The organism is Candidatus Clostridium stratigraminis (genome assembly GCF_045310675.1).
GTDB lineage: Bacteria > Bacillota > Clostridia > Clostridiales > Clostridiaceae > Clostridium_AT > Clostridium_AT stratigraminis.
On the sequence record NZ_JBJHZZ010000005.1, the window covers coordinates 1 to 115,343 of the forward strand.

108 protein-coding genes, 1 pseudogene and 4 riboswitches are annotated in these 115,343 nt (G+C 32.2%); of the genes and pseudogenes, 86 read left to right on the forward strand and 23 right to left on the reverse strand.

Going from position 1 to position 115,343, the window contains the following annotated elements; translation table 11 throughout:
- Positions 1-750: 750 nt before the first annotated feature.
- Positions 751-921, reverse strand: coding sequence for a hypothetical protein (locus ACJDUG_RS09265; protein WP_406769615.1), 171 nt, complete (start codon positions 919-921; stop codon positions 751-753).
- Between the two features lie 47 nt (positions 922-968).
- Positions 969-1,163 carry a hypothetical protein gene (locus ACJDUG_RS09270; RefSeq protein WP_406769616.1) on the reverse strand — a complete coding sequence of 65 codons (195 nt, stop codon included), beginning with the start codon at positions 1,161-1,163 and terminating at the stop codon, positions 969-971.
- Positions 1,164-1,741: 578 nt separating this feature from the next.
- Between ACJDUG_RS09270 and ACJDUG_RS09275 the strand changes: the two genes are divergently transcribed.
- The 6 genes from ACJDUG_RS09275 to ACJDUG_RS09300 all read left to right on the forward strand — a co-directional run bounded on the left by ACJDUG_RS09275 (position 1,742) and on the right by ACJDUG_RS09300 (position 8,439).
- Complete coding sequence (locus ACJDUG_RS09275) at positions 1,742-4,207, forward strand: ABC transporter permease (RefSeq protein ID WP_406769617.1); 2,466 nt, start codon at positions 1,742-1,744, stop codon at positions 4,205-4,207.
- A gap of 44 nt (positions 4,208-4,251) precedes the next feature.
- Positions 4,252-4,938 carry an ABC transporter ATP-binding protein gene (locus ACJDUG_RS09280; protein ID WP_406769618.1) on the forward strand — a complete coding sequence of 229 codons (687 nt, stop codon included), beginning with the start codon at positions 4,252-4,254 and terminating at the stop codon, positions 4,936-4,938.
- 47 nt (positions 4,939-4,985) lie between these two features.
- Positions 4,986-5,612, forward strand: coding sequence for an ABC transporter transmembrane domain-containing protein (locus ACJDUG_RS09285; protein ID WP_406769619.1), 627 nt, complete (start codon positions 4,986-4,988; stop codon positions 5,610-5,612).
- A 298-nt stretch (positions 5,613-5,910) separates the two neighbouring features.
- A complete protein-coding gene (locus tag ACJDUG_RS09290; protein ID WP_406769620.1) occupies positions 5,911-6,306 on the forward strand; it encodes a hypothetical protein in 396 nt (131 codons plus the stop codon).
- Positions 6,307-6,715: 409 nt separating this feature from the next.
- A riboswitch (cyclic di-GMP riboswitch) is annotated at positions 6,716-6,799 on the forward strand.
- An 87-nt stretch (positions 6,800-6,886) separates the two neighbouring features.
- Positions 6,887-7,690, forward strand: a complete 804-nt coding sequence (gene motA / locus ACJDUG_RS09295) for a flagellar motor stator protein MotA (protein ID WP_406769621.1) — start codon at positions 6,887-6,889, stop codon at positions 7,688-7,690.
- Complete coding sequence (locus tag ACJDUG_RS09300; protein WP_406769791.1) at positions 7,690-8,439, forward strand: flagellar motor protein MotB; 750 nt, start codon at positions 7,690-7,692, stop codon at positions 8,437-8,439. Before motA ends, ACJDUG_RS09300 begins: the two co-directional genes overlap by 1 nt.
- A gap of 362 nt (positions 8,440-8,801) precedes the next feature.
- On the opposite strand, the gene ACJDUG_RS09305 is transcribed toward ACJDUG_RS09300, so the two are convergent.
- Both ACJDUG_RS09305 and ACJDUG_RS09310 read right to left on the reverse strand, forming a co-directional pair.
- Entirely contained in the window at positions 8,802-9,299 is a 498-nt protein-coding gene (locus ACJDUG_RS09305) for an RNA polymerase sigma factor (RefSeq protein WP_406769622.1), read from the reverse strand.
- Positions 9,300-9,325: 26 nt separating this feature from the next.
- On the reverse strand, positions 9,326-10,621 hold the full coding sequence (locus ACJDUG_RS09310; protein ID WP_406769623.1) for a DUF4179 domain-containing protein: 1,296 nt from the start codon (positions 10,619-10,621) through the stop codon (positions 9,326-9,328).
- Between the two features lie 481 nt (positions 10,622-11,102).
- On the opposite strand from ACJDUG_RS09310, the gene ACJDUG_RS09315 reads away from it, so the two are divergent.
- The 8 genes from ACJDUG_RS09315 (at position 11,103) to ACJDUG_RS09350 (ending at position 18,446) form a co-directional block, all read left to right on the forward strand.
- Entirely contained in the window at positions 11,103-11,993 is an 891-nt protein-coding gene (locus ACJDUG_RS09315; protein ID WP_406769624.1) for a GGDEF domain-containing protein, read from the forward strand.
- Positions 11,994-12,411: 418 nt separating this feature from the next.
- On the forward strand, positions 12,412-14,121 hold the full coding sequence (locus tag ACJDUG_RS09320) for a methyl-accepting chemotaxis protein (protein ID WP_406769625.1): 1,710 nt from the start codon (positions 12,412-12,414) through the stop codon (positions 14,119-14,121).
- A 282-nt stretch (positions 14,122-14,403) separates the two neighbouring features.
- On the forward strand, positions 14,404-15,747 hold the full coding sequence (locus ACJDUG_RS09325) for an amino acid permease (RefSeq protein WP_406769626.1): 1,344 nt from the start codon (positions 14,404-14,406) through the stop codon (positions 15,745-15,747).
- 195 nt (positions 15,748-15,942) lie between these two features.
- On the forward strand, positions 15,943-16,236 hold the full coding sequence (locus ACJDUG_RS09330; RefSeq protein ID WP_406769627.1) for an ArsR/SmtB family transcription factor: 294 nt from the start codon (positions 15,943-15,945) through the stop codon (positions 16,234-16,236).
- Positions 16,237-16,271: 35 nt separating this feature from the next.
- Entirely contained in the window at positions 16,272-16,511 is a 240-nt protein-coding gene (locus ACJDUG_RS09335; protein ID WP_406769628.1) for a thioredoxin family protein, read from the forward strand.
- Between the two features lie 103 nt (positions 16,512-16,614).
- Positions 16,615-17,583, forward strand: coding sequence for a permease (locus ACJDUG_RS09340; RefSeq protein WP_406769629.1), 969 nt, complete (start codon positions 16,615-16,617; stop codon positions 17,581-17,583).
- 39 nt (positions 17,584-17,622) lie between these two features.
- Entirely contained in the window at positions 17,623-17,979 is a 357-nt protein-coding gene (locus tag ACJDUG_RS09345) for a NifB/NifX family molybdenum-iron cluster-binding protein (RefSeq protein WP_406769630.1), read from the forward strand.
- Between the two features lie 104 nt (positions 17,980-18,083).
- Positions 18,084-18,446, forward strand: a complete 363-nt coding sequence (locus tag ACJDUG_RS09350) for a hypothetical protein (protein ID WP_406769631.1) — start codon at positions 18,084-18,086, stop codon at positions 18,444-18,446.
- 157 nt (positions 18,447-18,603) lie between these two features.
- On the opposite strand, the gene ACJDUG_RS09355 is transcribed toward ACJDUG_RS09350, so the two are convergent.
- The gene (locus ACJDUG_RS09355) at positions 18,604-19,386 is read right to left on the reverse strand and encodes a protein kinase family protein (protein ID WP_406769632.1); all 783 of its coding nucleotides are present in this window, start codon (positions 19,384-19,386) and stop codon (positions 18,604-18,606) included.
- 165 nt (positions 19,387-19,551) lie between these two features.
- Between ACJDUG_RS09355 and ACJDUG_RS09360 the strand changes: the two genes are divergently transcribed.
- Positions 19,552-19,899: a DsrE family protein gene (locus ACJDUG_RS09360; protein ID WP_406769633.1), complete on the forward strand. Its 348-nt coding sequence runs from the start codon at positions 19,552-19,554 to the stop codon at positions 19,897-19,899.
- Between the two features lie 138 nt (positions 19,900-20,037).
- On the opposite strand, the gene ACJDUG_RS09365 is transcribed toward ACJDUG_RS09360, so the two are convergent.
- Positions 20,038-21,045, reverse strand: coding sequence for a YeiH family protein (locus ACJDUG_RS09365; RefSeq protein ID WP_406769634.1), 1,008 nt, complete (start codon positions 21,043-21,045; stop codon positions 20,038-20,040).
- A 221-nt stretch (positions 21,046-21,266) separates the two neighbouring features.
- Between ACJDUG_RS09365 and ACJDUG_RS09370 the strand changes: the two genes are divergently transcribed.
- Together ACJDUG_RS09370 and ACJDUG_RS09375 are read left to right on the forward strand one after the other, a co-directional pair.
- Positions 21,267-22,148, forward strand: coding sequence for a LysR family transcriptional regulator (locus ACJDUG_RS09370; protein ID WP_406769635.1), 882 nt, complete (start codon positions 21,267-21,269; stop codon positions 22,146-22,148).
- 109 nt (positions 22,149-22,257) lie between these two features.
- Positions 22,258-22,638, forward strand: coding sequence for a VOC family protein (locus ACJDUG_RS09375; RefSeq protein WP_406769636.1), 381 nt, complete (start codon positions 22,258-22,260; stop codon positions 22,636-22,638).
- A 37-nt stretch (positions 22,639-22,675) separates the two neighbouring features.
- On the opposite strand, the gene ACJDUG_RS09380 is transcribed toward ACJDUG_RS09375, so the two are convergent.
- Positions 22,676-23,104 carry a DUF3842 family protein gene (locus ACJDUG_RS09380; RefSeq protein ID WP_406769637.1) on the reverse strand — a complete coding sequence of 143 codons (429 nt, stop codon included), beginning with the start codon at positions 23,102-23,104 and terminating at the stop codon, positions 22,676-22,678.
- Positions 23,105-23,484: 380 nt separating this feature from the next.
- On the opposite strand from ACJDUG_RS09380, the gene hypB reads away from it, so the two are divergent.
- The 6 genes and pseudogenes from hypB to ACJDUG_RS09410 all read left to right on the forward strand — a co-directional run bounded on the left by hypB (position 23,485) and on the right by ACJDUG_RS09410 (position 28,770).
- On the forward strand, positions 23,485-24,141 hold the full coding sequence (hypB, locus tag ACJDUG_RS09385; RefSeq protein ID WP_406769638.1) for a hydrogenase nickel incorporation protein HypB: 657 nt from the start codon (positions 23,485-23,487) through the stop codon (positions 24,139-24,141).
- 401 nt (positions 24,142-24,542) lie between these two features.
- Positions 24,543-25,532, forward strand: a complete 990-nt coding sequence (gene cbiM, locus ACJDUG_RS09390) for a cobalt transporter CbiM (RefSeq protein ID WP_406769639.1) — start codon at positions 24,543-24,545, stop codon at positions 25,530-25,532.
- A gap of 90 nt (positions 25,533-25,622) precedes the next feature.
- Positions 25,623-26,408, forward strand: coding sequence for an energy-coupling factor transporter transmembrane component T family protein (locus tag ACJDUG_RS09395; RefSeq protein ID WP_406769640.1), 786 nt, complete (start codon positions 25,623-25,625; stop codon positions 26,406-26,408).
- A 76-nt stretch (positions 26,409-26,484) separates the two neighbouring features.
- Positions 26,485-27,214: pseudogene (locus tag ACJDUG_RS09400) on the forward strand (energy-coupling factor ABC transporter ATP-binding protein).
- 303 nt (positions 27,215-27,517) lie between these two features.
- Positions 27,518-28,138 (forward strand): TetR/AcrR family transcriptional regulator, encoded by a 621-nt coding sequence (locus ACJDUG_RS09405; RefSeq protein ID WP_406769641.1) that lies wholly within the window; start codon positions 27,518-27,520, stop codon positions 28,136-28,138.
- 107 nt (positions 28,139-28,245) lie between these two features.
- Positions 28,246-28,770, forward strand: coding sequence for a flavodoxin domain-containing protein (locus tag ACJDUG_RS09410; protein WP_406769642.1), 525 nt, complete (start codon positions 28,246-28,248; stop codon positions 28,768-28,770).
- Between the two features lie 67 nt (positions 28,771-28,837).
- Here the strand turns inward: ACJDUG_RS09410 and ACJDUG_RS09415 are convergent, their stop codons facing one another.
- A complete protein-coding gene (locus tag ACJDUG_RS09415; RefSeq protein WP_406769643.1) occupies positions 28,838-29,749 on the reverse strand; it encodes a DUF2935 domain-containing protein in 912 nt (303 codons plus the stop codon).
- A 363-nt stretch (positions 29,750-30,112) separates the two neighbouring features.
- Between ACJDUG_RS09415 and ACJDUG_RS09420 the strand changes: the two genes are divergently transcribed.
- Positions 30,113-30,634 carry an RNA polymerase sigma factor gene (locus ACJDUG_RS09420; RefSeq protein WP_406769644.1) on the forward strand — a complete coding sequence of 174 codons (522 nt, stop codon included), beginning with the start codon at positions 30,113-30,115 and terminating at the stop codon, positions 30,632-30,634.
- 44 nt (positions 30,635-30,678) lie between these two features.
- Positions 30,679-31,569, forward strand: a complete 891-nt coding sequence (rsiV, locus tag ACJDUG_RS09425) for an anti-sigma-V factor RsiV (protein WP_406769645.1) — start codon at positions 30,679-30,681, stop codon at positions 31,567-31,569.
- 189 nt (positions 31,570-31,758) lie between these two features.
- Here rsiV and ACJDUG_RS09430 read toward each other — a convergent pair whose 3' ends face one another.
- On the reverse strand, positions 31,759-32,808 hold the full coding sequence (locus ACJDUG_RS09430) for a hypothetical protein (RefSeq protein ID WP_406769646.1): 1,050 nt from the start codon (positions 32,806-32,808) through the stop codon (positions 31,759-31,761).
- A gap of 263 nt (positions 32,809-33,071) precedes the next feature.
- Between ACJDUG_RS09430 and ACJDUG_RS09435 the strand changes: the two genes are divergently transcribed.
- The 5 genes from ACJDUG_RS09435 (at position 33,072) to ribH (ending at position 37,789) form a co-directional block, all read left to right on the forward strand.
- Positions 33,072-33,638, forward strand: a complete 567-nt coding sequence (locus tag ACJDUG_RS09435; protein WP_406769647.1) for a nitroreductase family protein — start codon at positions 33,072-33,074, stop codon at positions 33,636-33,638.
- A gap of 100 nt (positions 33,639-33,738) precedes the next feature.
- Positions 33,739-33,852, forward strand: a riboswitch (FMN riboswitch).
- A gap of 187 nt (positions 33,853-34,039) precedes the next feature.
- Entirely contained in the window at positions 34,040-35,131 is a 1,092-nt protein-coding gene (gene ribD, locus ACJDUG_RS09440; protein ID WP_406769648.1) for a bifunctional diaminohydroxyphosphoribosylaminopyrimidine deaminase/5-amino-6-(5-phosphoribosylamino)uracil reductase RibD, read from the forward strand.
- An 85-nt stretch (positions 35,132-35,216) separates the two neighbouring features.
- Entirely contained in the window at positions 35,217-35,867 is a 651-nt protein-coding gene (gene ribE, locus ACJDUG_RS09445) for a riboflavin synthase (RefSeq protein WP_406769649.1), read from the forward strand.
- Between the two features lie 120 nt (positions 35,868-35,987).
- Positions 35,988-37,196 carry a bifunctional 3,4-dihydroxy-2-butanone-4-phosphate synthase/GTP cyclohydrolase II gene (locus ACJDUG_RS09450; RefSeq protein WP_406769650.1) on the forward strand — a complete coding sequence of 403 codons (1,209 nt, stop codon included), beginning with the start codon at positions 35,988-35,990 and terminating at the stop codon, positions 37,194-37,196.
- Positions 37,197-37,327: 131 nt separating this feature from the next.
- Positions 37,328-37,789 (forward strand): 6,7-dimethyl-8-ribityllumazine synthase, encoded by a 462-nt coding sequence (gene ribH, locus ACJDUG_RS09455; RefSeq protein WP_406769651.1) that lies wholly within the window; start codon positions 37,328-37,330, stop codon positions 37,787-37,789.
- A 92-nt stretch (positions 37,790-37,881) separates the two neighbouring features.
- Here the strand turns inward: ribH and ACJDUG_RS09460 are convergent, their stop codons facing one another.
- Complete coding sequence (locus ACJDUG_RS09460) at positions 37,882-38,649, reverse strand: polysaccharide deacetylase family protein (protein WP_406769652.1); 768 nt, start codon at positions 38,647-38,649, stop codon at positions 37,882-37,884.
- 184 nt (positions 38,650-38,833) lie between these two features.
- Here ACJDUG_RS09460 and ACJDUG_RS09465 point away from each other — a divergent pair, with 184 nt between their 5' ends.
- Positions 38,834-39,337 (forward strand): hypothetical protein, encoded by a 504-nt coding sequence (locus tag ACJDUG_RS09465; protein WP_406769653.1) that lies wholly within the window; start codon positions 38,834-38,836, stop codon positions 39,335-39,337.
- Between the two features lie 140 nt (positions 39,338-39,477).
- On the opposite strand, the gene ACJDUG_RS09470 is transcribed toward ACJDUG_RS09465, so the two are convergent.
- The 3 genes from ACJDUG_RS09470 to argB all read right to left on the reverse strand — a co-directional run bounded on the left by ACJDUG_RS09470 (position 39,478) and on the right by argB (position 42,729).
- Positions 39,478-40,584 (reverse strand): M20 family metallopeptidase, encoded by a 1,107-nt coding sequence (locus ACJDUG_RS09470; protein WP_406769654.1) that lies wholly within the window; start codon positions 40,582-40,584, stop codon positions 39,478-39,480.
- A 109-nt stretch (positions 40,585-40,693) separates the two neighbouring features.
- Positions 40,694-41,854 carry an aspartate aminotransferase family protein gene (locus ACJDUG_RS09475; RefSeq protein ID WP_406769655.1) on the reverse strand — a complete coding sequence of 387 codons (1,161 nt, stop codon included), beginning with the start codon at positions 41,852-41,854 and terminating at the stop codon, positions 40,694-40,696.
- The gene (gene argB, locus ACJDUG_RS09480) at positions 41,836-42,729 is read right to left on the reverse strand and encodes an acetylglutamate kinase (RefSeq protein ID WP_406769656.1); all 894 of its coding nucleotides are present in this window, start codon (positions 42,727-42,729) and stop codon (positions 41,836-41,838) included. Before argB ends, ACJDUG_RS09475 begins: the two co-directional genes overlap by 19 nt.
- 318 nt (positions 42,730-43,047) lie before the next feature.
- On the opposite strand from argB, the gene argC reads away from it, so the two are divergent.
- From argC to ACJDUG_RS09500, 4 genes are all read left to right on the forward strand, one after another.
- Positions 43,048-44,085 (forward strand): N-acetyl-gamma-glutamyl-phosphate reductase, encoded by a 1,038-nt coding sequence (gene argC / locus ACJDUG_RS09485; RefSeq protein WP_406769657.1) that lies wholly within the window; start codon positions 43,048-43,050, stop codon positions 44,083-44,085.
- Between the two features lie 351 nt (positions 44,086-44,436).
- Positions 44,437-44,943, forward strand: coding sequence for a GNAT family N-acetyltransferase (locus ACJDUG_RS09490; protein ID WP_406769658.1), 507 nt, complete (start codon positions 44,437-44,439; stop codon positions 44,941-44,943).
- A 122-nt stretch (positions 44,944-45,065) separates the two neighbouring features.
- Complete coding sequence (locus ACJDUG_RS09495) at positions 45,066-46,145, forward strand: diguanylate cyclase (RefSeq protein ID WP_406769659.1); 1,080 nt, start codon at positions 45,066-45,068, stop codon at positions 46,143-46,145.
- 25 nt (positions 46,146-46,170) lie between these two features.
- Positions 46,171-47,898, forward strand: a complete 1,728-nt coding sequence (locus ACJDUG_RS09500) for a sensor domain-containing protein (protein WP_406769660.1) — start codon at positions 46,171-46,173, stop codon at positions 47,896-47,898.
- Positions 47,899-48,017: 119 nt separating this feature from the next.
- On the opposite strand, the gene ACJDUG_RS09505 is transcribed toward ACJDUG_RS09500, so the two are convergent.
- Positions 48,018-49,556 (reverse strand): MBL fold metallo-hydrolase RNA specificity domain-containing protein, encoded by a 1,539-nt coding sequence (locus ACJDUG_RS09505; protein WP_406769661.1) that lies wholly within the window; start codon positions 49,554-49,556, stop codon positions 48,018-48,020.
- 362 nt (positions 49,557-49,918) lie between these two features.
- Positions 49,919-50,001, forward strand: a riboswitch (cyclic di-GMP riboswitch).
- Positions 50,002-50,183: 182 nt separating this feature from the next.
- On the opposite strand from ACJDUG_RS09505, the gene ACJDUG_RS09510 reads away from it, so the two are divergent.
- Both ACJDUG_RS09510 and ACJDUG_RS09515 read left to right on the forward strand, forming a co-directional pair.
- A complete protein-coding gene (locus ACJDUG_RS09510) occupies positions 50,184-51,320 on the forward strand; it encodes a tetratricopeptide repeat protein (RefSeq protein WP_406769662.1) in 1,137 nt (378 codons plus the stop codon).
- Between the two features lie 20 nt (positions 51,321-51,340).
- Positions 51,341-51,883: a DUF3267 domain-containing protein gene (locus tag ACJDUG_RS09515; protein ID WP_406769663.1), complete on the forward strand. Its 543-nt coding sequence runs from the start codon at positions 51,341-51,343 to the stop codon at positions 51,881-51,883.
- 85 nt (positions 51,884-51,968) lie between these two features.
- Here ACJDUG_RS09515 and ACJDUG_RS09520 read toward each other — a convergent pair whose 3' ends face one another.
- The 4 genes from ACJDUG_RS09520 to ACJDUG_RS09535 form a co-directional block, all read right to left on the reverse strand.
- Positions 51,969-52,190: a DUF2922 domain-containing protein gene (locus ACJDUG_RS09520; RefSeq protein ID WP_406769664.1), complete on the reverse strand. Its 222-nt coding sequence runs from the start codon at positions 52,188-52,190 to the stop codon at positions 51,969-51,971.
- 46 nt (positions 52,191-52,236) lie between these two features.
- A complete protein-coding gene (locus tag ACJDUG_RS09525; RefSeq protein ID WP_406765681.1) occupies positions 52,237-52,461 on the reverse strand; it encodes a DUF1659 domain-containing protein in 225 nt (74 codons plus the stop codon).
- Between the two features lie 214 nt (positions 52,462-52,675).
- Positions 52,676-53,623 carry a permease prefix domain 1-containing protein gene (locus ACJDUG_RS09530; RefSeq protein WP_406769665.1) on the reverse strand — a complete coding sequence of 316 codons (948 nt, stop codon included), beginning with the start codon at positions 53,621-53,623 and terminating at the stop codon, positions 52,676-52,678.
- On the reverse strand, positions 53,610-53,963 hold the full coding sequence (locus ACJDUG_RS09535) for a PadR family transcriptional regulator (protein ID WP_479723034.1): 354 nt from the start codon (positions 53,961-53,963) through the stop codon (positions 53,610-53,612). The genes ACJDUG_RS09530 and ACJDUG_RS09535 overlap by 14 nt, the downstream gene beginning before the upstream one ends.
- Before the next feature lie 191 nt (positions 53,964-54,154).
- Between ACJDUG_RS09535 and ACJDUG_RS09540 the strand changes: the two genes are divergently transcribed.
- Both ACJDUG_RS09540 and ACJDUG_RS09545 read left to right on the forward strand, forming a co-directional pair.
- Complete coding sequence (locus tag ACJDUG_RS09540; protein WP_406769666.1) at positions 54,155-56,377, forward strand: SpoIID/LytB domain-containing protein; 2,223 nt, start codon at positions 54,155-54,157, stop codon at positions 56,375-56,377.
- Between the two features lie 273 nt (positions 56,378-56,650).
- On the forward strand, positions 56,651-56,992 hold the full coding sequence (locus tag ACJDUG_RS09545) for a hypothetical protein (protein ID WP_406769667.1): 342 nt from the start codon (positions 56,651-56,653) through the stop codon (positions 56,990-56,992).
- Positions 56,993-57,107: 115 nt separating this feature from the next.
- On the opposite strand, the gene ACJDUG_RS09550 is transcribed toward ACJDUG_RS09545, so the two are convergent.
- Positions 57,108-59,678: an FAD-dependent oxidoreductase gene (locus ACJDUG_RS09550; RefSeq protein WP_406769668.1), complete on the reverse strand. Its 2,571-nt coding sequence runs from the start codon at positions 59,676-59,678 to the stop codon at positions 57,108-57,110.
- A gap of 334 nt (positions 59,679-60,012) precedes the next feature.
- Here ACJDUG_RS09550 and ACJDUG_RS09555 point away from each other — a divergent pair, with 334 nt between their 5' ends.
- On the forward strand, positions 60,013-60,924 hold the full coding sequence (locus tag ACJDUG_RS09555) for an N-acetylglucosamine kinase (RefSeq protein ID WP_406769669.1): 912 nt from the start codon (positions 60,013-60,015) through the stop codon (positions 60,922-60,924).
- 107 nt (positions 60,925-61,031) lie between these two features.
- On the forward strand, positions 61,032-62,117 hold the full coding sequence (locus ACJDUG_RS09560; protein ID WP_406769670.1) for a DUF871 domain-containing protein: 1,086 nt from the start codon (positions 61,032-61,034) through the stop codon (positions 62,115-62,117).
- A 73-nt stretch (positions 62,118-62,190) separates the two neighbouring features.
- On the opposite strand, the gene ACJDUG_RS09565 is transcribed toward ACJDUG_RS09560, so the two are convergent.
- Positions 62,191-64,416 carry a glycoside hydrolase family 65 protein gene (locus tag ACJDUG_RS09565; protein ID WP_406769671.1) on the reverse strand — a complete coding sequence of 742 codons (2,226 nt, stop codon included), beginning with the start codon at positions 64,414-64,416 and terminating at the stop codon, positions 62,191-62,193.
- A gap of 132 nt (positions 64,417-64,548) precedes the next feature.
- Complete coding sequence (gene pgmB / locus ACJDUG_RS09570; RefSeq protein WP_406769672.1) at positions 64,549-65,211, reverse strand: beta-phosphoglucomutase; 663 nt, start codon at positions 65,209-65,211, stop codon at positions 64,549-64,551.
- Positions 65,212-65,639: 428 nt separating this feature from the next.
- Here pgmB and ACJDUG_RS09575 point away from each other — a divergent pair, with 428 nt between their 5' ends.
- From ACJDUG_RS09575 to ACJDUG_RS09720, 30 genes are all read left to right on the forward strand, one after another.
- Positions 65,640-66,590 carry an AAA family ATPase gene (locus ACJDUG_RS09575; protein ID WP_406769673.1) on the forward strand — a complete coding sequence of 317 codons (951 nt, stop codon included), beginning with the start codon at positions 65,640-65,642 and terminating at the stop codon, positions 66,588-66,590.
- 13 nt (positions 66,591-66,603) lie between these two features.
- Positions 66,604-67,716, forward strand: coding sequence for a DUF58 domain-containing protein (locus ACJDUG_RS09580; RefSeq protein WP_406769674.1), 1,113 nt, complete (start codon positions 66,604-66,606; stop codon positions 67,714-67,716).
- 24 nt (positions 67,717-67,740) lie between these two features.
- Complete coding sequence (locus ACJDUG_RS09585; RefSeq protein ID WP_406769675.1) at positions 67,741-68,982, forward strand: hypothetical protein; 1,242 nt, start codon at positions 67,741-67,743, stop codon at positions 68,980-68,982.
- A gap of 131 nt (positions 68,983-69,113) precedes the next feature.
- Complete coding sequence (locus tag ACJDUG_RS09590; RefSeq protein ID WP_406769676.1) at positions 69,114-69,707, forward strand: hypothetical protein; 594 nt, start codon at positions 69,114-69,116, stop codon at positions 69,705-69,707.
- A 317-nt stretch (positions 69,708-70,024) separates the two neighbouring features.
- Positions 70,025-70,393: a DUF6514 family protein gene (locus ACJDUG_RS09595; RefSeq protein ID WP_406769677.1), complete on the forward strand. Its 369-nt coding sequence runs from the start codon at positions 70,025-70,027 to the stop codon at positions 70,391-70,393.
- 114 nt (positions 70,394-70,507) lie between these two features.
- Positions 70,508-70,942, forward strand: coding sequence for a holo-ACP synthase (acpS, locus tag ACJDUG_RS09600; protein WP_406769678.1), 435 nt, complete (start codon positions 70,508-70,510; stop codon positions 70,940-70,942).
- Complete coding sequence (locus ACJDUG_RS09605; RefSeq protein ID WP_406769679.1) at positions 70,905-72,407, forward strand: NAD(P)H-hydrate dehydratase; 1,503 nt, start codon at positions 70,905-70,907, stop codon at positions 72,405-72,407. The genes acpS and ACJDUG_RS09605 overlap by 38 nt, the downstream gene beginning before the upstream one ends.
- Positions 72,408-72,556: 149 nt before the next feature.
- Complete coding sequence (locus ACJDUG_RS09610; protein WP_406769680.1) at positions 72,557-73,165, forward strand: germination lipoprotein GerS-related protein; 609 nt, start codon at positions 72,557-72,559, stop codon at positions 73,163-73,165.
- Between the two features lie 51 nt (positions 73,166-73,216).
- Positions 73,217-74,377 carry an alanine racemase gene (gene alr, locus ACJDUG_RS09615; RefSeq protein ID WP_406769681.1) on the forward strand — a complete coding sequence of 387 codons (1,161 nt, stop codon included), beginning with the start codon at positions 73,217-73,219 and terminating at the stop codon, positions 74,375-74,377.
- 170 nt (positions 74,378-74,547) lie between these two features.
- Complete coding sequence (locus tag ACJDUG_RS09620; protein WP_406765661.1) at positions 74,548-74,868, forward strand: CopG family ribbon-helix-helix protein; 321 nt, start codon at positions 74,548-74,550, stop codon at positions 74,866-74,868.
- Positions 74,828-75,175 carry a type II toxin-antitoxin system PemK/MazF family toxin gene (locus tag ACJDUG_RS09625; RefSeq protein ID WP_406765660.1) on the forward strand — a complete coding sequence of 116 codons (348 nt, stop codon included), beginning with the start codon at positions 74,828-74,830 and terminating at the stop codon, positions 75,173-75,175. Before ACJDUG_RS09620 ends, ACJDUG_RS09625 begins: the two co-directional genes overlap by 41 nt.
- Positions 75,176-75,312: 137 nt before the next feature.
- A complete protein-coding gene (locus ACJDUG_RS09630) occupies positions 75,313-76,167 on the forward strand; it encodes a YitT family protein (protein ID WP_406769682.1) in 855 nt (284 codons plus the stop codon).
- A 398-nt stretch (positions 76,168-76,565) separates the two neighbouring features.
- Positions 76,566-77,372, forward strand: a complete 807-nt coding sequence (locus ACJDUG_RS09635) for a CPBP family intramembrane glutamic endopeptidase (RefSeq protein ID WP_406769683.1) — start codon at positions 76,566-76,568, stop codon at positions 77,370-77,372.
- A gap of 109 nt (positions 77,373-77,481) precedes the next feature.
- Positions 77,482-78,105: an MFS transporter gene (locus ACJDUG_RS09640; RefSeq protein ID WP_406769684.1), complete on the forward strand. Its 624-nt coding sequence runs from the start codon at positions 77,482-77,484 to the stop codon at positions 78,103-78,105.
- 142 nt (positions 78,106-78,247) lie between these two features.
- Positions 78,248-79,894, forward strand: coding sequence for a GGDEF domain-containing protein (locus ACJDUG_RS09645; protein WP_406769685.1), 1,647 nt, complete (start codon positions 78,248-78,250; stop codon positions 79,892-79,894).
- 137 nt (positions 79,895-80,031) lie between these two features.
- Positions 80,032-80,412, forward strand: coding sequence for a carbonic anhydrase (locus ACJDUG_RS09650; protein WP_406769686.1), 381 nt, complete (start codon positions 80,032-80,034; stop codon positions 80,410-80,412).
- Positions 80,413-80,710: 298 nt separating this feature from the next.
- Positions 80,711-81,277 (forward strand): histidine phosphatase family protein, encoded by a 567-nt coding sequence (locus tag ACJDUG_RS09655; protein WP_406769687.1) that lies wholly within the window; start codon positions 80,711-80,713, stop codon positions 81,275-81,277.
- Between the two features lie 84 nt (positions 81,278-81,361).
- Positions 81,362-82,186, forward strand: a complete 825-nt coding sequence (locus ACJDUG_RS09660; protein ID WP_406769688.1) for a VanW family protein — start codon at positions 81,362-81,364, stop codon at positions 82,184-82,186.
- Between the two features lie 55 nt (positions 82,187-82,241).
- A complete protein-coding gene (locus ACJDUG_RS09665; RefSeq protein ID WP_406769689.1) occupies positions 82,242-82,793 on the forward strand; it encodes a GNAT family N-acetyltransferase in 552 nt (183 codons plus the stop codon).
- 64 nt (positions 82,794-82,857) lie between these two features.
- Positions 82,858-82,959, forward strand: a riboswitch (guanidine-I (ykkC/yxkD leader).
- 59 nt (positions 82,960-83,018) lie between these two features.
- Positions 83,019-83,339, forward strand: coding sequence for a quaternary ammonium compound efflux SMR transporter SugE (sugE, locus tag ACJDUG_RS09670; protein ID WP_406769690.1), 321 nt, complete (start codon positions 83,019-83,021; stop codon positions 83,337-83,339).
- A gap of 388 nt (positions 83,340-83,727) precedes the next feature.
- Positions 83,728-84,417, forward strand: a complete 690-nt coding sequence (ftsE, locus tag ACJDUG_RS09675; protein ID WP_406769691.1) for a cell division ATP-binding protein FtsE — start codon at positions 83,728-83,730, stop codon at positions 84,415-84,417.
- Positions 84,407-85,297 (forward strand): permease-like cell division protein FtsX, encoded by an 891-nt coding sequence (gene ftsX / locus ACJDUG_RS09680; RefSeq protein WP_406769692.1) that lies wholly within the window; start codon positions 84,407-84,409, stop codon positions 85,295-85,297. Before ftsE ends, ftsX begins: the two co-directional genes overlap by 11 nt.
- 119 nt (positions 85,298-85,416) lie before the next feature.
- The gene (locus tag ACJDUG_RS09685) at positions 85,417-86,601 is read left to right on the forward strand and encodes a murein hydrolase activator EnvC family protein (RefSeq protein ID WP_406769693.1); all 1,185 of its coding nucleotides are present in this window, start codon (positions 85,417-85,419) and stop codon (positions 86,599-86,601) included.
- 319 nt (positions 86,602-86,920) lie between these two features.
- Positions 86,921-88,123 carry a S41 family peptidase gene (locus tag ACJDUG_RS09690; RefSeq protein WP_406769694.1) on the forward strand — a complete coding sequence of 401 codons (1,203 nt, stop codon included), beginning with the start codon at positions 86,921-86,923 and terminating at the stop codon, positions 88,121-88,123.
- A gap of 24 nt (positions 88,124-88,147) precedes the next feature.
- On the forward strand, positions 88,148-89,464 hold the full coding sequence (locus ACJDUG_RS09695; RefSeq protein ID WP_406769695.1) for a PDZ domain-containing protein: 1,317 nt from the start codon (positions 88,148-88,150) through the stop codon (positions 89,462-89,464).
- A 242-nt stretch (positions 89,465-89,706) separates the two neighbouring features.
- Entirely contained in the window at positions 89,707-91,692 is a 1,986-nt protein-coding gene (gene uvrB / locus ACJDUG_RS09700) for an excinuclease ABC subunit UvrB (RefSeq protein WP_406769696.1), read from the forward strand.
- A gap of 99 nt (positions 91,693-91,791) precedes the next feature.
- On the forward strand, positions 91,792-94,614 hold the full coding sequence (gene uvrA, locus ACJDUG_RS09705) for an excinuclease ABC subunit UvrA (RefSeq protein WP_406769697.1): 2,823 nt from the start codon (positions 91,792-91,794) through the stop codon (positions 94,612-94,614).
- Positions 94,615-94,812: 198 nt separating this feature from the next.
- Complete coding sequence (locus ACJDUG_RS09710) at positions 94,813-95,247, forward strand: FHA domain-containing protein (RefSeq protein WP_406769698.1); 435 nt, start codon at positions 94,813-94,815, stop codon at positions 95,245-95,247.
- Between the two features lie 8 nt (positions 95,248-95,255).
- Positions 95,256-96,455: an FtsW/RodA/SpoVE family cell cycle protein gene (locus ACJDUG_RS09715; RefSeq protein ID WP_406769699.1), complete on the forward strand. Its 1,200-nt coding sequence runs from the start codon at positions 95,256-95,258 to the stop codon at positions 96,453-96,455.
- Positions 96,456-96,511: 56 nt separating this feature from the next.
- Positions 96,512-97,936: a peptidoglycan D,D-transpeptidase FtsI family protein gene (locus ACJDUG_RS09720; RefSeq protein ID WP_406769700.1), complete on the forward strand. Its 1,425-nt coding sequence runs from the start codon at positions 96,512-96,514 to the stop codon at positions 97,934-97,936.
- 293 nt (positions 97,937-98,229) lie between these two features.
- Here the strand turns inward: ACJDUG_RS09720 and ACJDUG_RS09725 are convergent, their stop codons facing one another.
- A complete protein-coding gene (locus tag ACJDUG_RS09725; protein ID WP_406769701.1) occupies positions 98,230-99,162 on the reverse strand; it encodes a LysR family transcriptional regulator in 933 nt (310 codons plus the stop codon).
- 300 nt (positions 99,163-99,462) lie between these two features.
- Between ACJDUG_RS09725 and ACJDUG_RS09730 the strand changes: the two genes are divergently transcribed.
- Positions 99,463-100,554: an AbrB family transcriptional regulator gene (locus ACJDUG_RS09730; RefSeq protein WP_406769702.1), complete on the forward strand. Its 1,092-nt coding sequence runs from the start codon at positions 99,463-99,465 to the stop codon at positions 100,552-100,554.
- Between the two features lie 7 nt (positions 100,555-100,561).
- Here the strand turns inward: ACJDUG_RS09730 and ACJDUG_RS09735 are convergent, their stop codons facing one another.
- Positions 100,562-101,257 carry a response regulator transcription factor gene (locus ACJDUG_RS09735; RefSeq protein WP_406765635.1) on the reverse strand — a complete coding sequence of 232 codons (696 nt, stop codon included), beginning with the start codon at positions 101,255-101,257 and terminating at the stop codon, positions 100,562-100,564.
- 199 nt (positions 101,258-101,456) lie between these two features.
- Between ACJDUG_RS09735 and ACJDUG_RS09740 the strand changes: the two genes are divergently transcribed.
- From ACJDUG_RS09740 to murB, 14 genes are all read left to right on the forward strand, one after another.
- Positions 101,457-103,715 (forward strand): cache domain-containing protein, encoded by a 2,259-nt coding sequence (locus ACJDUG_RS09740; protein WP_406769703.1) that lies wholly within the window; start codon positions 101,457-101,459, stop codon positions 103,713-103,715.
- A gap of 133 nt (positions 103,716-103,848) precedes the next feature.
- Positions 103,849-104,529, forward strand: coding sequence for a GntR family transcriptional regulator (locus tag ACJDUG_RS09745; RefSeq protein ID WP_406769704.1), 681 nt, complete (start codon positions 103,849-103,851; stop codon positions 104,527-104,529).
- Between the two features lie 273 nt (positions 104,530-104,802).
- Positions 104,803-105,099, forward strand: a complete 297-nt coding sequence (gene citD / locus ACJDUG_RS09750; RefSeq protein WP_406769705.1) for a citrate lyase acyl carrier protein — start codon at positions 104,803-104,805, stop codon at positions 105,097-105,099.
- Positions 105,100-105,101: 2 nt separating this feature from the next.
- On the forward strand, positions 105,102-105,986 hold the full coding sequence (gene citE, locus ACJDUG_RS09755; RefSeq protein ID WP_406769706.1) for a citrate (pro-3S)-lyase subunit beta: 885 nt from the start codon (positions 105,102-105,104) through the stop codon (positions 105,984-105,986).
- Between the two features lie 15 nt (positions 105,987-106,001).
- Positions 106,002-107,534, forward strand: coding sequence for a citrate lyase subunit alpha (gene citF / locus ACJDUG_RS09760; RefSeq protein ID WP_406769707.1), 1,533 nt, complete (start codon positions 106,002-106,004; stop codon positions 107,532-107,534).
- 64 nt (positions 107,535-107,598) lie between these two features.
- Complete coding sequence (gene citX, locus ACJDUG_RS09765; RefSeq protein ID WP_406769708.1) at positions 107,599-108,141, forward strand: citrate lyase holo-[acyl-carrier protein] synthase; 543 nt, start codon at positions 107,599-107,601, stop codon at positions 108,139-108,141.
- A gap of 92 nt (positions 108,142-108,233) precedes the next feature.
- Positions 108,234-109,637 carry an oxaloacetate decarboxylase subunit alpha gene (locus ACJDUG_RS09770; RefSeq protein ID WP_406769709.1) on the forward strand — a complete coding sequence of 468 codons (1,404 nt, stop codon included), beginning with the start codon at positions 108,234-108,236 and terminating at the stop codon, positions 109,635-109,637.
- An 18-nt stretch (positions 109,638-109,655) separates the two neighbouring features.
- Complete coding sequence (locus ACJDUG_RS09775; RefSeq protein WP_406769710.1) at positions 109,656-109,859, forward strand: hypothetical protein; 204 nt, start codon at positions 109,656-109,658, stop codon at positions 109,857-109,859.
- A gap of 29 nt (positions 109,860-109,888) precedes the next feature.
- Positions 109,889-110,254: a biotin/lipoyl-containing protein gene (locus ACJDUG_RS09780; RefSeq protein WP_406769711.1), complete on the forward strand. Its 366-nt coding sequence runs from the start codon at positions 109,889-109,891 to the stop codon at positions 110,252-110,254.
- 72 nt (positions 110,255-110,326) lie between these two features.
- On the forward strand, positions 110,327-111,451 hold the full coding sequence (locus ACJDUG_RS09785; protein ID WP_406769712.1) for a sodium ion-translocating decarboxylase subunit beta: 1,125 nt from the start codon (positions 110,327-110,329) through the stop codon (positions 111,449-111,451).
- A 23-nt stretch (positions 111,452-111,474) separates the two neighbouring features.
- Entirely contained in the window at positions 111,475-111,609 is a 135-nt protein-coding gene (locus ACJDUG_RS09790; RefSeq protein ID WP_406769713.1) for an OadG-related small transporter subunit, read from the forward strand.
- Between the two features lie 167 nt (positions 111,610-111,776).
- Positions 111,777-112,379 carry a metal-dependent hydrolase gene (locus ACJDUG_RS09795; RefSeq protein ID WP_406769714.1) on the forward strand — a complete coding sequence of 201 codons (603 nt, stop codon included), beginning with the start codon at positions 111,777-111,779 and terminating at the stop codon, positions 112,377-112,379.
- Positions 112,380-112,421: 42 nt separating this feature from the next.
- A complete protein-coding gene (gene uvrC / locus ACJDUG_RS09800; RefSeq protein ID WP_406769715.1) occupies positions 112,422-114,296 on the forward strand; it encodes an excinuclease ABC subunit UvrC in 1,875 nt (624 codons plus the stop codon).
- A 109-nt stretch (positions 114,297-114,405) separates the two neighbouring features.
- A complete protein-coding gene (gene murB, locus ACJDUG_RS09805) occupies positions 114,406-115,323 on the forward strand; it encodes a UDP-N-acetylmuramate dehydrogenase (protein ID WP_406769716.1) in 918 nt (305 codons plus the stop codon).
- The last annotated feature ends 20 nt before the right edge of the window (positions 115,324-115,343 follow it).

A 115,343-nucleotide genomic window follows, 5' to 3' on the forward strand; every position in this document is an offset into this window, starting at 1 on the left:
TTGAACTGATTGAAATTTAACCCGTAGGGGGTCAAATTTAAACGCAAAAAGGGGTCAATTTTACTTGACAATCTACAGTTTTCATGTAATATAGTCATCAATAGGTGACAGACGAAAGATTATCTTGAGGAAGACTATGAGATTTTAAATATTTTTATAAAAGTTGAATACAGAATGTATAAGGTAGAGCTATTGATTAAACCACTTAAAAATGTTATGAATAAAACAATATTGAAGAAAATAATCCTTATACATTAATGAAGAAAAAATTTATGTATTGAATTTAACCATGAAAGATATACAGTTATCAGTGAGAGAAAATACAAAATTTATATTTATACATTGTATAATTTTAGGTCCCAACTTTATTGTCTGAATTAACGGAAAAGTAGTGTAAAATTATTACAAGATGTGTACCAACCTTATTGTTCGTATATGTGATTTTTCCCAACGCAGTAATGCCAGTTCAAATGGATTTTTATGTCCCAACTTTATTGTTTGTCAACAATATTGTCTAGGTATAAAGCTTGGTGGAGAATAAAAAAGTATAGTTAAAAATAATAAAGTTTGGTTTAAGAACGTGGGTGTATTGCAGGGCAGCAACTGTAATACACCCACTTTTCATTAAAGCTAATAGAAACAATCAATGCTAAGGCCAAAATTAATATTAAAGTTTTATTTTGCAAACTATAAATCACTTCCTTGTATAATTGTTATGCATAGTATATATATTAATAACATATGTAGATATTATTCTCGTTTACCATCCCATGGAATATATTTATCTGCCAAGCTCTTGGGAAACATATGATACATACTCCCATATAGGATATTAACCTCATCATCACGTTCCCCATTTTTGGGAATCATAATAATGTTTTGATTAGTCGGTATACCACCTGCAAATTGAACTTCATACATTACAGTTCTTTATTTATCATTATTATAACCTATTACAGTTACAGTACCTATTTACTGTTATACCTTTGATCAATTGGCACAGTCACAGTAATATTAGCAACTCCATCTTTCCCAGTTTTTGTTGTTTTAACAATTTTCCCATTAGAATCAATAATGATTAAATTTATATCTTGTATAACGTTATTTTCATATTCACGTGATATAAAATGCAACGGATATGTTATTGTTTCATCTGAGGCCAAAGAACCTTTAGGAATAATCACCTTTCTGCAGCCGAAAAAGATTATAAAAATCTAATTATAATTATGAATGGTAATAATTCTTTTTTCAATTTAGAAACCTCCATAAAATTTATAATTATAAAAGCATGGCATTATTTTCTTATCAATTCTAGAATTTTAAAGTAACATAGTGTAATTATAGTATATATTTTGAATAAAAGCATAATAATATTGTGAAATGCGTCTATTTATTCGCGAATAATTTTTAGATAGCATTCCTCTATTTTTTATATTTTCTTTAAACGTAAACATTACATTAGTTCACGATTAAAAACAAGTATTTCACGATATATTACTTGAAAAAAATCAAGATATGGGATAATTTATAAATATAATACAGTAAAATGATGGTAAATTTTTATTTATTTTCAAGAAGTCATGATATATCATTATCATCCGAATTAATTTAGAAAAAGAATTTCTTAAGGATAATTTTATTTAAGATTATCTTTAAGAAAAAAATAATCTTATTTACGTATATTCTTAACTGGAAACACATACTTAGCAATTTTAACATTGAAGAAGGAGTGTCTAATAATATGATAAAAGATTATCGTCAACTTGTACCTCGTTATTTGGTATCAAACAAAAGGACAACTTTGTCAATAACTATAAGTATATTAATTTCCGTTGCCTTACTAGTTTCTGTAGGTATAGTTATGGGAAAATATAATACTGTTAGATTAGAAATAGCTCAGGAAGGCCATGGAAAATATTATGGTGGATATCTTTACGTTCAAGAAGATAGTCTTGATAAACTTAAAAAATTTGATGGTATTTCAGAAGTTGGGACAAGTATTACTATTGGTGAAATTCAGCTTGATAGTGAGAAATTACAAATTAAAGGAGCAGATCCTGTTGCACTTAATCTATTAAATGCAAAGGCCATAGATGGCAGGCTGCCTCAAAGTGGCTATGAAGTTGCCATTGAAAAATGGATGTACAATCATATGAAAAACAAGCCAAAACTAGGTGATAAATTTAAATTTAGCGATTGTTATGTAGATTCAAATGGTAAAGCACTAAGTAAAAATAATACGGAATTTACTCTTGTCGGTATATTAGAAGATTTTCAAGATTCAAAGATGTTTGAAACAGGTAATGCCTATATTACTTTAGATACTGCTAATTCACTTTTAGGTAATAGCAAAAAGGTTTATGAGCAGTGGTTTACTATAAATAACAACCTGCCAGTGGATAGTACATTAAATAAAATAAAGACTTATGCAAATACAGGTAGCTCAGGTGAATCAGTAATTGAAGGTTATCGCCCCAATATATATTATACGGCTGCTTTAAATGAGGCAAAAGCTGTAAAGTATATAACACTTTTCTTTAATCTTATTGTAGCAGTAGCTTCGTTCATGGTTATCTATAATGTTTTCAGCATTTCAGTTCTTCAAAGGAAAAGGCATTATGGACTTTTAAGGGCAATAGGTATAACACCAAAACAAATTAAAAACATGTTGTTTTCTGAAGCTTTTTTATATGAAGCTGTTGTAGTACCACTTGGAATTTTAACTGGAATGCTAGTAACTTCATCAATTATGAAAGCAATAGGTGGGGAAGTTTTTAAAGGATCAGTGTTTAATAATATAACTGCCTTTAATATTATTTTACCTATTTTAGTAAGTTTAATAGCTATAACTGCTGCGGTTTACAGCCCTGCAAAAAATGCCGCGAAGATATCTGCAATAGAGTCAATGACAATGGAGGATTCTAAGTCTGCTAAGAAATTATATAAGGCTTATAAAGAAAGCTTCTTTGATAAATTAATTGGATATACAGGGAAAATGGCAATAAGTAATTTGAAAAGATATAAAAAGAGGTTTTTGGCAACAGTAATAGCCATAGGAATGGGAATTTCACTATTTGTACTTTCAATATTTATAATAAATTTCTTGAATCCAACAAAATTCTTGGAAGATAGGGTTAAATCAGATTATGTTTTAAATTTATCAGGTGTTTTAAATGATAATTATGGGTATGATGAGGAAACTGTAAATCAAATTAAAAGTATTCCAGGAGTTAAATCTGTAGATAAATTTAAATATTTACAAACGGATTATATCTTACCAATGGATTCAGTAACACAGGAAGCTATTAAAGAAAATAATAAAAAGAGTAATCTAATGACAGGTGGATATCATGTAGTAACTCAGATTTATGGCTGTAGTGATGAGTTTATTGAGGCTTTAAGAAAGAGTGTTAATGATCCAAATGCACAGGTGTTTATTGTGCAAAACTTGAATAATGAGAATTTTACTAAAGTTAAGAGTGGGGATGAAGTTAGAATCTTTATTCAGTATATGGTTGCGGGGAAATTTGTAAATGTTGACAAAAACATTAAAGTGGATTATGTGCTTAAGGATCTTCCAATGAAATTAAACCAAGTAAATGGTTATATAGCTACCTTTGTATCTTATAAATTTATGGAAGATAATTTTAAGCTTTATGGCTATCAGGATATCGAAATAAACGTAGACCATAAGGCAAACTTAAGTAAAGTTGAACAGCAGCTTCAATTAATAGCATCTAATCATAAAAATGGGCAGCTAATAAGCTATCAAGATGAAGTAAATAAATATCATAATTATCAGCTTGAAGTAGGTACTTTACTTATTTCTCTTGCAACTATTATTGCAATTGTAGGTTTTATTAATATTATGAATACCTTAAACATGAACATTATTATAAGAAAAAGAGAATTTGGAATGCTCAGGGCCATGGGAATGACCCGAAAAGAACTTAGAAAGGTTTTATTAAAAGAAGCTTCTATATATGGTATATTTAGTTCACTTATTGGTATAGGCTTAGGATATTTTCTTATATGGATGATATACAATCTAGCTAAAAGAAGGGTAGAAATAAAATTCTATATTGATTTAAAGGTTGTTATATTTACAATTATAGTAACGGTAATACTCAGCATAGCTTCTTCAATATTACCGCTAAGGAAGGCTACTAAAGCAGATATAGTAGAATCTATACAGGCAGTGGAATAGAAGCATTAAGGGCCTTTAATTTATATAAGAGGGGGAAGAAAAAAGTGGAGATACTTAGAACCTATAAACTTACTAAGACTTATGGCAAGGGTGAAGCTGAGGTAGAAGCTTTAAAGGAAGCTGAAATTAGTATAAATAAAGGAGAGTTCGTGGCTGTAGTTGGACCGAGCGGATCAGGGAAGAGTACCCTGCTTCATATAATTGCAGGGCTTATGCAGCCAACCAGGGGAAGCGTGCTGATTGAAGGAAAAAATATATATAACCTATCTGAAAATGAACTTTCAATTTTTAGAAGGAGAAACATAGGTTTTATATTTCAATTTTTCAATCTACTTCCTATGCTTTCATTAGAAGAAAATGTAATTCTTCCTGCTCTGCTTGATAATAAAAAAGTGGATATGGAATATTTAGATGAACTATTAAGGGTGCTCGGACTGTCAGAAAGAAGGAGGCATCTTCCAGGAGCCTTATCTGGAGGTCAGCAGCAGCGTGCAGCAATTGCAAGAGCTCTATTTACAAAACCTTCAATTGTATTTGCAGATGAACCTACAGGAAATCTTGATTCAAAAAGCAGTAAGGAAGTTTTAGAATTATTGACTATGAGTATAAAAAAATATAATCAGACTCTTGTTTTAATTACCCATGATATGAATGTGGCTATGCATGCTGACAGAATAATTAAAATTGAGGATGGGGTTGTAAGTGAGGATTTAAAAGTTATTGAGAGTTAGCGTTTAATTTTATTGCTTTAGTAAAAGCGTAGAAATGAGGATAATAATTGAAAAAAGTATTATTAAATAAGAATGATATTTCATTGTTTAAGAGGGTATTTAAGTATTTAATTAAATATAAAATTAAATATATAATAGTTTTGTTATGCACAATCTTGGGCATAACATTTGGAATTATACAGCCGTTAATATGGGCTAATATTTTGGCAAAATTATTTTCAAAAGAATATAATATGTTAATAATAAATATTGGCTATCTAAGTATATTTTTTTTTATGCAATCAATAATTAACTTTTTTCAATCATATTTATTCTCTTATTTAAATGAAAACTTTGTATATGATTTAAAACATGATATTTATGACAGGATACTTAATTTACCTATAAAAGCTTTTGATGAAATCAGCGTTGGAGAAATAACTTCTAGAATACATAGTGATACAATGGCTGTTGCTGGTATAATGACTAATCAATTTATAAACACTATCACAGATATACTTAGAATAATACATGAGGGGAAACACCCTGTTTTAATTGATGAAGTAGGTGTTGGGATAGGTATTGGTGCAGGCATTACTATTAATGTTGGTATCATTGATATAATTATCATGTATAGGAATTGCTTTTGGAGCAGGCTACTTTATAGGAAAAGGTACAGGATATTTGAAGGGTAAATTTTAAGTTAATTAAAGAATAAGTAATAAAACATATTAAGAGATAGCTATTCTTAATATTTGGCAATCACAGATGTTTTCTATGATAGTTTGATTACATGCATGAGTATTTTAATACTAATGTTATATGTATCGGTTTTTAACAATATAGAAAGATTATGTTTGTGTAATAGAGTAGAAAAGATTGAAATAGGGCATACAAGTTATCCTCAAGTTATACAAGTAAATTTACCATAAGAAGGAAATAAATAGGAGATATTACAAATGTTATAAACTTAAGATTTGAGGAGGGGTTAATGTGAAAAATAAAAAAACAATGATAGGTGGTATCCTTTGTGTTTTAACAATATTTCTTACTCAATTTGTTCTAAGGGCTACTGAAATAACTAATTTTTCTGTTCAAGCCATTGTTGCAATTATAATGGGTGGTGGCATATTATTTTCAGTAGGTATGTTAAATAGTAAGGATAGAATTTTTGGATTTAAATTCAATTTAATTTCTGCAATATTAATGTTCATAACGTGTCTATTTGGTTCTATGGATTTTATTTTGGGCGAAAAATATCCTCAATTAGCTGAAACACATCGTTTACTATCTATCATGATTGATCTTTTAGTAGTTGTTAGTTTATTATCATTTGTTATATTTTTGGTAGTTGCAGCATCAATTACTGCTAAAAAAAATCAAAGATAAACTTTTTTTATAAAATAAAATCAAACTTTTTCACAAAAATAAATAATGTTATTCAATAAAAGAACTAAATTCTGATCAAACTTTTTTTTGAAATTTAGTTCTTTGTATATGTGTAGATATATGTTTTGCGTGGATGTTTTGATCAAACTTTTTTACAAACCTACAAGAATGTTGTTGTATCTAGGTAAAAAACTCGTTCAACACGTACTAAAGTCATTCAATAGACAATAAAGTCGTTATAAGGACCAGACAGAAATGGGAGAAAAATTTCCTGTTTCTTGCCTGGTTTCTTTATTTTTTGAAGAGAGATTGAGTAATTCTAAAATTAATTTTTGAAAAAAATGCTAAAATAAAGAGGGATTTATATATTATTGTCGAATATCGTTATTAGCAAAACATTAAAAGTAATAATAATATTGGATGCTTTGAAGAATTTCTTTAATCTGGGCACTTTAGAAATTTGGAGTATATAGTGCAACCGGCCAATATAGGATTAGTCTCTTATAGATTATCTTATATTGGCCTTTTATTTATTATGGGCTGAAATCATATTATTGTTATTATTATTAGAGGTGAAGAAATGGATATATTCTTATTAATTGGCATTATTGTTGGATTGGCTGCAGTTAGTTCTGGATTGCTTATGAAAGGTGCTAGTGTTTCTATATTATTTAGTCCTGAAGCAATAATGGTAATTCTAGTAGGTACTTCAGCTGCGGTAATGAATTCTTTCACAAGGAAGGAATTTCTTAATATTCCTAAAATATTAGGAGTTGTTTTTAGTGATAAGTCGAAGGAAGATCCTATAGAAATAATTAATCAAATTGTTGATATGGCACAATCAACGCGAAAGGATGGACTATTATCATTAGAAACTAGGACTCAAGAACTGGATAATGAGTTTATGAAACAAGGATTAGAAATGATAGTTGATGGTGAGGAACCGGAATATGTTAGACAAGTCCTTTTAGGTGATATTGAGGGAATGGAAGAAAGGCATCGAATCGGAGCTTCTATTTTTACAACAGCAGGGGGAGCTTCTCCTACACTTGGAGTTCTAGGTGCAGTTATAGGACTTATAGGTGCACTTGGAAACTTAAATGATACTGCAAAACTTGGGGAATCTATAGCTGCTGCTTTCGTTGCTACTCTCTATGGAATTTTCTTCGGATATGTTATTTGGCACCCATTTGCATCAAGACTGAAGAGAAAGTCACATGAAGAGGTCTCCAATAAGCTATTAATGGTAGAAGGTATTTTAGCAATTCAAGAAGGGAAAAATCCAAAAACTATTCAAAAGCAGCTTATAACTATGTTAAAACCTAAAGATAGAAAGAAACTTGAAGATATGAGTATAGATGGAGAAACTAAAGGAGATAAATGATGAAACGTAAAAAACAACATCATGAAGAGCATGTTGATGAAACATGGTTACTTCCTTATTCAGATATGCTGACACTACTATTGGCACTTTTTATCGTTATGTTTGCAATGAGCAATGTGGATAACAAAAAATTAAAACAGATTAGTCTTCAATTCAACACTATTTTCTCAGGTGGTAACGGAGTATTAAAAGACAGCGGTGGTAGTGGCACAAATCTAGCTCAGAATAACAGCTTTGTTGCAACTGATAAAATGAATAGTATAGTAGAACAGGACAAGATGATTGGAATTAAGAGTATCTTAGAGCAAGAGATTAAAAGCAATGGATATGCAGATCAGATAAAAGTGGATTTAAATGCAGAAGGATTGAATATTTCAATACAGGATACGGTTATTTTTAAATCTGGAGATGCAGATGTATTAGCGAACTTTGATCCAGTACTGATCCAAATATCAAATATGATTAAAAATTTAGATAATGAGATAAGAATCAGTGGACATACTGACAATGTACCTATAAAAAATAATCAATTTCGTTCTAACTGGGACTTGAGTTATATGCGTGCCTCAAATGTTATGAACTTTATGGTAGATACAGGCCATGTTGCTCCTAATAAATTCACAATTCAAGCTTATGGTGAATACAGACCTAAATATGATAATTCCAATGAGGCAGGAAGGGCTAAAAATCGAAGTGTAGATATACTTATTGTTCGTAAATACGCACTTAGCACACAGAATGCAAATTAGTTTATTAAAACCCCATGCAATATGGAGAAAACATAATGATAGGATTAAAATTGAAGAAATCAGGGGTATACTAGAAATAGTACTTGAAATGGGAATTGTGGGAATATTTATCGCTTCATTAATGAAATAGTTGTTATTTTATAAGATAGTATTAAAAAGTTAATGAATAATATTCTTATATTCTAATTTGTTATTACTAGCCAGATAATATTAAAATAACTCCAAAATAAAAAGTGCATTGTCTTGGCTTTAAGTCAGTGCACTTTTTTACACTAAATTTAATTTAAGTAGTCAAGCTGGAATATAATACAAATAAAATTAAGGTTAAATTATGATTGAATGAATTGGAGTTATTTTACTATTCAGCTAGGTACTTTAACTTCAATTCTTAGTAGTTCTAAAGCCTTATGCAGCTTATTCTTTACTTGAGATGTACTTATTTCTAATATTTCACCAACTTCTTCTATTGTATATCCTTGAAAATACTTTAAAACTATTATAGATTTAAGCTCTGGGGGTAGTGTATCCAATGCTTCATATAAATCTTCATATTGCCTATCATAGTGTGATGCCTCAATTGATTCTATTTTGTCTACAAGAACTAACTTTGAATTCTTTCTAATATAGTCAATAGCTGAATTTGCAATGATACGCTTTATCCATCTATCGATTAACTCTACGTCTTTAACAGTGTGCAAATTATTATAAGCTTTCAAAATGCTTTCTTGGAGTATATCTAAAGCATCATTGCTATCTTTGACATACATATAAGCTAGCCTATAAAAACTGCTATTTTCAGTTAGTATTATTTCTTCAAAGACCTTTTCTAATTTTCTTTGTTTGGGAGTTTTTATAATCAAAATTCTCACCCTTTTCTACACTACTTTTAATCCCCTAATTTCAAATCAAACCCATCAGTTTTCATGCAATCTGCTTCTGTTACTTTCAATATAATATCCTCGCTAGGAATGTTTTTAAATTTTAATACTTCTTTTCCATTAGAGGAGTTAATTGTAATGCTGTCAATTATTATATTTTTGCCAGTTTTACTATTTGCTTGGAAATCAAAATTAACAGCACCTTTTGTTGTGTTTAGTGTAATAGTATTGCCTTCCATTCCTGCAAACTCTACTCCCAAATTATTTGGATTAGCTAGCTTTTTCTTTACATCAAGTGTAATATATTTATCCTTCTTGTTTAAATATTTAATTCCATCACATTTAAAAGTTAAATCTCTATTATTTGTTATTCCGCCCTCTAACTCCATTACAATATTGTTGTTTACTGCAAAGTTTTGAATATTATAAGGGTAGTCAAATTCTTCCCCATTTTTATCTACTAGTCTAGGAGATTCAACATTTATAAGTTCATAGTCATTACTAAGTAATTCACAATAAACATTACTTCGGGATTCAGATAACGTAATCTTATCAATTTTAAAGGTACCAATTTTGCTTTTGAATTCCTTATTTTTGTAAGATAAAACATTTAAATCTTCTTTATATACTGTGTTATTTAATGATATGGGAATACTTAAAGTAGTCAGTTTGCTTTGGGCTAATTTTACCTTTAAGGCTTTCAAAGTTTCTTCACTTAAGTTAGTAGTGGGTACATGGAACAATGGGTCATCTTTATAAACCTGAACATCCATGATAAAATCTTTGACTAATTTATCAATAGATATGTCTAAATTATTATTATCTTCATTCATGTTTACCACTGACCATGGAAGATACTTATTATTGTCTCTTGTTCTGAAATTGATTTCTCTAACAAATAAACCTTTACCTGTGAAGTTGTAGCCAATCCAAAGCTTTGAATTATCTCCTACAATACTGTTCACAGTAAAGCTTGCCCCTTTATCAGTAGCTGTTAAGTTAAGCTGCTGAAACCTATTGCTATTAACTAAATTGTTGAAACCTTTGTCGTGGTATATTAGCTGCACCAAGTTTTTTAATATTGGCACATCATTCAAAGCATATGCTAAGTTTGGTGATGAATTGACTATTAATATAAATACTACTAATGCGGCTGAAAATCCTCCAATTATTTTTATAATGGGTCTGTTTTTTCTTGAATTTTTAGCCTTTTTAAGCGTTCTAAACAAACTTAATTCAATATCATCAGGTATTGGTATATTATCATATTTCTTTTTGCCGTCGTTTATAAAGTTATCACTCATAAAAACCTCCCATATTATGTTAAAATTGTGCTTTCATATAGATAGACTTTTTATGTTAGTATTTTGTTTAAAGTGATAAAAATATTTATTTTGATAATTTGCATCTTTTCGCAGATTACAGGTGTACAAAAAACGAAATTGTTAAGAGTAAAAATTCAAATCGCATTCTAGAAACTACTGCTTGTAAATCAGAAAATAATATAAGAGAAATTGATCAACAATCATTAAATAAGAATGATATAAAAATTTCTATAATGGTTTATATAGAGGTTTAAGGAATTAAGAAAATAATCTTCTAGTATGATATAATAGTAAGATTAAACGTAGCTATTTAAATATATAAATATTTAAATATTTACTGACTCTATAAGGGTTCAGCGTGGGTTCTATAAACTGAAACTGGTGAATTACTAAACCATAAATTATTTTGTGAATGGTAGAGGTAAGCCAGAACACTTGAGAAAAAATTGGGGGCGTTAAAATGGACAACCATTTAAAATCATTAATTGACAATTTATCAATGTTAGAAAAATTATATAATGTCATAAGAATAGTAGACCCTTTAACGAAAAAAACGGTATGTTATGATAAAACTAAAATTAAAGTTTTAAATAATAATTGCTATGATTTTTGGAAAGTTAAAGATTATTGCCCTAATTGTATTTCTATGAGGGCATATAATGAAGATGATACTTTTGTAAAAATTGAATATAACAAAGAAAAAATTTATATGGTAATGGCATCACCTATAATTATAGAGAATAAGAAATATGTTTTTGAAATGTTAAAAGATGTAACAGATACAGGTATCATAGAAAATTTTCATGAGAAAACAAGTGCGGAAATTCAGCTTTATATAAATGAAATGAATGATAAGATTATCAAAGATGAATTAACTGGAATAAATAATAGACGTTTTATTGATGAAAGATTACCAATAGATATCTTAAAAAGTTCATCCTTAAAATCTCCACTATCATTAATAATGGCAGATATAGATTTTTTTAAATCTATAAATAGTAACTATGGACATTTGGTAGGAGACTCTATATTGGTTCAATTCGCTTCATTAATTAAGAATTCAATAAGAAAAGATATTGATTGGGTGGCAAGGTATGGAGGAGAGGAATTTATTATTGTTTTAGGCAACACAGATAATAATACTGCTTTTCAAATATCTGAAAAAATCAGAAAAAAGGTTGAAGAAAAAGTTTTTCAATGTGAAGATAACAAGATTAAGATTACATCAAGTTTTGGTATATATACATTGGATGAAAAAAGCCTTGATATTAATATAAAAAGTATGATAAATTATGCAGATGAAAAACTGTATAAAGCCAAACAAAAGGGGAGAAATAAGACCATAAAATAGGAGATGGGTATTAAATAATATCTATTAATATTGGTTAATAAATTTATAACTTATAAAGTATTGATACTGTAATTTGAAAAATATCTATAATAACGAAGCAGTTATTATAGATATTTTTTTCATGATTAAATCATTTTATAACATAACATATGACTTGGACTAGCACTAACTCTTTCTGCTTAACTTAGAAGTTCCTGGCTTTTTTATAGTTGGAAGATTTGTAGTTCAACTATATGGGAAAAGTTATTGCTTAGCATTATTTATTAAAAACAAAAGGAGCAATGCATTATGTGAATGAGAATAAAGTAGAATTTTGGCATGATTGTTAAAAATTTATTAAATGTTACAAATATTCTTGTAAAATTTGTAGAAGTATGTAATATTCTTAGTAAGTGTGACAAATTTAGGGGGGATGACAATGAAATGGTTTAATAATTTAAAAATTAGGCAAAGACTTACTGCTTGCTTCATTTTAGTAGCACTATTAATAGGTGTAGTTGGTTTTATTGGAATACAAAATGTAAATAAAATAGGCTCTGCTGCACAATCTATGCATAATAATGACCTTACTTCTATTCAATACCTAATGACAATAAAACAGAATCTTTCAGATATTCGTGCTGATTTATTAAAACTTGTATACCAACAGCAAGAGAATCAGAAGGAAGCATTAATAAAGGATATTGATACTTTAACTGAAAAAGATAATACACTTATAGGTGAGTATGAAAAATTAGTTAGTAACCAAGATAATAAACCCCTTGAACAGTTCAAAACGGATTTGGAGGCTTACAGAACTGTTCGTAATAAAGAAATAACTTATGTTAATGAGAACAACTATAAAGATGCAAATTCTTATTTTTCTAACGTTACGGATAGTAGAACAAAAGCATTTACAGACCTAGATAAACTTATAGGAATAAGTACCAGTCAGGCAGATGCTGCTGATAATTCCAATGACTCTATTATTAGTAAAACAGTATATATCTCAACAATTATAACTGCTTTTGGTTTGCTTCTAGCAATAATCTTAGGGTGGTTAGTTTCTAGCAGGATATCCAGACAAGTAGGTAAAGTTTTAGTATTTGCAAAGGGGCTTGGAGATGGTGACTTAACAAGCACAATAAATATTGACACTAAAGATGAAATAGGAAATCTTGCCATGGCATTGAACGACGCATGTAGTAATGTAAAACAGTTGATATCTGAAATAATAAGAAGTGCAGAAGATATAAGCTCTACAAGCGAAGAATTATCTGCCACTACCGAAGAAATTTCATCCCAAATGGAAGCAGTAAATGAGTCTACTGAGCAAATTTCTAGAGGATCTCAAGATTTGAGTGCTACAACAGAAGAAGTTAGTGCTTCCTCAGAAGAAATAGGATCTAATACAGATGAACTTTCAAATAGAGCAGATATTGCAGCCGTTTCTGCGAGAGAAATTAAAAACCGTGCTGTTGATGTAAAAACAAAGGCTGTAGGAAATATAGAGGATGCCAATATTGTTTATGAGGAGAAACAGTCAAGTATTATTAAAGCAATAGAAGATGGCAAGGTAGTTGAAGAAGTCAGAACAATGGCTGATTCAATAGCCAGCATAGCATCACAAACTAATTTACTTGCATTAAACGCTGCAATAGAAGCTGCAAGGGCAGGTGAACAAGGGAGAGGTTTTGCTGTAGTTGCAGAAGAAGTTAGAAAACTCGCTGAACAATCCTCACAGGCTGTCATTAGTATTCAAGGTATGGTAGTGCAGGTGCAAGCTGCATTTGAAAACCTTTCACGTAGCGGACAAGATGTATTAAACTATATGGTAGATAGTGTAAAGCCTAGTTTCCAATTGCTTTTAGACACAGGTATACAATATGAAAAGGATGCTGAGTTTATTAATAATATGGCAGGTGAAATTGCTTTATCATCAAAGCAAATGCGGGAAGTAGTTGAACAGGTAAGTAATGCTATGCAGAATGTATCTGCAACGGCTGAAGAATCAGCAGCTGGTTCAGAAGAGATTTTAAGCAGTATTAATGAAGTAACTTTTGCCATTAACAATGTTTCTAAATCCGCTCAAAGACAGACTGAACTTGCTCAAAGCCTTAACGAAATGGTTCAGCAATTTAAAATATAATAATAATTTCTAAAAATAAATAGTAAATATTAGATTATAACTAATGTTTATAAAAGAGCTTGCGGAAAAGAAGGGCCTTTAAGTAGTTTAAGTTATTGAAGAATTAGTTTTTCACCAGTTATATGATATTTTGTATGGCTGGTGTTTTTCATTTAATAAATCATATTGGATTTATGTAATTTTTAAATATAAAGAAGAATCATAATTAGTAATAGAATAACAATTTTTGATACAGACTAGAGTTGTAATATTATATGTAGATTTTATTTAGGAGTGAATACTTTGAAGCAGAAAGATTGCATTAATAATAACGTATCAAAAAGTGGTTTGAATGCTTATAGTTTAGCAGGTATAGGGATTGGAGGAATAATCGGAGCAGGGTTTTTTCTTGGTTCAAGTTTGGCGATAAATCAAGCAGGTCCTTCAGTTGTATTAGCTTTTTTATTTGGCGGCTTAATTATGTCACAGGTACTTGGAGCTATGACAAGTATAAGTATAAATAGGCCTGTTCAGGGTTCTTTTCGAGTTTATACAGAGCTATTCTTAGGCAGGTTTATGGGTTTTTTATTGGGATGGATAATATTTGTTTCGGGAATATTATCCTTAGGTTCTGAAGCAATTGCTGCAGGGGTATTTATAAGTTATTGGATACCTAGAGTTTCATCTGCCCTGTTTGCTATTATTGCAATAATTATAGTAATAGGGATAAATGCACTTGGAACTAAATATTTTGGATTTATAGAGTCTGTAATGTCTTTTATAAAAATTGCAGTATTGGTTATGTTTATTCTATTAGGTACATTTATAATTATTAAAAATGGTATTACTATAAAGCAGAATCCATTTAGTAGTTATAACGCATTTTTCCCAAATAGAATATCGGGTTTCTTACAATCCATGTTAATAGTTGTGTTCACATATAGTGGTATAAGTACAGTTGCCATGGCAACTTCTGAGGTAAGAAGACCTTGTCTAGAAATACCTAAAGCCACAGTAATTTTAACCTTAGGTACTGTATCATTATATATTATATCTATGCTTATTATCGTTAATATTGTTGATTGGAGTTCAATTAATACAAATATTTCTCCCTTCGTTCAAGGATTTAACAATATGGGTTATGGATGGGCCTCATCATTGATTAATGGTGTTATATTAATAGCTACATTTTCTGTAATGATAGGAAGTTTTTATGGGTGTGTGCAAATGCTTGTTTCACTTTCAAAAGCACAGGAAGCTCCAAAGATTTTTAAGGGTGCTACTGAAAGAGAATTTTATAAGTATTCATGGGTTGCATCAGGCACTATTTCAATATTGGTAGTTCTCATGGCATTTGCACTTGGAACAAAGCTTTTTAATTATTTAATATCTTCATCATCCTATTTTTCTTTCTTTAATTGGGTTGTAAATTTAATAACTTATCTTGTTTGGATAAGGAAGAGAGAAAAAAGTGAAATATATGATTCTCCTCTTATTAAGGGAAGGTTAGGAGCCATTATAACAATCATAGTTATAATTACCTTACTTGTTATAAGCTTAGGAGTAAGTGATTTCAGAATTGGATTTTATATGGCTCTTGGTATTTCATTTATTATTTCTGTTATGTATAAATTAATAAAATTTTAGTATAATAAGGAAAACTATTAATTAAAGTCCATATGAGAGTATATTATCTATGGACTTCTTTCTATTAATATACATAGATTACTAAATGACAAAATTTATTTAAGAATATATATTAATATTGACATGTTAAATTAAAAAGGAATATACTAATGACATAAGGATTTAATTATATAGTTATATAGCGTGGAGGAAATTATGAATCATGAAGAAATAAGTGTTAGAATTTTTAAAGCCTTAGGACATCCCGTAAGGTATAAAATAGTTAAGTTTTTATATAATGGGCCAAAGTGTGTCTGCAAATTAAATGAAAATATAGAGTTTAGTCAAGCTAATTTGTCTCAGCATCTAAAAATACTTAAAGAGGCTGGTGTATTGTCATCTGAAAAAGTAGGAATGGAAACTCATTATAGAATTAGTAGTGAAGAAATAAAAAATATTATAGATAGTGTGGATAAGCTTGTTATAAGTTACTTTGGTAATTCTAAATAAAATATTCTAAAATAAATTTTGGAGGAATAGATATTATGCAAATTAAAATTTTAGGAACAGGATGCTCAAATTGCAAGAAGCTTGAAGCAAATGCTAAGGAAGCTGTTAAAGAACTCAACCTAGAAGTTAAAATTGTAAAGGTAGAGGATATTAAAGATATAATGAAATATGGAGTTATGAGAACACCAGCTTTAGTTATTAATGAAAAAGTAAAGATGTATGGTAAAGTTTCTACTGTTTCTGATATTAAGAAATATATTAGCGAAGAACAATAATGTAAAAATGGGCTTAATCCTATAATATCAGGTTATAGTCCATTATTTTTGAATGCAATATAAGTATTTAATTATAAGGTTATGAAATGGATGGAGGAGTAGTATGTTTACACCTATACAAATTTTTGCCGATTGGATTGTTTACAGCGTTTTAGGTATTATTAAAGAAAGTAAACTTGGAAGTGCCCTTAACTTTTTTATATTTGATACAATAAAGATTTTTATATTATTACTAATAATTGTATATGTAATTACCATTATAAGGAGCTTTTTCCCTCCAGAAAAGACAAGAAAAATTCTTGCAAAAAGTAAAGGAAGTACATTTATAGGACATATCCTCGGGGCCTTGCTTGGAATTGTTACACCATTTTGTTCATGTTCAGCAGTTCCGCTTTTTATAGGATTTGTTGAAGCTGGAGTACCTCTTGGCGTTACATTTTCCTTTTTAGTGGCTGCACCAATGGTAAATGAGGTTGCATTGGGGCTTTTATATGGTTTATTTGGAATAAAAATAGCTATAATTTATGTTATATCTGGAGAAATTATAGCAATAGTAAGCGGCATTATAATTGGGAAATTGAAAATGGAAAAACAAGTAGAAGGGTATGTCTATGAATTACAGATGAATGCTGATGTGGAAATATTAAATCCAACTACCAAGGAAAGATTATTGGATTCATGGAATTTTACAAAGGATCTAATAAAGAAAATATGGCTATATGTGATAATTGGTATTGCAATAGGTGGATTTATGCATGGATGGGTTCCAGCAGGAGCATTGGCTAAATATGCAGGAAAGGGTAATCCCTTTGCAGTATTTATAGCTGTACTTATTGGAGTACCATTGTATTCTAACGCTGCTGGGGTAATACCATTAGTTAGTGAACTTACAAGAGCCGGGGTTTCAATGGGAACTTCTCTTGCATTTATGATGGCTGTTACAGGGTTAAGCTTACCTGAGGGGATTCTTTTAAGAAGAGTTTTAAAGCCTAAATTATTAGCAGTATTCTATAGCATAGTATCTTCAGGAATTATAGTAATTGGATACATGTTTAATTTCATAATTAAATAAACATATAAAGAAAATATAAAAATGTGGAGGTAGGATAATATGAAAATTGCAGTACCTAATAATGGAAATATGGTTAATCAACACTTTGGAATGAGTAAAAGCTTTACTATAGTTTCAGTAGAGAATGAAATAGTTACAAAGGTGGAAGAAATCTCTACTGAGCAATTTCAACATGAACATGAAGGTTTGGCAAATCTGCTTAAACAGCACGGAGTAGATGTTGTTATAACAGGAGGAATAGGGCAAGGGGCAATTAATGGCTTAAAGATAAATGGGTTACAGGTAATAAGAGGTGCCTCAGGAGAATATATGAAGGTTATAGAAGAATATATTAATGGAAAAATAAAAGATAAAAATATAACTTGTAATCATCATGGGGAACATCATAATCCTTAAGAGAATAATAAAATATAAATATACGGAATAAATTAATATCACAAATTACAGAAATAATCATAGGATAAAATGAGTAACAATTTTAAGTTATTATAGGAGGAAGTATGAATTATATGCCAATTCCACCCTGTATGATGTGGTATCAAGGAGCAATGATAGAGGAGGGTGATGATAGGGATTTAGAGATGTTGTATCCTCAAATATACTTTAGGGTAATGCCTTTAGTAATGCATCACTGTGACCAAATGGAATCAAGACATGGAGTAATGTATTCCCCAACAAGGAATGAACTAAGCAGAATTACAGATGATATTGAAAATAGGCTAAATGACACTATGGGTAACATTAGTGGTGAAGAAACAAGGCAGTTTGGAGGAGGTTTTTTAGGTGATTTAGCATCCATACTTCTTTTAAGAGAGCTTACAAGAAGGCGTAGAGGAAGACGCAGAAGACCTTTTTTTTATTAGAAATGAGTATTTGTAATAAATAATCTATAAACATGAAGTTAATGTGAATACATTAATAATTGAACAGAGACTTCATTATTAATATTATGTTTTGACCAGCCATATGAATTTTTTATATGGCTGGTTTCTTAAAAATACTAGAAAAATATAAATTACCCTAAAAGAAGGTTGATAAAGTAGAACTAATCTTGGAAAATAATGAATTTAAATTGTTACGTTTATATTTGTTAACTCTCTTAAAATAATGATATTCCTGAGCAATTCCTGAAGCATTAGCATGATCTTCTAAATTTTCTGCTTTTCTATATTTACTTTTTTTAATACATTCTATAATAATTTCATTTTTTAACTCTTCAATTGAAACATATCTTCTTGTAACGTCAATATGAAAACATTTTTGGATTATCCTTTTTAAGTTGCTGTCTACACTAATATCGTAGCTATCCTCTAAAAAAGGATCTAAACATGTAATCATAGCCTTTCCTGTGGCCATATAATACATAAGCATTCCAATAGTACATATAACCTTTTCACTGGAATCCTCATGAATGTTCTGCTGTTTTACATATGATGAAACAAAGTTTGGTAGGTATGGAACAGTGGCGTCATTAATTAATAGACCATTTGAAAATCCAAAATCCTTTATAAAAATTTCCTCGTTTTTTGATATTAATATATTTGCAGGATCAAGCTGACAACACTGAATGTAATATTTTAAATTAGTCAAATTGGTTATTGTTTCACATATGCTAAGGGTAATGTTATATATGTCCTTTGCTTTCAAGGAATTTCTATCCTTCACATACTTTTCAAGTGTTTCTTCCTCTAATTCTTTTGTAAAATCATCTGTTTTTGTATCCCTATAATGATCCATTTTCATATTGTGAAATTGCAAAACCTTAATTACTTTATGTTTTTTTTTGTTACGTATTTTTAGCATTATTTACCTCTTTCTTAACCTCAGCTGCTGTCAATATCCATGTCATATACGTATTCATTATTAATCTTTAAGGGGTATTATTAATGGTATATTTAGGTATTGCATAGTACAGGCTATTTATGCAATAATTAAACAATTATAAATATAGAAAAAGAGGGAATTGATATGGGAGAAATTAATGTTATTTTTCACATTGATGAATTAAGTAAGTGGAACCTTACTTTAAAGAATGTAAGCAATTTATTACATGGTGTAGATATTGAAGAGTCCAATATTGAGGTTCTGGCCAACTCAGAAGCGGTTAAGTTTTATATTAATGAAGAGCGAAATACAGAAATTGCTGCAATGAAGGAATTGAACAGAAAAGGAGTTAGATTTGCCGCATGTAATAATGCGCTAAATTCCTATAGTATAAAAAGGGAAGATTTAATAAATTTTATAGACATAGTACCAGTTGGAGTTTTAGAATTAGTAATTAAGCAGAAGGAAGGATATGCATATATAAAGCCATAAGTTTTGCTTTTGTACTAGAAAACATAAGTCTACAAAGATGAAACTGCATATTCAAAGCCATAAAGTATACTTAAAGGGTAGAGTTTTTGAAAATTAAACTCTACCCCAAATTTATTATTTAATAGTTCCAATATAACATTAAATTTGTTTAGTGATAATTTGAACTATTATACTTGTAGCAGCTACGGTAAACCAAACAATAAGTCCTAGAAATATTGGCTTTACACCTGTTTTTATCATTTTTTTAAAGTCACAGGTAAGTCCAACTGCTGATAAAGCCATTACAATCATGAATTTCCCTAAAATATTTATATAATGAACTGCATTTGTATTAAATAGACCAACCGTATTTAATAGCGATGCAACTAAAAACCACAACACAAACCAAGGAAATATTTTTTTAAGGCTGTAGTTAACAGCTTTATTATTGCTTGAAGCCTTTTTCTTCTGCACTGCTGTAATAATAGCAAAGATAATTGATATAGGTATAATCATAGTAGTTCTGGTAAGTTTAACAATGGTAGCGTAGGCACCAGCAATATTACTGAAGGCATAGCCTGCAGCTACTACTGAAGATGTATCATTTACAGCTGTCCCTGCCCAAAGCCCGAAGGCCTTATCTGAAAAGTGCAGTAAGTGACCAAGGGGAGGGAAAATAAGAACTGCAATAATATTAAACAAAAATATAGTAGAGATAGAGTATGCAACTTCGCTTTCATCAGCTTCTATTATCGGTGCTACCGAAGCTATAGCTGAACCACCGCAAATTGCTGTGCCTACACCTATTAAAGATTTTAATTTAGTAGGAATTCCCAATAGCTTTCCAAAGACATAAGCGGAAATAAATGCGGCTGCAATAGTGAAGAGCATCACAGATAATGAATCAAGTCCTGTTTTCCAAACTTGATTTAAATTTAATCCGGCACCAAGTACTATTATGGCCCATTGAAGTATTTTTTTAGAAGTAAAGCCTATTCCGCTTATGGTACTTTTAGGTTTTTGTAATGTATTATTAATGATAATTCCAAGCACTATACCAATTACAGGTCCGCCTATAATAGGGAAAAGGCCTCCAAGCCAGGTGGCAATTAATGCTAGAATAAATGAAAATAATATTCCAATTATATTAGTTTTAATCCAATTCAAAATAATATCCCTCCATTAATTTTCGTAATAAGTTATTAATACTGTTTAAATTTTATTTTTCTTAATTTTATCGCAATAGTTATATATAGAATAGAATTAATTCCATATATAATAATAATAGCAACCAATGGTAAAATCAAATTATACATTTTTATATAAGTATAAGTAAATCTTATGTGTTATAATAAATTATAAATTATTATTATAATAAGGTGATACAGATGATGGACATTAGACTGCTTACATTTATCACAGTAGGTAAAACAAAAAGCTATACCAAAGCAGCAGAGCTTTTGAATATAACACAGCCTGCAGTATCTCAGCATATTAAATTTTTAGAAGAGGAATACAATGTTAAATTAATTAAAAAGTCGGGCAGAAGCTTTGATTTAACTGAGGAAGGTTTAATTTTATTTGACTATGCAGAAGAGATTAAAGTGTTGTACAGTGCATTAGAAATGAGATTAAAGCATAAATCAGGAATTATAAAAAAATACAACTTAGGTGCTAGTATGAGCATTGGTGGTTATATTTTGCCATACATTTTAGCAAAATATAAGAGAATAAACGAAAATGTGAACATTTTTCTTCAAGTAAATAATACGGAGGAGATATTAGAAAAGCTAATTAATGGAAAGCTTGACTTTGCTTTAATAGAAGGACCTTTTGATAAAAGCAAATTTAAATATAAAAAATTTAAAGATGATGAATTAGTTTTAGCTGTATCTGCACATAATAGCTTTGCTAAGATGCCGGAAGTTACTTTAGAGGAGATTCTAAAGGGGAGCCTTATTTTAAGAGAAGAAGGTTCTGGAACTAGAAAAATATTTGAAAATAAGCTTATAGAACTGGGGTTTAGTTTAAATGATTTAAGTGGCTGCATGGAAATAGGAAATATTAGCGGTATCAAATCTTTAATCGAATTAAATCTTGGGTATTCAATAATTTCTAGGGAAACAATAAAAAAAGAATTAAAACAGGGAACTATAAGAACTGCAGCTATTAAGAATATCAAGATCTTTCGGGAATTCAATTTTGTATATCTTGAGGAAGATGAATTTATAGATTCTTTTATTGACTTTTGCTGTGAAAACAGTAATTAATGCTGTATTAATTAATAATAACAGATTATTATTGATAACTTAGTTATGAAAATATATAATGTAAATATGATTTAAGTAACCTTAGAAAAAATATTAGGAGGAGATACAAATGATTAGCAAAATAGGAAAAATAACTTTGTATGTTAATAATCAAGAGGAAGCAAAGAAATTTTGGACAGAGAAATTAAAGTTTGTAGTTAAATTAGAGCAGCCAATGGGACCTAACATGAAATGGCTAGAAGTTGGTCCAAGTGAAAGTGAATTTACTACCTTTATATTATATGAAAAAAACACAATGCTGGCTCAAAACCCATCAGCAAATGTTTCCCATCCTTCAATACTATTAAGTACAACTGATATAGAAAGTACTTATAACGAAATGAAGAATAATTCTGTTGAAGTAGATGAAATGATGAATATGCCTTATGGAAAGATGTTCAACTTTAAAGACCAAGATGGAAATGTATATTTAATACGTGAAGACAAATAAATTCATACATAAATAAGTCAAGTATAATCCACTTGGCTTATTTTTTTATAATATCCTTAGACATTTTTATATCTAGAACAATTTCTTCAATTAAATCTTTTATTTGAAGCTTTCTGGTTCCTGGTATATAAATCCCATGTTTTTGAAGTGGAAGTATGTATTTAGTGCAATCCATATCAAATATTACATTAGAAATCATTGGGGTAATTTCTCCATTAATACTACCGCTGCAAAGCATACCTATGGGGCCAATTATGCAGTCAACTCTATTAGTTCTGCAAAAGGAACAAATTGCACGCTCTCCACTTATACCTACATTTGCACCTGCTCTTACCATGTTTGAGGAAGCACAGGTATTTGTTCCAAGGGCTATTATATAAATATCCTGAGGTATTTCCTTATGGAGCTTTTTTATAATTGTCTGCCCAAGGCCTGCTCCCTGAGCATCTAATACTGCAACCTTCATGGCCGTACCTCCTGGAAGTGTTTTAAACCCTAAAAAATATTATTTATATTGGTGGAAAATAAGTTTTGTCCATATATACATAAACATTATTATACTATAATATAAAGATATATTCTATTTTTATTAGGAGGCACAACAATTGATAATTATTGTGGTAAAAGTCCTAAATGGACTTTTACGGGTAACCTAGCCGATGGGAATCGGCGAGCTTAGGTTACCCAGTATAGAGGAATACAGGAGGCACAACAATTAATAATTGTTGTGTACTTTTAAGGAATACAGGAGGCATAACAATTAACAATTGTTATGTGCTTTAGAGGAATACAGGAGGCATAACAATTAACAATTGTTATGTGCTTTAGAGGAATACAGGAGGGTTTATGGACATTAAAGTTGTAAGACAGATATTAGAGTGGAATGAAGATTGCAGTAATGAAATTAAGGAAAGCCTTAATAGAAATAAGGTCTGTTTAATAAATGTTATGGGCTCACCTGGTGCTGGTAAAACTAGCCTTATAATAGAACTTATTAAAAAGCTAAAGGATAAATATAATATCGCAGTTGTTGAAGGGGATATAGCAGGGCAGATAGATGCCGAAAAAATAGATTCCTTAGGAATTTCTGTTGTGCAGCTTAATACTGAAGGTGCCTGTCATATTGAAGCCTTATCAATAAGAAATATATTAGGATACTTTGATTTAGAGGAAATTGATATAATTTTTATAGAAAATATAGGCAATCTTGTATGTCCTGCAGAATTTGAACTTGGAGAGGACCTTAAAGTAGCTATTTTAAGTATTCCTGAAGGGGACGATAAGACTATTAAATACCCATTACTATTTTCTAAGGCTGATGCAGTAGTTTTAAATAAATATGATATGATGGATTATTTTGAGTTTGGTGATGAGAAAGTAGAAAAACACCTTAAAACAATAAACTCTGAAGCTAAGATATTTAGAGTATCCTCGAAAACAGGGGAAGGGTTAAATTTACTTTTAAACTTTATTGAAGATAAAGTTAAGACTAAATTGAAGTGAATTCACTACAATATAAAAAAGAATTAAATACATAAAGCTAAAATAAATTTTAATTAATAAAATATATGGATAGCTAAAGCAAAGCTCACAAAGTAATATTTACAAATTGTCTATCATATAGTATTATGAATTTGTGTGTCACGAAGGCATACATTCATTGATGAGAATTTTTTTAATAAAAAGACAAAAGCTGCATTGTTTTTATTTGCAGTAAAATGATTAGATTACTAACCACGAAGGTTGATTACTGTTTATCAATTTTTGTGGTATTATTTTTTGATTAAATACAGAGTTTAAAGTAGATTTATGTGAGATAAATAAAATAGATCCAAGTGAAATTAAAGATTAGTTTAGAAGCTAATAGTGTTAGTTTAATTTGTATTTTCTGAAAGGATGATAAAATGCATATTCCAGATAATTATTTAAGTCCCTCCACCTGTGCTGTTATGGGTGCAGTAATGCTTCCTATTTGGACAAGAGCTGTGAAAAAGGTAAAGGTTGAAATGACAAAAAAGAAAATGCCGCTTATGGGAATAGGGGCTGCACTTTCCTTTTTAACAATGATGTTTAATGTTCCTTTACCAGGAGGAACCTCTGGTCATGCAGTAGGAGGAACCTTACTTGCTATACTTCTGGGGCCTGAAGCGGCATGTATTTCTATATCTATAGCACTTTTAATACAAGCACTATTATTTGGTGATGGCGGAATATTGGCCTTTGCGGCAAATTCCTTTAATATGGCTTTTGTTATTCCTTTTGCAGGCTTTTATATTTATAATTTTCTAAAGAAAGGTCTAAAGTCAGGAAAAGGAGAAAAAGTTTCTGCCTTTTTAGCTTCATACATTGCTATTAACATAGCAGCCCTATGCGCAGCCATAGAATTTGGTTTGCAGCCCCTGCTTTTTAAAGATGCAGCTGGCATGCCGTTATATTGTCCATATCCCTTTTATATAACTATACCTTCAATGCTCATACCACATCTGGCTTTAGCAGGACACTTGGAGGGAATAATAACGGTTGGGGTTTTAAGCTTTATAAAGAAGGTTTCACCTGAAATTATTTATGAAGGTTCTAGTAAAAAGATTAACCTCATATATGCACTTTTAATTGCACTTATTTGTTTGTCACCCTTAGGTCTCTTAGCACCAGGCACAGCCTTTGGTGAATGGGGCACTAACGAAATAGCTTCAGTTACAGCAGGAGGCAAGGCCTTAGGCTTTGTTCCAAAGGGCATGAAAAATGGATTTAGCTTTAGTTCAATCATGTCTGGTTATTCTATTAATGGGCTTTCTAGAGGAGCGGGCTATATTTTATCAGCAATTGCAGGGGTGGCAATACTACTCATAGTGTTTAGAATTATTGCTAGCACCAGAAATGATATTAAGAATTAAAGCTAATTATAAATTTTCATATAATGTGAAATTTTATATTAAGATCTAAAATATCAATATAAATTCTTAAATTAAGAGAGGTAGTCACTAATGCCTGAATGGCTTCTTGAAAAAGATAATTTTATACCTGAAAAGGACTCAGTTAACTTTATTAATAAGAGTATATTAGCTATATTGAATATATTGTCAAGATTAAGAATGCAATCTAATGCTGCAGCATCGAAACTTGGAGTAAATGATTTAACTAAGCTTATTACAGTGATGATGGTGATTATTTTTATTTCCTTAAGTAAAAGCATAACTTATGTTTTAATTGCTAATGTATTTTTACTGGTATTAATTAATTTTCTAAGTATAGAGGAAATAAAGTATGTTTTAAAAGTAAGTTTTGTAATGTCTGTAATTACTTTGCTTATTCTCCTGCCATCCATTTTCTTAGGTTATGGTAATAATGCACTTATGATTACTTTAAAGGTATTCTCCTCAGTTGCTTTTGTAAATATACTTTCCTGCAGCACAAAGTGGAATGATCTATTAGGAGCCTTAAAGCTGTTTAAAGTACCTGATATGTTTATTTTTGTACTAGATATAACCATTAAATATATAATTCTTTTAGGCGAATTTTCCTTAAATATGATTTATGCACTTAAATTAAGATCTGTAGGAAAAAGTAATTATAAAAGTGCATCACTTTCAGGAATTATTGGCACTATGTTTATAAAATCTAAGGAAATGTCAGAAGAAATGTATGGTGCTATGGAATGCAAAGGTTTTACTGGAGAATATAGAGCATTTAAAAAGTTTAAATTTAAAGTAGCTGATTTTATTTGTATAATAGTTATGACTGCATTTGTACTAGCCTATTTCTATATATAATAATTTCTAGGAGCATTAATATTTAATAATTTTAGGGCATTTATACTGCCATATTTCTTAGATAGGTTGTGATTACATGATAGAGATAAGTAATGTTTCGTATTCTTATGATAATAATACATCAGCATTAAAAGACATCAATATTACAATAAATGAAGGTGAGGCAATTGCCTTAGTAGGGGTAAACGGAAGTGGCAAGTCTACCTTTATGAAGCTCATTAATGGTTTAATAAATCCTACCAGCGGAAGTTTTATTTTTTGAGGGTGAAGAAATTAATTCTAAGAAACTACAAGATGATAAATTTTCTAAAGCCTTTCATAAAAAAATAGGCTTTGTATTTCAAAATTCTGAGGCTCAGCTTTTTTGCTCGGATGTATATGATGAAATTGCTTTTGGACCTAGACAAATGGGAATGATGGAGGATGAAGTAAAAAAGAGAGTAGAAGATACCTTAAAGCTTTTAAAAATTGAAGAGTTAAAAAATAGACAGCCTTATCATTTAAGCGGCGGGGAAAAGAAGAAAGTTGCTATTGCATCTGTTGTAGTCTTAAATCCTGAGGTATACGTCTTTGATGAGCCCTTAAATGGGCTTGATCCTAAAACTAAAAGATTTTTAAGAGAGTTTATGATAGCAATTAATATGGCCGGAAAAACCATAATATGTTCCACCCATGATTTTGAATATGTAAATGGGGTATTTAAAAGAGCAATTGTATTTTCTAATGACCATACCATTATTAGAGATGGTGATTACGAAGAAATTATGGGAGATACTGAATTTTTATACGAAAATAATATAATCTAATGAGAATGGCATCCATATGAGTTATTACTTATTAATAATAGGTAATAACTCATGTGGATGCCATTGAAACATTATAATAAATTTACTGAATTAGCATAAGCCGCAAAAGGAGATTGAAGCCTTTTGCGGCTTTTATATTTTAGAATTATTAGGATTATACTTTATTGATGCTTAATAAGCTAACCGACTATAAATAATTGTAAACAAATATTAGTATTTCTATTGACTTACAAATTTAGAAGTGATATTATTGTATTAAACAGTGTTTAACAATTTAACATGTTCAATGAAAGGAAGACATAAATGGGAATTAAGGAACGTAAAGAACGCGAAAAAGATGAGCATCGTGAAATTATTTTGAAGGCTGCAAGTGAAATTATGGATGAAGAAGGTGTTGATAAGCTTTCAATCAGAAAAATTGCGGCTAAAATAGAGTATTCACCGGCTATAATATATCATTACTTTAAGAATAAGGAAGATATTATAAACATACTTATGAAAAAGGGCTATGAAAAAATTTTAAGAGAATTATTTTCTTTAGAAAATTCATCTGATAAACCTGAAGAGAAATTTAAAAAACTGCTAAAGAGATATATACTTAAAGCCTTAAGTATGCCTGATGAATACAAGACTGTAATGATGAATACTACACCAGAGGTACTTTCACATACTTCAGTGCTTTTTAAGGGAGCTTCTATAGAAAGAAAGGCTTTAGCACTGCTTTGTAATTTTGTGAAGGACTTAAGTGGGGACAATATTTTAGAAGATGAAGCAGCAGAACTTACTGCACAGATTGTATGGGCGGCAACTTTTGGGCTTATTATAAGGCTAATAACGGAAAAGGACACAAAGGAAGAACAAAAGGAAAGGCTTATTAATTCTCATGTTGAGCTTATGACAGACATGATAAATGGAAGACATTAAGCATTGTTAAAGTAATAAAAGCTGATATATCTTTTGATTCTTATTATAAAGAATGTAAAAGAACCCACATATAATAAAGTTTAAGTTAGTCTATAGGAGATGATTAAATGAAAACTGTAGTAATTTATAAATCAAGTACAGGCTTTACGAAGAAATATGCGCAGTGGATTGCAAAGGACTTATCAGCGGATATCTTTGATGCATCAAAGGTAACAGCTAATATGATGGATGCCTATGATACCATAATTTTTGGAGGCTCCTTGCATGCCGTAGGTATTAGAGGCATAAAGCTTATAACACAAAATCTTCATAAAATAAGGGATAAAAAAATAGTGGTCTTTGCTACTGGGGCATCACCTTCAAGTGAAGCTGTAATTAAGGAAGTCAGGGATAAGAACTTTACAAAAGAACAGCAAAGGTCTATTAGATTCTTTTATTTAAGAGGCGGCTTTGATTATAGTAAATTAAATCCCTTTGATAAATTTCTTATGAATATACTTAAATGGAAAATTAATAAGAAAAAGAAAGAAGATTTAACTAAGGATGAAATAGGTATGCTTGCAATATATGATAAGCCAGTTGATTACACAGATAGGGATAAAATAAGAGAATTAGTTTCTTATGCTATGTAATAAATTTTAATGGCATCCACATGAGTTATTACTTTTTATGAATAAGTAATAACTCATGTGAATGCCATTAATCTTCTAGAAGATTTAAATAGTGATTTGCCTCACGAAGCACGTGATCACTTAAAAGAGGAAGAATTATAGATTTGATTTTACAGCCTAATAGTCCTTCTGTAGCTTGGGCCTTAAAGTCTCTTAGTTTACTAGTCTCCTTAAGAGTATTGTTAGTAAGGGCAGCAGTCTCTAGAGTTGATTTGTATGCCTCTGAGGCCTCCTTACTTAAGGCCTCAAACTCTTTCCCAAAGTTATTTGCCATATTGAACAATTCCTCTTCTGTAGGATCAAGCATTCCTCTTATGAAGAAGGAATGTTCCGACATTATGTCATCCCAAAAGATTTCATCCTTTAATATGTCTTTCTTACTATTGATTTCATTTCCACTTTGTAATCTTTTTAAAAGCTCAGTAAAGGTCACAGCTTCTTTTATTATGTGATTTATTAAGTGGGGGTAATTTGTTGTAAATATCCTGCAATTGAGTACATCAGCTCTAAGCTTTTTTTTGAAGTTGATAATTTTATTAGTTGCACCGAGAGAACTGTTATTAAGCATATAAACCTGTTCTTCCAGCATTGATATACCTTTGTTATCTATACCAGGTCTTATAGAACCTTCCATAGAAGTTACACCAGGGTCTATGAAAATGCCAGTAAAATATTGAGTTGCCTTTTCTGCTGCTGCAGTATATTTAGTTACAAACTCATTGGATTGCAATGCCTTTTCAGAAATAACTCCATTTGATAAGGCTGCTGTATGGGATAATAATCTTGTAAATTCATTCTTAAAGCTATCAGCTAACATTGCTAAGTTTTTGTCTCTAGGGGTAAAAGCTGCCTCTAAAAATATAGAATGTTCCTTCATTATTCGAAGGAAAAATAAATTTAATTCTAAGGACTGGCTTATAAATTTTAGCCTTTTTATCATAATATTCTCCTATTTTAATTACTTAAGCCATTATAAGTATATTCTTTACTAATACATTAAATGTCACAAGAAGTGTATATTGATATATGTAAAGCAAAGCTATATAGTTACTATTATGGAGAAAATTCTTTAAGAAGAAAGCATATAAGTCAAGAGGAATACACTTGGCTTATTTTAATTTAGTTGGTTAAACTAATTTTTTAGGAGATAATTCAAAAGAAATAAAGCTTAAACTATTTTGATGTAAGGTTATATTTTTTAAGACTATGTTCAATAATTAAACTTTTTCATTTAAGCAGGCGTCTATTAAGTGAAAGTAAGTTAAGATACGTATCTATAACAAGGAAGGGGAACTTCAGGGGAATGAGTAGAGGCAGTTTAGAAAAGCAAATAGTTGAGTTTGTTATTAAAAATAAGGAGAGTCATTATAGATTGGCCTATAGCTATGTAAGAAATGTTGAAGATGCTTTGGATATTGTACAAGAATCCATTTTTAAGGCAATTTCATCTATGGACTCATTGAAAGAACCAAGCTATATAAAAACTTGGTTTTATAGGATTATTATAAATACCTCTCTTGATTTCTTAAGAAAACAAAAGAAACTAAAGATTATAGATGAAAGGGTTCTAGAAAGTTTTGGATCTGAAGCCATAGACCAATATGAAGACTTTGACTTGAAAATAGCATTGAATAATCTGCCCGATGCTTACCGAAGTGTAATAATTCTAAGATATTTTGAAGATTTAAAGCTGAAGGAAATTGCAGAGGTGCTCAATGAAAATGTTAGCACAGTGAAAAACCGTTTATATAAGGCCCATGAGAAGCTACGGCTAAAATTAATTGATAATGAATTTAACAAGGAATACCAAAGGCGTAATAATTAATAATTATTACGTGCAGAATAAGGAATACTTAGGGGGTTAATAGGATGAATAAAGATCTATTTGAGCTTAAAAAGGAATATCTTGAAATACCCATTCCAAAAGAATTAGACTTTATAGTAAAAGGAGCTTTAAAAAAGGCAGGAGTAAAGAAAAATAATACCTTAAGAAGAATAAGTATAACAGCTGCTTCAATTGCTGTTTTAATAGCAGCACTAACCATTGGTGTTAATAGCAGTCCTGTTTTCGCAAGGAACTTAGCAAAGGTTCCTATTGTAGGTAATATTGTAAGAATCATAGCCTTTAAGGAATATGTTGTTGATGAAGGAAACTATAATGCAAAAATAAAAACTCCTGCTATACAAGGTTTAAAAAATAAAGACCTGGAAAGCAGCTTGAATGAAAAATATCTTGCTGAAAATAAAAAGCTGTATGAAGAATTTACAAAGGAAATAGAAGAGTTAAAGGGAAAAAGCGAAGCACATTTAGGTGTAGACAGCGGCTATATTGTTAAGACAGATAATGAGAATATACTATCAGTAGGCCGTTATGTAGTAAACACAGCTGCGTCTTCCTCAACAACAATGAAATATGACACCATTGACAAGCAAAGGGAGGTTTTGATAACACTACCCAGCTTATTTAAGGATAACAGCTATGTAAAAACAATAAGTAATTATATTAAAACACAGATGATAGAGCAAATGAAAGCCGATGATAGCAAAACCTATTGGGTCCACATAGATGGCAAGGAGGATGTATTCCCAGTTTTTAATGAAATAGCAGAAAATCAGAGCTTCTATATAAATCAAGAAGGTAAATTAGTAATATCCTTTGATAAATATGAAGTAGGTCCAGGAGTTATGGGAATTGTAGAATTCACAATTCCAACAGAGCTAATTAAAAATACACTGGTTGGAGATGAATATATTAAATAGAACAGCGTTAAATCTGCATTAGACTTGAAGATAAAAATAAAATATCAATTTCCATGACGGCTGAGGTTTTAAAATTAAGGCTGAAGAGGCAGAAATAACAAAGAAGGCAGAAATAGTATAAAGCTCTTTTTGCCTTCTTTATTTATTGTAGAGTTCTACTATTTATTAATATTTTGAAATGATTTGATTTTAGTCTTCAAAAATATCTTTCATTTTCACAGGCTGCATCATCATTGGATTCATTGGGGGCATCATAGGTGTCTGGCCCATAGGCATTTGATCCATCATCGGATTCATTCCAATGGATTCCATCATCATAGGGTCCATCATCATAGGTTGCATCATCATTGGGTGATGGTGGTGCATGTGCTTGGAATCAGAGCTTGTATTATGATGTCCATGATGCATCATCATAGGGCACATCATCATAGGATCCATCATCATAGGCTGCATCATCATAGGATCCATCATCATAGGCTGCATCATCATAGGATCCATCATCGTAGGTTGATGGTGGTGCATGTGCTTGGAGTCTGAGCTTGAATTATGACATCCATGATGCATTGAATCAGAGCTTGTTTTATGATGCTCATGATGCATTTGAGGCATATGGCATGGGTGCATTGGATGGCAAGGCATAATTGGATGACAAGGCATCATTGGTGGCCTCGGTTGTGGCTGTGGCTGTGGCATAGGCATAGGCATTGGTTTTGCAACTGGCTCAACATTTAGCTTCAAATTTGCCGGTTGTACTACAGGCTCTATTTTCAACTGTATTTTTATTGGTTCCATAACTATAGCTCCCATTTTTGGTGCTATATTAAGTTCCATATTACTTGGCTCCATTTTTGGGGTAATTTTTGGCTCGATGTCTAATTCCATTTTATTCGGTTCCATTTTTGGCTGTATGGTTAATCCGAAATTTTGAGGTTCCACTTTAGGCTCAATATTTAATTGAAATTGTGTTGGTTCTACCTTTGGCTGCAAAGTAATTTCTTGTTTTAACGGTGGAAGTGGTTTTATTGGCTCAACATGCTTCGGAGGCATAGGCTGAGGTGCTGGCATTGAGTGCTTCATTGGTGGCATGTGAGGCATAGGCTGAGGTGCTGGCTGTGGAATTGGCTGGATTGGAGGCTTAATATTCCTATCCTCAGCCCTATACCACCCATTATCCATCATGGGGCAAATTAGTGGATAATTAACATCTACATAGTCTGGTATTTCGTTTTTTTTATACATAGTTAAGCTCCCTTTAAAATATTACATCACTTTAATATATGCTATTCTTTTACATAGTGCCACCTGAGAACTATAAGACCTAGTTAAATAAATTTTAATGTAGCATGGGATGTTCTTGCGGCTCAATAGTTTGGATAAGTAGCATTGTAATTAAGTTAGTTACTATTTATGCAAGCAATAGGAAAGTGAAAACTGGTAACTTGATTTTCAAGTATATTAGCATTAATATTTATTTATAATAATAAAATAAATGAGGTGATGGAATGATTGGAGATTTAATAAGAAAAAACAGATCATATAGAAGGTTTTATCAAGATAAGCCAATAGAATTGGAGACCTTAAGAGAATTAATTGATTTTGCGAGACTAAGCCCTTCTGGTGCCAATAAACAAGTACTAAAATATTTTCTTTCAAATACGAAGGAGACCAATGAAAAAATATTTGCAACTTTAGGCTGGGCTGGATATTTAAAGGATTGGAATGGCCCTGAAGAAGGTGAAAAACCAAGTGCCTATATAGTTATGCTTAAGGACAAGACTCTTGGCAGTGGAATGGCTCAAGATGAAGGCATTTCAGGACAAAGTATACTTCTTGGTGCTATAGAAAAAGGATTAGGTGGATGTTTTATATTTAATATAAATAAGAAAAAATTATCAGAGGAATTAAAATTAGAAGATAGATATGAAATAGCACTTATTATAGCTTTAGGGACTCCAAAGGAAGAGGTCGTACTTGAAGAAATGGGAACTTCTGGTGATGTTAAATATTGGAGAGATGAAAATAAGGTTCATCATGTACCTAAGAGAGCTTTAGATGATATAATACTTTAGTTATGGCTGCACAGTAAGATTTTCAAGAAATGCTGAATAAAATTTAATTTATTACTTGTCAAAACATTTATACTTTGATATTATGAAACTGTAAAATTAAATAAATCTTCAGGGCAGGGTTTGATTCCCTACCGGCGGTATAGCCCGCGAGCCTTATGGCAGATTCGGTTAGATTCCGAAGCCGACAGTAAAGTCTGGATGGAAGAAGATTACAAAGCAGATGTCTAATTTTTTTGCGTTATATTCATACGTTTGAAATTAGCTTAACTCGCATTTTATGCCCTGAGATTAAACTCTCGGGGTTTTTATTTTGCTTAAAATTGGTTGTAACTTAGGAATATGCCTTTACAAAAATGGAAATAAAAAATCTATAACTAATTTTATAAAGAAGGATGAATTTTATGGATATAAAGTATATGAAAAGAGCATTAGAACTTGCAGAAAAGGGCATTGGCTATACAAATCCCAATCCCTTAGTGGGAGCTGTTATCGTTAAGGATGGACAGATTATTGGGGAAGGCTATCACGCATTATATGGAAGCAGCCATGCGGAAGTAAATGCTTTTAAAAATGCTAAATATGATGTAAAAGGTGCCACACTATATGTTACCTTAGAACCTTGTTCTCACTATGGCAATACTCCTCCCTGTGCAAATACCATTGTGGAAAAGGGTATCAAGAAAGTAATAATTGGTTTAAAAGACCCCAACCCTTTAGTGGCAGGCAAGGGAATAAAAATCCTTAAGGAAAACGGTATTGATGTTGTAACGGGAGTACTTGAGGAAGAGGGTAGGAAATTAAATGAAATATTTTTAAAATATATAACTACAAAGCTGCCTTTCTGCATTATGAAAGCAGCCATGACACTAGATGGTAAGATAGCAGCTTACACAGGTGATTCAAAATGGGTTACTGGTGAATCTTCTAGACGGTATGTTCATAAGCTTAGACACAGAGCAGCAGGAATAATGGTTGGGATTGGCACAGTGCTTGCAGATGATCCCATGTTAAACACTAGACTTGAAGATGAAGAAGGTAGTGATCCAATAAGAATTATTGTAGACACTTATGCTAGAATCCCACTTGAAGCTAAGGTGCTTAATTTAAATTCTAAAGCTAAAACAATAATTGCAGTAACAGAAAAAGCAGATAAAGAGAAGTTAGAAGCCATTAAAGAAAAGGGAGCAGAGACTATAATAACACCTATAAAAAAAAATAGGGTAGATTTAGGATATCTAATGAAAGTTCTTGGAGAAAGAAAAATCGATAGTATATTACTTGAAGGGGGCAGCAATTTAAACTATACAGCGCTGGAAGAAGGCATAGTAGATAAGGTTAACATATTTATTGCACCTAAAATCCTTGGAGGTGAAGGAGCAAAAACCCCAGTTGGAGGAGAAGGAATAGCACTTATGAAGGATGCAATAGAGCTTAAGGACATAGATATTCATCAATTTGGAAAGGACATAATGATAGAAGGCTATGTTAAGTAGTAGGTATATTAAATATGAGGCTATATTAAAAGGAGTGTATTAATTAATTTTTGCTAAATAAGGAATAGATAGAGGTGAGAAATGAATGTTTACGGGTATTGTGGAAGAGATTGGTGAAATTCAAGGCATAATAAAATCAGAAAAGTCAGCTCGAATAACTATTAAGGCATATAAGGTTTTAGAAGATGTAAAACTTGGAGACAGCATTTCTACTAATGGTGTATGCCTTACAGTTACAGCTTATAGTAGTGATAAATTCACAGTTGATGTTATGGCAGAAACCATGAGAAGGAGCAATTTAAGCAGTATTTCTAAGGGAACTTATGTGAATCTCGAGAGGGCATTAAGAGCTGGAGACAGGTTTGGCGGACACATGGTAAGCGGACACATTGATGGCACTGGAGATATAAAGTCTTTTGAACAAGAAGACAATGCAATTTGGCTTACAATTGGGGCACCTTCAGTTATTTTGAAATATATTGTGCAAAAGGGTTCAATAGCAATTGATGGAGTAAGCTTAACAGTTGCATATGTAGATGATAAGGTCTTCAAAGTTTCCATTATTCCGCATACTAAAGACGCTACAACACTAATAAAGAAGAAAACTGGTGACATAGTAAATTTAGAGTGTGATATGGTTGGAAAATATATCGAAAAGTTTTTATTGTATAAAGAACCATTGCCGGCAAAAAAGACCATAGACTTTAATTTTCTTAGTGATAATGGCTTTGTATAAAGGGTGCTTGGATTGGAAGAATTTAAAAGGTCTTTTGATGATAGTTTTCAGATGAAATTTTTCAAAACTAGATTAAAGCACTAATAATATATTAGTGAATAAAAATTGGAGGAGAAATTTATGTTTAAATTTAACGCAATTGAAGATGCAATTGAAGATATTAAGGCAGGAAAAATGGTAGTTGTTATTGATGATGAGGACAGGGAAAATGAAGGGGACCTATTAATGGCAGCAGAAAAAGTTACTCCAGAGGCTATTAATTATATGGCTAAGTATGGAAGAGGACTTATATGCATGCCTACTATAGGAAAAAGATTAAGGGAGCTTGACATCTTGCCAATGGTAAATCACAATACAGATTCCCATGAAACTGCTTTTACTGTATCCATTGATGCTGCAGATAGTACCACTGGAATATCTGCTTATGAAAGGGCAGCTACGATTTTAAAGGTTATAAATTCTAACTCAACAGCTAAGGACTTTAATAAGCCTGGGCACGTATTTCCTCTTGAGGCAAAGGAAGGTGGGGTATTAAAAAGAGCTGGGCATACTGAAGCAGCAGTAGACTTAGCAAGACTTGCTGGTTTGTACCCTGCAGGAGTAATATGTGAAATTATGAATGAAGATGGTACTATGGCAAGAACACCAGAGCTTATGGATTATGTTAAAGAGCATAAATTAAAAATTATAACCATTGCTGATTTAATAGCTTACCGTAAGGATAAAGAAGTTTTTATAAGAAGAGCTGCAGCAGCAAAATTACCTACTAAATATGGGGAATTTAATATGATAGGCTATGAGAATATATTAAATGGTGAACATCATGTTGCCTTAGTAAAAGGTGATGTATCAGATGGAAAACCTGTTTTAGTTAGAGTTCATTCAGAATGTTTAACCGGAGATGCCTTTGGTTCCTTAAGATGTGACTGCGGGCAGCAGCTTGCAGCAGCTTTGAAAAAGATAAATGAAGCAGGCAGAGGAATATTACTTTACATGAGACAAGAAGGCAGAGGCATAGGTCTTATTAATAAGATTAAGGCTTATGCACTTCAAGATGAGGGAATGGACACTGTAGAGGCAAATATAGCCCTAGGCTTTCCAGCAGATTTAAGAGACTATGGCATAGGAGCTCAAATACTTGTAGATCTTGGAGTTAAAGAAATCAATTTAATGACAAATAACCCTAAGAAAATAGCTGGTTTAACTGGCTATGGAATAGAAATATCAAACAGAGTTCCAATACAGATGAATCATAATGAAAGAAATGAATTTTATTTAAAAACAAAAAAGCAGAAGATGGGACATATGCTAAATTTTGATAAAAAATAATTATAATTAATTTAAAAATGGAGAACTTGTATAATTGACAAAAGTATTAAAAATATGTAAACAAGCAAAAGCTTGTACTAATTTGCCAATTAAAAAATTATAAACTTAAAAAAGAGAAAGGTGGAAGTAAAATGAAAATGTATGAAGGTAAATTAATAGCAGAAGGTTTAAAATTTGGAATAATTGTAGGAAGATTTAATGAATTTATTGGTGGAAAACTCTTATCTGGAGCCTTAGATGGCCTAAAACGTCATGGTGCTTTGGAAAATGAAATAGAAATAGCTTGGGTTCCAGGAGCTTTTGAAATCCCGCTAGCCGCAAAGAAAATGGCTAAATCCAAAAAATATGACGCAGTTATTTGCCTTGGAGCAGTAATAAAGGGTGCTACACCGCACTTTGATTTTGTATCCAATGAAGTATCAAAGGGTATTGCAAGTGTTTCATTAGAAACTGAAGTGCCTGTTATCTTTGGAGTTTTAACTACAGACACCATTGAACAAGCAATAGAAAGAGCTGGAACTAAATCAGGAAACAAAGGTTATGATGCAGCAGTTACAGCTATTGAAATGGCTAATTTACTGGCATCGATGTAAATATATTAAAGTGTTTTATCAATTAATTAGAATTGTATTAATGTAATTTATAAAGAAGGTACCACCCATTTTGAAATGAGCGGTACCTATTTTTAGCTTTTTTTTGTTATGGGAAAATAAAGCTCAGGAGTATCATCAGTTATGGCTTTAAACTCATAGCCCTTATCCTTATAATATTTAATTATCCTAGGCAATGCCCTGCAGGTATTTTTATGAGTGTAATCACAATGTAAAAGTAATATTATATTCCTTAGATCTTCGCTGCCTTTAGTAGCTTCCCTGTATAATCTATCTGGTGAGGCCTTAGGCCTTAAACCATCAACGGTTTCCATATTCCAATCATAAATTTTAAAATTGTAGCTGTGAAGTTTTTCCACAAACGAATTAGTAAGATGTTTTTGACTTCCACCAGGAAATCTGATTATATTGGAGGAAACCCCAGTAACTTCTTTAATTTTATCATTGCATTTTAACATTTCCTTTATAAATGCGTTTTTATTTGAATAAATTCTCTTAAATTTATGAGTGTAGGTATGTAATCCTATGCTGTGACCTTCACTTTGAATTCTAAGTACTACATCTTTGCAATCATCAATTTGGTTTCCTATAAGAAAAAAGGTGGCTTTTACATTATTCTCTTTTAAAATATCCAAGATTTTATTAGTGACATCATTACTTGGTCCATCATCGAAGGTTATATACATAACCTTCTTCCCTTCAACCGCATCCTTTTGATAGGTGGTTTGAAAAGTAACAGGACGATAAGTATTTAATTCACAGCTTTTTATATTATGAGGTTGTATTAAAGCTATAAAAAGCATACTTAAAAAATATATAAATAATTTTAGATAAATTTTCATCAATGCCTCCTAATCAAATGTCATGTACTTATTATTAGAAGTTTGTAGTTCTTTATTCAAAAATAAACTAATAAAAAATCACTCATTGTCACTCTTAATAGCTACTTTCATATATTATAGGGAAGATGAATTTAAGTTTATTGAGTCCATCTACTATTATCCATTTATATGGGGGTAACGCAGAATGCAGCATCTGGACAGCATTTTTGATGAATTTAAAGATGTTATTTTTATGGATATGGAAAGACTTTCAAGAAATTATAAATTAATTGGAAGAGGGTCAAGCAGGGCAGTTTTTGAAATTGATAAAAATTATGTTTTAAAGGTACCAACCTCAGAAAAAGGCATCTATCAATGTAGGGTGGAACATAAATTATATTCAATTGTAAATGAATATTATAAAAGATATCTTTGCCCCATAAAATTATTAGAAAATAATAGATTGCTAATGAAAAAAGCTGTTCCACTAAAAAAATCTCTATATCCTAAAGGCTTTCGAATTTATGATTTATTAAATTGGGATGATAGAAATGAGTATAGATATGATTTGAAATACTTGGCAAATACTTATGATTTGCTCTATGTTGATTTACTAAATTTAAGTTCTTGGGGTAAATTAGATGGAAGATATGTTTTAGTTGATTATGGCTGCACAAATAGGCTTTATGATGCATTTTATTCAAGGTGAATGGGGTAGGGGACTTTCTTTATTATGGCACATTCACCCTTAATTTATACAGGCTAATGGAATGCAAGAAAAGTCCCTAAACCACATTCATACCACATTACTATACTAATGTTTCAGAAGAAACATTAGTATGATATATTTTAGGACGTTATGGCGGCACTAATTAAGTAAATTCCATTGAACAGTACATCTTCAGAAGCGTTAAAGTATGGAGAATGAAGGGGATAATGCCCCTTTTCTTTATCAGAAATTCCAAGTCTAAAGTGCACTGAAGGAATCTTTTCTGCAAAAAATGCAAAATCCTCAGAAGCAAAGGTTTTTTCTGCTGGGAGAACATTCTCCTGGCCAATTAAATTTTTAGCTAAGTCAATAAAGCTTTTAGTCAAGAGATTGTCACATATTAATGGTGGATATTGAAAGTCATAATATATTTCACTAATACATCCGTATTTTTTTGCAGCTAAGGCTGCAAATTCAAATATATCTTCATGAATTTTATTTCTTAATTCCTTGTTAAATGTTCTAACAGTTCCCTTAAGTAAGCATTCATTAGCTATAACATTAGGTGTATCTCCGCACTGCAAGGATGAAAAGGTAATTGTATGAGAAGATAGGGGATCAGTTTCTATTCTGGATTTTAAATTCATGGTTTCAATAAAATCAATAGCTGGATAAAGTGGATTTTTACATAAATGTGGCATAGCTGCATGGCCGCCCTTACCAATAAACTTTATATGAAAGTCATCAACCGAGGCCATAGTAGGACCACTGGAAACTTCAATAGTACCAACCTTTACCTCAGGCCAAACATGAAAGCCAATCATACTAGTAACTGAAGGATTTAAAAGCACATCTCCCTTAATCATAGGAAGGGCCCCACCATCAGCCTCTTCTGCTGGCTGAAAAATAAATTTCACACATTTTTTATAGCCAAGCTTTTTAAGGATTAATGCTGTTCCGCATACAATGGCCATATGATAATCATGTCCACAAGCATGTGAGATCCCATTTACTGGTAGTGCATCCATATCAGCTCTGATAGCAATGCAGCTTTCCCCTTCATTTAAGATAGCTACCACTCCAGTTCCAGCTAATTTCTCAGTTTTTAAGCCCAAATCCTTACAAAACTTTATAATAATTTCTTGGGTTTTGAATTCTTTATGAGATAACTCAGCGTTCTCATTAAGTTTTTTTCTAAGCTCTTTTAAAGTATCAATATTTTCATCAATTAACTTTTTTATATCCAAATGTTTACCCACCTTTCTGTTAAAAATTGAGCCACGAGAAACGTCCCTGTGGCTCATTTAACCTCTTAGCTAGTAACCTACAAAAATTAAGTAACTAATAAGTAAAAACTTACATGGATGCCATTACTTTTTCTATAATATTTAATGCGGCATCCATATCTCCCTTTGAAACATTTAGTGGAGGCAGTAATCTAACTACGTCTGAACCTGCAGTAACAACTAAAAGCCCATGCTCAAAGCAAGCATTCATAAAGGTTTTAGGATCTTTCATGCTTATACCGATTAAAAGTCCCATACCTTTTACTTCATTAATGACTCCGTATTTATCTTTAAGCTTTAATAGGTTTTCTTTTAAATATGCACCTTTTTCATCAACAGACGCAATTACTCCACCATCAATAAGTTCATTAAGTACAGCTAAGGAAACAGCGCATCCAAGAGGATTACCGCCATAGGTACTTCCATGATCTCCAGGCTTTAATGCAGCTGCTCTATCATTAACCATAAAAGCTCCAATAGGAAAACCACCGCCTAGGGCCTTAGCTATGGAAATAACGTCAGGAACTACTCCAAACTTTTTATAGGCAAAAAGGCTTCCAAGTCTCCCCATGCCGCATTGAATCTCATCAAAAATTAATAGTGCATCATATTTGTCACAAAGGTTTCTTGCCTCTAGTAAAAATTCAACTTCAGCTGTAACAATTCCACCTTCACCTTGAATTGGCTCGATTATAATACCGCATACATTTTCATTAAAGTTTTTTCTTAAATCCTGAATATCATTGAACTTAACAGCTTTAACTCCGTTCATTAAAGGGGTAAAGTCCATTTGATATTTTGGCTGACCAGTAACTGAAAGAGCCCCAATACTTCTTCCATGAAAGGAATTTTCCATGTAAAGAATTATATTTTTGTTTTCACTCCCATTAAGTTTGCCATATTTTCGAGAAGCCTTCAGTGCACCTTCCACAGCCTCAGTACCGCTGTTACAAAAGAATACTTTGCTAAGGTCAGAGTTTTCTACTAATTTATCAGCAAGAGCAGTATGCTCAGTATTCCAATAATAATTTGAAATATGCATTAGCTTTTTACTTTGCTCATTTATAGCGTTAACAACTGCAGGATGGCTGTGACCTAAGCAGTTTACAGCTACTCCAGATACAAAATCTACATATTCTTTACCGTTAATATCATAAATTTTGCTGCCTAATCCCTTTTCAAAAACTACATCAAATCTTCCATAAGTGTTCATTACACTATCTTTTGACATTTTGATTCCTCTCTTTCAGTAATTATTTTTGTTCCGCTGTTTGTAAGTAAATTTAATAATAAATTGTGGGCCTTCCTACCATCAATTAAGTGAACGCCCTTAGTGCCTTTGTATAATGCATCTACGCAGCATTCCAGCTTAGGAATCATACCACCTGTTATAACTCCGCCTTCGGTAAATTCCTTTATTTCATCTATTGTTATAGTTTCAAGCAAACTTGAAGGATCTTTAATATCTGTATAAACACCATCAATATCAGTCATAATAAGAAGCTTTTCTGCCTTTAATACACCACCTATAAAGGATGCTGCATAATCAGCATTGATATTGTAGCTGTTTCCTTCAGCATCACTGCCAATTGGAGAAATAATAGGTATTAAATTGCTATTTATAAGATTTACTAAAAGCTCCTTATTTACGCTGGTAACTTCGCCAACAAAGCCAATATCTATTTTAGTTCCATTTTCATAAATATATTTCTTTTTAGCCTTAATTAAATTACAGTCTTTCCCGCTAATGCCAACTGCATTTAAATTTTTCCTGCTTAAATGTGAAGAAAGCTTCTTGTTTACATTTCCAGACAATACCATTTCAACAATTTCCATTGTAGTGCTGTTAGTTACTCTTAAACCTTTAATAAATTTATTTTCAGCACCAGTTTTGTTAAGCCACTTTGAAATTTCAGGACCGCCGCCGTGAACAATAACTATTTTTACACCAATGCTGGTAAGTAGTTGTAGATCTTCAATAAATGCCTCTTGAGCATTTTTGTTATCCATAATGCTTCCGCCATATTTAATAACGAAAGTTTTACCCTTATACTTATTTATCTGTAAAAAAGTTTCAATGTTTAAGTAGTTATCTTCACCGTTCATGACTAACCCCCTAGTATTCCTTATTAGCACATAAGCATTATTAATGCTTATGCCCCTGGTATTCCTTATTCTGCGCGTAAGGATTATTAATCCTTACGTCCCTAGTATTCCTTAGCACATAAACATTATTAATGCTTATGCCCTTGGTATTTTTTATTCTGTACTAAACTATTATCAATTGTTTAGTCTCTTCTAATGTTTTTATGCAGGAATAATTATACCCCCAGAATTATAATTATTCAATAATTTTATTGATTTTTTTTAATATTTGTAGCATAATATTTTTGTTATAAAACTTAGGGTAAATGAGGTGGAATCATGATATACGCTGGCATATTTGGAGCTACAGGTTATGCAGGGCAGCAGCTTGCATGGATACTGCATAATCATCCAGAGATTAACATAAAATTTTTAAATTCGCATAATTATGCAAATTTTCAGACAAATCAAGTGTACGGTAACTTTAATGGATTTATTGAAGAAAAATATGTAGATATGGATGAAGCTATAAGTAGTCTAGGTAATGTTGATGTAATATTTCTTTCACTACCTCATGGAAAAGCCTTTGAAATTGCAGAAAAGGCATTAAGCCTTGGTGTAAAAGTTATAGATTTAGGAGCAGATTTTAGACTTAATGATAAGGAAAGCTATGAAACTTGGTATGGAGTAAACCACTTAGCTCCTTCACTTTTACGTAGAGCTGTATATGGACTTTGCGAATTAAACAGAGAAAAAATCAAAGAGAGTAATTTAATAGCAAATCCAGGCTGCTATCCAACTGCAACGATACTAGCTTTAGCACCTCTTTTAAAACATGAATTAATAAAAACTGATTCTATAATTATAGATGCAAAATCTGGAGTTTCAGGCGCTGGAAGATCTGCAAATATTGCATCACTTTACCCTGAATGTAATGAATCCATAAAAGCTTATGGAGCACCTTTGCATAGACATACTCCGGAGATTGAACAGGAGTTAGGTAAAATAGCGGGAGAAAACCTTATGGTTTCTTTTACACCTCATTTAGTACCAATGAATAGAGGAATTTTATCCACTTGTTATGGTTTTTTAACTAAGACTATAGATGAGGAAGAACTTCAAGAAACCTATAGAGAATTTTATAAAGATGAGTACTTTGTTAAAATATTAAAGACACTTCCTGAAACCAGGTGGGTGAGAGGCTCTAATTTGTGCCATATAGGCTTTAGAATAGATAAGAGAACAGGCAGAGTACTTGTAGTTTCTGCTATAGATAATTTGGTAAAGGGGGCAGCAGGACAAGCTGTTCAAAACATGAATCTATTATTTGGTTTTAAAGAAACAACTGCTCTGGAGTTTCTATCAATGGCATTATAAAAAGATTATCTATATCACTTTTAAATTTAATTATGAAGATATAATGTTAAAAAATATAATATAATTTAGAACTGTAATTCGTTAATTTACTATTGTATTTTTAACCATATGCTTGTATAATCATTCACAGAGAAAAAATTAAGCAATGCCACATGTGGTGGCTGCTTTTTTATTTAACATATTATTAATATTCGATATACTGTTTTATGGTAAACTTATGCTGAGTGAAAAGAGTGGAGATTCGCTATTTTTCTTCTTCATAAGTTTCCTTTACCTTATTCTTAATTTAGCAATGTATATACATATTAATAATATAAATTAATATAAATAAAAAGTACTGGGGGTAGATCGATGGACAAAATGGTCTTTGTGGTTAGAAAGGCTGAATATGAGGATATTCCTCAATTAAAGGAAGTAGCAAGGGAAGCCTTTAGGCTATATGCTGAAGGAGCGGGTATTGCAGAAATAGTTGGGACACTTGAAGAAACCCATGAGGATTTGAAAAAAGAAATTGATAATAAATTGGTTTTAGTCGCTGAAGCAGATGGACTAATAGTTGGCAGTGTTCGAGTTGAAATTAAAACTGATAAAACTGCGTATTTAAGCAGATTTGGCGTTTTAGGGACCTATCAGAGTCGTGGTATTGGTAAGCAATTAATTAAAGCTGTAGATATTGAAATGGAAAAGTTATGTGTTACCAATTTATATCTGAATACTGCTTCTAGAATGTTTTCTCTTGTTAGATTCTATTATGGACTAGGATTTTATATTGAATCAACCACTAAGGATCAAGGCTATATTAGGGCTTTGTTATGTAAAGAATATGAATATGGTGTAACTAACAAATTAGTTATTTAGTTTATAAATAAGTGCCCTTTAATTGAGGGCGCTTTTATTTTTAACTTAATTTTGTTTCTTCTTTTCCTTTTTTAGCGAATATGGTAAAATAATAGCAGAAAAAAGGAAAAATGAGGTGCAAAATGGTTCAAGACTTGTTTATAAATGCAATGATTTTAATTTCATTTATCAGCATTGCCACACAGATATTTAGAGAAGAAAGCTTGAGTAAAGATTCTTCCATAAAGGTAAAGGTTGTTACAGGAGTAATTTGTGGGCTTCTTTCCATTTTGCTTATGATTTATACCGTAGAAATAGATAAGTCAATTTTTGTAGACTTTCGAAATATTCCATTAATATTGATAGCAGTAAAGGGCAGTACAATTACAACCTTTATTGCTGCTGTAATGATAGGGCTTTTTCGATTCTTAAATTTTGGTATAAATACACCCTCTGCCATAGGGCTTTTATCTGCCTTATTAATGGGCATCGGGCTTAGCATTATTGGTTCATCAAAAATTAATACTAAGAGAAAATGGATATTTTCAGTAACATATTCCCTTTTAGTAAGCAGTACATTACTTATTATATTATTATTTAAGAGCAGTAATTTAATCAATTCACTTATTGTTTATTGTATAAGCACAATAATAATATCATTCTTGGTTTACTATTTTAATGAATATTTTGAAAGCATGGCTACATTATATAGAAAATATAAAAAAGATTCCTTTAAGGACTTCTTAACTGGCTTAAATAATGTTAGAAGCTTTGATTCGATTTTTAATTCTTTGGCAGAAAATGCTGCCTTAAAGGGAGAAAAGTTATCACTTTTATACATAGATATAGATTTCTTTAAAAAGGTTAATGATACTTATGGTCATTCAAATGGCGATGTTATTTTAAGAGAACTAGCTTTGATTCTTACAACGACCTGCAGAAGCTTTGACATAGTATCCCGAAATGGCGGTGAAGAGTTCTCAGTAATTTTACTGGATTGCCCATCTGACTATGCCGTTAAAATTGGTGAAAAAATACGAAAAAATGTTGAAGAAAACTTATTTACCTTATTAAGCGGGGAGAAAATAAAAATTACAATTTCAGTTGGAATTGCAACTTATCCTGATACAACAACTGACACTAATGTTTTGATTGAACAAGCAGATACAGCACTTTATAATGCGAAAAAGACAGGCCGAAATAAGGTTCTTTTATTTAGCTAAAATATATTAATTGGTGGGATATTTGATGGAGAATTCTACTTTATTTGACCAAGTTATAAGTTGTAAAAATAGCAGTACCTGTAAAACAAGAAATTTTTGTGTTAATTTAGTTAATAATGCGAAAACCATAATATGTGTATGGGGGATTGATGGAACTCTAGTAAAGTTTAATAGCTATGCAGAAGAAATAACTGGCTATAAGGAAAAGGAAGTTATAGGCAATAAATGGAGGACTACAATTACTGATATTTGGATGGAATCTAAGACCATTAAGGTTTTCCATAAGCTATTAAATAATGAACCTCTTTTTGACTCAGACTTGGAAAGTAAGTTTTTATGTAAAAAAGGAAGCTATATAGATATACTTTGGTCAAACCATCTAATGTATGATACCTATGGAAGTCCTGAATTTATAGTTGGTTTAGGCATGAATATAACTTTACAAAAAAGAGATGAATTAACGGGACTTCAAAGTCGTAATTCATTAAGTAATAAAGCTTCAATTGAGATTTTAAATTTAAAACGAAATGGGAAAAAACTTGCATTATTATATATTGATTTAGATAATTTTAAAAACATAAACGATACATTAGGGCATTCTGCTGGAAACAAGTTTCTTAAAGCAATAGCTGCAAGGCTTAAATTCATAATGAAGGATTCAAAGGACCTTGCTCGAATTGGAGAAGACGAATTTGCAATTATTTATACCTATAATGGAGATATAGAAGAAGTTAAGGCTTTTACAGAAAAAATAATGAGCGTTATTAGTCATCCTATCTTAATAGCAGCAAAAGAACTTTATATAACCGCCAGTATTGGAATAGCTATATATAATGAACATGGAAATAATTTTGACGATTTTATAGAAAATGCTGATACAGCTACCTATTATGCTAAAGAACTAGGTAAAAACAGATACTGCTTTTTTACAAAGGAATTGAGTGAAAGAACTAAAGAAAGAGTTGAGATGGAAGCAGGACTAAGGAATGCTATAGAAAATAATGCTTTTGAAATTTATTATCAGCCTAAGATAGATTTAAAAACTAATGAAGTAGATAGCATTGAAGCTCTAATACGTTGGATTCATCCGGAAAAGGGTATGATATATCCGGACAAATTTATTAATATTGCAGAAGCTTCAGGACTTATTATACCAATTGGGAATAAAGTACTATATGAAGCCTGCAGACAAAATAAAGAATGGCAGAGCATGGGGTATCCTCCATTAAGAGTAGCAGTAAATCTTTCCGCTAAGCAATTTGAACAGGAAGACTTATTAGAGACAATTAAGGCAGTACTGGAAGATACTAAGCTGGATCCTACCTATTTAGAAATTGAAATTACAGAAAGCATAATAATGAAGGACCTTGATTTTTCAATTTATGTTTTAAATAAAATTAGAGAAATGAATATACATGTTTCATTAGATGATTTTGGAACCGGCTATTCTTCTTTAAATTATCTAAAAAAGTTGCCTATAGATGCATTAAAAATAGACAAGTCATTTGTGGGTAATATTAATATTGACGCAAAGGATGAAATAATAACCAAGGCAGTTATCGAGCTTGCCCATAATATGGGCCTTGAAGTGGTTGCAGAAGGGGTAGAAAGTGTTAATCAGTTAAGCTTTCTTAAGCATCATGAATGTGATAAGGTACAGGGCTTTCTATACAGTAAACCCTTATCTTCTAAAGATTTTGAAAAGAAATTAAGAAAGCTAGCAAAGGTATATGCAGTAGGGGGACACTTTTAGGGCCTAATAAGTGTGGCACTAGAAACGCCCCTCTGCCATATGGAAAAGCCTTACAAATACAGGAAAAGAGGGACGATATTTATGCTAAGTTATAGCAGGAAAATCGTCCCTTGATTTTGTTATCCGTTAATTATCTTATTTAGCTCCTTAGATAAGGCATCCTTATCCATGTAATCTATATCGTCAATGGAATCCAAAAGCGTAAGTATTCTATCTTTAATACTTGAAGGTGAAGCAATAATTTCCTTGTTTTTAACAAGACCTTCTTCAAGATAATATTTATCGCCAAGCCCCATTATTCTTGTCTTAATTCCCTTTGATTTTAATAACTCCATAAAACTTACCTGGGCTTCTCTGTCTCCATGAACAAGCAGAATTTCCTTAGGCTTATTTTTAAAGCCTTGTGCCCACTCTAAAAGTCCATTTCTATCAGCGTGACCAGATAAGCCATGAAGCACATGAATTTGTGCATTAACTGCAACTTCTTCACCAAATAATTTTACTGTTTTAGCACCATCAAGAATTGTCCTTCCAAGTGTCCCAACAGCCTGATACCCTACGAATACTATAGAACATTCCTTTCTCCATAAGTTATGCTTCAAGTGGTGCTTTATACGTCCGGCTTCACACATACCGCTTGCAGAAATAACTATAGCACCGCTTTGAATTTTATTAATGGCGGCGGATTCATCAGGAGACTTTGTAAAGGTTAATCCATCAAAGTCTAATGGATCAATACCTTCTCTAACAATTTTACTAGCCTCCTCATCATAATAGTCACTATACTTTTTAAAGATTTTTGTAGATTCAGATGCTAAAGGACTATCCACATATACAGTTAAATTTTTCAAAAGCTTTCTTTCAATGTATCTATTTAATGCATAAATAACTTCTTGAGCTCTTCCAACTGCAAAGGAAGGTATAATAACATTTCCGCCTCTTTTAAAAGTATCATTTATTATCTGTACAAGCTGCTCGAACTCAGAATTAATATTATCATGAAGCCTGTCTCCATAAGTAGTTTCCATAATGATATAATCCGCTTCTTCAATTAGGGTAGGATCTTTTATAATAGGAATATTCTTATTTCCTATATCACCACTGTAAACTAATTTTACTTCATCTTTATTATCTTCTTTAATTCTAATTTCAATCATTGCAGATCCCAGCAAATGTCCGGCATCTCTAAAACGAATCTTAAAACCATCAAATACCTCTATCCACTCATCATAAGAATGGCCGTAGAATAAATACATGGATAGTTCAGCTAATTTAGCGGTATATAAAGGCTCAAGAGGTTTTAGTCCTTGTCTCATTCTCTTTCTGTTTTTCCATTCGATTTCCATTTCTTGAATGTGCCCTGAATCAGGAAGCATAACGCTGCAAAGATCTTTTGTAACCTCAGTACATAAAATCTGACCTTTAAACCCCTGCTTATATAAAAGTGGAATTCTGCCGCTGTGATCAATATGAGCATGAGACAAGATAACATAATCTATGTCTTTGGGATTAAAGTTAAAGAATTCATTTCCGCCCCTATCCTTCTCATCTTTACCTTGATACATACCGCAGTCTAATAGTATTTTCTTATCCATTACATTTAAAATATGACAAGAACCTGTAACACAGCCAGCTGCACCATAAAATTCTAAATTCATAATATCCCTCCCGTATTTCTTATTCTGACTAAGGTAATCTTAAGGAGTCCATTTCTATGAACTAGATTACCCTCAAACTTTTGCCCAAACAATGTTAATTGTTTGCCCCCTGTTGGATTGAATAAATAATAATTGAAATAGGTTTATAATAGTATATTATTTTATCAGAATTTTTTCAATAGTGAATAGAGTTTGAAATGTTAACAATTAATAATTTTTTCTATGGGGCAAAATAGCAAAAGAAATAAAGTTTCCTACTACTTAACCTGTTTAAATAGTATTTATTTTACAAGTTATATATGGTAATATGTTAAATATAAGCCTAAATTATTACAAAAAATTCATTAATTTTACATAAAGTCCATAGATAATAGCAAATTTATCGAAAGGTAAAGACGCAAAGCTGCGGGTCTAAGGAATATTCTATGACAGCCGGGTTTCCTAAGTAGGATTTTTTTCATGCCTTCCTTAACCACATCTATGCTCATTTATGGGTTCAACATCTAATTAAACACATTAGTTTCTAAATAGTGTGATTTACAGTTTAGTTATTGGGCAAGTATTATACTTTTTAGGTTTAAACATTCAAATTGACACATATTATTTAGAAAAGGGGATGTTATTTAAATGAGTATGGAGCAGGAACACGACGATGATGATACTAAGATTTTCATGGAAGAGCAGAAGGCATCAATAGAGTTTTCTGATGGTGCTAATGAGGCCCCTACGGATACTTTTTGGGGATGTAAGAACTGTGGAAGCTTGGATATTGAGGAGGGGTACAACCTGAAGTTATGTAAGGAATGTAGGGACAAGCTTTCTAGAAGACCTATTCCAAAACAGATAAAGCTAGTTTCACTACTTATTATTTTAGTTATACTTTTTTCTCTATGGAAGTTTCCAAAAAGTATTAGCTCAGGAGTTGAGTATGAAAAAGGGCTTCAAGCTGAAAAAGCCTCAAAATATGTAACAGCAATTTATCATTATGAAAATGCATTAAAGGAGCATCCAGAATCCGATAAGGCATTAGTAAGGCTGTATGTATCATATTATGAAGATGAAAGAATAGGAGATGCATATAAGGTATTTGACGAGATTGCAGGTACATCGCCTTCTGAAAAGAAAATGAAAAAAGAATTGGTTGATGAGGTTAATACAACAACAAATAAACTTGATACATATTATAGCCCAAGTAATGAATTATACGATAAAATAAAAAACCTGCAGAATTCCAAGACTGAGGATATTGTGAATATTGTGAAGCCTATTGTGGATAAAAATCCTAAAGAGGTATATGGAGCATATTATCTTGCAAATTTATATTTTGATATGAAAAATTTTAATGAAGCAAATCAAGTTTTGTCTAGGGTAATTAGTAATTATCCTGATTTTTATGCAGGATATCTTCTTCAAGCTGCTACCTATAGAGAACTAGGTAAGTATGATGAAGGTGTGGCCTATTGTAATAAGGTTCTAAAGCATAATACTGAAGATGTAGGAGCTTTTATAACCTTATCGAAGATTGAGCTTAAACGCAGGAACAATGCTAAAGGCCTTGAATATGCAAAAACAGCATATAATATAGATAGTCAAGATACCTCTGTAATCGCAAATCTTGCATTAGCTTATCATTATAATAATTTAATCACTGAAAGAGATAAATACTACAAAATTTATCAGAACTCAAATGCTACAGATAAATATACTGATAACCTGCTGAAATCAATTTTTGATGGTACTTTGCAGTGGCAAAAGCAAATTTAGGATAAAAGGAGAATTAAACAATGCTTATACCTGGATTTATAATAACAATTTTAACTTTTCCTGGGGTTATCGTTCATGAAATTGCTCACCAGCTATTTTGCAGATTATGCAGGGTTGCTGTTCTTGATGTATGTTATGTTAGGGTAGGGAATCCAGCAGGATATGTGATACATGAGAGACCAAAAAGTTCAGTTCAGCAAATCATGATAGGAATTGGACCCTTTCTTATAAATACAATTTTGGGAGCTTTAATTGCACTTCCGGCAGCAATACCAATATTATATTTTGGGGATAAATTTACAGGTACCAATATTTTAGACTTTTTTCTTATTTGGCTTGGGGTTTCCATAGCAATGCATTCCTTTCCAAGCACAGGAGATGCACAAAGTCTTTGGAAAACGGTTAAAGACAAGGAAACTCCTATACTTACAAAGATTTTAGGTACACCGATTGTATTTCTAATCTATATTGGTGCCATGGGATCAGTTGTATGGCTTGATTTATTCTACGGAATTGCAGTAGCAACTTTTATTCCTAACTTAATTATTCGTATAATAGCCTAACAGTATAGTTGCAGATAGCACAATTAGGTTTCCTAATGAATATATAAAACATAAAAGAAAAAGGGGTACAGAATACCCCTTTTTCTTATCTAACTTCAAGTGTGGTAACATTCTTCTCAGTAATCTGAGCAGTTTGCCTGGTTATCAAATCTCCACCTGAAAATTGAAATATATTCTTTGAAATTATAACATCCATAGCAGCAGATATCTCTTCTTCTGTAACATTATCTCTTACACCAGGAAGAGAAATACTTGCTTTTGAGCCTGAGCTATTTAAAAATGTCATAACTAAAGTTTTTTCAGCCATATCATTTTTCTCCTTTCAATTAATTTAAGTTAATTAGTTTATGGAACTAGCCATTAATAAGAAAGCAATCATTACTTCTTAAAATGTCATTTAACTCATATTCCATAAGACCTGCAAGAGCAGCTGCAGTGTCATAAACATTTTGATCAGTTGCAGTTACCTTTACATTAGAGAATTTCTTAGTTTTGATTATGTCTTTTCCTGTTGAATCTATGCCGTTCTTATATCTTATAGTAACGGCTGATTGTGCTAATGTGTTTTGAAGAGCCATAAAGCTTCACCTCCTTCTCCTCTTTTCTCTTGACAGACATAAATATGCACTACAAGGTTTTATTATCAAAATTAGTAATAAAAAAATTACATGAACTGACGTAATCATCAGCTCATGTAACATATTTTATATATTCTAGTTATTTATCTTAGTTAGTATATATTTTACGACTATATTTTTCTTCAATGCATTCTATTTATTCGTTTTTAATGTGCTAAAATGCGCTAAAGGCTCCAAATAATATGCCAGTAACTGGGAAGATAATCCAGCATATATACCAAAGGTTAAACACAAGACCTGCCACCAAAAATGCACAGGTAGCTAGTGGCCATACAAGTGCAGCTACAGCGCCGATAACCTTATTTTCCTGTTTACGAATAGGGCTAAATTCGTCTTTTTTTAAAAGCTTTTTATAGGCATCGGATAGACTTCCAACTCTAATGAAGATAAATACAGCAGCTGCTATCATTATTAAAAGCAGGCTTGCACCATAAGTTGTGGCATAACTGCCAAACAGGGAAGCAATAATTACAACAACTGGTGATAGGATGCAGAGGCAAACACCTGCAATTATTCCAATAGTTTTTTTGGGTGAAATTACAGAATACTCGTTAGCTAAAATAGATTTTGTAGTTAAGTCAATTCCAAACTGTCCTTCATCTAAATACTTAAATTTTTCTAATTTAGTTCCGGAATAAATAAACATGCCTACTGCTGGAACGATAAATAGAAATAGTAAAATTACAGAAGGAGTATTTTGGACCTCATTTGGGAGAGCTTGAAATATTAGCTTGTTTTCAACTAATTGTGATAAGAATACTAGAAGTGACACTCCAACCAATATTAATGACACTCCTATGCCAATTAGGTTTGAAGTTTTTTGCTTTAAAAATATAAACTCACGGGCTTCTTCTAGGCCAATGGTTGTAAGTGTCTCTTCCGCCTTAGTGATGTTTATTCCCATTTCATTTAATAATTCATCAATATTTCCAAACTCTGAAATAACAATTCCAATTGCCTCATTTTCTGTTTTTCCTTCATCTTTTAATTCATAGTATTTTTCTTCCATATTATTCAAAAGCTCATTTTTTAAGCGCAGAATTTCTTCTGTTTTAGGTAATGCCTTAAACATGTTTTCCAAATAACCTTTAATGGTCTCCATTGATATCAAGCTCCTTTATAAATTTATTTATAACATCTTTAGTTATTTTCCACTCTCCGCATTTTTCTTTATAGTAATCTATGCCAGTTTGGGTAATTTTAAAGTAAGTTCGCCTTTTTCCGAAGGTTTCATCACTGTAGTAAGACTCAATGTATCCATTCTTCTCAAGACGATTAAAGGCTGAATAAAGTGTAGTCTCCTTCATAACATACTGTTCCTTTGTCATTGATCGTATATTTTTTGAAATCTCATAGCCGTAAGAATCACCCTCTAAGAGAAGGTATAATATAATTGTGTCATTGTATCCTCGTATTACATCACTACTAATCAATTCTGTCACTCCTTATTAAATGACTACTACGTCTGTCATACTACATCTGTCGTAGTAAAATAAGTATAACATAATTACTACGACAGGTAAAGTACTTTTTGTAGATTTTTATGATTTTACTTTAAACCATTACCTACTATGGTATAATAAATATTAATGGGTTTTCAGATAAAAACTCTACAATCTAAGGAGGATGATTAATGTTTAGTAAAAGATTTAATAAGTTAATAGCACTTTCTACTATTGCAGCAGTATTAATTAGCAGTCCAATTATTGGACAAGCTGCATCAATTTCTGATACTTACATGAAGGGAATTTCTGTGGGTTTAACTTCTGTGGGTAGTATTAAGACCTTGGATTTTACACTAACTGGTGATTACATAATTGATGGACAAGGTGTAATTATAAGTGGAAATAGTGGGAGTAATAGGTATAATATCTGTTTATCAACAAATTCTACATTAAATTTATATAAAAATGGGGTTTTATTTTATTCAGCAAATAGTGATATAACAATAAAGCCATTAAATACAAATACCTTTATTCAATTTAAAAAGAAGACAGAAGATCTAAATCCTTTTCAATATGCGGGAAGTATGACTTTTAAAAATAATGGGACAAGCTTTTCTTTAATAAACAATTTAAAAATAGAAGACTATTTAAAAGGAGTAGTTCCTTATGAGGAACCAAATAGTTGGCCTGTAGAGTCACTTAAGGCCCAGTCAGTTGCTGCTAGAACCTATGCAATTGGAAATGCAGGAAAGTACTCGAAAAGCGGATACGATTTAACTGATGATACAAATTGCCAAGTATATAATGGTTATTCTGATGGTTTTAAAAATTCCAATACTGCAGTAGATGCCACTTCGGGTAAAGTATTAATCTATAATGGTCCAACTATCGGTTCTGCAATAAATGGATCGGCTATTGACGCACTTTTCTCAGCAAGTAATGGCGGCTATATGGAAAGATCAGAAAATGTTTGGACAGCAAGTCTACCATACTTTAAAGATATGTCAGATCGATTTGATACAAACAATCAATGGTCAGTAACATATACTAAAACAGATCTTGAAAGGCTATTAAAACAAAAATTAAATGGTGGTACATTTGATTCTATAGATATACCAAGCATTACCACCTTTAATAGTGGCAGAATTAGTGGTATGAACATAAATTATATAGATAATACAACAAATCAAATATCTCCTACTCCATTAAAATTAGGAAAAGAGGCAGCTAGAACATTTTTTTCCTTAAACAGTGCCCTATATAAGGTAAAGCTTAATGCGGATGGAAGCTACACCTTTACTGGAAGTGGTAATGGGCATGGTGTGGGGCTTAGCCAGTGGGGATCCTACTATATGGCAAAGGCAGGACTACCATATAATGATTATAATTATATTTTAAATTATTATTATAATCAGAATAATAATGTTCAGTTACAAAATGCATATTCTGGTGGTAAAATTATAAATACAACTAATAGAATAGGTGGACTAAATAGATATGAAACCTCAGTACAAATTGCTAATAATATGTATAGTAACAAAATAGACAATGTTGTATTAGCAACAGGTAGTACTTTTCCAGATGCATTATCAGGCTCAGTGCTTGCAAAAGCTGTATCAGCCCCAATCCTTTTAGTGGGGACAAAATCTACTTCAACAGAAAGTTTACAAGCTTTAAATTATATTAAAAGTCATTTAAATCCAGGAGGTAAGGTTTACTTATTAGGTGGAGAAGGAGTTATAAGCAAAGAGTTTTATGATACGTTGACTAAAATGGGCTATAATTCTATAAGATTAGGTGGTTCAACTAGATTTGATACTAACAATCAGATAGTAAATCAATTAAAAGCATTAAATGCAGTAAATTCAACAGGACTTGTTATAGCAACTGCCAATAACTTCCCTGATGCTTTAAGTATATCTCCTGTAGCAGCATTAAACGGATGGCCTGTACTTTTATCTAATAAGGATAGTTTAACTGCCGATGAGGAAAGTTATATTAAATCAATGAAGCCTGATAAGGTTTATATTGCTGGTGGTAATGGTGTAGTTACGGACGCTGTTTTAAACAGAATAAAAACTCTTTTAGGCTATGGTGATGACAAAGTTATAAGACTTTGGGGAAGTGACAGGTATGCAACAAGCAGAGTTATTAACAGTACCTTATTTGATACTCCAAATAAGATAGGTATTGCTACAGGTCTACAATTTGCTGATGCACTTTCTGGTAGTGTATATGCTGCTCTTAATGGGGCGCCAATAGTTTTGGTAGACCCAAGTAAGGTAACAGAAGCTCAAAATTATATAAAATATGCTGGCAGCAATGCAAACAGTATAAACGCAACAATATTTGGACAAACTGGTGCCGTGAATGTTAACGTACTTAGTTCTTTAACTAGCGTAACTAATTAAGATAGATGTGGCAGGGGGATATTTTATTTCTTCTGCCACATTTTCTGATTTAAATACAAGATAGATATACCTAAATATTAAATTTATTTGTAAATTACTACTGGGTTGTTCCGGTAGTAATTTTTTTAGGTTGTATTAGAGAAATGAATTCATGCCAAATTAGGTAATGATGTTAAATATTTGAAATATATTTCAAACTCTTGTATAATTAAGTAAATATTGCTTAAGAGAATAGACTTCATTTCCATAATTTAATTAAAGGGGATGTATGGGATGGGATTTCTTAAATCAAAAGAATTTTTTAGACTTGGGGAGAATGATGTATTTAGTATAGTACACTTTTTGTATTATATGGGTTTTCCTATTATATTATTTAAAGCTTTTCAATTTGGAAAGGCAATTAAGTTACAAAGTATTGTTAATAAAGTTGGAATGGGAAATGTAAATATAGATCCAAGTAATTTTAATATGTATGGTATTACTTGGTTTGACTCTTTTAAGGGATTTATTGGAGGTATAATATATTTTGTAGTAATCATAATAATTTGGAAGCTTATTTGCGAATTGATTTTTGTGCTTTTTAAGTTTTTTGAAAGTAACACTAGAAAAGAATAGAATGATAAATTCTATTCTTTTTTTAGTATTTTACATTTCTATTGTTTTTTCCAATACAGCAAGCTTTTCTTATGACATATTGTCTTAGTTAATGCAGCAGTCCGTGCCGCATGCCTTAAATTTCTGCCTTTAAAACCTCACTCATGCTCTTTCTAGCCTGAATAGCCTTCATAAGTCTCACGGACTTGCTTGTATCATTCATTAAAATTCCACCAACTATAACACCATGTTTGAAGAATAGCTTTTTGTAAATTCTCTTTTCAGCATCTTCGTGTTCTATGACCTCGGTGCTTTCTCCATTAGGTTTAACTTCACCTACAGAAAATATTTGAGTATTCATGGCATTGAAAATTACAGAATTTGCAAAGGATTTAAGAAGGGTTTCCTCTCCAACAGCATTCGCACCAGCTGTTTTACCCATTTCTGAAGCAGAAGGCCAAGTGCCGTATACTTTGCCATTTAGCTCTGCACAGTCACCGCAGGCATAAATATCTTTAACATTTGTTTCCATTTTTTCATTAACTATTATCCCTCTATTAACTGCAATACCAGCATCTTGAGCTAAACCTATATTAGATCTTATACCTACAGAAAAGATAATTAAGTCGGCTGGAAGTACCTTTTCGCTTTTTAATTTTAAGCCGGATACTCTAGAATCACCTAGAATCTCCTCTGCAGCTTCGTTAGTCAAGACATGGACACCAGCATCCTTAACTGATTTCTCAAGTAGCTTTGAGGCTTTTTCATCTAATTGAATATTTAAAAGCCTTGGTGCTAATTCTACCACTGTTACATTTAATCCTGCTTCTTTCATTTCTGAGGCTGCTTCAAGTCCGAGTAAGCCGCCTCCCACAACTATGGCATTTTTCCTTGCTTTAATTTCTTCCTTAACCTTCTTAGCATCTTGCAAATCTCTTATCGAATAAATACCTTGCTTATCATAACCCTTAATAGGTGGGATAAAATTTCTAGCACCAGTAGCTAAAATCAACTTATCATAAGATATGTTTTCTTTATTATCTAGTATTAGGACTTTGTTTTCTTTATCAATAGTTTCTACTTTATTATCAAGCAGAACCTCTATATTATTTTTTTCGTACCATTCCTTAGGAGATACGAAGAAGCGCTTATCTGAAATATCTGTAGTCAAATAATCAGAAAGCTGAGGTCTATAATAGGTCAGTACCTTTTCGCTGCTTATTAATTGAATTACAGCCTCACTATTTCTCTTTCTAATTGAGTCAGCTGCATAATAACCAGCAATACCGTTGCCGATTATTACATATTTTTCTTTTTTGCCTTGCTTAAATTCCACTTCTTCTCTTTTTACTTCTACAAATTGGTCAGCTGTTGCACCGCAAGCAGGGCATACCTCAGGGGCCTTTTCACTTTCGTATTCTTCTCCACAAACGATACATTTCCAGAGCTTTAAATTTGATTTACTCATCTTCTTAACTCCTTTACTTGAATTTTCCTTTATTTTTTCAGCTATAGTTTCGCCAAATATATAGGCTTTATTCAATTTTTCTTCATCCGGTTTAAAATTAATCCTTAGTCCAGGGGTTACTAGTTTCATTCTAAGGGCCTTTAGCCTAGTCTCAATGTTGGGAACAGCCTCTCCGCTCCAACCGAAGGATCCAAAGGCAGCTGCAACCTTGCCACCGTGTACTAAGGGGTTCATTTTTATTAAAAGCTCCATTATTGGCTCAAGGGCATCACCGTTAATAGTAGGAGAACCAAAAAGTACAGCATCTGCTTCATAAATTTTATCTAAAATTTCCTCTTGCTTATTATAAATTACATTGTAAAGGTCTATAATTGCATCCTTAATCTGTGACTTAATGCCATCAGCTATTTTTTTAGCTATCTCTTCAGTAAAACCGTAAGCTGAAACATATGGGATAACTACTCTTGTCTTTCCATCTTTAGGGGCTATTTCAGTGCTCCATTTTCTGTAGCTTTCCAAATAATATTTAATATTATTTCTTAATATAGGGCCGTGTCCTGTGCAAATTGTATCAATGTCTAAAGCTTGTATTTTATCTAGAGCCTTTAACACATGAGCTTTAAAAGGTCCCATAATACAGTCATAATAATATTTAAAGGACTCTAGATATTCCGCTTCCTTATCCTTTGGAATTAAATCATTAAACATTCCATCAAAGCAGTAATGGCTTCCGAAGGAATCACAGGTTAAAAGCAGTTTATCCTCTTCTACATAAGTATAAATGGTATCCGGCCAATGTAAAAAAGGCGCCTCAATAAATTTCAAGGTTTTATTACCAAGATTTAAGGTGTCATTTTCTCTAACTATTATGGACTCAAATGCTCTATTAGCAATTTGCTTTAAAAATCTAATTGCAGGTGCTGAACCAACTACCTTTGCATTTTTAGCATAGTCTAAAAGCTTTGCAACAGAGCCCGCATGATCTGGCTCTGTATGCTGAACTATAATATAAGCTACCTCATCAAAATTTACATTAAGTGACTTTAATCTTTCTAAATATTGAGGAAAGGTATGCTCTTTAACAGTTTCGAATATCGCAGTTTTTTCACTGCCTTTAATTACATAGGAATTATAAGTTGAACCATATGGAGTATACATAACAATATCAAAAATTCTAAGCTCAGGATCTAATGAACCTACCCAATATATATCCTTTTTAACCTCTAAGGCCTTCATCATTTTAAAACACCTCTCATAAACAAATCATAATTTTATTATTAAGTAATAGTAATTATTAATTAATTTTATTATAATATATTGTTAAATAAAAATCAACTAGGTTAAAAGGGTTATTTATGCATACGGCAGAAGAAACCTCCCTTTGCCACACTTTTGTATAAAATTAGTGTATTATTTTTAGTAGAGCATGATACACTATTATTGAACATAGATATATCAGCATTTAGGAAGGTTGGCACGAAAGTTGCTCTATAAAATTATGTAAAAACTCTTAACAAAGGAGGAAACTTAAATTAAGTTATAGAAATATTAATTTATAAGGAAGGTGATAATAATGAGATATATTATAGGTGTTGATGGAGGTGGAACCAAAACTGAATCCATTGCTTACAACCTAGAAGGTGAAGAAGTTGGAAGGGGTTACGGCGGTTTTGGAAATGCCTTACTTGGCTTTGATAAGGCCATAGAAAACATAGAGCTTTCAATGAAAAACTGCATTAAAGGTGTTGAAGAAGGTCATTATGATGCTAGTTGTGTATTTATCTACCTTGGACTTGCAGGTATAGAAGCTGAAAGTGTAAGATCAAAACTTGAAAAAACACTAAATGGTGATTTTAATCTACCAGTTAAAGCTGTTAATGATGCAGAAATAGCTCTTGCATCACTGTTAAAGGGCGAAGATGGGATTCTCACTATTTCTGGTACAGGCTCCATAAGCTATGGGCTGTATAATGGAAGGACAGAAAGGTCTGGGGGATGGGGACACCTTCTTGGTGACGAGGGCAGTGGCTATCACATAGCTATTAATGCCTTTAAAAATATGATTTTCGAGAAAGAACATAATTTACCGGCTAGTCCACTTTCAAAAGCCATTATGGAAAAGCTTTCTATAGAAAAGCCAGAGAATATTATAGACTTTATTTATTCTTCTGGTAAAGGAGATATTGCAAGCTTTGTACCTATCGTTGTAAAACAGGCGGAAGAGGGAGATGAAATTGCCGAGGAAATTTTAATAAAGGCTGGAAAAGACCTAGCGGAAATGACTTATAACTTATATAAGAAATTAAGCTTTAAAAATGAAGTTGCAATTGGAATAAAAGGCAGTATTTTAACAAAAGTAAAGCTTGTAAGAAATTCCTTTGAAGAGGCCTTAAGGGAACGTATAGGAAGCTTCTCTATTGTAGATGAAGAAGTTTCTCCTGCCAAAGGTGCATTCTATTTGGCTAAAAAGCTATTAGAAAATTAGATTGATAGAAAACCAATGAAATATCAAGAAGTAATAAGTATTCTAGTGGATGCAATGGTTATGTTAAGATGCATCCTGTAGAAAGAGAAATAAAAGGGGGGTTATAAATGAGACAATTAGGAATTTCAGTTTATCCAAATCACGCTTCCATGGAAGATAATTTGGCATATTTAAGACTTGCACATAAATATGGCTTTAGAAGGGTGTTCACCTGTCTCTTATCTGTAGAGGGAGAGAAGGACAAAGTAGTAGCTGAATTTAAGGAGGTAATTAAAGAGGCTAATATTCTCGGAATGCAGGTTATAGCTGATGTTAGTCCCAAAGTATTTAAGGATCTTGACATAAGCTATGATGACTTAAGCTTTTTTGATGATCTTGGTGCATATGGCATAAGACTGGATTTAGGTTATAGCGGCCTTGAAGAGTCACTTATGACCTTTAATCAATATGGACTTAATATAGAAATAAATATGAGCGGCGGTACTAAGTATTTAGAAAACATTATAAGTTTTAAGCCTAATTCTGAAAAACTTTTAGGCTGCCATAACTTTTATCCTCATAGATATACAGGATTAAGTTATGAACACTTTATATATTGTTCCAAGCAATTCAAGCAATTTGGAATACGAACAGCAGCCTTTATATCCTCCAATGCTGCAACCTTCGGACCTTGGCCAGTAAGGGAAGGACTGTGTACCTTGGAAATGCATAGAAATCTGCCTGTAACAGCCCAAGCTAAACACTTATTTGCAACTGGATTAATAGATGATGTAATTATAGCCAATGCCTTTGCCTCTGAAAAAGAACTAAAGGCTTTAAGTAAAATAAATAAAGAAAAAATCACCTTTGATATAGAAATTGTACCCAACATTCCTGAAATAGAAAAGAAAATTGTACTTGAAGAACTTCACTTTAATAGAGGTGATGCTTCTGCTTATTTAATAAGATCTACTCAAAGCAGAATTAAATATAAGAATCATGAGTTCGAACCATTTAATACTCCTAATATTAAGAGGGGAGATATTTTAATAGACACCTCACTTTATGGACAATATGCAGGAGAACTTCAAATTGCTCTTAATGATATGGAGAATTCAGGTAAGACCAATGTTGTAGGTAAAGTTGTAGAAGATGAGCTATTTCTCTTAGACTACATTGAAGCTTGGCAAAAGTTTGGATTAGTAGAAAGATAGTGTGGCAAAGGTACGTTTCTTGCGGCACAAAAAAGTGCCATAAGAAACGTACCTTTGCCTTGGTATCACAAGCTTACTGTGCTGTACACTTATAACTTCCGTCTTCCACCTTAACATCATACAATGATCCTCTAAACATAATCTTAAAGGAGAAGGACTTCCAATGACCAGGAATAAAGGGTTTAAAGGTTAGACGTCCATCCTTAACTCTCATACCTGCAAAGCCATGAATTACTGAAAGCCAGGTACCTGCCATGCTGGTTATATGACAGCCATCCTCTGTGTCATTGTTATAGTTATCTAAATCAAGCCTGGAGGTTCTCAAATACATTTCATAAGCCTTTTCCTTCATACCAAGCTTTGAAGCTAGTATTGAATGAACGCAGGGAGATAGTGAAGACTCATGAACTGTTCTAGGTTCATAGAAATTAAAGTTTCTTCTTATAGTGTCCTCATTATACTCATTCTCTAAGAAATATAGGCCTTGAAGAACATCAGCCTGCTTTATAAAGCAGGAACGAAGTATTCTATCCCAAGACCATTTCTGATTTATTGGTCTATCTTCCTCTGGAAGTTCAGAAACTAAAATTTGCTCTTTATCTAAATAGCTATCCTGCTGAAGAAAGATTCCTAATTCTTCATCTACAGGGTAGTACATGTTATCAATAATACTCTGCCATTTAGCTGTTTCCTCATCTTTTAGCTGAAGCTTAAGCTTTAAGGTCTCATAATTTTCTGGTTCATTATCTTTAAGATAAGCTATTACCTTTAAGGTATATTCCAAGGTCCATGAGGCAATTCTGTTTGTGTACCAGTTGTTATTAACGTTGTTTTCATATTCATTAGGGCCGGTAACTCCATGAATTATATACTTGCCTTTTCTATGTGCGAAATGAACCCTTTCTTCCCAAAAGCGGCTAATTTCTGCTAAAACTTCTAAACCATATTTACCTAAATAAGCCTTGTCTCCAGTATAATTTACGTAATTAAATATAGCATAGGCAATGGCACCGTTCCTGTGAATTTCTTCAAAGGTTATTTCCCACTCGTTGTGGCATTCTTCACCATTCATAGTTACCATTGGATATAATGCACCTTTTTTAAAACCAAGTTTCCTTGCATTTTCCTTAGCTTTTTCGAGATGCTTGTATCTATAAATTAAAAGGTTTTTTGCCACACTTTCCTCAGCAGTTGAAAGGTAAAAGGGAAGGCAGTAGGCTTCAGTGTCCCAATAGGTGCTGCCGCCGTATTTCTCACCAGTAAAGCCTTTAGGGCCTATATTTAACCTTTCATCCTCTCCAGTATAGGTTTGGTTTAACTGAAAAATATTAAATCTAATGCCCTGCTGAGCCTCTGGATCTCCTTCAATAACAATATCACTTTTATTCCACTTAATAGCCCAAGCTTCCTTCTGCTTTTTAAGTAATTCTTCAAAGCCCTCATTGTAAGCTCTAAGCAGCAATTCCTCTGCTTTAGCAGCTAACTCTTCCTTTTGATAATCTCTCGAAGTTATATTAGAGGTATATTTATAAACAGTAATTTCTTCGCCTTCTAGGGCATTAATAATTACTGTATTAGATACAAATTTTTTCGTTGTATTTACCTCTATATTTTCAGAAACTAATGATCCAGCTTTAAAAATGTCAAATTTCATAGAGGAGCAAATGTTAAAGTCCAAAAGCTTAGTTTTCATAACTAATGTAGAAATATCAGCAGATGGGATAAGATCCACTTGATTCCAAAATTTTTCTTCGTAATTAGAATCCTCATTTATAACATCCCCGTCTAAATATGGAGTTATTTTTATTTCACCATTAAAATTTACAGGAATAATGGAGTAACGAATTGCTCCTATTTCAGAATAAACTGCACTTACAAATCTCTCTGAATTAACCTTAACTATATTTCCATTTGAAAGCTCAGCTGTAAAGGAGCGTTTTAGCGTACCTTCCTTCATATTGAGTATTCTATTAAAATTAAATACTTTAGCTTTTGCAAGATCTAAGGATAAACCATTAACTTTAATGTTAATGCCTATCCAATTTGTAGAATTAAGAACTTTTGCAAAGTATTCAGGATATCCGTTTTTCCACCAACCAACCCTTGTTTTGTCAGGATAATAAACTCCTGCCATATAACTGCCTTGCAGGGAATCGCCGCTGTAATGCTCCTCAAAATTTGCCCTTTGGCCCATATGACCATTTCCAATACTGCATACACTTTCAGCAACTTTATTTTGCTCCGGGCAAAAACCTTCTTCTATAATACGCCATTCATCAATCTTAAAATACTGGTTCATAAGCTATCTTCCTTTCAACTCTTAAAAAATTTTCACAGAAATGCTAAATACAAAAAGGCAAGTTAAATTAAAGGAAAATTAATACAATCGTTTGCATTAAAACTATAAAATTTAGGCAGCTTAAGCTACCAATTAAATCCCATTTGTTATTTTTTTTAGCTTCTCTATATCCATTTCCTTAAAGGAACTTATAACAAAGTCAGCTTTATTCAAAATTCTCGGAGACCCTATTCCTATGCTGTACATTCCAGCATTTATTGCAGCTTCGATTCCCACCTGGGCATCTTCAAAAACTACACATTCAAAAGGTGCTGCTTTAAGCTCCTCTGCACCCTTTAAGAAAACCTCTGGGTGGGGTTTAGCATTTGTAATTTTTGTTCCATCAATAACAGCATCTAAGTATTGAAGTATCCCAATATTCTTTAATATAAGCATTGCGTTTTTACTTACTGATCCTAGAGCAGTCTTAATATTGTTTTCTCTAAGTACTTTTATAAAATCTATTACACCAGGTAGAACCTCAGAGGAATCCATCTTTGATATATATTCAACATACCAGTGATTCTTCATTTCTGCCAGTTCTTCCTTTTTAGCAGCATCAAACGAAACGCCGCCGATTTCTAATAATATATTTAAGGATTCCATTCGGCTAACACCCTTAAGTCTCTCATTATCTTCCTTGGTAAATTCAAATCCCAATTTCTGAGCCAGTCTTTTCCAAGCCAAGTAATGATATTTTGCAGTGTCTACAATAACTCCATCTAAATCAAAAAGGCAAGCCTTTATTTCAGCCACAATAATCCCCCTTTGTTAATAGGTATATGCATACGTTAGCGCTTATGTAATTACTAGTATAGCATAGAATAGTCCAAAGGTTAATATGGTTTTTTAAAATTATTAAGCTTTATAATTATATACAAAAAAACTTCTTAAATAATATTGACCTATGGAATTATGCACAAAATCATTATGCTCATTTAAACTTATGAAAAGGACAATAGTAAATTTAAAAACATACATTGTAGAATTACTTACAAATTTGATGAAAAGTGATATAATTAGTAATAGTATTTTGCAATTAATTAATAATTAGAAATTAATTGTCAATATACATTAGTCAAAATTATGAAGAAGGCTAAGCAGATGTATTTCTATATTTGCACTGCAATTAGATGTATTAAGAGTATCATAGAATTAATTTTATTTAAAATTGGAGGCTTAAAATGGATGTTTTAAAATTCAAAGAATTTAGAGATAAAGTTAATGAAAATATTGGTAAGGTTATTATTGGAAAGAAAACTCACATTGATAAAATTATAGTTGCCTTTATTTGCTCCGGGCATGTACTTTTAGAGGACATACCTGGACTTGGTAAAACCAAGCTTTCAAAGGCCCTATCAAAAAGCTTAAACCTAAGCTTTAAAAGAATTCAGTTTACTCCGGATCTTTTACCTTCAGATTTAACAGGAATTTATTTTTATAATCAAAAAAGCGGGGAGTTTGAATTTAGAAAAGGACCATTGCTTAGTCAATTTGTTTTAGCAGATGAAATAAACAGAGCAACACCAAGGACCCAATCTGCTCTCTTAGAATGTATGGAAGAAAGGCAGATAACCGTTGAAGGTGAAACAATTAAGCTAAATAAGCCTTTTTTCGTTATGGCTACGCAAAACCCAGTGGAGCAGTTTGGAACTTTTCCATTACCTGAGGCTCAGCTGGACAGGTTTTTTATAAGATTAAGCCTTGGTTACCCGGAGTTTATGGAGGAAAAAGATATATTAGGTAGATTTATGGAAGAGGATCCTCTTGAGGGGCTAAGTGAAGTTGTTTCTTTTGAAGAAATTGCCTACGTACAGTCTAATTTCACAAAGGTTCATGTAAGTGAAGAAATTAAAAATTATATTATAGAGCTTGTTAATGCCACAAGAAAGCACAAAAAAATTGAGCTTGGGGCAAGTCCTAGAGCATCCTTAAACCTTATGAAGGGAAGCCAAGCTTTGGCAGCAATAAACTGCAGGGATTATGTAATACCAGAGGATGTAAAAGAAATGGCAAAACCTGTCTTAAGTCATAGAATTATTCTAAAAAATGACATTCAGGGAAGCTTAAGTAAGTCAGATGAAATAATTACGGATATATTAAATACAGTTCATACTCCTCTAGAACAGCTTTAAGCAAGGTGAAGTTATGACAGGGTACTATATTTTTATATTTATATTAATATTAATACTTTTACTTGCAGAGGTTACAGCTAAAAGAGGTTTTCAGGATTTGAGCTTAAAAAGAGAAGCTGCTGTTTCTTCTATTATAGAAGGTGAAAGTTTCAAGATGTCCATGATTATTGAAAATAATAAATGGCTAGCCGTATCCTTTATGCTTATTACTGAAAAACTGCCTATGGAATTAGTAATTTTTGAAGAAGAAAACTTAGAAAATTCAGGTGAGTCAAATTATCACATTACAAAGCTTAACGTAAGAGGCCGTGAAAGGGTAAGACGAACCTACAGCATTAGGGCTTCTAAGAGAGGAACTTACCTATTAAGAGAGGTAAAGATGGCTATAGGTGATGCTTTTGGGCTCAATACCAGAGATAGAGAGTTTGAGGATTATGTAGAGCTTTTAGTTTATCCGAAAGTTGTAGACTTAAAACAGCTTCAGTTTAATAATACTAGTTTTCAAGGAGATTCCATTATTAAGAGATGGATATATAAGGACCCGTTATATATTAAAGGTATTCGCGAATACAATGTTGAAGATAGAATGAAGGATGTACATTGGAAATCCAGTTTAAAAATGATGAGACTTATGGTTAAGGATTATGATTATACTGCTGAAATGGAATTAATGATAATATTAAGTGTGGAATGCGGAGAGCCTTATTATAGTTCTATTGATGACAAAGCAGTAGAAAGAGGCATAGCATTAGCTGCTGAACTTTCAAGGCAAGGTATTAAGGAAGGAGTAGCTGTAGGGTTCTGGTGTAATTCTCAGCTTATAAGTTATGGAGGGGAAGCAGTTAATGAAATAGCACCTTCTTTAAATTCCTTAAAGCATATAATGGAGCTTTGCGCTCGTATAGATTATACTCCAAGACTGAGTTTTAATGAGTATTTAATTGAAAAAAGCAAATTCTTTAATAAAAAGACTACTTATATTATAGTGGCGGACTTTTTAAATGAGGAGAGTATAGCAATAATTTCAAGACTAGCTAGAAATGGCTTTATCATTAAGCTTATCGATATTTCACCTAAAACAAAGCTGCCTTCTATAAAGGGAATAGAAAAGGCAATTTTTAAGTAAACTTTACGAAAAGGAGCTTTCTAAATGAGCTGGTACAGGCAAATTAAAATACTTTATACAGTAAGCAGCAATACCTTCTTTTTTATTATTTATGGTAGTATACTAAATGGAATTTTAGGAGGTAAAGTTCATTACGAACTTTTTTTGTTATCTCTTTTTTCTGCTTTTATCTTGGCTTATATGTTAGATAAAGCAAATAAACCTGCCATTTCAGCTTTTTCTGCATTTATTATTTCAGAAGCGATACTTTTTCTTATTTCCAACAAATCAAATCTTCTATATGGCAGCATCTATATTTGTTTTATATTATTTATTACTTATATGAGTGAACAGCAGGATGTTAATTATGAGGTTTATAAAAATAAAGCAAAGCAGGCTATTGCCATTCTTGTGGTTTTAGGCTTTATTTGCACCTTTTCAATGCTAAGTACACAGCAGTTTCTATTAAAGTTTTATTTAATCTTTCTAATTTCAACAAGTATTTTAATGAGAGAGGCAAGAAATTATTATTACAGTCTTAAAAATAATAAAAGCTTCATTACAAATATTGCTATCGCTGTTCTAGTAATATTTTTTTCGCTTGATAGTGTATTCAATAGAGTGCTTATTTGTTTAGGATTTTTAGAAAATGCTATTTACAAAGGAATTGAGTGGTTAACAGATGTACTGGTAATTTTAATAAATAAACCCCTTGAAATAATGATTAATTATTTAAAAATTAGCTTTTCAAATAAGCTGAATTCAACGAATAAAATATATATCAATCAGTATAATCCGCAGCTTAAGAATGATGAGGTATTAAGTACACCAGCATGGACTATTTGGCTTAGCAACATTATAAAAGTTATTCTTCTTTTGGCAATAATTTATCTTGCATATAAGTCACTATGTAGATTAAGAAGAAGGAAAAGTAAAAATTATAAGGAAATATCTCTAGATAGAGAGAAGCTTTCAAAGGATAAAAATTATAATACTTATTCTATAAAAAGGATACTTAAAAATATATTGAATATAAGTAATTCAAGAGAACAGGCAATAAATGTTTATAAAAAGTTTGAGCAGAAGACTAATGAAAAGGGCATATTTAGGGAGCATATGACTGCCAAGCAGCTAGAAAATATTACGAAGGCATATATTGAAAGGCCTGAAGGAATAAATAATTTAACAGACATTTATAATGAAGCAAAGTTTTCTTCTCATAAGATTAGTAAGGAAAAAGTTGAAGAAATAAAAGAAAGCTTTGCTAAGGTTAAAAATCAGCTTTAAAAGCCTTAACTACTTGCCTAAATTAGAAATTAATGGACTAATTGACCTTTTGTAGTCTTGTTTATAAATTACTATTGTATAGTTTCCCTTAATGCTGTGCAAAATAAATTTGTACGGAAGGGGAGATTTATGTGAGAAGCAAGGAATTCATGAAAAAATTATACAGGAAGTTTTCTGATTTTGTTGCTGTTGCCTCAGCTAGAGAGCTTGAATATTTTATTTTAGATTCAAGGTTTAGTTCTAATTTTAATTATAATATGAAGAAGCTTATTGATGAAATAAAAGAGGAGAAAAATGGAGACCTTGGTTTTACTATACTCTTTAATACAAACGGTGAAATTGCACTTATTAATGGAGATATAATTGGAAAGCACATTGGAAACAAATATAATTTAACAATAGAAGAATATTATAAAAATACTTCATTAAATAAAATAGTAAGAGATGTAATAAACGGAAGTGATAAAGCTAAAAAGGATTTTATTGATATTTCTTATTCAATCTTATACCGTACCTTAGCTGGTATATACAGCGAGATTAAGTGTAAGAAGGAAACCGTAGATAACTATAAAATAAGTTTCTTTTTAGAAGATTATTATGAAAATGATATAGGAGCAGTAATTGCTTGCATATTAATCCTTGAAGATATTTGTAAATATATAGGAATTCGAGAAAATTTGATGGTTGAAGCTGTAAAGGATGCAATATTAAATAAAAAATCATAATTCATTTTCTAAAAAAATTCGACAAAATTATCAGTAAATTATGCAAATATTCTAACAATTACAAATATATGGTATATTTTCTTACCCTTCAGCGTTAATTTTGTCACAATATAGAAATAAATAATTGTGGATAACTCTCAGATTATGACAATATTTTTCTGTGAATAATGTTAGTATTGTGACAAAGATACTTTGAGGGGGTGAAAACTGTATCCTAGAGCAGTTTATAAAGCAAGAGTAGTTATACACAACTGTTGATAAGTGTTGTGTATAATGTGTACAAGTTGCTTAAATTAAGTTTCTAAGATCAGGGATTTATGATGGTAGTTGAATGCATAACCAGGAATGAAAATTTTGAAGGTATTATGAAAAATTACATCTATAGGTTAACAAAAAACAGCTTCTCAATATCACTGGATGCCGAGAATTTAAGTGAAGATAAAATGGAAGTCCAAACCTACGGCATCGAAATAGAAAGACAGGATATTCTCAATGACTGTATAGTAAATATTGAGAGAGAAAGTGTTGAAAGCATCAGCCCATATAGACATAAAGTTCATGACTTGCTAAAACTTTTATCTGATAACTGCGTTTCTCCTATTCATTTAATAGAAATATTAGGGGAATATATCGATGAATACATATTAGACTTTAATGAAGATTTAAATAATATAGCAACTAATTAACAGCAAAAAAAGAGGGAAAACCTCTTTTTTTGTCCCATAAATATGATAATATATAATTAATTTGGCAGCAATTTAATTAATTTTGCTATGCACAATTTCCGGGTGGTGATTTGAATGATTTTAGGAATCGGTGTGGATATAGTTGAAATTCGCAGGATAAAAGCAGCTATTGAGAGAAAAGATAATTTTGTAAATAAGCTATTTAATAAAGAAGAAATTGAGTATTTAAAACTGAGAGGCCTTAGACCAGAATTTGTAGCAGGTAGATTTGCTGCAAAGGAAGCAGTATCTAAGGCACTTGGTACAGGGTTTAGAGGCTTTGGTTTTAAGGATATTGTAATAAATAGAACAGCTCTTGGTAAACCTACTGTAGAGCTTAAGGGTAAGGCAAGGCAAATTGCAAGTGAACTTGGAGCTAATGGCTATAAAATAGATATTAGTATTTCTCACGGTGATGACAGTGCCATTGCCTATGTAATTATAGAAGAATGTAAAGTTGAGGATGATGATTGTGAAAATAGCAACTGGACGAATAATGAAGGAAATTGATAAATACTGTATTGAAAAATTAAAAATTCCGGGAATTGTACTAATGGAGAATGCTGCCATTAAAGTATTAAATAATCTTGAAATACAAAAGTATAATTCATATACAATAATTTGTGGCAAGGGAAACAATGGAGGAGATGGTTTTGCAGCTGCAAGGCATTTGGCCATCCTTGAAAAAAATATTGAGGTTTTTTTAGTAGGCTCTGAAGAGGGCATGACAGAGGACTGCAGAACAAACTATAACATACTTAAAAACATGGGAATAAGAATAAACAATATTCATAATTTAGAAGATGCAAATGAGCTGAGAGATTCTATTGAGCGCAGCAGTGTTACAATAGATGCTCTTTTTGGAACTGGATTAATGAGAAATCTGGATGGAATTTATGATTTAGTTATTTCTATAATTAATGAAAACAGTTCCTACACCATATCAATAGATGTACCTTCTGGCTTTAATAATGACAGCGGCAAGATTATGGGCAACTGTGTTAGGGCAGATAAAACTATTACCTTTGAGCTGTATAAAAAGGGGTTTTTAAATTATGGCAGCAAAAGATATACTGGAGAAGTAGTAGTAGAGAATATTGGTATTCCAAGCTCTGCTGTTGATAGATTCCATGAGAAAGAATTTATACTGGATGAAGCTATGGTAAAAGCAAGGCTTAAAGCAAGAGATATATATGGGCACAAGGGTGATTATGGAAGAGTACTTTTAGTGGCTGGTTCTAGGGGATTTACTGGAGCTGCATATCTATTAACAGAGGCCGCTGTGAGAAGTGGTGCAGGTCTCATAACTCTTTGCTGCAGCGAAGACATTCAGCCAATATTAAGTACAAAGCTTACTGAGGCAATGACTATTAATTTTAATGAAACAGAAAGACTCTTGGATATTCTTAATAAGTGTAATTGTTTAGCTATAGGGCCTGGAATGGGAAATAATGAAGCTACTTTAAATACTGTTAAATTTCTTCTTGAAAAGGCAAATTGTCCAATTATTATAGATGCAGACGCCATAAATGTACTTAAAGGAAACCTGGAGTTACTAAAAAGCAGGGAAATGCCTGTAATTTTGACGCCTCATGTTGGTGAAATGTCCAGAATAACTGAGTTATCCATAGAATATATTCAAGAAAACAGAATAGAAGTTTCTAAAGAATTTGCTAAAGAGTATAAGGTTATAGTTATTTTAAAGGGCTATAATACTGTAATTACTGATGGATTAACAGTAATAATTAATCCAACTGGAAATAGTTCAATGGCTTCAGGCGGCATGGGAGATTGCCTTACAGGAATAATTGCTTCCTTTATAGGTCAAGGATACAAGCCGCTAGAGGCAGCAGCTCTAGTAGTATATATCCATGGTTTTTGTGGGGATAAACTTGCGGAAGAAATGTTCTGTGTAAGTGCCAGCAGTCTTCTTGAAAGCATACCATACATAATTAAAGAGCTGCAGCAGAAATAAATATTAGCAGTAATTTTTATGAGGTTATTTTTAACAACTGAAATTATAGCAAGTATTCATTTGAAATTAAGAAGCTGTAAGTTTATACGAATATTGCATAGACAAGCTGAATAGTATTAATAATGAGAGAAGCATTATTGGAGGAAAGCATGAAGAAAAGATTATTAATAGTATCAGCATTTGCATTAATATTATCTATACTATTTTCGGGCTGCAGAAAAGATAAAAATAATCCGAATGAAGCTATGGATTTTTTAAAAGGCTTAAATAGTTATAGTACAAGTTATAAGATGGAAATAATAAATAACAAGCAGATAATTACCTATGAGGGAAAACAATATTTTGACAAAAAGTTAGGTTACAGGCTTGAGCTTGGAGAAGATCGAGTGTTTATTTATAAAGATGATAAAATTTATGCTCACGACATAAAAAATAATTCTAATTACATATTAGATAAAGACTTTGATGATATATATAAAATTAGTTTCATTAAGGAGTATATAAAGCTTTTATATACAGATGAGAAAATAAAATTTGAGTATAAGACTATAGATAATGTAAAACTTCAGCTCATACATCTTACAATACCAGGAGGAAGCAGGGAAATGAGCAGAGCCGTAATGTACGTAAACATGAAAACTTATCACCCTGAAATGGTTATAGTTTATGATGAAAAAGGCAGTGAAAGAAGAAAAATTACCTATAGCAGCTTCGAAGCAAACCCTGCACTTGAGGAAAAATTGTTTAAAACTCAGTAATTTTGGAGTAGAATATAATTAATTATAATTACAAAAGACGGGGGTTTGAAAATGTTTAGGCACTTAAGACCAGTTTGGGCAGAGGTGGATTTAGATAAGCTTGCCCATAATATGAGAGAAATAAGAAGATTATCAAAAAGTAAGGACATCATAGCTATTATTAAAGCTGATGGCTATGGACATGGGGCATTAGATATTGCACCTACTCTATTAGAAAATGGTGCTACTAGAATAGCTGTTGCAGTACTTAGTGAGGCAATAGAACTTAGGCGCGGGGGGATAGAACAATCGATTATGATTTTAGGTTTTACACCTCCTAGCTTAATAGATATGTTAATTAGGTATGATATTGAGCAAACAGTTTTTTCTTATGACTTTGCAAAAGAAATTTCTTTAATGGCTCAAAGGAAAAATAAAATTGCAAGGATACACATTGCCTTAGACACTGGTATGGGGAGAATTGGTTTTCTTCCTAATGATGATAGTGCAGAAGAGGTATATAAAATCAGCAAATTGCCCAATATAATAATTGAAGGCCTATTTTCTCATTTTTCTTCAGCCGATGAAGAAAATAAAGAATATACAACCTATCAATTTAACAATTATAATAAATTTTATGAGAAATTAATACAAAAGGGAATAAAGATAAATGTAAGACATATTGCAAATAGCGCTGCAATAATTGATTTTCCAGAGTCGCATTTAGAGGCAGTAAGACCTGGCATTATTCTATATGGCTATTACCCATCAAATGAGGTTGACAAAAATAATATAGATCTAAAGCCGGTAATGTCACTAAAAACTAATGTTGTTCACATAAAAACACTTCCAGCTGGGGAATATATAAGTTATGGAAGAAAATTTAAAACAAATAGGGAAAGTGTTATAGCAACTCTGCCTGTAGGCTATGCAGATGGCTATACAAGGCTTCTTTACAATAAGGCTAAGGTCATTATAAATGGAAGCTTTGCACCGGTTATAGGTAGAATATGTATGGACCAATGTATGGTGGACATTACTGAAATAGGTAATGTAAATGTTGGGGATGAAGTTACTTTAATGGGTGAGCAGGACAATCTCAAATTTACAGCTGATAATATAGCAGAACTCATTGGGACAATTAATTATGAAGTTACCTGCATGATAAGCAAGAGAGTCCCCAGGGTGTATATGAAAGCTGGTAAGGTAGTAAAAATAAGAAACTATATATAAGCTGATGAACTTAAGATGGGAAAGACAAAATCTTACTTTGACATAATAATATAATATAATTATAATTAAAATGCTATACATATTTGCGCTCTTCATGCGTGAAATGACAATAAAGTATAAAACGTGCGGATGAGTACCTAGTACACATACCTTTAGGAGGCGTTATTCCCATGTCAGGGTCAAAAAAGCTAGTTGTTAACCTTAATGAGTCACTATATAATGAATTTAATAAAGCTTTAGAAGAAGATTGCAAAAAAAGAAGTGAATTTATTCGAGATGCTATAATATTATATATTGAGGAGAAGAAAAGACATGATGCTTTTGACCAGATGAAAAAGGGATATATGGAGATGGCACAGTTAAATCTTGAAATTGCAGATATGGGCTTTGCAAATGATGTAGAAGAGTTTAAAAAGTATGAAGCGAAGCTTGCGGAGAGTGATTTTCCAAATGACAATAGTAGTGAAAAGAGGAGATATATTCTATGCTGATTTAAGTCCAGTAATAGGATCTGAACAAGGCGGAATAAGACCTGTCATCATAATACAAAACGATGTAGGGAATAAATACAGTCCAACAGTAATCGTTGCTGCGATTACTTCACAGATAAATAAAGCAAAACTTCCAACACATGTTGAAATCTCCTCAGAAGAATATGGGTTAAATAAAGATTCTGTTGTTTTGCTGGAACAAATTAGAACCCTTGATAAAAAAAGACTAAAAGAAAAAATTGGTCATATGACTGAAAGTGATACCAAAAAGGTAGATGAAGCACTTACTATAAGTGTAGGGTTATAAAAAGGGGCATAATGCCCTTTTTTTAAATTAATAAATTAAAATAAAATTCCTTTATATATAGTTTTTCCTTGGGAAATAATTCATAATTAATAATGGAGTTTTCATAATTTTTCATTAAGGATGAAAGGGAGGTTTTTATGAAGAAAGCAAAGGATTATATATTAATTACCATTGGATTTATTCTGGTGGCACTGTCCCTGGAGCTTTTTTTAGTTCCAAATAAAATCGCTGCAGGGGGTGTTTCTGGAATCGCAATTATAATTAACAGTATTTTTCCTGTTCTAGATGTAGGACTTCTTATGTTAATTATGAATGCTATATTATTTATTGTAGCATTTATATTTATAGGAAATAAATTTGGCGGGAAAAGTATTTATACAAGTTTAGGACTTTCAGGCACTATTTGGTTAATGGATAAATTGAAGATTTATAACTATGTACTTACAAAGGATCTATTACTAGCATCTGTATTTGGGACACTGATTTCTGGTATAGGAATGGCTATAGTATTTAACCAAAATGCCTCTACAGGTGGTACAGATATACTTGCTAAAATACTAAATAAATATTTTCACATAGATATTGGTAAATCACTATTATCTGTAGACTTTATAGTTTCCTGTTTTGCAGGACTTACCTTTGGAGCTAATGTAGGTATGTATGCACTATTATGCGTTATAATGAATGGTTTTATAATAGATAATGTTATTGAAGGTATGAATACCTGTAAAGAAGTCATGATTCTAAGCAGCAAAAATAGGGATATAAGCAAATTTATAATAGATGAATTAGAAAGAGGCTGTACTATATTTAATGGTAAGGGCGGCTACAGCGAAAAGGATGCCTCCATTTTATATACCGTGCTTAGCAGAAAACAATTTATATTATTAAAGAAATTCATAAAGGAAGTAGACAGCAGAGCCTTTATTACTGTTAGTGAAGCACATGAGGTTTTAGGGGAAGGCTTTAGGGACATTCTAGGAGACGAATAGTGTGGAGTGTTTTAATAAGTTTCAAAGCCCCTGTAGCTTTGGTACTATATTTAATTGCTACAAGCTTATTTTCCTTTTTAGAGGAAGTGGTTTTTAGATTATATGCTAAAAGTAGGAGATTGACTGCTTAACATAAAATATAGGGACGCAGCTAATGGTACATTTATTTACCATTAGCTGCGTCCTTACTATTTTTAAGAAAGGATTCATAATATTAAGTGTATCTATGTTTTTAAAAAATCATAGATGCAATTTAGTTAAGTATGCTATAATTGTAAATATTATTAGATTTTACCTAAAAGAACAATTTGTTAACGAGATAGACATAAAAGATGAGAAAAAGAGTAATTTTGAAAACTGGGTTATAGTAAATTATTTTTAATTTGGGGGTGCAGGTGATGAATAAAGAACTAGTTGATAATAGATTTAAGCTGTCATTTATAGGTGCCTTTGGGATAATAATAGTATATTATGTGCTAATAGCAGGAATTATAAATCTGCCCTTTGCAATTTTTTCTGAACTCTTTAACAATATACAAGTATTACAGGCTGCCGTTATATTTGTAGGAAATTTAATTTCCTATGCAATAACAATAAAATTAATTCTAAGAAGAATAAGAAAGAAGAATAAATCAAATTTTAAAATAAGCTTTATTCATAAATTTAATTTTAAGATCTTATTATGTACAGTTCTTTTAATAATAGGATATTTTTTATGGTTTCAAAGCTCCCTTGGTATGTTAATACAGAAAATACCTATACCGCAATACGTAAATGATGCCTTTGAAACATTGGCAATAAATGACTACTCATTTATTGCTACTGCAGTAATAATAGCCCCTATTTTTGAGGAAATTTTAATGCGAGGGCTTATTTTAGAGGGCTTTTTAAACAAATATAAACCTGTAACTGCCATAATAGCTTCAGCCTTTATATTTGGACTAATTCATTTAAACATTCCGCAATTTATTAATGCCTTTTTTTTAGGCTTAATTTTAGCCTTGATATATTACAAAACTAGATCCTTGATATTGTGTATCTGTGCACATATCTTAAATAATAGCATTGCCATATTTTCAGCATACATGAAGCTTGAATATATTATTTTAATATTTTTTATAGGAATGATTATTTTTATTGCTGCCGGCAAATATCTTTTAAAACAAATTTATAAATCTCAAAAAGTAGAGGAAGTAAATATTTAAGGAGAAAACAAATGTATAAACCGATTTAATACACTCTAATTTCACAGGAGATTATGGAAATAGCCTTTATAGCAAGGCTTATTTTTCATGTAATTTTGGAGGTATTAAATTGAATAAAAAGGCTAATGTTTATTTAATGTACACTATTGTCTTTCTTCAAGGGCTTGTTTTTTATGAGCCTATTGCCACATTATACAGACAAAGCAGAAATTTATCTTTGTCTAGTATGTTTTTAATAGAATCTATTTCATGGATATTAGTGATTGTATTTGAAATTCCATGGGGATGGGTTGCAGATAGAGTTGGATACAAGAAAGTACTTGTTATTTCAAATTTTATATTTTTTATATCAAAAATAGTTTTCTATGAGGCAAGTTCATTTGAAATGTTCTTCTTAGAAAGAGTATTGTTATCTGCAGCTTTAGCCGGAATCTCAGGTTGCGATATCGCACTCATATATTCATCTATAAAACAAGATGAGAATGAGAAAGTATTTGGCAGATATAATGCATTTTCAACTAGTGGTTATTTAATAGCATCAATTATTTTTCCGCTGCTTATAAGGCAGTCTATGAATAGTACTGTGTTTTATACTATAATGCCTTATGCAGTTGCAGCAATATTAACTTTGCAGATAAAAGAGGTTAATGTGCAGCAGGAGGAAAGACCTAAGCTTATACTGTTTTTTCTCTATAAGATAAAAAGTGTAAAAGAAATAAACTTAGAGAAATAAAATAGTATTTAGATGTTAATAGTTTTCCTTTATTATTTTAACACTAAGCTTTGAAAATATTCTTTTTGATGTGTAGAAAAATGTAAATTTGCGGGGTATAATCTATATACAGAATAGATTGTAGTATAATTTGGGGGAAACTATGGAAGCTGATTTGTCTAAAGAGGTCAATAAAATACTTGGCGAAGCAAAACATATATACGCTTCTAACCCAAACAATTCATACATTATGAGCAAAGAAGCATATATAATGTCTAAGAATAATAATCTAAAAATGGAAGAAGGGGATGCTTTAATTAGCATGTCCATGGCTTGTAGATCCAAGTCTCAAATTAATAAAATGCTGGAATATTCTTATGATGCCTATGAAATTTTTAAAACTCTAAATGTGTCTTTAGGACAAGCAAAGTCATTGAATCTTATGGGTATTGCTTATTTTTATAGTGCAATGTATAAAGAGGCGCTTCAATATTTATTACAGGCTAAGGATCTTCTAATGAAATTGAAGGAAGACTTTTTATTAAGCTGTGTTATTAATAATATTGGTGAAGTTTTTCGTGAGTCAGAAGATTACAGTAATGCTTTAAAATATTTTGATAGTTCCCTTAGAATTTGTGAATTAAATAATTTCAAAATAAATACAGCTTCTATATTAAGTAATATGGGAGAAATATACTTTTTAGAAAGTAAATATGAACAAGCCATGGAATACTTTACCCAAAGTTATAACATTCTTATTAAAGAAAATGAGATGGTAAATCTAGGGGAAGTAGAAAACAAGCTAGGGAAAATGCATTTTTTAAATAAAAATTATGGGAAAGCAGAAGAATATTTTTATAATGCATTAACAAGATTAAAAAATGTAGATAATAAGTTTTACATAATTGATGTATTTTTAAATATTGCAAAGCTTTTAGCAGAAAAAAATCCACATAGAGCTTTTTATTATTTTGAAAAAGCCATACGGTACTCAGAAAAAACAAATGCAAAGAAGAAGCTTAGTGAAATTTATAAAACTACGTCGGAATTCTATGAGAAAGTTGGCAGTTATAAGGAAGCATTAGAGTACTTCAAAAAGTATTTTGCGGTAAATCAGGAAATTATATCATCAATTACAGCAAATAAGCTTGAAATTATTAAAATTGAATTTTCACATCTAAAAGAAGACAGTAAATTTGAGAAAGAGAAAATTATTAATAAACGCTTGGAATTGGAAATATCAAATCAAAGACGCCAATTAGCAAGTATAGAAGAATTAAATAAGGTTCTAGAGAAAACTACATTTGAGGACGAGCTTACTGGTGTTCCTAACAGAAGATACATAAATTATAACTTGAGCAAGGTTTTTGAGGAACGCTTTTTACTGGATCATAGCATTGTTCTTTTTATCATTGACATTGATAATTTTAAAAAATATAACGATTTCTGGGGGCATTTAGAAGGGGATAAGTGCCTTATAAAAATTGCAAATTGTTTAGAAGCTATTCAAATTGAACGGGGAGATATCTTTGGAAGATTTGGTGGCGAAGAATTTATTTATTATGCATTGGGAATAAACTTTGAAGAGGCTATAGAACTGGGTAATTATATAAGAACTGAAGTTGAAAAGCTAGACATTAAATATACATCAGATAATGAAAGCAAAGTTCTTACTATAAGTGTGGGTGGTGCACTAGGCAAAGCTTCAGACTTTTACAGCATAACTAGCATTATAGAAATCGCAGATAAGGAACTTTATAAAGCTAAAAATATGGGACGAAATATTACATTACTAAATGAGGCTAAATAAGTCATATGGCAGAAGAACGTTATTTATGGCATGTTTTTACTATGCATGTGGGTTTATTTTTTTGTAATCAGCTAATAAAAGCACTTAAGCTAATATATCTTCATATTTTATTAGTAAATAATATTAGAAGGTGTATTATGAAAAAAACATTTGGTACAGCATTAAACTGTATTGATGGAAGAACTCAAATTCCTATTATTAACTGGATGAAAGAGAACTTCGACTTGGACTATGTAGATCTAATTACAGAACCAGGAATGGACAGGGTATTATCTCAAGGGGATTATTTCGAAACTGAAAGATTAAAAGAAAAAGTTTTAATATCTGTTACTTCTCATAATTCTAATGTTGCTGCCGTGGTAGGACATTATGATTGTGCTGCTAATCCTGTAAGTGATGGTGAACATTTTAGAGACATTGCAGAATCAACTTTAATAGTAAAATCATGGGGCCTCCCAGTGGAAGTAATTGGCTTATGGGTTGATGAACATTGGCATGTACACGTAGTTAGTTTATAAATTTACAATTTTCGCATAAATATTAATCCATAGTATACCGTATTATTCTGAACTGCCCCCTGTCAAGTAGACAGTGGGCAGTTCATTCAGTTGAATTTTACGGTATTTCTTATTTTATATCTATAGGTTAAATATGCTATAATTGTAAATATAATAAATTTATTTTAATTATAAAGAAAAAAGGGATATGCCAAATTAATGTTAAAAATGGCTTTTGAAATTGCAGGGAAAAAGATATTGGATACAATTATAGCTTAAAAACTATTTAAAAAGGAAGAAAATAAAATTGGAGGAAACAATGTTGACAAAAGTATATTTTGTAAGACATGCCAAACCTGACTTTTCTGTTAAAGATGATTTATTACGTCCACTAACTGAAGAAGCTATGGAGGAAAGAAAAAAGGTAACAGAATTTTTAGCAGATAAAGATATTAATAGAGTGTATTCCAGCCCTTGTAAAAGAGCAATCGATACTATAAAGCATTTTGCAGAAAGTATGAATTTAAGCATTGATATTATTAATGATTTTAGAGAAAGAAAAGTTGATAATATATGGATAGAGGATTTTAATGCTTTTGCAAAAGAGCAGTGGCTAGATTTTAATTATAAATTAGATAATGGTGAATGCCTATATGAGGTTCAAAATAGAAATATAATGGCTCTAATGCAGATACTTGCTGAAAATGAAGAACACAACATTGTTATAGGTTCCCATGGTACCGCATTAAGTACAATAATAAACTATTTTAATAAAGAATTTAGATATGCTGATTTTGAAAGGATTAAGGATCTAATGCCGTTTATTGTTTGTTTTACTTTTGAGGGTCAAGCTATTATAAATATAGAAGAATTCTTTTTGGAGTAAATTATTTTAGGGAAGAAATGATATGAATTATTCATAAATATTGGAATATATTTATTATACCTGTATAACAAAAGGGGTGGAGGTATGGATTATATAGAAAAGAAACTCATAAAAAGGTCTAAAACTAGATTACTTTTTGGCAAGGTATATTATTCAGCAGCAAGGTATAAGCAATGGTATTTTAGCGGGAAAAAATATTCCAGTAATGTTGTTGGAGAGAGATATCCCTATGTTATTTTTGAACACAGAACACCTCTTATTCGAAAACTAAAGGATGTAGATATGTATCTTCAATATAATAAAATAACAAATCTTAGACTTGCTGTAGAGAAACTTAATGGAATTATTATTAAAAGCGGGGAAACATTTTCATATTGGAATATTGTTGGGAAACCTACCTATAAAAAAGGATACTTAGATGGTCTTGTACTATGTGCCGATGGTACTTTTAAAGCAGGAGTAGGAGGAGGGCTCTGTCAGCTATCCAATCTCATATATTGGATGACATTACATACTGATTTAATAGTAACGGAAAGACATCGACATAGTCATGACATATTTCCTGACGTTAGTCGAACGCAGCCTTTTGGAACAGGGGCTACCTGTTCATATAGTTCTTTGGACTTACAAATACATAATAATACTGATAAAGAATTTCAACTTGTAGTTTATTTGACCGATGAGAGTCTGGTAGGAGAGTGGAGAAGTTCAGAAACCTCTTTCCATGAATATGAAGTATATGAAAAGGAACACTCAATAACCCCTGGAGTTTTTGGCGGATATATTAGGAATAATGTAATCTATAGAAAGTGCTATGATAATATTGGGTTTATAAAAGATGAATATATTACTGAAAATCATGCCTATATGACATACAATCCATATTTGAGTGAGAATACATGTGGATAAAGATAATTGTTAATAATATAAATTTCAATATACAAATGTTTAGAAGGTGTTATTTATGACAAGAATTTATGAAACAGAAAGACTTGTATTAAAAGTTTTGGACAAGTCTTATGCACAACAAGTATTGGATTACTATTTAAGAAACAAGATTTTTTTAGAAGAGTGGGAACCAGTGAAAAATAAAGAATTTTATACAATAAAGTATCAGGACGAGCAGTTGGATAATGAGTTTACCATTATTGAAAATAATAGAGCGTTCAGGTTATGGCTTTTTAAAAAGGAAGATAGCAGCAGAATAATTGGTTCAGTTGGCTTTAACAACATTGTTAGAGGTGCTTTTCTATCCTGTCATCTTGGTTATAAATTGGATAAGGATGAATTAAATATGGGCTATATTACCGAGGCAATTAAAAAAGGTATTGATATTATGTTTAATGAATATGGACTCCATAGAATTGAAGCCAATATTATGCCTAAAAATAAACGATCCTTAAGAGCTGTTGAAAAATTAGGCTTCTATAATGAAGGGTTAGCTTATAAATATTTAAGGATTAATGGCAAGTGGGAGGATCACATTCATATGGTCTTACTAAATGAAAGCCTGTAATAAAAAATAAACAAAATTGACTAAGTTCTAAACTTTTGTTATACTTAAAAAACAAACTGTATATACTTATGTTCTATAGGGTTCCACAGCTATTTAATAACTGGTTTGGTCCAAGATAGAACGCACAGCTCAGCTGTGTTCACGGAAGGATAAAAGCCTGGGAGATATTTTTTAAATATCCCTTGGCTTTTTTTATTTCAATATTAATATAAGGAGAGAAAAATTATGCAATGGTTACTATTAGTTATAGCAGGGTTATTTGAGGTGTGGTGGGCAGTAGCCCTAAAGTATTCACAAGGTTTTACAAAGCTTGTCCCGAGTTTACTTACCATATTAGGGATGATAGCAAGCTTCTATTTTTTATCCTTGGCTTTAAAAAATCTTCCATTAGGAACTGCCTATGCAATTTGGACAGGTATTGGAACAATTGGTACAGCAATTTTAGGAATAATTCTCTTTAAGGAACCAGTTATGGCAGCAAGATTAATCTGTATTGGGCTTATTATTGCAGGTATAGTGGGGCTTAAGTTTATATCTTCCAATTAATTATTCTGTGGCAAAATAAAACCTATTTTACATCTTTCAAGAAACCACACCATAAAATGAAAGCAATGTGGTATATGAAACATCACTCTGACACACAAATGTGCCGAAAGAAACGTCCCTTGGCCGTATTCATTAAAAATTAACATATGAAAAATTTAGTATAATTATAAAAAAGTAATGTGCTATTAAAATCCTTTTTAAGATTAGTTATATTAAGGTCTTAGTAAATATATGAATATTGTAAATTCAGCAAAAATAATGGAGAATTCTAGATTAAAATAATAATAAAAAGTTGTAAACCGTTAAAAAACCTCAATTTTTATGTTATAATAGTAAAGAACTTTATGCATTTTTGTGTAAAATTATGATTAAATAAGGAGCTACTACAATGATTGAGTTTAATAACGTTAGTAAAATTTACAACAATAATGTAACTGCCCTTAAAAATGTGGATGTAAAAATCGAAAGAGGAGAATTTGTTTTCCTGGTAGGACCTAGTGGAGCAGGTAAATCAACCATGATGAAAATGCTTTTAAAGGAAGTTGAACCTACTTCGGGAAATATAATTATTAATAACAATATTGAAATAAATAAGCTTAAAAAAAGTGAGGTACCTTTCTATAGGAGAAAAATAGGAGTTGTATTTCAGGACTTTAGGCTTATTCCAACTATGAATGTATACGAAAATGTTGCCTTTGCAATGAGAGTCATTGAGGCATCTACAAAGGATATAAGAAAAAGAGTACCTATTATGCTTTCTTTAGTTGGCTTATCAACTAAATTTAAGTCCTTTCCTCATGAACTTTCTGGTGGAGAACAGCAGAGAGTTGCCTTAGCAAGAGCAATTGTAAACAATCCCGCTATAGTAATTGCGGACGAGCCTACTGGTAATCTGGACCCTGAAACTGCAATGGGTATTATGGAAATATTAACTGATATAAATAGTGCTGGAACAACAGTGGTAATGGCTACTCATGCTAGAGAAATAGTAGACGTTATGAAAAAAAGAGTTATTGCTATTGAAAAGGGTGAGATAGTCAGAGACGAAAAGAGGGGGTTATACGGTTATGAAGATTAATACCTTTAAGCTTTTTGTAGGAGATGCAGGAAAGAATCTAAGAAGAAACAGGACCATTACTACAGCCTCAATAGCTACAGTTGCGGCAACCTTATTTATAGTGGGAGTATTTTTACTTACAATATTAGATATTCAACAGCTTATGAAAGAAGTTGAATCAAAAGTGGAAATCAAGGTAGTTTTAAAGGATGATATAACTTACTCTCAGCAAAATGATTTGGAAAGTGCTATAAAAGCTACTCCTGGAGTTACAAATGTAAGTTATGAAACAAAAGAACAAGCTTTAGAAAATTTAAGAAATCAATTAGGTGAGAAAAATAAAGCTTTAGTAGAAGGTTTAGATAAGGATAATCCAATGCCAAATTCATATGTTGTTAAGGTACAGACCCCACAGCAGGTGGTTTCAGTAGTTAACAGTATAAAAGATGATCCAGGTATTGATACAATTAAGGATGGAAGAGAATTTGTTGATAAAATAATTTCTATAAGCAATACAATAAAGTATGTTGGAGTAGCCATGTTCCTAATATTAATTGGTGTTTCTCTGTTTTTAATAGGCAATACTATAAAGCTTACTGTATATGCAAGAAGAAGAGAAATAGGAATTATGAGATTTATTGGTGCTACTAATTGGTTTATTAGATGGCCGTTTATACTTGAAGGTGCTTTTATTGGTATTTTAGGCGGTATATTATCAACTATAGTTTTATACTTTGGATATAACTTTATTTATGGCAAAACTACAACTGGTATTTTATTAGTACAACTAATTAACCCAGGCTATGTGCTTGGTACCATGGGTATAGAGTTTATCTTTGGAGGAATTTTCATCGGTGTATTAGGAAGTATTATTGCCATGAGAAAGTTCCTGACAGTATAATAAAAAGCCGCAGCCCTATGACTTACTTTGCGTATTTAATTCATAGGGCTTTTGCTGCACATGTTCAACTACTGTAGTTTTACGATTTTATAATTAGTTTTATGAGTGGGGAGTTCAAAATGAAAAAAGGGTTATGTATTACTTTATCTTTAATACTATGTGTTTTATCTTTTAATGGTATTAAAGCAGATGAACTTACTGATGCACAGAAAAAAATGAATAGTATAAATGGATCAATTAATGATAAAAAGGATACTTTAAATGAAATTAATAAGCAAAGATCTGATACACAAGCATCTATAAATGAATTAGATAAGAAAATGACTGCTTCTTCAAGTAATTTAGGAGATTTAAATAATAAACTATCTGATTTAAGCACACAAATAGAAACTCTTAACGCGAAAATAGCTGAAAGTAATAACAGTCTAAATGAAGAAAAAGAACTTTTCAAAAAAAGAGTCAGAGCTATGTATATCAGTGGTAATGAAGGGTATTTAGAACTTTTATTAACTTCAAAAGATGTGTCGGATTTTCTCAGCAGAATGGATACTATTTCTAAGCTTATGGACTATGATAAACAGTTAATTAGCACCATTGAAACTAAAAACAAGGCCTTAGCTCTTCAAAAATCTGAGCTTAATCAAAAGAAAGCCGAAACTACTGAAGTTAAGCAGCAGGCAGACAGCAATATGAAAGAACTACAAGATAGTTCAGATAAGAAAAAGGAATTAATGACCTCCTTAGAAAAGGACAAGGTTACCTATGAAAAAATGATTGAACAGGAGCAAAAGGAGTCTCAGCAGATAGCCCAAATAATTAGAACTATTCAAGCTCAAAGAGAGGCTGCTAAAAATAAACCTAATAGTAGCGGATCCAATGGTACTGTTCTAACAGGGAATTCTTCAAGTATTGGAAAGCTATACTGTGTAACGGGAAAACCTGCAGGTATTACTTCTCCTTATGGTTGGAGGGTACATCCTGTTCTGGGTACTAAGAAATTTCATACTGGAATAGATCTAGGTGTTAATTCAGGTACACCAATATATGCACTTGCTGATGGGGTAGTTATATATTCAGGCTGGATGGAGGGCTATGGTAATGTAGTTATGATAAACCATGGCAGTTTAACTAGTTTATATGGACATAATTCCTCTCTAGCAGTAAAGGTAGGACAAGCAGTAAGAGGTGGGCAGCTTATTAGTTATTCTGGCAATACGGGACTATCAAGCGGACCTCATCTGCATTTTGAGATGAGAAAGGCAAATGGTGATACTACGGATCCAAATCCTTATTATGTGAAGTAAAGACAACTAATTAGTATAAAATGAACAATGTGATAAATTTGCAAATGTTTTTGCAAATTTATTTTTTTTAGTGTTATAATTATTTAGTATTTATATAAATATATAGAGTGAAGATAGATATAATAATAAAGGTAGTTACATAGTTTAAAAATAATGCATGGATAGGGATGCTTTACAAATAGAAAAAGAAAATAATGCATTACACTCATTGTTTTTGAAATAGGAGGTAGAAGCCCTAAATGGGCTTCTACGAGTAGTTTGCCAGCGGAATCGAGTAATCTTAAACTACTCAGTGTTCCGACAATAGGAGGGAAAAGAATTGAACAAGAAAAAGAAGTGGATAGCATGGACTGTCGCTATAGTTTTAGTGACCAATATTTTGACTTATTATGGCACAAAAAGATTATCATTAGTTCTGCCAAATGGCAAAATTATAGGTGCCCAGCAATATTCGGACGCCTCCAAGTTTCAAAAGCTTTTTGATGTGAGAAATCTTTTATATAAATTATATGACGGAAATATTGATGATAATACTTTGGTGGAAGGTGCAATTAAGGGAATGGCATCTTCTCTAAATGATCCTTATACTGTGTTTATGAATCAAAAGGAATATGAGAATTTCAACAGTCAAACAGTGGGTAGTTATTCTGGCGTAGGAATACAAATTGAAGTTAAAGATAACAATATAGTAGTACTTAGTACCTTTGAGGGATCACCGGCAAAAAGGGCAGGAGTGCTTCCCGGAGATATAATTGAGAAAGTTAATGATACAGATGTTAACGGTAAGGAATATGATAAAGCGGTTACAATGATGAAAGGAGCTAAGGGTTCAGATGTAAGTATTACTGTACTCAGAAACTCAAAGGATACCTATACATATAAAATGAAGAGGGATACTATAGCTTTAGAAACTGTCAGCGGAGAAATGCTTGCAGGCAATATTGCTTATATTAAGCTTTCAATGTTTGACGAAAATACAGGCAAAAATTTCAATAAGAAATTAACTGAGCTACAGAGTCAAGGAGCAAAGGGCCTCATTTTAGATTTGAGGCAGAACCCAGGAGGACTCTTAACTACTTGTGTTGACGTGGCATCTAATTTCATTCCAAAGGGTAAGGTAATAGTATCCACAATTGATAAGAATAACAGTAAGCAGGAATATGCTTCTAAGGGCGGCAGTGCTATTGGTTTACCTCTTGTGGTTTTAACAGATGGCAATACTGCAAGTGCTTCAGAAATAGTATCTGGCGCTGTAAGAGATTATAAAATAGGAACCTTAGTTGGAGAAAAGACCTTTGGGAAAGGCGTTGTCCAGACCATTATTGACACAGGAGACGGAACTGCCTTGAAGGTTACTATGGCTAAGTACTATACTCCTAATGGAGAAAATATCCAAAAAAAGGGCATTCAGCCTGATATAACAGTAAAATATCCAGAAAATCTATTAAGTAAGCCTTATAATAGAAGCACAGATCCACAGTTTAATAAGGCATTAGAGACCATTAAAGGAAAGCTTAAATAATCTATATATAGGAGAATTTATTTAATGAACATTTTACTAGGCACATTAAGGTCTATTGCTGCCACTTTACTCGATCCAGAGCTTGCGTTTATTCTACTAATATTGGCAGTGCTGCTATATAGACAAAATAAAAAAACAACTGTAATGCAGAAAATGATTATAGGAGATAGCCTTAATTCTGCTCTTGAATTAACAATTTCGCAAATTGTTATTGGTATATTTGCTGGAGTTCTTGGAAGCCTTATATTATCCTTTTTAGGAGTGGCTTTTGATGCTGATTCCTCCATATTCTTAATTTTTCTGATCTCCATATTTTTTATGTTTTGGAAACCGCGATATACTTGCTTTTCCTATTCAGGAGCTCTTTTAGGCTTTGTAAGCTTATTTTTAGAATTAGTATCAAAGGTTTATGCTGGAGTAAAAGTTAACATATTAGGATCTGTAATAAATTTATCAGATGTAAATGTGCTAAAAATAGACATTGGTGCCTTAATAACAATGATAGCAGTACTTCATTTTGTTGAGGGGCTGCTTGTTATAATTGATGGAAAAAGAGGAGCTATTCCTGTTTTTACTAATAAAAATGATAGAATAATTGGAGGGTTTGCACTTAGAAGAAGCTGGGTACTTCCAATTGCCTTATTTTTCATAGTTAGCAATGCCCAAAGCTTAGGGGCTACGCAAAATATTGCAACTCCGGATTGGTGGCCGATTTTAAAATCCTCATCGCTTCTGCATATGGCAAAGGATGCTGCAGTTTCAATGCTTGCTTATTATGGAGTTATTGGGTATAATTCCATAACCTTTACCAAGAATAAGGAAGAAAAAGCAGCTAGCTCTGGTATTGCCCTATTATTATATAGCTTGTTTATATTCCTAATGGCACAACTTGCACCACTAGGATATATTTATAAGCTTATAATAATAATAATAACACCAGTAGCTCATGAACTTATACTGAATATTCAAAGATACTTCGAAGTAAATGGGAAGCCAAAGTATGTAAGCAGCGATGAAGGAATAATGGTATTAGAAGTTGCGCCTAATTCTCCAGCCTTTGAAATGGGAATTAAAAGCGGAGACTTACTAGTTGAGCTTAATGATAAGAAGATATTAGATGAAAGAGATGTTGTAGCAGCGGGAAAAGCAGGTCTTACCTATATTAGCTTTAAGCTTAAAAGAGGGCTTGGAAAGCTTCAAGAGGTAAGCTATAATAAGCTAAACAGCGAATCTAGGCTTGGTATAGTTCTCGTCCCTAAAAATATCCCAGGTGACAGTACTGTAGTTAGGTATGATGAAAACAAATTCCAAGATATTTTAGATAAGATGAAGAAAAAATAATGCGGCATGGGGATGTTTCTCCTGCCATATTTATCGAGGAGGACGCTGAGGGGTTATTAGGAGTACTGCTGCTAGAAACCCTTCAGTGTCTTTTGTTTTTCTGAATTTTAATTTAGCAAATAACATTATAAAGCATAAAAGTTAAGCGAATTAAATTTCTTGACAGTGATATGTTATAAGTATAAAATATAAAATATCGAACAGGTGTTCATGTTTTATATATGAAATGTACGGAGGCCCAAATGAATGAATTTAAGATTAATTCAAAATTTAATCCTACAGGAGACCAGCCTGAGGCTATAGATAGCATTGTAGATGGACTAAAAAGAGGGGAGCACTGCCAAACTCTGCTTGGGGTAACTGGTTCAGGAAAAACCTTTACCATGGCAAATATAATCGAAAGAGTTCAAAGGCCAACCTTGGTATTAGCTCACAATAAAACTCTTGCAGCTCAGCTATGCTCTGAATTTAGAGATTTCTTTCCAGACAGCGCTGTTGAATATTTTGTATCTTATTATGATTATTATCAACCAGAAGCCTATGTACCTCAAACTGATACCTTCATAGAAAAAGACGCATCTATTAATGATGAAATTGATAAACTTCGCCACTCGGCCACTGCAGCTCTTTTTGAAAGAAGAGATGTTATAATTGTGGCATCTGTATCCTGCATATATGGTCTTGGTAATCCTGAAGAATACAAGAACTTAACAATTTCTTTAAGGGAAGGCATGGAGAAGGACAGAGATGAGGTAATAAAGAAGCTTATTGAAATTCAATACGAAAGAAATGAAATTAACTTTGTAAGAGGAACCTTTAGAGTAAGAGGAGACGTGCTGGATATTTTCCCAGCAGGGTCTACTAGTAAGGCAGTGAGAGTAGAGTTCTTTGGAGATGAAATAGATAGAATAAGAGAATTTGATGTGCTTACGGGAGAAATTTTAGGTGCACGAAATCACATATCTATTTTCCCTGCTTCCCACTTTGCAACCTCCTATGAAAAACTGGAAATAGCTATTAAAAAAATTGAGCAGGAGCTGGAGGAGAGGCTTGTGGAGCTAACTTCACAGGATAAACTTTTAGAAGCTCAAAGACTTAAGCAAAGAACTAATTTTGATATAGAAATGATTAGGGAAGTTGGCTACTGCAGCGGTATTGAAAATTACTCCAGAATATTAGACGGAAGACAAGCTGGAACACCACCTCAAACTTTAATAGATTATTTTCCAGAGGATCTGTTAATATTTATTGATGAAAGCCATGTTACACTTCCACAGGTAAGAGCAATGTATGCTGGGGACCGTTCAAGAAAGGAAACCCTGGTAGACTACGGTTTTAGACTTCCGAGTGCCTTTGATAATAGGCCATTAAAATTTCAAGAATTTGAAAAGAAAATAAATCAGATTTTATTTGTAAGTGCCACTCCAGGTCCTTATGAAAAGGAACATTCAACCAATACAGCTGAGCAGATTATTAGACCTACAGGACTCCTAGATCCTGAAATAGTAATTAAGCCAGTAAAGGGACAAATAGATGATTTATATGGGAATATTAAAGGTACAATAGAACGGGGCTTTAGGATACTGGTAACCACTTTAACAAAAAAAATGGCTGAAGATCTAACCAAGTATTTTAAGGAAATGGGTATAAAGACAAACTATCTTCACTCAGACATTGATTCCATAGAAAGAATGAAAGTTATAAGAGACCTCCGAATGGGTGAATTTGATGTATTAGTAGGAATTAACCTTTTAAGAGAAGGCCTTGATATACCAGAGGTGGCACTTGTGGCAATTTTGGATGCGGATAAGGAAGGCTTTTTACGTTCTGAAACCTCTCTGATTCAAACAATTGGAAGAGCCGCAAGAAACTCTGAAAGCAAGGTTATTATGTATGCAGATGTAATCACTAAATCCATGGACAAAGCTATCAATGAAACTAACAGAAGAAGAAAAATCCAAATGGAGTATAATGAGAAACATGGCATTGTTCCTACAAGTATTAAAAAAGAGATACGTAGTATACTTGAAGTATCAATGGTTGCTGAAGAAGAAGCTAAATATGACAGCCTTGAAGAGGCAATAGAGGGCAGCAATGAAAATATACAAAAGCTTATTGATAAATATGAAATAGAGATGTCTCAGGCTGCAAAGGATCTGCAGTTTGAAAGAGCAGCACAGCTTAGAGATATGATATTTAAGCTGAAGAAACAAAAGACAAAGAAATAAATGAATAATGAAGAATGAAGAATAATTCCATATAAATATGTTTTTTTACAAAGGAAGAAATTCATCATTCACAATTTACAAAATTACCTGGAGGTTTACATGAAAGATAAAATAATAATAAAAGGTGCTAGAGTTCATAATCTAAAGAACGTTAGCCTTGAAATACCTAGAGATAAATTTGTTGTGTTTACTGGTCTTTCTGGTTCTGGAAAGTCTTCCCTAGCTTTTGATACCTTATATGCAGAAGGTCAAAGAAGATATGTGGAATCACTTTCTGCCTATGCGAGACAATTTTTAGGACAAATGAATAAACCGGATGTAGATTATATAGAGGGCTTATCCCCTGCTATTTCCATAGATCAAAAAACCACCAGCAGAAACCCACGTTCTACAGTAGGCACCGTAACTGAGATCTACGATTACCTAAGACTTTTATATTCAAGAATAGGTGTGCCTCATTGTCCTAAATGCGGTAAGGAAATTAAGCAGCAGACCGTAGATCAAATGGTAGATAAAATTATGGAGATGCCTGAAAGAACAAAATTGCAGATACTTGCTCCTATTATAAGAGGAAGAAAAGGTGAGCATATTAAGGCAATTGAAAATATTAAAAAGAATGGTTTTGTTAGAGCAAGAATAGATGGAGAAATTGTTGAATTATCAGAAGATGAAGTAAAGCTTGAAAAAACTAAGAAGCATAATATTGAGGCTGTGGTTGACAGGCTTGTAGTTAAAGAAGATATTAGGAGCAGACTTGCAGATTCCTTGGAAACGGCTTTGTCTCAAGGAGAAGGCCTTGTTATTGTAAACTTAATAGATAAGGGAGATATATTATTTAGTGAAAAGTTTGCTTGTCCAGACTGCGGCATTAGTATAGAAGAGCTTGCACCAAGAATGTTTTCTTTTAATTCTCCCTTTGGAAAATGTGATGAGTGTGATGGGCTTGGAACACTCATGGAGCTGGATGAAGACCTAATAATACCTGATAAGACAAAGAGTGTTTCTGAAGGTGCCATAATTCCTTGGAGCGGTACCAGCGGAAAGGATGATTCCTGGACTTACAGTGTTCTAAAGGCACTGGCTGCGGAATATAACTTCAGCTTAGATACTCCAATAGAGGATTTGGACCCTGAAATTGTAAAGATACTTTTGTACGGTACTAATGGAAAGAAAGTTAAGGTAAGGTATGAAAGGGAAACCGGTGTTGGGGAATTCAACCATACCTTCGAAGGAGTTATTAACAACTTAAAAAGAAGATACTTTGAAAGTAATTCTGATTACATTAAAAACGAAGTAGAAAGCTATATGAGTAATTCTCCTTGTCCTAAGTGCAAGGGTGCAAGGCTTAAACCTGAAGTCTTAGGCGTTACTGTGGGAGACAAAAATATTTATGAGCTTTGCCTCTTATCTATAAGGGATGAACTAGAATATATAGAAAGCCTTCAGCTGTCGGAGAAGGACACCATAATAAGTAACCAAATACTTAAGGAAATTAAAAGCAGGCTGAGATTTTTAGTGGATGTTGGCCTAGATTACTTAAACTTGTGGAGAAATGCTGGTACACTATCAGGAGGAGAAGCACAGAGAATCAGGCTAGCTACTCAAATAGGATCAAGCCTTGTAGGAGTACTTTATATACTTGATGAGCCAAGTATAGGACTTCACCAGAGAGATAATGACAAGTTAATCGGAACCCTTAAACATTTAAGAGACCTAGGAAATACTCTTGTTGTAGTTGAACATGACGAGGATACTATGAGAGCCGCGGACTGCATAGTGGACATTGGTCCTGGGGCAGGAGAACATGGTGGTGAAGTTATTGCAGTAGGAACCTTAGATGAAATTGCTAAATGTGAAAATTCAATTACAGGCCAATATATAAGCGGCAAGAAGAAGGTTCAAGTACCTGACAATAGAAGAAAGCTAAGCGGTAATTATATTACTGTTCAAGGTGCAGGGGAAAACAATTTAAAGAATATTAATGTGAAATTCCCACTAGGGGTATTTACAGCAGTAACAGGAGTTTCAGGTTCAGGTAAAAGTACTCTTGTAAATGAAATACTCTATAAGGGTTTAAATAAAAAGCTTAATAATTCAAAGGACATACCAGGTAAGCATAAGGAAATATTAGGTGTAGAATATATTGATAAGATCATTGATATAGATCAAAGTCCAATAGGACGAACACCAAGATCAAATCCAGCTACCTATACTGGAGTGTTTGATATTATCCGTGAGGTTTTTTCTACAACCTCTGAGGCCAGAATGAGGGGCTATAAACCAGGAAGATTCAGCTTCAATGTAAAGGGTGGACGCTGCGAAGCTTGCAGCGGCGATGGAATTATAAAAATAGAAATGCAGTTTTTATCTGATGTTTACGTACCTTGTGAAATCTGCAAGGGTAAAAGGTATAATAGGGAAACCTTAGAGGTAAAATATAAGGGTAAAAATATAGACGAAATACTTAATATGACTGTTGAGGAAGCCTTAGATTTTTTCCAAAACCTTCCTAGAATTAAAAATAAAATGGAAACACTTATGGATGTTGGACTAGGTTATGTTAAGCTTGGTCAGCCGTCAACTCAATTATCAGGAGGAGAAGCTCAAAGAATTAAGCTAGCTTATGAGCTTTCAAAAAGAAGTACTGGTAAAACCTTATATATACTTGATGAGCCAACAACAGGGCTTCATGTAGATGATGTCAACAGGCTTATTCAAATTCTCCAAAGGTTAACTGATGGTGGAAACACAGTTATAGTAATTGAACATAACTTAGATGTAATTAAATCAGCAGACTATCTCATTGATCTAGGACCTGAAGGAGGAGAAAAAGGCGGAACAATTATAGCTTCCGGAACCCCAGAAGAAATTGCAAAAGTTAAAAAATCCTTCACAGGACAATATTTAAAAAAGATGTTATAATGGTTTAAGTAAGGCTAGCATAGGATAATATGCTAGCCTTATTCAATTAACAATAAAAAAATGATGCATGTTTTGTAATGTAAAACTATAATTATTTATTAGAGCCTTTTTTAGAAGAAATGATTCAATAATTATTAATTATTATGATAAATTGTTAATGCAAATCATTAATTCAATTTACGAAAGGAAGTGGAAATATTGGACTTTAGCAGACTGACTACGATATTTAGGTTTATTATAATCGGAATTGTTTATATTATAATTTTTTATGCTCTTAGCATCATGTATAAGGATATAAAATCAGGAGGAAAGAAGAAAACTACTAAGAAGAAAGCTTTTGGACTTGAAGTGCTGGATGCAGGTGAGAACTCCATTTTAAAAAGAGGTGGAATAATACCTATTCACGGAGAGCTGACTATTGGCAGAAGAGACAGCAACATGCTTGTATTAGATGATCAATTTGTATCTGGAAATCATGCTAGAATATTTATTAAAAATACAGATAATATGATAGAGGATTTAGGAAGCACAAATGGTACTGAGTTAAATGAAGAAAGACTTGAAGATAGGGTTATTCTTAAAGTTGGAGATGAAATTAAAATAGGAAGTGCTTTATTTAAGGTTATAGGATAGGTGATAGAATGGATAACATAAAGGACGAAAAGAAGCTCTTAAGGTATGTATACCTGCTTTGTATCGTTTGTTTTGTAAACCTTGCACTTGTAAAACAGCCTCTTGACAAGGGGGCACTCATTATTGCTGCTATTATAATTACCTTAATAGCATATTCTCATTTTATAATTAGAAGATTTTATCCTGATGGGGATAAATACATATTTGTTTTAGCAAGTGCTCTTTCTGTAATAGGTCTAACCGTAATTTATAGGATAAATCAATCGCTGGCAGTTAAGCAGGTAATGTGGTTTGCCTTAGGAGTTGCAGGTTTCATTATTATAGTTGTAATGATGCCAGATTTAAAACGGTTTGCTAAATATAAATATTTTTATTTAGTCTTAACTATTATATTTATGGGCGCTTCTCTACTCATTGGAACGGAGGAATTGGGAGCAAAAAACTGGATTAAAATCGGAGGCTTTAGTTTGCAGCCTTCAGAATTTGGAAAGCTTTTTTTAGTTGCATATTTAGCAACTGCCTTAAAGGATTATAAGAATCGCAAAAACTTAATAGAGCCGGCTATAGTAGTTATGATCTGTCTTGGTTTTATGATGCTGCAGAAGGATTTAGGGACTGCGCTTATTGTTTTTGCACTATCTGTTACTATACTTTATATAGCAACTTCAAAATTTAAATATGTCCTTGTATGCTTAGTTCTTTTTGTAATTGGCGGATATCTAAGCTATAAACTTTTCGGGCATGTAAGAGTGAGATTCATGATTTGGAAGAATCCATGGGCTTATGCAAATGGGGATGGCTACCAAATTGTTCAATCCTTAATTGCTATTTCCTGGGGAGGGCTTTTTGGAAGAGGAATCGGCTTTGACTACCCACAATATATTCCTGTAAATGTTTCTGACTTTATTTTTACAGTTATATGTGAAGAGCTTGGCATTATTTTAGGACTGGGACTTATAATAATTTATTTCTTGCTATTTTATCGTTGCATGAGAGCCGCTGTTTTAGTTGAGGATAATTTCTCTAGACTGGTTGCAGTGGGCTATAGTGCCATAATTGCATCTCAAGCCTTAGTAATACTTGGAGGAGTTATTAATTTAATACCTCTTACAGGTATAACTTTGCCTCTAATAAGCTACGGTGGAACTTCCATGCTCATAACATTTTTCTCACTTGGAATTTTGCAGAAGATTTCAGAAGGAGAGTAATGGCATCCATATGAGTTATTACTTATTAATTATAAATTAAAATCGGAGGTCTTTTTATGGATGGTGATATTTCCAACAACATTAAAAAAGTATTGATAGTATTCCTGCTTTGCTTTTTAGTGATTATTTCATATATAACTTATTTTGAGCTTTATAAAGCACCAGATATAGCTAAAAGCCAATATAATAAAAGGCTTTGGGCTATTAGAAATGAGGTGCTTAGAGGGACTATTTATGATAGAAATATGAAAGCACTTACTACAAGTGAAAGAGTTAATACGGAGACTCAAAAGAGAACCTATACTGGAGGCCCCTTATTTGCACATGCTCTTGGCTATGTGGATATTAAATATGGAATTACAGGTCTTGAAAGAAAATATGACTCGGAGCTTATGCAGACACAAACACCAGATCTTTTAACTCTTATAAAAAATAAGGGAAAAAGTGAAGAAAAAGTAGGGGATAATTTAAAAACTACTTTAGACTACAATATTCAAAAAACAGCTTATGACCTTTTAGGAGACAATAGAGGTGCGGTGGTGGCCTTAAACCCAAAAACAGGAGAGGTTTTAGCCTTAGTTTCCAAGCCCTCCTTTGATCCAAATAACTTATCTGATACCTGGGCAGCAATAAATAAGGATCCTAGTCTCCCACTAATTAACAGAGCAACCTCTGGAATGTACCCTCCAGGCTCAACCTTTAAAACTATTACTGCAATAAGTGCTCTGGAAAATATCAATAATGTTACTAATAAACGTATTAACGATAAAGGTAAGATTGTTTTTAATTCAAAAGAGTCCCTTTCCAACTTTAATGGAGAAGTACTTGGAAACATAGGCTTTAAACAGGCCTTTTATGAATCCAGCAATGTATATTTCGGTACCTTAGGCATGGAATTAGGAAATACAAAACTAAAGGCAACAGCTGAACAATTTTATTTTAATAAAAATATTCCTGCTGATGGCATTTCTATTGAAAATAGCAAGTTTCCTACTTTAAAAAGTAATGAAAAAGGAAACTTAGCTATGACTGCTATTGGCCAAGGGGAGGTACTGGCAACTCCAATGCAGATGGCCTTGATTGCAAGCACAATTGCCAATGACGGTACAATGATGGAACCTTACATAGTAAGCCAGGTTATGGACAGCAAGGGAAATCCAATTAGAAATATTTCTCCTAAGAGTATTGGGACAATATTATCAAAAGACAATGATGCTATTATGAAAGATATGATGAGAAGCGTTGTAACCAGTGGTACAGGAACAGCTGCAGCTATTCCAGGAATAAATGCAGCTGGAAAGACAGGTACTGCTGAACATGATAATGATCCAAGTAAACCACCTCATTCTTGGTTTATAGGCTTTGCTCCCTATGATAATCCTCAGATTGCTGTTGCTGTAATTGTGGAAGATGGGGGCCAAGGTGGTATAGCAGCTGCAAAAATTGCTGGCCAGGTAATGAAAATCGCACTTGGTAAGTAAACCCAATGTTTAGTGCTGTTATAAAAATTAAAAAAATAGCTACAATATATAAAATATGTTACATGAGCTGATCGCTGCGAAAGAAGCTCCAAGCTCAGAATAGCCACAAACCCAAGTGTTTTCGTAGATTCATTCCATTCAGACGAACACACTAAGGCTTTGTGGCTATTCTTTGGCTAGGAGCTTCTAGTTCTCGCTATATGCTTATTCCACATATTTTATATATTTTCGCTAAAATTTCATTTTGTGTATATTTTACAACAATCCAAATTTTTTAACTTAATAATTGTACTTCAAAGTTTTGTGTGTGGCTTTAAAACTGTTTGTGCTAAGTTGATAAATTCCTTGGCAGCCTTAGATATATATTTGCCCTTTCTGTATGCAACCACCAGTGTTCTTGTTGCCTTAAACTCTTCTAATGAAAAATACATGGGATGCTCTAAAAACCTGTTAAAGCTTGCTATTGTATCAGGTATAAAGGTAATTCCCATTCCTGAGGCAGCAAAGGCATGTGCTGCTTCTATACTTTCTGTCTCAAGTATGATTTTAGGCCTGAAACCTGCTTTCTCACAAAGATAGGTTGAAATTTGATGTAATTTTTGATTTTGTTTAAGAAGAATAAAAGGTTCATCACGAAGGCTGCTTAGTTCAATCTTATGCCTAGTCTTCATATCTATTTCATTAGCCTTAAATTTTTCGCATGCAGGATGATGAGGTGGAAGGGCCAGCAGGATTTCTTCTTCCATAATTGGCTCATAAGAAAAATGCTCCTCATTTATAGGCAAAGTCATAATAGAAATATCTGTCACTCCTTTAACAGCCAGATCATATAACTCTGGTGAGGTTCCTTCTACAAGAACCACATCTATTCCAGGAAACTTCTCATAAAAGGAAGGAAGAAGCATTGGCATAATATAGGTACTTCGAAAAGTGGAAAGGCCTATAACAAGTCTGCCTTTTTTAAAATCCACAATATCTTCCATTTGCTGTGATAACTGCATATTTAAATCTAAAATGTGTTTGGCTGTTTCAACATACAGTTCTCCTGCATAGGTAAGTCTAAGGGGGGAGGTAGATCGATCAAAGAGTTCCACCCCAAGTTGGTTTTCTAATTTTTGAATATATTGACTAAGTGAGGGCTGTGCTATATATAACTTTTGCGCAGCCTTTGAAAAGCTTCTTTCTTCTGCCACCATAAGCATATATTTAAGCTGACGAAAATCCATAGTAACCTCCTAGTATTCCTTATTCTGCACACAACAATTACCAATTGTTGTGCTCCTAGTATTCCTCTTTACTGGGTAACCTGTACACAACCGTTCCCACTGGCTAGGTTACCCGCAAAAGTCCATTTAGGACTTTTACCTTAACACAGTAATTATCAATAGTTGTGCTCATATATAGGTAAAAACCTATATGATTTATAAAGATTATAGTATTAGTTATATTACAATTTCAATGATACAATATATATAAGTAGAAAACAATTGTAAAGAGGACGAAGTAGAGAGGAAAAAGGCGAATAGATGTTTAACTTGATAATAACTTTAATTATAGGCTTAATAGGGGGAATTACAGCACTTCGTTTAAAAATTCCTGCAGGTGCAATGGTAGGAGCAATGCTGTCAGTAGCAATATTTAATGTAATAACTGGAAGCGCATATCTTCCTCAAGATGTAAGAATAATTACCCAAATAGCTGCAGGCGCTTTTATTGGAGCAGGCATTAAATACAAAGATGTATTAGATCTTAAATTAATGCTAAAACCAGCGATTTTAATGGTTACCACTATGATAGTTTTAGATTTACTTATGGGGCTTATTATGTATAAAATTACAGGCATTAACTTGGTTACTGCTCTTTTTGCCTGTGCTCCAGGCGGAATTGTTGATATGTCACTTATAAGCAATGATTTAGGTGCAGATTCCTCAAAGGTAGTTATATTGCAAATGGTAAGACTTATGTGCGTATTTATTATTTTTCCACCATCTTTGAAATTCTTGTCCTCACGAATAAATAAATCTGAAAAAAGTGATGAAAACCCAGATTTAATTATCTGCAGCAATAGCGTTGATGCATCAATGCAGGCTGCAGCAGCCACTAAGGAAAAAAGCAACTCAAAAGAAAAAGTAAGTAATCTTATACTTACACTTACTGTGGCTTTAGCAGCAGGTTTAATTGGCTATAAACTGAAGATTCCTGCAGGGGCATTGACTTTTTCCATGCTTTCAGTTGGGGCTTTCAGTGTGATTTTTAATAGGGGATATATGCCCTTAAATTTACGCAGACTTACCCAAGTATTTGCCGGGATACTTATTGGAGAAAGAATGACCTATGGAAATATAGTAGAACTTAAAGGAATTATTTTGCCGGCATTAATACTTTTAGTGGGAATAATTCTGGTAAACCTATGTATAGGTATTTTTATAACCAAGGTTTGCGGACTGGAATTAATAACTTCACTTTTAGCAAGTGCACCAGGAGGGGTATCGGATATGGCCCTTATTGCAAAGGATCTTGGCGGAGATGCACCTAAAGTAGCTATTCTCCAGCTTGCACGATATGTATGCGTAATAGCCACTTTCCCATTTTTAGTTAAGTTTATCAGCTCACTGTAATTATAAACTAATTTGCAGTAAACTGATAGCCAATCCCCCAAACCGTCTTAATAAATTTTGGCTTGCTTGGAACCTTCTCAATTTTGTCTCTTAAATATTTTATATAAACCATAATACTATTATCATCAGAAGAATTATCTTGCCATACCTGCTGATATAGTTCCTGCTTTGAATATACTTGATTTGGATGTTCCATGAAGAATTTTATAAGCTTTGTTTCCTTTGAGGATAATTTAATTTCTACCTCCTCCTTATAGAACTTATAGCTTTTTAAATCAAATTTAAAGCATCCATTAATTATAAGATTACTAGGAATATCATTTTGAGAAATTTCTTTGTGCCTTTTAAGTTGGGATTTAACCTTAGCAAATAGCACAGTAGGACTAAAGGGCTTAGTAATATAGCTGTCAGCTCCTAAGTCCAGACCCTTTATAATATCTTCATCTTGATTTTTACCACTTAAGAATATAATAGGTATTTGTAAATTGTGCTTTCTAATTTCTTCTGCTACTTCATACCCTGAAATATCATCCATTAATATATCTAATATAATTAAATTAAAGTTATATTTGTTTATCATTTCAAGAGCTTGCCTACCGTTTTCAGCTTGAAAAACCATCATGTTTTCATTTGCTAATATCTTGCAGATTAATTTTCTTATAGGTTCTTCGTCTTCAACAATGAGAATTTTAGTTTGTTCCATAATTACCTCGTATCATAAAAAGATTAAATTATCATCTTATATTGATTAATTTAATTATATTAAAAATAAGCTTTAAAAATCAATAACTAAAATACTAAATTTCAATATAACATTAAAAGCTTTATGTGAAGCCTAAGATATATTATAATTATTATTAAGTTGTTTTCATAGAAGAATATAATTTATGGGGTGTGCAGAGGTGGCAAAATCATTGTTAAAGAAGTTCATGGATAGTGTGAATTTTCGATTTGTAAAGGCTAGAATTTGTATAGGTATTGCATTAGTGGCAATTTTATGCCTGCTTACCTATATTACCTATGATCAATACAAAAATACAATTGTAGTTCAGCAGCAGCAAAGTATGCTTGGTACCTCCAGGTCCATTTCTCGGAGTATAGAGCTTTTTATAAACGAAGTTGCTGATAGTATGAAAATAATCACTTTAGATAATAAATTTGTTAAGACTTTTACTGGTGTTGACAAGACTCAAAGGATTAATGCTTCTATGGAGGAATTAAAGTCTTATTATCTTGCACAGGGAGAGGCTATTGATACCGTAAGGATCTTTGATAAAGAAGGAAAGGCTATAGCAGAATATCCTCAAGGTCTTAAAAATAATGACGTTACAATAAATGAGGATTTAAAAACGGCAATTAATAAAAAAAGCACCTATATAGGAAATGCCTATATGGATAAAGGCAGAAATATTTTTATTATAAATATATATCAACCAATCTATGATGGAGAAACTTTCAGGGGAATAATCTCGGCAGCAGTAAATCTAGATGTTTTATATGATAAATTAATTGCGCCTGTTAAAATAGGAGAAAAAGGCTATGCCATGGTAAAGGATCAAGAGGGCATCATAATTATGCATCAAGTAAAAGAGCAGGTAGGAATGGATGTTATTGAATCAAGAAAGCAGGTTTTTCCTGGCCTGGATTATACTGAACTGGAAAATTTAATTAAAGACCAACTTACAGGCAAGGAAGGAACCGCAATTTATCATTCATACTGGTGGGCAGATGCAGGTAATAAGGAACTGACTAAGGTAAAGAAGCTTAATGCCTACACACCTGTAGAGCTAGGAGATCACTTTTGGGTGGTTGCATTAACTATGTCCTATGACGAGATTCAAGGTCCTATAAACAAGTTTTTAGTTAAAATTATTGCTATAGATGGTTTAATTGCAATTATAATCTATGTGTTTGTTACAGCATTAATTAGAATGAAAAGGAACAAAGAAGAGCTTGAAAAAGAAACAAAGTATTTAAAAAAGTTAAATGAAACTTCTGAGCAGCTTAGGAAAAAGGAATCAGAACTTTTTCATTCCGAGAAATTAAAAATGATAGGAACTCTTGCAGGCGGAATAGCTCATGATATAAACAATTTATTAACCCCTATTCTTGGTTATTCAGAGCTAATGCTTATGAGTTTGTCTCAAAAAAGTGAATACTATGATGATGTTAACGAGATATATAAGGCTTCAAAAAAAGGCAAGGATTTAATTGAACAGATTTTAGTTTTCAGCAGAAGTGATAAAGAAATAACTAAGCTGGAACTTATTAATGTAAATGAAGTGACAAAAGAAACAATAAAGTTATTGAAAGCAATTTTACCTAAGAATATAAAACTTCAGTTAGATTTTAATAAGGAAGCAGGATACGTGAAGGCTAATTTTACACAAATACACCAGGTTATATTTAATTTGTGTACTAATGCTTTTCAAGCTATTAAAGGCAAAGAGGGCTTGATAAAAATAACTTTAACCAATATTAATGGTACAAAAGCACAGGAAATAAATAAAGCCCTGCATAGGCAGAATAATTACATTGAACTTACTGTTGAAGACAATGGCTGTGGTATGAATGAAGAAACTATGGAAAGAATATTTGACCCTTTCTTCACCACAAAAGCCATGGGTGAAGGAACAGGCCTTGGACTTTTTGTAGTTCATAACATAATAGATAAATATAAAGGTATCATAACTGTTGATAGTGAAGTGGGGGTTGGTAGTACTTTTAAGGTTTATTTACCGCTGGTGGAGGAAGAAGTAATAATAGAAGGCGCTGAAACTATTGAAAGTACTCAGAATAAAAACAAAAAAATACTAGTGGTTGATGATAATGCAAAGGTTACTAAAGTGCTGAAGAAAGGCCTTGAGCATCTAGGTTATAATGTGGTTTCGGAAACAGACAGCTTAAAGGCACTAAAGCTATTTCAAGCAGATATTAACAGATTTGATTTGCTTATAACTGACTATTTAATGCCTAACATGAATGGAAATGAGCTGGCAGCAAAGGTGAAGGAACTTAGAAGTGATGCGTTAGTAATTATCATGACTGGATATATTGACGGAAACGAAAAGGAAATAAATAATAATGAGGCTGCCGATGCTTATATTTTAAAACCTATAGAATTGGCCAAGCTTTCAAGTTTAATAGAAAAGATTTCTTAGAAAATCTTTTCTATTATTTTTCTGCTTTTGAATAAAAGTTAGAATTAGCATAGAAAAGTTGCATATCACATTTAAATTTATGCTAAAATCTATATATAATATATACTGTTTATAAAGAGAGGTAGTTTTCATAATGGATTATATAGATAAACTAGTTGAAAGCACGGATTTCAGTCAGAATAAACCTATAAGTGATGTTGTTTATGAAAGCTTAAGAAAAACCATAATAAGTGGCATTATTCCAGTTGGTGAAAGAATTATAGAAAAAGAATATGCTGAAAGATTAAATATAAGCAGAACTCCAATTAGAGAAGCATTAAGAAGACTTGAAATGGAGGAATTAGTAGAATATCTACCAAGAAAAGGTGTTGTGGTGAAAAAGGTTTCTACTGAAGACGTTATAGAGATATATAAAATAAGACACAGCTTAGAAGTACTAGCTGCTATAAATGCTATGGATAATATAACTTTAGAAGAGATTAATGAAATAGAAGAACTCCTTGATTTAACTGAAGAACAAAACAGAGCAGGTAAAGTCGAAGAGGTAATTAAATTATTTGGTGAATTCAATACTAGAATCTACAGAGCTAGCAGAATGAAAAGACTAGAAAGTATGATCAGCAGGTTAAACGAATATCTTCAAAGGTTTAGGAATATTTCCATTTCGGAAAATGAAAGAAGAGAAGAAGGCATTAAGGAGCATAGAGAAATTTTAAAGGCCATAATAGAAAAAGATAAGGAAGGCATAGAGTTTATTATAAAAAAGCACCTGGAATACTCACTAATTATAGTAACCTCGGAGATTAAAGATTAGTTAGAAGGCTAATTAATAAAGCATATAACTTATAAAAAGAAGAATAACCCTTCATGGTTATTCTTCTTTTTATAAGTAAAAAAACACAAAAAATACACTAAAGAACATCAAAAAAACTTTAGTGGGAACTATGTTTATTTTATAATTAACTTAAATACTGGCCGGTAATGAATTTAGCGTATTGAATTAATAATTGCTTAGTACAATAAAAAAAGCAGGAGGCAAAATAATTAATAATTGTTTTGTGCTTCAAAGGAATACAGGAGGGAAATCATGAAGCTAATGAAAAACTCAATAGCTGGAACTTTAGAATCTAGTGACATCCAAATAATTATAGAACCTACAGAAGAAGCTGGAATACAAATTGAACTTAACAGTAGTGTAGAAAGACAGTATGGGAGACAAATAAGAAAGGTAATAACTGAAACCTTAGAAAATCTAAAAGTAGAGAATGCTAGAATAATAGCTGCAGATAAAGGGGCTTTAGATTGTACAATTAAGGCAAGAGTACAATGTGCAGCCTATAGAGCAGCAGGTATAAAAGAGAAATTTGATTGGGAGGTCGTATAGTTATGGAGAGATTAAGAAGAACAATGATGTTCCTTCCAGCAAGTAATCCAAGCATGGTTAGGGACGCTTACATTTATGGTGCAGACTCTCTCATGTTTGATTTAGAGGATGCAGTTGCCTTAACTGAAAAGGATTCCGCTAGATTTTTAATATATAATGCATTAAAAACTATAGATTATGGAAATACAGAATTAGTTGTAAGAATAAATGGACTGGATTCTCCCTTTGGAAGAGAGGACATAGAGGCTGTTGTTAGAGCTGGAGTACATGTTATAAGACTTCCTAAAACTGAAAGAAAGGAAGACATACATGCAGTTGAAGCTGTTATAGAAGAAGTAGAAAGAAAGTGTGGAAGAGAAGTTGGAAGTACAAAGATGATGGCGGCAATTGAAAGCCCAATTGGAGTAATAAATGCCTTTGAAATTGCCACTGCAAGTAAAAGGCTAATAGCAGTAGCTCTGGGAGCAGAGGACTATGTAACAAATCTTAAGACAAAGAGGTATCCTGACGGCATGGAGCTTTTAGGAGCTAGAAGCCAGATTATTATTGCTGCAAGAGCTGCAGGCATCTATGCCTTGGATACAGTTTATACTGAGGTTGATAATGAGGAAGGCTTTAGAAGAGAAGTAGAACTTATTAAACAGCTTGGATTTGATGGTAAGTCTGTTATTAACCCAAGACAGATCAAGCCAGTACATGAGATTTATACACCATCAGAAAAAGAAATTAATAAGTCAATTTCAATAGTAAGAGCTGCTAAAGAAGCAGAAGAAAAGGGCCTTGGAGTTATTTCGGTAAATGGAAAGATGGTAGACAAGCCTATAGTGGAAAGAGCTGAAAGAATACTTCAATTAGCTGCTGCATCAGGCCTAAATGTGAATGCATAAAGGAGGTTAAAAAATATGAAAAATATTATTGGAAGAGAGATTCCAGATGAAATATTAGAGGAGAGAAAACCTTTTAAAGGTCAATTTGCCTGTAGTGACGAAATTGTAAAAACAACTCCTATGATAAAGCCAGTTAAGCCTGGTGAAAATAAATTATTAAAGAGTATTGAAGAAGCTTTATTAAAAACAGGTTTAAAGGATGGTATGACAATCTCCTTTCATCATCACTTTAGAGAAGGAGACTATATATTAAATAATGTGTTAGGGGTAATTGCAAAGTTTGGAATAAAGGATTTAACACTAGCAACCAGTTCACTTGGAAGTGTTCATAAGCCCCTTATAGAACATATAAAAAATGGAGTAATATCCAAAATAACTACAAGCGGGTTAAGAGGAGCATTGGCAGAGGCTATTTCCAGTGGAATATTAAAAGAGCCTGTAATTGTAAGATCTCATGGTGGAAGAGCAAGAGCAGTTGAGTGCGGGGATATTAAAATAGATGTAGCATTTTTAGGTGCTCCAGCCTCCGATGAGTATGGAAACGCCAGTGGTACTAGAGGAAAGGCAAACTGCGGCTCCTTAGGTTATGCTATGGTGGATGCAAAATATGCAGAAAAGGTTGTTATACTTACAGATTCCCTAGTAGAGTTTCCAAACATGCCTGCAAGTATTGACCAAACCAATGTTGATTATGTTGTAAAAATAGATTCAATTGGAGATCCTGCAGGTATAGCTTCTGGTGCTACAAGGTATACTAAGAATCCAAAGGAGCTTTTAATAGCTGAGAATGCAAGCAGAGCAATAACTGCTTCGCCTTATTTCAAAGATGGCTACTCCTTTCAAACAGGTTCAGGTGGTTCAGCACTTGCAGTAACTAGATTCTTAAGAGAGGAAATGCTTAAAAGAGATATAAAAGCTAGTTTTGCTTTAGGCGGAATAACAAAGCCTATGATAGAAATGCTTGAAGAAGGATTAATTAAACATATTTATGATGTACAAGACTTCGATTTGGTTTCAGTAAATTCTATAGGAAATAATCCAATGCAGCATGAAATAGATGCTTCCTTTTATGCAAATCCTCATAACAAGGGATGTATAGCCAATAAGCTTGATGTAGTTGTTTTATCAGCACTTGAAATAGATACAAAATTCAATGTAAATGTTATGACTGGTTCTGATGGAGTTTTAAGAGGAGCTTCTGGTGGACACTCTGATACAGCTGCCTGCGCAAAGCTTACTGTTATAGTTACTCCATTAATTCGCGGCAGAATACCATGTATCGTTGAAGATGTAAACACTGTAATTACACCAGGTGAAAGCATTGATGTTGTTGTAACAGAAGTAGGTATTGCTGTAAATCCAAGGAGAACTGATTTGCTTAAAATATTTAAGGAAGCTAATCTTAGTGTAAAGAGTATAGAGGAATTAAAGGATAAGGCTTACAGCATAGTTGGTGTTCCGGATAAAATTGAGTACGAAGATGAAGTTGTTGGTATAATAGAATATAGAGATGGAAGCGTTATTGATGTAGTTAGAAAGGTAAAATAGAGTGTGGCAGAGGTGTGGCATGGTGACTTTTCTTCTGTCACATAGTATTAAGGAGTGATTTTAAGTGAGCCAGTACTTTAGCGGTGAAAAGCAAAGCCTTGAAGATATATTGGAAGCAAGAGATATGAGAGCTGATTATCAGCAATATTTAATAAATAAATATGGAAGCACTATTGTTTCTTATAAACTAAATATACCTGGAGCCATAAAGTATAACCCACTTGTTAAAGAAATTTTTGATGAAGGGTTAAGTGCCTTTAAACAAAAATTAGGGGAACTTTTAATTGATAATGTACATGAAAAAATCTTATATAAAAACAGCGGACCAGAGTATTTTGCAGTATTTTATGAAAATGATAAATTGATTAAAAAAATAACTGCTGATATTGAAGAAACCCATCCCCTTGGAAGGCTGTACGATTTTGACATTTTAGATGCAGCGGGTAATCAAGTTTCAAGGAGAGACTTAGGCCTTCAGCCAAGAAAATGCCTTATATGTGAAAGTAATGCCTTTGAATGCGGCAGATCCAGAAGACATGAGGTTAGTGAGCTAATAGAAAAAATAGAAGAAATAGCAATAGATTATTTTAAAAGCACAAAATTATAAAGTAAATAGATTTACTTAAATTGAAATGGGCATACTAAGCTAAGCTAGTAGAGACTGCCCATTAGAGTGGAATACTAGGAAGGTGAATTAAAATGAATCCAGTTAAAATAACTGAAACAGCACTTAGAGATGGACATCAATCATTAATTGCTACAAGACTTAAAACAGAAGAAATACTACCAATTCTAGAAAAGATGGACAACGTAGGTTATTATTCACTGGAGGTCTGGGGAGGAGCGACCTTTGATGCCTGTCTTCGCTTTCTTAATGAAGATCCTTGGGAAAGATTAAGAAAAATTCGAAAGAGAGTTAAAAATACAAAGCTTCAAATGCTTTTAAGAGGACAGAATCTTTTAGGTTACAAGCATTATCCTGATGATGTGGTAGAAGCCTTTATCAAAAAGTCGGTGGAAAATGGAATAGATATTATAAGAGTTTTTGATGCACTAAATGATGTGAGAAACCTTGAGACTTCCATTAAGGCTATAAAAGAAGCAGGTGCTCACTGCCAGTGTGCAATAAGCTATACTACAAGCGCCATTCATACCTTAGACTATTACGTTGAATTATCAAAGAAGATGGAGGCCTTAGGAGCAGATTCTATTTGTATAAAGGATATGGCGGGTATATTGACCCCTAACTCAGCTTATGAGCTTGTGAAAAAGCTAAAGGAGAATATAGGTGTTCCCTTAGATTTACACACTCATAGTACTAGCGGAATAGCCTCAATGACATATTTAAAAGCTGTAGAAGCAGGTATAGATATAATAGATACTGCAATTTCACCCTTTGGAGAAGGTACTTCACAGCCAGCTACAGAATCCATGGTATTAACACTTAAAGAGGGGGAAAGGGATTCAAAATTAGACATAAATTTACTAGGAGAAATAGCAGATTACTTTAAACCAATAAAAGAAAAATACAGGGAAGCAGGAATATTAAATCCCAAGGTCATGGATGTTGAGCCTAAAACTATAACCTATAAGGTACCTGGCGGAATGCTTTCAAATCTTTTGTCACAGCTTAAGTCCCAGAAGGCAGAAGATAAATTCGAAGAAGTCCTTAGAGAAATTCCTAAGGTAAGGGAAGATTTAGGCTTTCCCCCATTAGTTACCCCCCTTAGCCAAATGGTTGGTACCCAAGCTGTTTTTAATGTTCTAGCAGGTGAAAGATATAAAATGGTTCCTAAGGAAATAAAAGAATATGTTAAGGGCCTTTATGGAAAATCACCCGCACCAATAAAAGATGATATTAAAAAGATAATTATTGGTGATGAAGAGGTTATAACAGTAAGACCTGCAGATTTGCTTAAGCCAGAGATTGAAAAATATAGAGAAGAAATAGGAAGCCTTGCAAACTCAATGGAAGATTTACTATCCTATATTTTATTTCCGCAGGTAGCAAAGAAATTCTTCGAAGATAGGCTTAAGGGTGCAGCTAATGACAGTGAAAGCAGTGATGAGGATAAGCCTCATTATATATATGTAACAATGTAAACTAAGGGAGTGATTAGAGTGGGAATAGGCAGCTTTTTTAAAGGAATATTTGGTAAAGAAGAAGAAAATGATAGCTTTGAGGAAAATAACTCAAATTACGCTGCTGAGCTTGAAATAGATGAGGAAGAAAAGATAGTCGTGGCTCTTGCAGCTTCAATAATGGCTGGTAAGGATAAGCCTGATTCACATTTTCACATTTCAAAAATCAGAAGAGTTAAATAAAGATTAATAATATGGAAGGAGCCCTATATATGAAGAAATATATAATAAAGTTAAATGAAAAGGTATATGAAGTAGAAATAGAAGAAGTAACTGGAGAAACTGCTGCTTCACTTGCAGATAATGAAATAAACCCATCAGACTCTAAAAATGGTGCAGCTTCAACTGAGAAATCAGCTTCTGCAGGAACAACTATAGAAGCACCTATGCCAGGCAGCATTATTTCTATAAAAGTAAAGGTTGGAGATATTGTAAAGAAAAATCAACCATTATTAATATTAGAGGCTATGAAGATGGAAAATGAAATAGTATCGCCTGTTGATGGAAGAGTAATTTCAATTGGAGTGTCAAATGGACAATCTGTTAATCCTGGAGAAATGCTTGTACAAATAGGATAAGCATATAAACAAGGTAATATTAAAGTTAAATATCTATTGTACAAATAGCAAAATAACAGGGAGGAAATATAAATGGAATTTTTACTTCAGGGTATAGCTGCAATCACCATTAAACAGGTCGTTATGTGGGTGATTGGGGGCATACTTATTTATCTGGCAATCGAAAAAGACTTTGAACCGGCCTTATTGCTGCCAATTGGGTTTGGAGCAATACTTGTAAATATACCTATGTCTGGAGCAGTAACTCAAGTATTAAATGGCACTAAAATAGAAGGGATTTTAGATGTTTTATTTAACGGCGGAATAGCTACAGAAATGTTCCCACTGCTTTTATTTATAGGAATAGGAGCAATGATAGACTTTGGACCTCTTTTATCAAACCCGTTTATGCTTCTATTCGGAGCAGCAGCACAGTTCGGAATATTTTTCACCATTTGTGCAGCAGTGCTTTTAGGTTTTAATTTAAAGGATGCAGCATCCATAGGAATTATAGGTGCGGCAGATGGCCCTACTTCAATATTTGTTGCAAACTTTTTTAAGAGCAACCTTATAGCACCTATTACCGTAGCAGCATATTCTTATATGTCACTTGTACCAGTAATACAGCCCTTTGCTATTAAATTAGTTACAACTAAAAAAGAGAGAAAAATCAGAATGCCTTACAAGGCAGAAAGTATATCTAAAAAGACAAGAATATTATTCCCTATACTAGTTACAATAATAGCTGGCCTTATAGCACCGACTTCCGTTTCCTTAGTAGGATTCTTAATGTTCGGTAACCTTATTAGAGAATGCGGAGTCTTAGAAAAGTTATCAAAATCTGCTCAAAATGAACTAGTAAATATAATAACTCTATTACTTGGAATAACAATTGCATCTTCCATGAAGGCAGAACAATTTGTAACCTTAAAAACTGCTCTTGTTATTGGACTTGGACTTGTAGCCTTTATTTTTGATACCATTGGCGGAGTATTATTTGCAAAATTTTTAAATCTTTTCTTAAAGAAAAAGATAAATCCTATGGTAGGTGCTGCAGGAATATCTGCCTTTCCAATGTCAGCTAGAGTAATTCAAAAGATGGCTCAAAAGGAAGATAATCAAAATTTTATATTAATGCATGCTGTTGGAGCCAACGTAGCAGGACAAATTGCTTCTGTTATAGCAGGCGGCTTAATACTAAACCTAGTTAAATTTTAAGAATGATAAGGCAGGTGGCTTATATGGATAGTGTAATTGCTTCAAATTTTAAAGAGTCAATAAATATTTTATTATCAGGAATGGGTGGAATATTTGTAGTATTACTTATAATATTTCTTTTAATAAAGGGACTTATTAAAGTATTTCCTGAAAAATAATGGATTCCCTTTGTGAACATATGTTTCTATGTTATAATAAAGCTTAGTATCTATGCTGTTTAAGAGGTACTAAGCTTTTTATTTTTTACACTATAAAAAATAAATCTTTATTCGTATATTATATGTAGAAATCAAAAGGAACCGTTCCTATTGATTTAGGAGAAATTATGACAGGGAAAACACATGCTGGAATTGGAGTAACAGCTTATATTGCTCTATGTAACAGATTACCTGGCGGCTTCAGCTATTTGGGAATGGCAGTTGTTTTGGCTGCCTCCCTGCTGCCAGATATAGATCATCCTAAGAGCATTGTAAATAAATATATATTGCCCTTTAAAAACAAGAACACAAAAGTTACTTTATACTTTTGTAGTGGTATAATAGTGCTGTGGTTTGATTATTTATATACAAATGAACCCGCCTACAAGGCTCTAGGGGCAGCTCTTATTGCAATTGGACTTTCCTCTCATAGGGAAGGACTTACCCACAGTCTTTTAGGAATGATTACTTTTACATTTATAGCAGGATATATTGGAAATAAATATAATTTAAAGCATCTAACCTCTTATTTTATTATAGGGTACAGCACACATCTTTTAGGGGACATGGCAACAAACAGAGGAGTACCTCTTTTTTATCCCTTTAAAAATAAGAAAATTAAGCTGCCGCTGACCTATAAAGTAGGCTCAAAACTTGGAACATTTATTGAACTGGTTCTTGTAGTTATTGGACTTCTTTATGTGATTTATAAAATTCCGGCAATTACATAGCTCAATAGATTATATTACAAATGATTTCCTTGGAGGTAAACCATGTTTGATTTCGAATATCAACTAAAAATATTGCCAGATAAGCCCGGAGTGTATTTAATGAAAAACTCTTTAGGAGAAGTAATTTATGTCGGCAAGGCTAAAGTTCTTAAAAATAGAGTAAGACAATATTTTCAAAGTTCAAAGAATCATTCTGAAAAAGTTAAGGCTATGGTAAAAAACATAGCTGAATTTGAAAATATAGTTACAGATTCTGAAATGGAAGCACTTATTTTAGAGTGCAATCTTATAAAAAAGTACAGACCAAAGTATAATATTTTATTAAAAGACGATAAACACTATCCTTTTATAAAAATTACTACAAATGAGGATTATCCGAGGGTATTTATGACAAGAATATTAGCTAAGGATGGGGCTAAATATTTCGGACCCTACACTGATGTTTCTGCAGTCTACGAAACACTTGATTTAATTAAGAAGGTATTTCCAATAAGAACTTGTAAAATGGTGATTAAAGAAGGAGAAACTAACATAAGACCTTGTCTTAATTATCATATTGGCTTATGTAACGCTCCCTGTGCAGGCTTAGTCTCAAAAGTGGACTATGGTAAGCTTGTACAAGATATTATTGACCTGCTTTCAGGAAAAGATAAGCATGTTTTAAGAGAACTAAAGGCTCAAATGGAAGCAGCAGCTGAAAGCTTAGAATTTGAAAAAGCAGCCTCCTTTAGAGACAAAATAGCTGCGGTAGGAAAAATAGTAGAAAAGCAGAAGATTATTACAGGAAACTTTGAGGATGAAGACTTTATAAGTATATACAGCGATGAAAAAGACACCTGTGCTATGATATTTTTCTTAAGGGATGGTAAAATTTTAGGTAAAGAAAATTACATGCTTGAAAATACAGCAGGCATTTTAAATGGAGAAATAATATCTGATTTTGTTAAGGAGTTTTATGGTGGTACTGCCTTTGTACCTAAGAATATATTTGTTCCAAGTATAGAGGATAACGAGCTCTTAGAAGAGTGGCTTACCATGAAAAGAGGCTCAAAAGTCTCAATTAAGGTTCCTCAAAGAGGTGACAAAAAAGATTTACTTGAAATGGTTACAAAAAATGCTAAACTAACCTTAGAACAGTTTAAGCTTAAACTGCTTCAGGATAAGGAAATTCATAAAACCGCTCTTAAAGAATTAGCTTCTATTATAGATTTAGAAGAGCTTCCTAATAGAATTGAGGCTTATGATATATCAAATATACAAGGAGTAGACTCTGTAGGAAGCATGATAGTTTTTGAAGGCGGGAAGGCTAAAAATAGTGATTATAGAAGATTTAAAATAAAGTCTGTTATAGGTGCAAATGATTATGACAGCATGAGGGAAATATTAACAAGGCGTTTTAAACACGGTTTAGAGGAAATAGAGAAAATAAAGGAAAGAAACTTAGAGCTAAGTGCAGGCAAGTTTTGTGTTTTTCCAGATTTAATACTGATGGATGGAGGAAAGGGACAGGTAAATATTGCCCTTGAAGTTTTAGGCAGCCTAAATATTGATATACCGGTATGCGGCATGGTTAAGGATGATAAGCACAATACCAGAGGTTTAATATATAATAATAATGAAGTGCTTATTAGACCAAGTTCAAATGTTATGCAGCTTATAACGAGAATACAGGATGAGGTTCACAGATTTGCAATTACTTATCATAGAAGCCTTAGAGATAAGAGAGTCCTTCACTCAGTTTTGGAAGATATTCCGGGAGTAGGAGAAAAGAGAAGAAAGGAGCTTCTTAAAAAGTTTGGCAGCATTGAAAACATAAAGAATGCAAAAGTAGAAGAATTGTTTGAAACACCTTCAATTGACAAAAGAGCTGCACAAAGTATATTTGATTATTTTAAAAACGCTGATAAAGATAAATAATATGTAAGAAAATTGAAGTATTAGAAAATATAAAAAACTAGAACTTGATTAATACAGCTAGAAAAATTATACTAGAATGTGTATCTTAGTAATGTTAAGGAGATTTAAGATGAACCAATATGAGGATTTAAGCAGTAAACTTTCAAAGCTTTTGAAAGAAGACGATATAGCAATAAATGAGTCAATGAAAAACCATACTTCTTTTAAGGTTGGGGGCCCTGCTGATATATTAGTAAGACCCAAAACTTACGAGGAAGTTGTTAATATTATAAAGTTATGCAATGAAAATAGGGTACCCTTTTATATAATAGGAAGAGGCTCTAACCTTGTAGTAAGAGATGGCGGATATAGAGGTGTAATTATTAAACTTACAAAACTTGACACCATAATGGTTCAGGAGGAAATGGTAATTGTTCAAGGCGGTGCAGACCTATGCAAGGTTTCTGACGCTGCACTTAATAATGATCTCACAGGCTTCGAATTTGCCTGTGGTATTCCTGGCACAGTAGGTGGAGCAGTTACAATGAATGCAGGAGCCTATAATGGAGAAGTAAGTCAAGTAATATACAGCGCTCTTGTAGTTGATAAAGAAGGCAACCTGATAAATTTAGATAGGGAGCGGCTTGATCTAGGTTATAGAACAAGTGCTGTTCAAAAGCATGGCTATACTGTTCTTGAAGTTAGCTTCAAATTAAAAAAAGGCGAGCATGAGAAAATTAAAAATAGAATAGATGAATTAACTAGAAGAAGAGAAGATAAGCAGCCCCTAGAGTATCCTTCAGCAGGCAGTACCTTTAAAAGACCGGTCGGATATTTTACAGGACAGCTTATTGAAGAGTGTGCTTTAAAGGGCCACAGTATCGGGGGAGCTGAGGTATCACAAAAGCATGCAGGCTTTATTATTAATAAAGGCGGCGCAACCGCAAAGGACATTCTATCACTAATCGAATACGTTCAAGAAGTAGTTAAAGGAAGATACAACGTGGAACTTCATCCAGAAGTGAGGATTATTGGGGAAGAAAAATAGCAACTAGGGTAGCACATAAT

Excerpts from the sequence above, each read along its gene's own strand:
- ftsE (WP_406769691.1), top strand. The coding sequence starts at position 83,728 with ATGATTGAGTTTAATAACGTTAGTAAAATTTACAACAATAATGTAACT.
- ACJDUG_RS09345 (WP_406769630.1), top strand. The coding sequence starts at position 17,623 with ATGAAAATTGCAGTACCTAATAATGGAAATATGGTTAATCAACACTTT.
- uvrB (WP_406769696.1), top strand. The coding sequence starts at position 89,707 with ATGAATGAATTTAAGATTAATTCAAAATTTAATCCTACAGGAGACCAG.
- ACJDUG_RS09510 (WP_406769662.1), top strand. The coding sequence starts at position 50,184 with ATGAGTATGGAGCAGGAACACGACGATGATGATACTAAGATTTTCATG.
- ACJDUG_RS09665 (WP_406769689.1), top strand. The coding sequence starts at position 82,242 with ATGACAAGAATTTATGAAACAGAAAGACTTGTATTAAAAGTTTTGGAC.
- ribE (WP_406769649.1), top strand. The coding sequence starts at position 35,217 with ATGTTTACGGGTATTGTGGAAGAGATTGGTGAAATTCAAGGCATAATA.
- acpS (WP_406769678.1), top strand. The coding sequence starts at position 70,508 with ATGATTTTAGGAATCGGTGTGGATATAGTTGAAATTCGCAGGATAAAA.
- ACJDUG_RS09725 (WP_406769701.1), bottom strand. The coding sequence starts at position 99,162 with ATGGATTTTCGTCAGCTTAAATATATGCTTATGGTGGCAGAAGAAAGA.
- ACJDUG_RS09685 (WP_406769693.1), top strand. The coding sequence starts at position 85,417 with ATGAAAAAAGGGTTATGTATTACTTTATCTTTAATACTATGTGTTTTA.
- ftsX (WP_406769692.1), top strand. The coding sequence starts at position 84,407 with ATGAAGATTAATACCTTTAAGCTTTTTGTAGGAGATGCAGGAAAGAAT.
- ACJDUG_RS09620 (WP_406765661.1), top strand. The coding sequence starts at position 74,548 with ATGTCAGGGTCAAAAAAGCTAGTTGTTAACCTTAATGAGTCACTATAT.
- ACJDUG_RS09505 (WP_406769661.1), bottom strand. The coding sequence starts at position 49,556 with ATGAATTTAGAATTTTATGGTGCAGCTGGCTGTGTTACAGGTTCTTGT.
- ACJDUG_RS09655 (WP_406769687.1), top strand. The coding sequence starts at position 80,711 with ATGTTGACAAAAGTATATTTTGTAAGACATGCCAAACCTGACTTTTCT.
- ACJDUG_RS09275 (WP_406769617.1), top strand. The coding sequence starts at position 1,742 with ATGATAAAAGATTATCGTCAACTTGTACCTCGTTATTTGGTATCAAAC.
- ACJDUG_RS09785 (WP_406769712.1), top strand. The coding sequence starts at position 110,327 with ATGGAATTTTTACTTCAGGGTATAGCTGCAATCACCATTAAACAGGTC.
- ACJDUG_RS09370 (WP_406769635.1), top strand. The coding sequence starts at position 21,267 with ATGATGGACATTAGACTGCTTACATTTATCACAGTAGGTAAAACAAAA.
- murB (WP_406769716.1), top strand. The coding sequence starts at position 114,406 with ATGAACCAATATGAGGATTTAAGCAGTAAACTTTCAAAGCTTTTGAAA.
- ribD (WP_406769648.1), top strand. The coding sequence starts at position 34,040 with ATGGATATAAAGTATATGAAAAGAGCATTAGAACTTGCAGAAAAGGGC.
- ACJDUG_RS09730 (WP_406769702.1), top strand. The coding sequence starts at position 99,463 with ATGTTTAACTTGATAATAACTTTAATTATAGGCTTAATAGGGGGAATT.
- ACJDUG_RS09645 (WP_406769685.1), top strand. The coding sequence starts at position 78,248 with ATGGAAGCTGATTTGTCTAAAGAGGTCAATAAAATACTTGGCGAAGCA.
- ACJDUG_RS09460 (WP_406769652.1), bottom strand. The coding sequence starts at position 38,649 with ATGAAAATTTATCTAAAATTATTTATATATTTTTTAAGTATGCTTTTT.
- ACJDUG_RS09405 (WP_406769641.1), top strand. The coding sequence starts at position 27,518 with ATGGGAATTAAGGAACGTAAAGAACGCGAAAAAGATGAGCATCGTGAA.
- alr (WP_406769681.1), top strand. The coding sequence starts at position 73,217 with ATGTTTAGGCACTTAAGACCAGTTTGGGCAGAGGTGGATTTAGATAAG.
- ACJDUG_RS09780 (WP_406769711.1), top strand. The coding sequence starts at position 109,889 with ATGAAGAAATATATAATAAAGTTAAATGAAAAGGTATATGAAGTAGAA.
- ACJDUG_RS09530 (WP_406769665.1), bottom strand. The coding sequence starts at position 53,623 with ATGGAGACCATTAAAGGTTATTTGGAAAACATGTTTAAGGCATTACCT.
- citE (WP_406769706.1), top strand. The coding sequence starts at position 105,102 with ATGGAGAGATTAAGAAGAACAATGATGTTCCTTCCAGCAAGTAATCCA.
- uvrC (WP_406769715.1), top strand. The coding sequence starts at position 112,422 with ATGTTTGATTTCGAATATCAACTAAAAATATTGCCAGATAAGCCCGGA.
- ACJDUG_RS09720 (WP_406769700.1), top strand. The coding sequence starts at position 96,512 with ATGGATGGTGATATTTCCAACAACATTAAAAAAGTATTGATAGTATTC.
- ribH (WP_406769651.1), top strand. The coding sequence starts at position 37,328 with ATGAAAATGTATGAAGGTAAATTAATAGCAGAAGGTTTAAAATTTGGA.
- ACJDUG_RS09430 (WP_406769646.1), bottom strand. The coding sequence starts at position 32,808 with ATGTATAAAAAAAACGAAATACCAGACTATGTAGATGTTAATTATCCA.
- ACJDUG_RS09630 (WP_406769682.1), top strand. The coding sequence starts at position 75,313 with ATGAAGAAAGCAAAGGATTATATATTAATTACCATTGGATTTATTCTG.
- ACJDUG_RS09265 (WP_406769615.1), bottom strand. The coding sequence starts at position 921 with ATGTATGAAGTTCAATTTGCAGGTGGTATACCGACTAATCAAAACATT.
- ACJDUG_RS09660 (WP_406769688.1), top strand. The coding sequence starts at position 81,362 with ATGGATTATATAGAAAAGAAACTCATAAAAAGGTCTAAAACTAGATTA.
- citD (WP_406769705.1), top strand. The coding sequence starts at position 104,803 with ATGAAGCTAATGAAAAACTCAATAGCTGGAACTTTAGAATCTAGTGAC.
- ACJDUG_RS09560 (WP_406769670.1), top strand. The coding sequence starts at position 61,032 with ATGAGACAATTAGGAATTTCAGTTTATCCAAATCACGCTTCCATGGAA.
- ACJDUG_RS09580 (WP_406769674.1), top strand. The coding sequence starts at position 66,604 with ATGACAGGGTACTATATTTTTATATTTATATTAATATTAATACTTTTA.
- ACJDUG_RS09735 (WP_406765635.1), bottom strand. The coding sequence starts at position 101,257 with ATGGAACAAACTAAAATTCTCATTGTTGAAGACGAAGAACCTATAAGA.
- ACJDUG_RS09420 (WP_406769644.1), top strand. The coding sequence starts at position 30,113 with ATGAGTAGAGGCAGTTTAGAAAAGCAAATAGTTGAGTTTGTTATTAAA.
- ACJDUG_RS09375 (WP_406769636.1), top strand. The coding sequence starts at position 22,258 with ATGATTAGCAAAATAGGAAAAATAACTTTGTATGTTAATAATCAAGAG.
- motA (WP_406769621.1), top strand. The coding sequence starts at position 6,887 with ATGGATATATTCTTATTAATTGGCATTATTGTTGGATTGGCTGCAGTT.
- ACJDUG_RS09380 (WP_406769637.1), bottom strand. The coding sequence starts at position 23,104 with ATGAAGGTTGCAGTATTAGATGCTCAGGGAGCAGGCCTTGGGCAGACA.
- citF (WP_406769707.1), top strand. The coding sequence starts at position 106,002 with ATGAAAAATATTATTGGAAGAGAGATTCCAGATGAAATATTAGAGGAG.
- ACJDUG_RS09770 (WP_406769709.1), top strand. The coding sequence starts at position 108,234 with ATGAATCCAGTTAAAATAACTGAAACAGCACTTAGAGATGGACATCAA.
- ACJDUG_RS09475 (WP_406769655.1), bottom strand. The coding sequence starts at position 41,854 with ATGTCAAAAGATAGTGTAATGAACACTTATGGAAGATTTGATGTAGTT.
- ACJDUG_RS09495 (WP_406769659.1), top strand. The coding sequence starts at position 45,066 with ATGGTTCAAGACTTGTTTATAAATGCAATGATTTTAATTTCATTTATC.
- ACJDUG_RS09715 (WP_406769699.1), top strand. The coding sequence starts at position 95,256 with ATGGATAACATAAAGGACGAAAAGAAGCTCTTAAGGTATGTATACCTG.
- ACJDUG_RS09545 (WP_406769667.1), top strand. The coding sequence starts at position 56,651 with ATGGGATTTCTTAAATCAAAAGAATTTTTTAGACTTGGGGAGAATGAT.
- hypB (WP_406769638.1), top strand. The coding sequence starts at position 23,485 with ATGGACATTAAAGTTGTAAGACAGATATTAGAGTGGAATGAAGATTGC.
- ACJDUG_RS09575 (WP_406769673.1), top strand. The coding sequence starts at position 65,640 with ATGGATGTTTTAAAATTCAAAGAATTTAGAGATAAAGTTAATGAAAAT.
- ACJDUG_RS09340 (WP_406769629.1), top strand. The coding sequence starts at position 16,615 with ATGTTTACACCTATACAAATTTTTGCCGATTGGATTGTTTACAGCGTT.
- ACJDUG_RS09695 (WP_406769695.1), top strand. The coding sequence starts at position 88,148 with ATGAACATTTTACTAGGCACATTAAGGTCTATTGCTGCCACTTTACTC.
- ACJDUG_RS09355 (WP_406769632.1), bottom strand. The coding sequence starts at position 19,386 with ATGCTAAAAATACGTAACAAAAAAAAACATAAAGTAATTAAGGTTTTG.
- ACJDUG_RS09550 (WP_406769668.1), bottom strand. The coding sequence starts at position 59,678 with ATGATGAAGGCCTTAGAGGTTAAAAAGGATATATATTGGGTAGGTTCA.
- ACJDUG_RS09490 (WP_406769658.1), top strand. The coding sequence starts at position 44,437 with ATGGACAAAATGGTCTTTGTGGTTAGAAAGGCTGAATATGAGGATATT.
- ACJDUG_RS09745 (WP_406769704.1), top strand. The coding sequence starts at position 103,849 with ATGGATTATATAGATAAACTAGTTGAAAGCACGGATTTCAGTCAGAAT.
- ACJDUG_RS09315 (WP_406769624.1), top strand. The coding sequence starts at position 11,103 with ATGGACAACCATTTAAAATCATTAATTGACAATTTATCAATGTTAGAA.
- ACJDUG_RS09650 (WP_406769686.1), top strand. The coding sequence starts at position 80,032 with ATGAAAAAAACATTTGGTACAGCATTAAACTGTATTGATGGAAGAACT.
- ACJDUG_RS09595 (WP_406769677.1), top strand. The coding sequence starts at position 70,025 with ATGATGGTAGTTGAATGCATAACCAGGAATGAAAATTTTGAAGGTATT.
- ACJDUG_RS09320 (WP_406769625.1), top strand. The coding sequence starts at position 12,412 with ATGAAATGGTTTAATAATTTAAAAATTAGGCAAAGACTTACTGCTTGC.
- ACJDUG_RS09450 (WP_406769650.1), top strand. The coding sequence starts at position 35,988 with ATGTTTAAATTTAACGCAATTGAAGATGCAATTGAAGATATTAAGGCA.
- ACJDUG_RS09540 (WP_406769666.1), top strand. The coding sequence starts at position 54,155 with ATGTTTAGTAAAAGATTTAATAAGTTAATAGCACTTTCTACTATTGCA.
- cbiM (WP_406769639.1), top strand. The coding sequence starts at position 24,543 with ATGCATATTCCAGATAATTATTTAAGTCCCTCCACCTGTGCTGTTATG.
- ACJDUG_RS09790 (WP_406769713.1), top strand. The coding sequence starts at position 111,475 with ATGGATAGTGTAATTGCTTCAAATTTTAAAGAGTCAATAAATATTTTA.
- ACJDUG_RS09610 (WP_406769680.1), top strand. The coding sequence starts at position 72,557 with ATGAAGAAAAGATTATTAATAGTATCAGCATTTGCATTAATATTATCT.
- ACJDUG_RS09515 (WP_406769663.1), top strand. The coding sequence starts at position 51,341 with ATGCTTATACCTGGATTTATAATAACAATTTTAACTTTTCCTGGGGTT.
- ACJDUG_RS09635 (WP_406769683.1), top strand. The coding sequence starts at position 76,566 with ATGAATAAAGAACTAGTTGATAATAGATTTAAGCTGTCATTTATAGGT.
- ACJDUG_RS09585 (WP_406769675.1), top strand. The coding sequence starts at position 67,741 with ATGAGCTGGTACAGGCAAATTAAAATACTTTATACAGTAAGCAGCAAT.
- ACJDUG_RS09795 (WP_406769714.1), top strand. The coding sequence starts at position 111,777 with ATGACAGGGAAAACACATGCTGGAATTGGAGTAACAGCTTATATTGCT.
- ACJDUG_RS09525 (WP_406765681.1), bottom strand. The coding sequence starts at position 52,461 with ATGGCTCTTCAAAACACATTAGCACAATCAGCCGTTACTATAAGATAT.
- ACJDUG_RS09465 (WP_406769653.1), top strand. The coding sequence starts at position 38,834 with ATGCAGCATCTGGACAGCATTTTTGATGAATTTAAAGATGTTATTTTT.
- ACJDUG_RS09300 (WP_406769791.1), top strand. The coding sequence starts at position 7,690 with ATGAAACGTAAAAAACAACATCATGAAGAGCATGTTGATGAAACATGG.
- argC (WP_406769657.1), top strand. The coding sequence starts at position 43,048 with ATGATATACGCTGGCATATTTGGAGCTACAGGTTATGCAGGGCAGCAG.
- ACJDUG_RS09565 (WP_406769671.1), bottom strand. The coding sequence starts at position 64,416 with ATGAACCAGTATTTTAAGATTGATGAATGGCGTATTATAGAAGAAGGT.
- ACJDUG_RS09360 (WP_406769633.1), top strand. The coding sequence starts at position 19,552 with ATGGGAGAAATTAATGTTATTTTTCACATTGATGAATTAAGTAAGTGG.
- ACJDUG_RS09350 (WP_406769631.1), top strand. The coding sequence starts at position 18,084 with ATGAATTATATGCCAATTCCACCCTGTATGATGTGGTATCAAGGAGCA.
- uvrA (WP_406769697.1), top strand. The coding sequence starts at position 91,792 with ATGAAAGATAAAATAATAATAAAAGGTGCTAGAGTTCATAATCTAAAG.
- argB (WP_406769656.1), bottom strand. The coding sequence starts at position 42,729 with ATGAACGGTGAAGATAACTACTTAAACATTGAAACTTTTTTACAGATA.
- ACJDUG_RS09410 (WP_406769642.1), top strand. The coding sequence starts at position 28,246 with ATGAAAACTGTAGTAATTTATAAATCAAGTACAGGCTTTACGAAGAAA.
- sugE (WP_406769690.1), top strand. The coding sequence starts at position 83,019 with ATGCAATGGTTACTATTAGTTATAGCAGGGTTATTTGAGGTGTGGTGG.
- ACJDUG_RS09435 (WP_406769647.1), top strand. The coding sequence starts at position 33,072 with ATGATTGGAGATTTAATAAGAAAAAACAGATCATATAGAAGGTTTTAT.
- ACJDUG_RS09555 (WP_406769669.1), top strand. The coding sequence starts at position 60,013 with ATGAGATATATTATAGGTGTTGATGGAGGTGGAACCAAAACTGAATCC.
- ACJDUG_RS09310 (WP_406769623.1), bottom strand. The coding sequence starts at position 10,621 with ATGAGTGATAACTTTATAAACGACGGCAAAAAGAAATATGATAATATA.
- ACJDUG_RS09335 (WP_406769628.1), top strand. The coding sequence starts at position 16,272 with ATGCAAATTAAAATTTTAGGAACAGGATGCTCAAATTGCAAGAAGCTT.
- ACJDUG_RS09330 (WP_406769627.1), top strand. The coding sequence starts at position 15,943 with ATGAATCATGAAGAAATAAGTGTTAGAATTTTTAAAGCCTTAGGACAT.
- rsiV (WP_406769645.1), top strand. The coding sequence starts at position 30,679 with ATGAATAAAGATCTATTTGAGCTTAAAAAGGAATATCTTGAAATACCC.
- ACJDUG_RS09500 (WP_406769660.1), top strand. The coding sequence starts at position 46,171 with ATGGAGAATTCTACTTTATTTGACCAAGTTATAAGTTGTAAAAATAGC.
- ACJDUG_RS09625 (WP_406765660.1), top strand. The coding sequence starts at position 74,828 with ATGACAATAGTAGTGAAAAGAGGAGATATATTCTATGCTGATTTAAGT.
- ACJDUG_RS09520 (WP_406769664.1), bottom strand. The coding sequence starts at position 52,190 with ATGGCTGAAAAAACTTTAGTTATGACATTTTTAAATAGCTCAGGCTCA.
- ACJDUG_RS09415 (WP_406769643.1), bottom strand. The coding sequence starts at position 29,749 with ATGATAAAAAGGCTAAAATTTATAAGCCAGTCCTTAGAATTAAATTTA.
- ACJDUG_RS09395 (WP_406769640.1), top strand. The coding sequence starts at position 25,623 with ATGCCTGAATGGCTTCTTGAAAAAGATAATTTTATACCTGAAAAGGAC.